We start from the raw sequence: 109,676 nt of genomic DNA, 5'->3' as shown, positions 1-109,676 counted from the left end.
ATGAGATGCGTCGGCACCTGGCCGGTGATGCAGACCAGCGGAATGGAGTCCATCAGCGCATCGGTGAGGCCGGTGATGGTGTTGGTGGCGCCGGGGCCGGAGGTCACGAGCAGCACGCCCGGCTTGCCGGAGGAGCGGGCGTAACCCTCGGCGGCGTGCGCCGCGCCCTGCTCGTGGCGCACGAGAATATGCCGCACCTTCTCCTGGTGGAAGAGAACATCATAGATCGGAAGGACGGCGCCGCCGGGATAGCCGAAAAGCACTTCGACGCCCTGATCCTTCAGGGCCTCGACCACCATTTCCGCTCCGGTCATCTGCTTCGCCATTCTCTCCAGCTCCGCTTTTCTCGACCCTCGAGACATAGGACCGCGCGGGCGCGCCCCCATAGGCAATAAAAAAGGCCCCCTGGAGGGCCTCGGATAAGCGCCAGCGGCGGAAGCTCGGGTTCAGACCCGCTCCGTCTCCAGCGCCCTGCCTACGAGAAGAATGCCCTTCACGGCCCGCTCCAGGTGAAATAACGGAGCAGACGTTACGGGAGACGACCGCAGGGGTCAAGGCGATTCCGCGGGCAGAAGGGCGATCGGCGCGAGCGCCGGTCTCCTGAGCTTGGCCGGCGCGGCGAATTCGTGTACGGCTCCGTCGCCTCCCCTACCAGAACGAGTCGAAGATGAAGCGCTTTTTCGAATCCTTCCTGTTCATGTCGCGCTGGCTGCTCGCGCCCTTCTTCGTCATGCTGGCGGTGGGGCTCTTGGAGCTGCTCTATAAAGCGGGCGTACATCTCTACGAGGCGACGGCGCATCTCCTCACCGCCGCCGAATCCGACATGACCCTGCTGGTGCTGGACCTCATCGACATGACGCTGACCGGCGCTCTGGTGGTGACGGTCATGCTATCGGTCTATGAGAATTTCGTCTCCAGGGTCGACACGGACAGCCAGCCCGGCTGGCCGGACTGGATGGGCTCGATCGATTTCTCCGAGCTGAAGCTGAAGCTGCTCTCGACCATCGTCGCCATCTCGGCGATCAAGCTGCTCGAGGCCTTCATGGACGTGCCGCATATGAATGACCGGGATCTGTATTTCTATCTCGGCATTCATATGGTCTTCGTCGTCTCGACGCTGGCCTTCGCTCTGTCGGAGCGCCTCGCCGGCGGCCATGGAAAAAACCACGACGAGGAGGCGCATTGACGAGCGAGCCGGAAGACCGGCTCAGCGCTTCTTCACGAATTCCGTGCGCAGCACCAATCCTTTGATGGCGTCGTGCCGGCAGTCGATCTCCTCGGGATCGTCGGTGAGGCGGATCGATTTGATCACCGTGCCCTGCTTCAAGGTCTGATTGGCGCCCTTCACCTTCAGATCCTTGATGAGGATGACCGAGTCGCCGTCGGCGAGCGCATTGCCGGCCGAATCCTTCACGACCTTCGCCTGCGCCGCCGCCGCGGCGAGCTGCGACGCCGGAACCCATTCGCCGCTCGCTTCGTCATAGACATAGTCTTCGTCGTCGGCCACGCAAACCTCTTTTCGATTGAACGCCGCGCGCGAGAGCCGCGCATCGGGATGCGCTCTCTTAGGCGACCGCGCCGCCCCGGCGCAAGGTGGAGCGGAGCGATGCGTTTCTTTGGGGGCGACGTCTCTAGAATTTGCGGCCCGGCGGCGCGGGCGCGCATTTCAGCACGGCGATGACGCCGCCATCGTCATATTTCAACGTGCCCGCGGCCACGTCGAGCAGGTTGCGAATATGCTGGTCTCGGCATTTGCCGCTCGCGGCGACGCAGACGCGGTCCTGGCCGAAGCTCACCGCATCCTTGTCGACGCTGACCGCATAAGTGACCTTTTGCGTCTCGCTGGAGCCGCTCGCGCCGGAGACATAGGAATCGCCATCGCGATATTCCTCGGCGACGCCGTCCTCCCAAATGAGCTGCACGAAGCGCCGGCCGGTGTCGATGTCGATCGCGACCGTCCGATTCGTGCGCCCGCAATCGAGATGAATTTCCGAGGCGAGGGCGTGCGGCGCGACCAGCAGCGCCAGGGCCGCAAAAGTGTAGAGTGAGGCGTTCATTCCATTTTCCGCAATGCGCGCGCGGCGCGGCCTCGTCAATTTCTCGGCAGGGAGGAGCGCATCTCGTCGCAGGCGCGCAATTGCGCCTCGGTCGCGGACCAATAGGAGATTTCGCAAAGCGCCTGATAGCGACTGGCGACGAAGATCGACCACAGAAAATAGCCGAAGCCTGCGACGCCCAACGCGAGCAGCATGTTGCGACTAAAAGCGTTCATGATCGCCCTTTCGCGCCGATGCGGCCCGACGCCTTCCGCCCTGTCATCCTGGCGCTTGCGTATGGCGGGGTCAAGCGCGTTCCCGTCAGTCCAAAGTCTGGCGGAAGCGCATCACCGCGACGCTCATCGCCACCAGGGTGAAGACGCCGAGCGCGAGCGTGTCGCTGGTCAGATCGCCGAAGCTCGAGCCTTTCAGCATGATCGAGCGCACGATGCGCAGATAATGGGTGAGCGGCAGCGCCTCGCCGACATATTGCGCCCATTGCGGCATGCCGCGGAAGGGGAAGAAGAAGCCAGAGAGCAGCATATTGGGCAGGAAGAAGAAGAAGGTCATCTGGATCGCCTGCAATTGATTGACGGCGATCGTCGAGAATGTGTAGCCGACCGAGAGATTGGCGGTGATGAACAAGAGCGTCAGCGGCGCCAGCGCGAGCAGCGAGCCGACGATCGGCACGCCGAACAATAGTGTCGCGACGATGAGGATAATGCCCATCTGCACGCCGCCGACCACGACATAAGGCGCGATCTTGCCGAGCATGATCTCGGTCGGCCGCACCGGCATTGCGAGCAGCGCCTCCATCGTGCCGCGCTCGATCTCGCGCGTCACCGACAGCGCGGTGTAGATCAGCATGGTCATTGTGAGAATCGTGCCGACGAGTCCGGGCACGATGTTTCGGCGCGTCTCGCCAGCCGCATTGTAGCGGCGATGCACGCGCACCTCGAAAGGCGGCGGTCCTTGCGCGAGATGCGCGAGCGGGCCGGTCAGCTCGCGGTCCAGCGCGCTCGCGGCCGCGGCCGTCACGGCGGAGACGGCGCCGCCGGTCGCCGTGGGATCGGTGGCGTCGGCGACGACGAGCACGGGAGGCCGCTCGCCGCGAATGACGCGCCGGCCGAAATCGGGCGGCACCTCTATGACGAATTGCACGCGATTGGAGAGGATCAGCTTCTCGGCGTCGCTCTCGTCCGTCGCTGCGGCGATGATGTCGAAATAATCGGTCGTGCGCAGCGCTGCGACGAAGGAGCGCGCCAGCGGCCCGTCGTCCTGCACCAGCAGCGCCGTGGCGAGATGCTTGGGATCGGCGTTGATGGCGTAGCCGAACAGCAGCAGCTGAATGAGCGGAATGCCGACGATCATCGCCAGCGTCACGCGATCGCGGCGCAGCTGAATCAGCTCCTTCACGAACATCGCATAGATGCGCGCGAGCGAGGCGCGCATGTTCGGCGTGAACATCATCGTCGCGCCTCTATGTGAGTCATGAGATCGATGAACACATCCTCGAGCGAGGGCTCGCCGCGCGTCCATTGCTGCGGCGCGCTCTCGCCGAACTCGCGCACGATCGCGGCGAGGCGCGCGGCGTCGCGGCCGGCGACATGCAGCGCCATGCCGAAGGGCGCGACCATATCGACGCCCTTCGTCGCTTTCAGCCGCATGGCGAGCGCGCCGAGATCGGGGCCGGTCACGACGTAAGTCGAGAGGCCGGAGCGGGCGACGATCTCGGCGATCGTCCCCTGCGCCAAAAGGCGGCCGTCGGCGATATAGGCGATCTCGTGACAGCGCTCCGCCTCGTCCATGTAGTGGGTGGAGACGAGCACGGTGAGGCCTTGCGCGGCGAGCGAATGAATCTCGTCCCAGAAATCGCGCCGCGCCTTGGGGTCGACGCCCGCCGTCGGCTCGTCGAGCAGCAGCAGCGCAGGTCCGGGCAATATGCAGGCGGCGAGCGCCAGCCGCTGCTTCCAGCCGCCGGAGAGCTCGCCGGCGAGCTGCTCGGCGCGTTTCTCCAACCCTAAGCGAATGATGGCTTCCCGCGCCATCTCCACAGGCCGCGCGAGGCCGTAGATGCGCGCGACGAATTCGAGATTCTCGCGGATCGAGAGATCGGCGTAGAGCGAGAAGCGCTGCGTCATATAGCCGACCTGGCGCTTGATCTCGTTTTGCTGCGTGCGAATGTCATAGCCGAGACAGGAGCCGCGGCCGGAATCGGGCGTCAGCAATCCGCAGAGCATGCGGATCGTCGTCGTCTTGCCGCTGCCATTGGGGCCGAGAAACCCATGAATGCGGCCGCGCTCGACGCGCATGGTGAGATTGTCGACCACCTTGCGAGCGCCGAAGGATTTGGTGAGCCCCTCGGCCTCGATGGCGATCTCGACGCCGCTCACGGCGACGCGCTCTCGGCGGAAAGGCGCACGCGCACGGGAAGGCCGAGCGGCAGCAGCAGCGTTCTGTCCTCGAGCCGCGCCTCCGCCTTGAAGACGAGCTTGGCGCGCTCCTGATCGCTGAAGATGACGGGCGGCGTATATTCCTCGCGCTGCGCGATGAAGCTGATGCGGCCCGAAAGGCCCTTCTCGCAGCCGTCGCATTCGATGGCGACGCGCGCGCCGAGCCGCGCCTCGACGAGCCGCGCCTGCGGAACATAGAAGCGCACCTTGCGATTCTCCGGCGGCAGCAGGGAGAGCGCCGGCTGGCCGGCGACGACCATCTCGCCGGCGCGGAAGAAAATATCCTGCACGACGCCAGCCGCCGGCGCGACGACCTTTTGTCGCGCGATGCGCGTGTCGAGCTGCTCGATCTGCGCGCGCGCCATGACGATCGCCGATTGCGCGGCCTCGATCTCCTGATTGCGGCTCGGCAGGCGCGCGACCTCGATCTGGCGCTCCGCCTCGGCGAGCGTGGCCTTGTCGCGATCCCGCGTCATCACGGCCTGATCGAGCGCCGATTTCGGCGCATTGCCATGCGAAGAGAGAATGCGCTTGCGCTCATATTCGGCGGCCGAGAGCGCGAGCGAGGCGCGGGCGCGCTCGACGGCGGCCTGCAGCACGGCGATCTGCTGCGGACGATTCATGGAGGCGCGCAGATTCTCGAGCTGCGCCTGCATTTGCGCCAGCCGCGCGGCGGCCTCGGCGCGCTGGCGATCGAGCACGGGGGTGGCCATGGAGAAGAGCGGCTCGCCCTCCGTCACCGCGCTGCCGGCCTCGACGTCGAGCCGGGCGAGACGCTCGCCCTCCACCGGGCCGATATAGAGAAGCTCGCCCTCGACATAGCCGAGGAAGGCGCCGGAGCCATAGGCGTCGCCGCGCATCCGCCATAGGCCGAGCGTGATGGGGATCAGCAGGACGAGCAGGAGCCAGCGTCTCATTTCCGTCCTCGCAACGGCGGACGGAGCGGGCCGGCGCGCCCAATATGCTCGATCCGAGCCTCCCCCTCGCGTCAGGCTGTTAAGTCGCGCGGAGGGCGCGGTCAAGACCCTGCTGGCGTCGCAAGGGCGTGGCCAAATTCGGCGTATGAGCTATATTGTCGACGATTTCGAAAGCAGGCCGACCATGAAACCCTATATCGCGATCGTCCATCAGGAAGAGGGCAGCGCCTATGGCGTGAGCTTTCCCGACGCGCCAGGCTGCTTCTCGGCAGCCGACGAGCTCGACGATCTCTTCGTTATGGCGACCGAGGCGCTGGAGCTTTGGGCGGACGGCATGCGCGAGGACGGCGCGCCGATCCCCGAGCCGCGCGAGCTGTCGAAATTGAGAGACGATCCAGAATGGGCGGAGAGCTTCGAAGGAGCCGCCTTCATCATCGCCATCGAAGCCCCTTGGGACAGGCTCTCGCGCGCAGCGGAATAATCAGTCCTTCGGCCAGCCGGCCTGACGATAAATGTCGGCGGCGGTCTTGGGCGGAATATTCTTCTTCGGATGAGCGACGGTGACGCGTCCGACTATGCTCGGATGCTTGTATTGCCGATGCGAGCCCTTGGAGCGGACGAGCAGCCAGCCTTCGCGTTCCAGACGACGGATGATCTCGCGGCTGTCGGTGAGCATGATCGCCTTAAAAGAAAAGTCGATGGCGATCTATTGATGACATTCGAACGAATAGCGCAAGCAGTCTATCTGTGCATAATTACCTATGCTTTTGGCGTTCCGCCGTAGGAGCAGCGAGGTCAAAGGGAGCGGGGCGACCGCAGGGAGGGAAACGGCCGCCCCGGCCGGACGCTCAGAAGAAGCCGAGCTTGTCCGGGCTATAGCTGACCAGCAGATTCTTCGTCTGCTGGTAGTGATCGAGCATCATGCGATGATTCTCGCGGCCGATGCCGGACTGCTTGTAGCCGCCGAAGGCCGCATGCGCCGGATAGGCGTGATAGCAATTGGTCCACACGCGTCCCGCCTGCACGGCGCGGCCGACGCGATAGGCGCGGTTGATGTCGCGCGTCCACACGCCGGCGCCGAGGCCGAAGATCGTGTCATTGGCGATCGCCACCGCCTCTTCATCCGTGTCGAACACCGTCACCGACACGACGGGTCCGAAGATCTCCTCCTGGAACACGCGCATCTTATTATTGCCGGCGAGCACTGTGGGCTTCACATAATAGCCGCCGGAAAGATCGCCGCCGAGCTCGGCGCGTCCGCCGCCGATCAATATATCCGCGCCTTCCTTCTGGCCGATGTCGATATAGCCGAGGATCTTTTCCATCTGCTCCTTGGAGGCTTGCGCGCCGATCATCGTCTTGGCGTCGAGCGGGTCGCCCTGCACGATGGCGCCGACGCGCTTCACCGCCTTCTCGATGAATTTGTCGTAGATGCTCCGCTGCACCAGAGCGCGGCTCGGGCAGGTGCAGACCTCGCCCTGATTGAGCGCGAACATGGCGAAGCCTTCGAGCGCTTTGTCGAGGAAAGCGTCGTCCTCCGCCGCCACATCGGCGAAGAAGATGTTCGGCGATTTGCCGCCGAGCTCCAATGTCGTGGGGATGAGATTGCGCGCGGCATATTCGCCGATCAGCCGTCCCGTGCTGGTCTCGCCGGTGAAGGCGATCTTGGCGATGCGCGGCGAGGAGGCGAGCGGCTTGCCCGCCTCGAGGCCGAAGCCATTGACGATATTGACGACGCCGGCCGGCAGCAGATCGCCGACGATCTTCGCCCATACGAGTATGGAGGCCGGCGTCTGCTCGGCCGGTTTCAGCACCACGCAATTGCCCGCCGCGATCGCGGGAGCGAGCTTCCACGCCGCCATCAGCAAGGGAAAATTCCACGGGATGATCTGGCCGACGACGCCGAGCGGCTCGTGGAAATGATAGGCGACCGTGTCGTGGTCGATTTCCGATATGCCGCCTTCCTGCGCGCGGATCGCCGAGGCGAAATAGCGGAAATGATCGATGGCGAGCGGAATGTCGGCAGCCGTCGTCTCGCGGATCGGCTTGCCATTGTCCCAGCTCTCGGCTTCCGCGAGCGCTGCGAGATTTTGCTCCATGCGATCGGCGACGGCGAGGAGAACGCGCGCACGCTCGCCGACGCTGGCGCGGCCCCAAGCGTCCTTGGCGGCATGGGCGGCGTCGAGCGCGAGCTCTATGTCGGTCGCGTCGGAACGCGGGACCTCGCAGAGAATCTGTCCATTGACCGGAGTCACATTCTCGAAATAGCGGCCGGCGCGCGGAGCGACCCAGCGGCCGCCGATGAAATTCTCGTAGCGCGCCTCGAACTTCGGCGTCGTGGAGCGGAGGAATTCGGGCCTCGTCATGACGTTTCCCCTTTAGTGTCTCTGCGCCTTTGCGGCGTCGGGGGAGATCATCCGCCCGCGCCGCCGGCGGCGCCAGAGGGAGAACGCATGAACCGGCCCGAGGTGTCGCAGATTTGCGACAATCGGGGCGGGCGAAGACGTCACAGCGACGGCTCTGGCCCGAATTCCACGCGCGAGGCGACAGGGAAAGCCCGTATCGGAGCCATGCCGCCGCGCCTCAAAAGTTCACATTGTTTTGATTAGTTGTTCCCCTCTCGGCGAGGCTGGCGGACGCGTCTTCGGCGTGACCGCGAATGATCCGGGAAGATGCGGGACGAGATTTTCAACGTCGATTTTCGAGGGGAGGCGATCATGCCTTTGAACCCAGGCGAAGCCGCGAGATTGCGGAATCTGTGCAATTTGTTTTCGATCGACTTCCGCCTCACGGAGGACAATCCTCCCGGCGCATTGTCGGTCACGACATGCCTTTATTCGATGCCCGTCATCGCGGATCATTTCGAGCGGCGCCGCTTCGGCAATCAGATTTTACAGAGCGCCCATGCGCATTTTCCGTCGTCGGAACAAAAGTCGTCGCAATTTTTCGCGCTCATATCAGCCCGTGTGATCGAGATTCAAGAATTCCGCTCCTGGTACGCGGAAATGGCGCGATCGCCCGAAGAGCTCATTCGTTCATATCAGAGCATGCAGCGCGTCGTCACCGCGCTGAAGTTCATCGGGGTGGGCGCGGGATCCGGGGCCATCGCCGCCGGTATGAAAGAGGCGCTCAAGGCGAAGGGAGGCGCCGAGATGGCCAAAGCCGGGGCCAAGACGACCTTGAGCCGCATGTCGGGAAAAGGCGCGATATTCGAGGGCATCGAAGCGCGATACGGCAAGCTTCCTGTGGGCGGGGGCGTCGCGCTGTTCTTGATCGTCACCGCAGCGACCGCATTGTATGTTTCGCTGCTCGAGGAAATGCGCAAGATAAAGATCGTCATCTTGGATAAATTTCAGAATGGTCAAATCAGCAACGAGCTTTTTTCAAAAGCGTTCACCGAAATAGACCCGAATAGCATCAAAAAATATTGGGAGATGTGATTTGAAAAAAATAGAAGTCGACCGCACCACATTCTACATGGGCGCGACGGCGCTCAATTTCGTATCGTGGGTGCTTCTGTCGGTTTATGCGGACGTGTCGCTCTTGGCGCTGTTTTTACCGGTTTTTGTTTTCTTTTATGTGCTCGTCAGGCTATGCGTGCGTTACGTGTTCGAGATGAAATAGCTCTCACCCCGGTCCCTGCGACAATCCGAGCCGCCCGAGCTTGCGATGCAGAGTGGCGCGGCTGACGCCGAGCAGGCGCGCGGCGGCGGTCACATTGCCATTGGCGCGGGCGAGGGCGCGGCGAATGGCGCCGCGCTCGGCGTCTTCCAGCTCGCTTCGCTGCGGCTCTCCGTTCTGCGGCTCGGTCTCGCCGGCGCCGCTCAGCAGATCGGCGGCCGGCAGCTGCGCCGCTATGCGCGCATCGGTGACGCCGAGCTCGAGCCGCGCCGCGCGCGTCGCGCCGATGACGAGATCGTGCCGGTCGACGGCGATCAGCGAGGCGGCGTTTCGATCGGCCTGCGGCGAGAGCAGAATGCGCGCCTCGGCGAAAGCGCGGCGGAAGTTCAGCGCCTCTATCGTGCGCGCGGCGTCGACGACGGCGACGGAGAGTAGATTGGTCAGCCCGTCGGCCAAGGTCTCGCGGCAGGAGGAGACGTCGAGCGCCGCCGCCAGCCGTCCCAAATGATCGAAGATCGGCGCGGCCGTGCAGCTCAGCCCGGTGTTCTGGGCGTGAAAATGCTGGTCGCGATGGATCGTCAGCGCGCGCTCCTCGACGATGCAGGCGCCGATGGCGTTGGTGCCCTGATGCGCCTCGCTCCATCGCGCGCCGGTCCGCAATCCGCGTCGGTCGAAAATCTCGGCGTCCGCAGGGGCGCCGCGGCGTTCCAGCGGAACGCCGCGCGCATCGGCCAGAAGAACGCAGCAGCCGAGATCGCCGATGGCGGCCGAGAGCCGTTCCATCACGCTCTGCGCGACGCGCGCCAGCGGCTCCAGCCTCTCGCGCGACTCGCGCAATTCCGCGGCGGTGAGAATGGCGGGCGCGAGGCTCGCCGCCGGATCGAGCTTATGCAGCGTGACGCAGCGGCGCCAGGAGGCGGCGACCGCCGAGCGCGCCGGCGCGGTCTCGTCCGCGACCACCGAGCGCACGCGGTCCAAATGCGAATTGGCCAAATGCGAATTGGCGCTGTCTCCGCTCATGCGAAGCTCCCTTTGTCGCCGAGACTATAGAGGGAAAGCGCGCCCGGCGCACGCGTTCCTGCGTCGCATTTCGGTCGCCGAGATTATGCGAAGGATTTACGAAAATGTTTACTATATTGCGGCGTAATTCACCTCCATGGTCAGTGAAGCTCGCGTTGGTCGAACCGAAAGGTCCGAGAAGTCGAGCTTGCGAATACTTGCGCTGAAGCTACGTAGCGCGGACAAAAAACCGCCAAATTGTAACTTCAGTTTCTCGAACAATGCTCGGGATCGGAGAGAAGAAGCTTCATTCCGGGCGCGTGTGGCGTAGTCGAGCGGCTCGCTCATAGAGACGCTTCGACAGTGTGTGTAACGGAAGTCCTTCCGAAAGTGGGGGTGGATGCGTAAGAATCCCGGTGAACGATGCTCTTCCAATTCATTGCCTCGCCGTGAAATCTCTCGCCGCATTCTGTTCTCGACTCTTTTTCTCGCCGGCGCCCTCACCGTGGGCGGACTGGCGGGTCTCGCGATGCGCAGCGCCGAGCAGAAGCCCGAGCCGTCCGCGGCCGCCGCGCTCACGATAGACAGCCCCGAGGAGACGACGGCCTCGATCGAGTCGCCCTCCTTCTCCATTCCCTTCGGAGTGCTGGTCGGCGATCTGCGCTCCCATGCGGCGCCCAAGACGGTCGTCGCCGCGCTCGAGGCGCCGCAATCCCTGCCGACGCCTCCGCTGGCGCCCGTGGCCGCGCCGACGCCGCCCGCCCGCAAGGACGCGGGCCTCGAGCAGCAGGTCGCGGAAGCGGAAGAAGACAGCGCGCCGCTGCCGCCGCCGCGCCCCTCCGAATTCGGCCTGCGCGTCCATCTGCCGACCATTCGCAGCGCGCGAAAGACCGCCTCCGCGCCGTCCGGGGAAGAGGAGAGCAGCCCCTCCTTCTTCGAGAAAGTCTTCGGCCCGCTGCAGCCCACCGGCAAGGCGCTCGCCTATGCGGCGCCGGAGACCGGGCTCTTCGACGGCCTGCGCAATGTGACGCGCGGCAATCCGACGACGGCCTATGACAATCAGACCGCCGTCTACGACATCAGCGCGCATACGGTCTATCTGCCGGACGGCACGCGTCTCGAGGCGCATTCGGGCCTCGGCGACAAATTCGACGATCCGCGCTTCGCCCATGTGCGCATGCGCGGCGTCACGCCGCCGCATACTTACGATCTCACCTTCCGCGAGAGCCTGTTCCATGGCGTGCGCGCGATTCGCTTGACGCCGGTCGGCGGCGAGGGCGCGATCTTCGGCCGCGCCGGCCTGCTCGCGCATACTTACATGCTCGGCGCGCGCGGCGACTCCAATGGCTGCGTGTCGTTCAAGAATTACGCCGCTTTCCTGCGCGCTTTCGAGCGCGGCGAGATCAAGCGCCTCGTCGTCGTCGGCAAGCTGTAAACAAAGCAACGCTCTCGCCCTCATGCTGAGGAGGTCGCGAAGTGGCCGTCTCGAAGCGCGAGGGGGGGGCTCCAGAAGCCGCCGCGTGAAATTTCCCTCGCGCTTCGAGACGCGCCTTTCAGGCGCTCAGCATGAGGGAAATTTCATTTCGATCGTTCCCGGGTCCGAAATCCCTTACAATTTCTTCGGCTCGTCGAAGGCGGGCAGATTGCGGCAGCCGAGCGCGCCATATTCCTCGACGCGCTTGCGCGCGCCCGGCGTGCCGCGCCGCGTCGGATCGAGCGCGATCCAGGAAAACAGCGTGAAGGCCGCGTCGCAAGGCTTGCCCACGGCGACATAGGCGTTGGCCAGCTCGACGAACAGTCGCTCATGCACTTTGGCGCGATCGTGGAACAATTCGATCGCCGTCTTATATTCGCCGATCGCCGCGTCATAGCGCTTGGCGGCGAAGAGCGTCCGCCCGCGCAGATAATGGAAATCCGGCTGGATCGGCTGCTCTGAGATCAGCGCATCGGCGATTTTCAGCGCGCCCTCCGCATCGCCTATGCGCAGGAACAATTCGCCGGCGCGGCCCTTCTCGATCGCGCTGTCCGGGCAGGCCGCGGCGAAGCCGCTGTAGCCGCGCGCGGCGACGCGCTCCTCGCCTTCGACGATCAGCGCCTCGGCGAGAGCCGTGATCGCGCGCTTGTCGCAGGGCTCGCGCAGCAGCTTGGCGAGTGGCGCGGAAATTTTGGGCGAGGCGACGAGGCCGGCCCGCAGCGGCTCCATCTCGAGCCGGGCGTAGACGGGCGCATATTCGTCGGCCGGGGTCGGCGCGCCGACAGCGCTCGCCGCCGCATAGGCCTCGCGGCGCAGAAAGTCGCCGAGCTCCGGCGCGATGACGACAGCGAGCCCGAGCGCGGCCAAAATCGCGACGAGCGCGCCGATCCAGACGCGGCTTCTTTCCGGCGAAGGCGGCGGGGCGATGCGATCCCCGCGGTCGATCTCCATGGTCTATCGTCCCAATGCGCGCGTCGACAATTGTGACGAAAGCTAGCGTGAAATCGCGGCGAAAGCGCGTCCGGCTTTTCCCTCGTCTCAAACCTCCCGCAAAATCTCCTCCAGCGCGGCGTCGAGCGCCTCCGGCTCCGGCTCCTCTATCGTGGCGCTCTGCGTGAAGATCAGCGCGCAGCGCACATTTTTGTGCGGATAGAGCCGTCGCGCCGCGGCGCGATAGACGGCGAGCTGGCGCAATTGCGCGGGCGTCGCCGGATGGCGCGGCGCGCCGGTCTTGAAATCGGCGACGATGACGTCGGTTTCTGTCTCGGCGAGCCGGTCGATGCGGCCGCAAATGGCGATCTCGCCGCGCGGGCTGTCGAGCTTCGCGACGATCTCCACCTCCGGCGCCGAGCCCGGCCCGAACAAAGGCGCGAGCGAGGCGTGGCCGATCACCGCGAGCACGGCGGCGACGAGCCCCTGGCGCTGCGCGGCGTCGAGCGGGGCGGCGCGCAGCTCCAGAAAGCGCAGCGCCGCCTCGACGCGCCGCTCCGGCGGCGTGTCCGGCAGGCGTTGCAGCAGCGTATGGGTGAGCCGGCCGACCAGCAGACGCTCGCGGTCGCGCCGCGTCGGCGCTGCGGTCTCCTCGCCGGCGAAAGGATCGGCAGCCGCCAGCGCCGTCGCCGGCCGCAAGGGCGGGGCCGGCGCGCGCTCCTCCGGCGCCGGCGTGCGCGCATAAAGCGGGACGATGGTCGCCGCGGCCTCTCGCGTCTCGTTCGCCGCCGTCGCGCCATGCGCCGTGACGCCATAGCGCAAAATCTGCTTCGTCTCGTCCAGCGCGTCCGGCGCGCTGTCGCAGGCGGGCTCGAGCGCGTTGCGGATCGCGTCGTACCAGCAGCCGGCGCCGCGCCCCGCCGGCCCGTGGAAGCCGCCGACATAGAGCCGTTCCTCGGCGCGCGTCAGCGCCACATAGAGCAGCCTGCGATGCTCCTCTCGCGCCGCCTCGCGCAGCGCCTCGCGCGCGCTGGCCACGGCGGGCGGATCGGCGGCCATAGCGCTGGACCAGACCAGCGTCGCGCCATCCTCCTCGCCGAGCCGAAAGATCTTCGGATCATGCCGGCCGGAGGGGCCGCCGCAAGTGTCCGGCAAAAAGACGATCTTCGCCTCCAGCCCTTTGGAGGCGTGCACGGTCATCACGCGCACGGCGTCGCCGGCCGCCTCCATGTCGCGCTTGACGGAGAGCTGCAGGCTCTCGACGCTCGCCAAAAATCCGGCGAGGCCCTGCGCCTGCTCGCGCTCGAAGGTGAGCGCGAGGCGCAAAAACTCATCGATCGCGTCATTGGCCTCCTGGCCGAGCCGCCCGACCAGTCTCTCGCGCCCGCCGCCGGCGCTGAGAATATGGCTGTAGAAATCGAATGGCGCGCGTATGCGCGCCTCGCGCGCCCAGGCTTCGACGCGCGCCGCCGCCTCTCTATGCGCCGGCTCCGGCGAGGCGGCGAGCGCATCGATGAGCGCGCCTTCGCGCTTGGGCGCGAGGGCGATGAGATCATCATCGGTGAAGCCGAAGAGCGGCGATTTCAGCAGCGTCGCCAAGGTGAGATCATCCTCGCGCAGCAGCGCGACGCGGCCGAGCGCGACGAGATCCATCACCGCAATATGGCCGGAGAGATCGAGACGATCGGCTCCGGCGACGGGAATCGCCTCCGCCTTCAGCGCGCGAATGACGCCTTCGAAAAAAGCGTCGCGCTTGCGCACCAATATCATCACGTCGCCGGGCCGCACGGGGCGCATCGCGCCTCTGTCCTCGACGCATTCGCCATTCTGCGGCGCGAGCAGCGCCTTCACCTTGCGCGCGATCTTGCGCGCGAGCCGCGCCGGCGGGCCGGCCTCGTTCACATAATCGAGCGGCAGGCGCCAATCCTCCGGCGTCTCCGCGCCCTGGGACGATTCCGGCTCCCATATTTCGACGAGGCCGGACACGTCGCTCTTCCACGCTTCGTGCACGGGCGCGGGCTCCTCGCGGTCCGCCGAAAGGCCGCGCCTGTTCTCCTCGACCGAGAAGACAATATCCACCGCGCCGAGCACTTGCGGCGAGGAGCGGAAGGAGCGCGTCAGCCGCACAGGCTGGAAGCGGAGCTCGGCGTCGCGGAAACGGCGCTCGAAATCGCGGCGCATGGCGTCGAATTTCTCCGGCGCGGCGCCTTGAAAGGAGAAGATCGACTGCTTCTCGTCGCCCACGGCGAAGAAGGTGCGGATGCGCCGCGTGGCGCCGGCGCCGGCGCAGAATTCATCGGCGAGCGCGGCCAATATGTCCCATTGCGCCGCGCTCGTGTCCTGCGCCTCGTCGACGAGAATATGATCGATGCGCGAGTCGAGCTTGTAGAGCACCCAGGACGGGCTCGAGCTTTGAAACAGCCGGCGCGTGCGCTCGATGAGATCGTCGAAATCGAAGAGGCCGCGATTGCTCTTCATCCGCTCATAGGCGGAGAGAATGGCGTCGCCGATCCGCGCCAGCGCCATGGAGCGATCGAAGGCGGCCGCGGCCTTGCGTTTCTCCACCAGCGCGACGAGCCGATCGCGCTCCTCCTCGAGCCGCGCGAGCAATGCGGGCTGCTGCTTTTGAAGCGCGGCGGAAATGATCTTCTGCTTGCCGAGCCCGCGCGGCTCGCCGTCCTTTTTGAAGAAGACCGCGAGATATTCTTCGACGCATGCGCTGAGCTGATCGTTGGCACCCCCTCTCCCGCGCAGCGGGGGAGGGCCGGGGAGGGGGCCTATGAGCCCCGCGGCGATCGTCAATTGCGTCGCGAGCTTCCCATCATTCGCGCCGCCGCCGCTCAGCGCTTGCGCAATTCCATTCCAATCGCGCGGCGCTATCCCGCCCTCGATAATCGCCCGCTCCACCGCCTCGAGCGTCTCGCTTTCGCGCAGCCCTAAGCGTTCGCGCAGCAATTCCGCATAATCGCCGGACGAGAGATTGCGATGCGCCGCGCGATGGCCAAGCAGCTCCGCGATCAGCTCGTCGAAGCCGCCGCCGGAGCAGAGCCGCGACACCGTCTCCAGCGCCGCGCGCAATTCGCCTTCGTCCAGCACGGCGCGGGCGAGCGTTTGGCGCCGCGCGCGCTCCAAAAGCTCGGCGCGCTCGAGATCGTCGAGCACGCGGAAGGACGCCGCGACATTGGCCTCGAAGGGAAAGAGATGCAGAATCCTCTCGCAAAAGGCGTGGATCGTCTGAATCTTCAGCCCGCCCGGCGTCTCCACCGTGCGCGCGAACAGGCGCCGCGCGAAGACGAGCTCCGCGCGCGAGGGCTGCGGCGCGCCGGTGGCGAGAATGGCGGCGGTCAGCGCTTCATCGTCGAGCAGCGCCCAGCCGGCGAGAATATCGAAAATGCGCGCCGCCATATTGGCGGCTGCGGCCTTTGTGTAGGTGAGGCAGAGAATGCGCGACGGCGGCGCGCCGGCCAGCAGCAGACGCACCACGCGCTGCGAGAGAACATGCGTCTTGCCCGAGCCCGCATGGGCCGCCACCCAGGCCGATTGCGCGGGGTCGGAAGCGGTCCGCTGCCGCTCCCGCGTGTCCTTGGCGATGGGGCGTCTGTCGCTCATCTCTCGCTCTCAAGGCGATGTCTTCTCGATATTCTCGGCGATTGCCTCGTCGATCATGCTGTCGAGATCGGTCGCCTTCGTCTCCTTGGTGAAGAGGAGCGCGATGATCGTCGAGGCGCCGAGCGCGGCGAGATAGAGGCCGACCGATTCCGCTCCGTAATTTTGCGCGATCCATGTCGCCACAAAGGGCGTCAGCGCCGCGCCGAGGATGGACGCGAGATTATAGGAGACGCCCGAGCCCGTATAGCGCGTGTTGGTGGGGAAAAGCTCCGGCAATATGGCCGACATCGGCCCGAAGGTGAGGCCCATCAGCGACATGCCTATGCTGAGGAAGACGAGAATGAGTCCGTGATTGGCGCTCTCGCCTGTGCCGATGAGATCCTTGGAGAGGAAGAAGCGGAAGGAGAGGCCGAACAGCACAATGCCACTCGTCACGATCAGCAGCAGCTTGCGGCGGCCGATCCTGTCGGCGAGATGCCCCGAGACAGGGATGAAGCCGGCGAAGAACAGCACGGAAATGAGCTGCAGCACGAGAAAATCGCGATAGCCTATGCCGAGATTGCCGAGCGCGATCTTGCCTATGCCATAGGAGAGAATCCACGTCGTCATCAGATAGAAGAGACCATAGGTCGCGACCATGATGAAAGTGCCGAGCAGAAGCTCTTTCGCATTGTTGCGAAACACATGGGCGAGCGGCGATTTCAATTTCTCGCCGCGCTCCAATGCGCGCGCGAAGACCGGCGTCTCATGCAGCTTCAAGCGCACATAGAGGCCGAGCGTGACGAGCAGAATGGAGAGCAGAAAGGGCAGCCGCCAGCCCCAGGCGAGGAAATGCTCGTCCGGCGTCGCGCGTGTGGAATCGAAGGCGAAGAGAATGGTGAGCGTCAGGAAGAATCCATTGGCGAGAATGAATCCGAAAGGCGCGCCGAGCTGCGGCCACATGGCCGCCCAGGCGCGCTTGCCCTTGTCGGCCGTCTCGGTGGCGAGCAGAGCGGCGCCGGACCATTCGCCGCCGAGGCCGACGCCCTGGCTGAAGCGGAAAATAGTGAGCAGGACCGGCGCGAACAGGCCGATCTGATGATAGGTCGGCAGAAGGCCGATGGCGAAAGTGGCGAGACCCATCAGCAGCAGCGAGCCGACGAGCGTCGCCTTGCGCCCCACGCGATCGCCGAAATGGCCGAAGAGGACCGAGCCGATCGGCCGCGCGACAAAGGCGACGCCGAATGTCGCCATGGAGGCGAGCAGCGCCGCGCTGCCTGCGCCGGCGGGGAAGAACAAGAGCGGAAACACCGACACGGCGGCGGTGGCGTAGATGTAGAAATCGAAGAATTCGATCGTCGTGCCGACGAGGCTCGCGAAGATGATGCGATTGCGATAGCTTTTATCCGACCCTTCGAGAGCCATTTTCAAATTCCTCGCCAATGTTCGAATGCTGCGCGTCGATCCGGCGTTTATGAGGATCGAAGGCCGTTTCGGGAAACCATACAAGAAATGTAGTTTGACCGCTATCGAAGGCGGTCGCCGCCCCCGGCTCCGATCTTTTGCTTAGCGAGACGTGAATCTTCGGCTGCGCGGCGTCGTCCCGAAGCGGGAAGAATGGCACGAGAGGTGGACAAAGCCCGTCCGAATCGGGGGCGCCGAAAATCGGCGGCCGATTCCTTGCCGAAACGTCAAGAAGTGTGGTGAAGACTTCGTGTCCTCGATTTTCACTCGTCGCCATGCGCGATGCGCGGGAAGCCGCGTCGATAGGCTTAGCCGAAAGTGAATCCGATGACCGTTTCCGTCGTCCCGAAATGAGAGCGGCGGCACGAGACGAGAACAATACAATTCCGAATCGGGAGCGTCGAAAATCGGCCGCCGATTCCTTGCCGAAGCGTCAATCATCATGGTGAACGCCGCGTCGCGGCCGCGGCCACGCCGCTGTCGCCGTGGTCGCGCCGGAGCCCGCCCTGGCGGCGCGGCTCGGGGGCCTCTCAAGGCGCATTGCGGAAGAAAAGACCTCTGACCCGGCCGTCCGGGGCGAGGTCGATGCGCCATTCGGTCTCGCTTTTTTCGAATTGCGCGCGATAGACGTCCCAGCCGTCCACGCCGACGCCGACGAAGCGAATCTCCCCGAGCGCGCCTTTCGCCGAGAGCTCCTCCGCGACCGCCTCCGCTCGCTCGCGCGCCAATGTGGCGAGCGGCTCCGTCATGCGCGCGGAGTCGATCTCTCCGCGCCGGGCTTCGTCGATCGTTCGGCGGATCGCCTCTTCGCTGTCCGGCTGCGGCCGATTATCGCGGATTCTGCGCGTCAGCTCCTCCGCCGCACGCTCGGCCTCCGCTTCGTCGATCCGCCGCGCGACCAGCTCGACGCCGTTCTGATGGATCGTCAGCGCATTCACTGATTGGTCGCTGTCTATGGAAAAGACGAGCTGAGCCGGGATGATCTTGAGAAAGAACTCGGTCTCGCTTTCTGGAAAAATCTCATAGGCGGCCTGCCCGGTCACCTGACCGAAGAGCCGGTCGGCGACGCGCGTGATTTTTATCCCGCCCCCGATGGCGTCGAAGCGATAGGCGCCGACATAGCGATCATAGATTTCTGGATTTACGGGTGTCGTCTTGCGCGGGCGCGCCTGCTCGTAGCGGCGCTGCGCGATCAGGTCGAGCGATGTCTGCGTCATGGTCGTCTCCTTTGCGAGCGTTATGAGTTCGTCGAGCGAGAGCGTCCCGCCCTTGGAGAGCTTCGTTCGGGCGGCATCGACGAGCGCCAGCTTCTCGTCGATGCGCTGGCGTTGTTCGGCGAGCGCCGACTGCTGCATTTCCAGTGTTCGATCGAGATCGACCGCGCGCCCCTCGAGCAGCGCGGCAATGCGCGAGAGGCTGAGGCCGAAGCGCTTCAGAGCGAGCACTTCGTGGAGACGGGCGATCTCCTTTTCGCCGTACAGCCTCCAGCCCTTCGCCGAGCGGGCCGGCGTCAGCAGGCCGCGCTGCTCATAGGTTCTGAGACCGCGAACGGTGACGCCGATGCGCTCCGCGCATTCCGCCGCGGTCAGCAACACGTCCTTGCGCTTCGACTCTCTCACTGGACGAGCCCTCCTGTTTCTCGGGTCTAATCTATGACCCAAGGGACGGCGCAAGCGTCATTTTGGGGCATTGGAAGCGGCGCGACGCCCCCGTGTCCGGCATCGCCGGCGCGCGCGAGGCGCGGCATGTCGCGTCGATGGGCTCAGCGAAAAGTGAATGCGGCGCCGCTTCCGCCGTCCCGAAAGTGGAATTGCAGCACGAGACGCGCACAAACCCTGTCCGAATCGGGAGCGCCGAAAATGGTGCGTCCATTCCTTGCCGAAGCGTCAATCTTCATGGCGAAGGCTTCGTAAATGCCGTCTCTTCGCGGCTCGGCGCGTCGCCGCCTTCATAGGCTTAGCGAGTAATGAATCGTCGGCCTCTTCGCGTGGTCCCGAAAATGGAATTGCGGCACGAGAGGCGCACAAACCCTGTCCGAATCGGGAGCGCCGAAAATGGGGCGTCGGTTCCTTGCCGAAGCGTCAATCATCATGGCGAAGGCTTCGTAAATGCGATGTCTTCGCGGCTCGGCGCGTCGCCGCCTTCACAGGCTTAGCGAGTGGTGAATCGTCGGCCGTTTCGCGTGGTCCCGAAACTGGAATTGCGGCACGAGACGCGCACAAACCGCGTCCGAATCGGGAGCGCCGAAAATTGGCAGCCGATTCCTTGCCGAAGCGTCAATCATCATGGCGAAGGCTTCGTAAATGCGGTGTCTTCGCGGCTCGGCCCATCATCGTCTTCATAGGCTTAGCGAGTGGTGAATCGTCGGCCTCTTCGCGTGGTCCCGAAAATGGAATTGCGGCACGAGAGGCGCACAAACCGCGTCCGAATCGGGAGCGCCGAAAATCGGCCGCCGACTCCTTGCCGAAGCGTCAAAGAACAGGGTGAACGCTTCGCAGCTTCGCGGCGAAGCGTCACTCCTCTCCGCCGCCGCCCTCGCGCGACCATTCCTTCACGCGCGCGAGATGGTCGTAATCGCTGTAGCGCGAGGCGAACTCCACCCATGGCCGCGAGGGATAGGGCGTGTCGGCGAGACGAAACTGATTCAGCAGCACGAAGAGATTGGCGCGATGCTCGGCGACGACGTCGCCGAAACCCTTGTCCTTGAATTTCAGCCATTGCGTTTCGCCGCCGGTCTTGCCGCCGAGCCGCACATAGGCGGCGCCGGCGACGCGCGGCGCGCCGATGGAGTCGAAGGCGCCGGCCTCGATCATCGCCGCCTCCAATGTGAGCTGCGGCGAGAAGCCGGCGCCGACCTGTGAGGCGGTCGGCGGATTGCCGGTCTTGTAATCGAAGACGAAAGCTTCGCCGCTCGCATTCACCTCTATGCGATCGGCGACGCAGGAGAGGGTGAAGACGCTGCCGTCGGCGAGCGTCAGCTTCCAGCCGGCGCCTTTCTCGATGTAAATCTCGCGCGCCTGCTCGCGGCGCTCGCGCTCGAATGCGAGCGCGTGATCGAGCCCGGCCTCTATGCGCGGCCAATCGAAGGCGAGAAAGGATGGATCGTCCAGGAACTCGCCGAGCTCCGCGCGCGCGATCTCGACGAGCAGCGCGCGCGCGTCTTCCGGCAGTGGGCCTTTGGGATGCGCCTCCTGGAATTTCGCCAGCGCCGCATGGATCGCGACGCCGATCTCGCGCACGCCCTTGGGCGCGCCGAGCGGCGCCAAGGGCGGCAGGCGCAGAATAGATTCGGCGAAGACGGAATAAGGATCGCGGCGCAGCTTTTCGATGCGCGTGACGCTGAGCCGCGTCGGCCGCAGCTCCACGGGCGGGCGCGGCAGCGGGCGCGATATGGCGCGAATCTCCTGCGGGCGATCCAGCGCGGCGGCGAGCGCGCATTTTTCATCGCCGCGCGCCTTGCAGGCGGCGAAAGCCTCGCCCGAGAGCGCCGCCAATCGCGCGATGAGGCGAGACGCCACGGTCGGCGCGCCATCGCGCTTTTTCGCGCGGCTGACGACGACTTCCGCCGCGCCGAAGGCCATGGCGAAGTCATGCGCCGTCTGGCCGATGCGGCGCTCCGGCGGCGAGAGGCCCAATTGCCGGCGCATGGCGCGATTGAGAAAGGCGCCGGATTCGGCCTGCGGCGGCCAGATCGTCTCGTCGAGCCCGGCCAGCAGTGCGAGATCGGCGTCGAGCAGGCGCGCCTCCAGCAGGCCGAGAATCTTGAGGCGCGGATGCGCGTGGCGCGGGCTGGGCGCGCTCGCCTCGAAGGCGAGGCGATCGAAGAAGGAGGCGTAGCCTGCTGCGTCGAAGACGAGCCCGCTGTCCGACGCCTCCAGAGCGTCGAAGAGCTGCAGCAATTGCTCGACGCCCTCGCCGGCGGGCGTTTCGCCGGCGATTTGCTCCAGCGCCAGCGCATGGGCGCGCGCGCGCTCGGCGAGGCGCGCCTCCGGCGTGAGCGCGGCGAGGGGAAGAAGCGCTTCGTCGAGACGAGCGAGCAGATCCTCGATCGCGCGCCAATCCTCCTCGTTGATGCGCTTCAGCGCCGGATGGGCGTGCGTCTCCTCGGCGAGCCGGCGCGCCGGCGCGGCCATTGCGGCGAAGCTGCCGCCGCTCTCGACATTGCGCAGCACGGCGATCTCGACCAGCGGGGCGAGGCGATCGATCTCCGCGCGCTCGAGGCCGAAGCGCGTCAGCGGATGGGCGAGCAGAGCGGCGGCGTCGATGGCCGAGGCGCCGTCCTCCGCCGTGGCGGCGATGAGCCGGGCCAGAGCGCCGATCGGCGTCGCGCCCAACGGTCGGCCGGCCGAATCGTCGACCTCCACGCCCCAGCGCGCCAGCTCGGCGCAGACGCGGCGGGCGATGTCGCGGTCGGGCGTGATGAGCGCCGCCGTGCGGCCGGGCGTCTCCAGCGCCTCGCGCATGGAAAGGGCGAGCGCCAGCGCCTCCTCGCGCTCGTCCGCCGCCTCGATGAAGGAGACGCCGGCGAGCGCTTCGGCGAAGCCCTCGGCCGCGGCGGCGCGGAAATCGCGCCAATAATCGGTGCAATCGGCGGGGCGCAGCGCCTCGGCCAGCAGCCGCGTCCGCGCCTGCAGCACTGGCGGAGCGGAGCCGATGGGGCTGACCTCCTCGCGCGTGACGCCGATCGTGGAGAGGAGACGCTTCAGCAGGGTCTGCGGATGGGTGAAGCTCGGCTCGTCGCGCTCGCTCTCGCCATCGTCGCCGACCCTGCGCCAAGCGGCTTCGTCCAGCTCGAGATCGAGGCCGGGCAGGATCACCGCGCCGCGCTCCAGCCGGGCGATCGCCGCCAAAAGGCGCGCCGTCGCCGGATGTGCGCCGGTGGAGCCGAGCGCGATCACCGGGCCGCGCGCGCCGCCGCGCTCCAAATGCGCGATCTGCGCCTCGATCAGCGCGGTCTGCCGCGCGGCGCGGTCGATGAGGCCGCGGGCGCCGAGAATATTCGGCCAATCCTCGAGCGCGATTTTCAGAAAATTGGCGGTGATCGCGAAGAAGCGGTCATAGGCCTCCTCCGCGAGGCCGGCGAGCGCGCTCGCCTCCAGCTTCTCGATCGCGAATTCGTCGATCAGCCGCGCCAGCTCGCCGGAGAGCGCATAGGCGCTGGCGGGGGAGGGGGCGATCAGCAGCATCTCGCGCGGGTCGTGCTCGACTGCGCCGGTCGAATCGATGGAGACGATGGCGTGGCGCAGGGCGCGCGCCCATTGCAGCACCAGCTCGGCCAGGATCAGCCGCCGGTCCAGCTCCTCTATCGCCGGCGCCAGCGCCTGCTCCTGCGCCGCCTCGCCGGAGTCGAGATCGACATGGAACAGCGCGGCGGCCTCCTGCTCGTCGAGATCGCCGAGCGGCAAGATGCGCGGCAGCAGCGCCGCCGGCGCCTCGATCGCGGTGGAGAATTGCGCCGCCAAAGCCCGCGCGGCGCGCTGTGTCGGCACATAAATGGTGGTGGCGGCCAGAGCCAGCGGCCCGCTCTCGCGCGAGAGGCCGGGGATGAGCGCGCCATCCAGCAGAGCCCGCGTGAAGGCGCCCAGAAAGGGGGCGCCAGGGGCTATGGAAAATACGTAGCGAGGCGCCATTTCTCTACTCGGCGGGTGGAAAGAAAGCATGAGCGGAGCAATTCACATCTGAATTCTGTGTATTGCGCGTGATTGCGGAATTGAAACCCGCTGGAAGAGGAGAATACTCCGGGGCGGCGACCGTGGCGATGGTTTGGCGGCGCGCCGGCTTTTTCGAGAGCGAATGGGTTTCGAGGGAACTCGCCGATGGACCGATCGTCGAGCGATTCGCACGCCGAGCTCCGAGAGACTTCTGCGACGACGCGGCCTTCGCGCCGCGCCGCGGGGGGCGGGGACGATTTGCGCCACGCCGAGGCGGCGCAGCTGGAGGCCGTCCTCGCATGTCTGTCGGATGCTGTCTTGTCGATCGACGACAAGGGCGTGGTGGTCGGCGTCAATGGCGCCGCGGGCTCGCTGTTTCGCTGCTCCGCCGAGGCGCTGCTCGGCCGCGAGGCCGCGCTTCTGCTGCCCCAGAGCCGTATCGCGGCGGGGGAGCGGCGGTCGGACGGCCTCGCTCGCCGCGACGACGGCTCGACCTTCCCGATCTCGCTCGCCGTTAATGAGACGCGCGGCGCCGTTCGACAGCGCATCGCCGTCATTCGCGATCTCACCGAGGAGCGCGCCGCCGAGGCGCTGCTCTGCGAGCTGCGTTCGGAACTCGCTTATGCCGGGCGGCTCGCCGCGATGGGCGAGCTGGCCGCCGCGCTGGCGCATGAGATCAACCAGCCCTTTTCCGCCATCGCCACCTATGTCCGCACCGCGCGCTGGCTGCTGCAGCGCAAGCCCAAGCAGAGCGGCGAGGTCGAGGATATTCTGGACAAGGCGGGGGCGCAGGCGATGCGCGCCGGCGACATCGTGCGCCGCTTGCGCGAGTTCGTCACCCGCGGCGAATCGGTGAAGACGGTGCAGAGCCTCAGCGCTCTGGTCGAGGAGGCGAAATCGCTGGGCGTCGCCAGCGCGCGCCAGGTCGGCGCGCAGATCAGCGTCGCCGCCAAGGCCGAGAATGACGAGGTTCTCGCCGATCGCGTGCAGATCCAGCAGGTCATCGTCAATCTCATGCGCAACGCCGTCGAGGCGATGGACGGCGCGCCGCGGCGGGAGCTGTCGCTCTCCACCTCCGCCGCCGACGGCTATGCGCGGCTCGACGTTGCCGACACCGGCCATGGTCTGAAGGACGGCGCCAGCGCGCTGTTTCAGCCCTTCCGCAGCAGCAAGGCGAGCGGAATGGGCATAGGGCTTTCGATTTCCCGCTCCATTGTCGAGGCGCATGGCGGACGCATTTGGGCCGAGCCCAATCCGCGCGGCGGCGCGATTTTCAGCTTCACGCTTCCTCTCGCGGAAAGGGCCAGCCTATGAGACCAGCGCCGCTCGTGCACCTCGTGGACGATGATCCGGCGATCCGCGACGCGCTGACGCTGATGTTCCGCTCGCGGGGCTTTCGCTCGCGCGCCTATCGCGCGGCGGAGGAATGTCTCGCCGAGGCGGGGCCGAAGACATCGGGATGCATCGTCGCCGATATGCGGCTGCCGGACATGACCGGCGTCGAGCTGACGCGGCGCCTGCGCGCCTCCGGGGCGACGCCGCCCGTGGTCATCATCACGGCTTGCGCCGGCGCTTCTCTCGCGGTGGAGGCGATGGCGGCCGGCGCCAGCGATCTTCTGGAAAAGCCCTTCGACGACGAGGCGCTGCTCGCCTCCGTGCGGCGCGCGCTGGCGGCGCGGCGTGGCGAGGGCGACATCGACGCAGAGACTCGCGCCGCGCTCGCGCGATTCGGCGGGCTGAGCGAGGATGAGCGGCGCGTGCTGGCCGGCGTCGCCAAAGGAAGGCCGAGCCGCGACATAGCGGAAGGGCTCGGCCTCGAATTGCGCACGGTGGAGCTGCACCGCGCCAATATCATGGCCAAGGCCAATATCGGCACGCTGGTCGAGCTGGCGCGGCTCTCGGTGATCGCCGCCAGCGTCAAGGCGAGCGAAGGACGCGAGCCTAATCCGCCGATGCGGCGCCGCCGTTCAAATCTTCGGGGCGCGGCTGCAGCATGATGTTGTAGCCGGCGTCGACGACGTGAATCTCGCCGGTCACGCCGCCCGACAGCTCCGACAGGAAATAGAGCGCCGAGCCGCCGATCTCGTCCAGCGTTATCATGCGGCGCAAAGGCGCATGCGCCTTTTGGAACGCGCCCATGGCGCGCGCGCCGGTGATGCCGGCGCCGGCCATCGTGCGAACAGGGCCGGGCGAGATGGCGTTCACGCGAATGCCGCGCGCGCCATAATCGGCCGCGAGATAGCGCACGGAGGAATCGAGCGCCGCCTTGGCGACGCCCATGACGTTGTAATTGGGCATCACATGCGTGCCGCCGCCGAAGGAGACGGTGAGCATGGTCCCGCCATTCCTCATCATCGCCGCGGCGCGTTTCGCCGCCTCGGTGAAGGAGAAGCAGGAGATGACCATGGTGCGGATGAAATTCTCGCGCGATGTGTCCGCGTAGAGGCCTTTCAGCTCGCTCTTGTCGGAATAGGCGAGCGAATGGACCAGAAAATCCAGCTCGCCCCATTCCTCCTGCAGCCGCGCGAAGACGGAATCGAGGGACGCGATATCTTCCACATCGCAGGGGATCACCAGATTGGAGCCGAGCTCCTCGGCGATCGGGCGGACGCGCTTGCCGAGCGCCTCGCCCTGATAGGTGAAGGCGAGCGAGGCCCCATGCGGCGCCAGCGCTCGCGCTATGCCATAGGCGATGGAATGATCATTCGCGACTCCCATGACAAGGCCGCGTTTGCCCTGCATGAGGCCCGTTGAAACCGTCATCTTTGGATGGTCCTATTCTCGTCAGGCGTCCGGGTGCTTGAACACCAGCGACGCATTGGTGCCGCCGAAACCGAAGGAGTTGGAGAGCACGGCGCGCAGAGCGACATTGTCGCGCCGCTCGCGCAGGATCGGCATATCGGCGAATTCGGGATCGAGCTCCTCGATATTGGCGCTCTCGCAGATGAAGCCGTTCTGCATCATCAGCAGCGAATAGATCGCCTCCTGCACGCCGGTCGCGCCGAGCGAATGGCCGGTCAGCGATTTCGTCGCCGAGATCGGCGGGCATTTGTCGCCGCGGCCGAAGACCTCGCGAATCGCCTCGATCTCTTTCAGATCGCCGACGGGCGTCGAGGTGGCGTGTGGATTGATGTAGTCGATCGGCGTCCTCACGCCGGCCAGCGCCTGGCGCATGCAACGCATCGCGCCTTCGCCGGAAGGGGCGACCATGTCATGGCCGTCCGAGGTCGCGCCATAGCCGGCGATCTCGGCGTAGATTTTCGCGCCGCGCGCCTTGGCCCGCTCATACTCTTCCAGCACCAGCACGCCGGCGCCGCCGGCGATGACGAAGCCGTCGCGGTTCTTGTCATAGGCGCGCGAGGCGGTCGCCGGGCGGTCGTTATAGGAGGAGGACATGGCGCCCATGGCGTCGAACAGGACGGAGAGCTCCCATTCGAGCTCCTCGCAGCCGCCGGCGAACATAATGTCCTGCTTGCCCCATTGGATCATCTCATAGGCGTTGCCGACGCAATGATTCGACGTCGCGCAGGCCGAGGAGATGGAATAGTTGACGCCCTTGATCTTGAACCAGGTGGCGAGCGTCGCCGAGGCGGTGGAGGACATGGCCTTGGGCACGGCGAAGGGGCCGACCTTCTTCGGCCCCTTGGTGCGGGCGATATCGGCGGATTCGACGACCACTTTGGTGGACGGGCCGCCCGAGCCCATGATGATGCCGGTGCGCTCATTGGAGATCTCGTCCGGCGCGAGGCCGGAGTCGAGAATCGCCTGATCCATGGCGACATGATTCCAGGCCGTGCCCATGGCGTGGAAGCGCATGGCGCGGCGGTCGAGGATCGTCGACGGGTCGAGAGTCGGCGCGCCATGCACCTGGCAGCGGAAGCCGAGCTCGGCATATTTGTCCGCCTTGACGACGCCCGACTTCGCCTCATGCAGAGAGGCGACGACTTCCTGCGTATTGTTGCCGATGGACGAAACGACGCCCATGCCGGTCACGACCACTCTTCTCATGTCCGAACTCCCTCGCGCCGGCGGGCTCTTTGGCTGTCCCGTCTGGATTTGGCGATTGTCTCGCGCGCCCCGAGCGGCGTTCCGTCAGGCCGTCACGCGGCTTCGGGCTTGGCGAGACCGACCTTCAGGTCCTTCGCTTCATAAATACGTTCGCCGTCCACCTCCACCCAGCCGTCGGCGATGCCGAGGACGAGCTTGGATTTGAACACGCGCTTGAAATCGACGCCGTAGCGGACGAGCTTATTGTGCGGCCGCACCTGGCCGCTGAATTTCACCTCGCCGACGCCGAGCGCCATGCCGCGGCCGGGCAGATCCAGCCAGCCCAGAAAAAAGCCGGTGAGCTGCCACAGCGAATCGACCCCGAGACACCCCGGCATCACCGGATTGCCCTTGAAATGGCAGTCGAAGAACCAGAGGCTCGGATTAATGTCGAGCTCGGCGCGCACATAGCCTTTGCCATGGGCGCCGCCTTCTTCGAAAATTTCCGTGATTCGGTCGAACATGAGCATGGGCGGCAGCGGAAGCTGGGCGTTGCCCGGGCCGAAAAGCTCTTCCCGCGCGCAGGCGAGCAGATCCTCATATCCGAAAGACGAGCGCCGTTCGCTCATGATGTTCCTTCTTGCGTCTCTGACGTGACGATTTCCGGCCGCGCTGCGGACCGGAAGCCGCATTCGTTAACATAGGCGCCCGCCGGGTCAAAGGGGGCGCGCGGCTCCAAGAGCGCTTTCATCGGTCCCGAGCGGCCCGGGGAGGAAAAGATTGTCTCTGCCGCCGAGCTTCCCTATTGTAACGAAAGAGACAAGATGCGGGGCGGGAAGTACGGGCGAATGACGGTCGAGCAATTCACGGTCGAAACCTCCGAGCGGGCGCCGAGCGACGCCATGCGGCGGCTGCGCAGCCGCTTGATGGCGGCCGGCATGCGGCCGACGCGTCAGCGCGTGGCGCTGGGCGGGCTGCTGTTCGGCAAGGGCGACCGCCATGTGACGGCCGAGAAGCTCTTCGAGGAGGCGCTGGCCGACGATCTGCCGGTCTCGCTCGCCACCGTCTACAACACGCTGCATCAATTCACCGATGTCGGCCTGCTGCGCGAGATCGCGGTGGACGGCGCGCGCGTCTATTTCGACACCAATGTGTCGGAGCACCATCATTTCCTGGTCGAGGGCGAGGGACTCGTCGATATCCCCGGCGCCCATGTGGACGTCGCCAGCCTGCCGCCGCCGCCGCCGGGCATGAGAATCGCCCGCGTCGATGTGGTGGTCCGCCTGTGCAAGGACGAGGACTGACAATCCGGGGGGCGTTTCACCCTCCCCTTCAGGGGGAGGGTCGGACGGTGAAACCGTCCGGGGTGGGGAGCCGCCCGAAGACTCGGGGCGTCACCCCCTCCCGCGCGCCTTCGGCGCTCGACCTCCCCCCTCGAGGGGGAGGTGCAATTCGCCCTTTCGGCGAGTCGGCCTCGTCGGCGCGACTGTCCTCACTCTATCTTCTCCCCCGGATAGACGCCCCAAAGGCCTTCCTGCTTCACATAAGCGTCGAAACCGTCTCCTGAGACGCGGCACCACGCGCCGTCGCAGCGGCGCAGGCTGGCGACGACGCCGGGCGAGAGTTTCGCCACCGCCGTCGCATGATCGCTGGCGTAGGCGAGGATCGGCTCCTTCTTCCAGGGCGCGACGAGGGCGGTGCGGCGGCCGGAGAGCAGCGAATGCAGCACCCAGCCCTCGGTTCCTTCCGAATCGCGAATTTTTCGCCAGGTCTCGAATTCGGCGGTGATTTCAACCGGCAGGCCGGCGCGCTCGAAGACCCAGAGCGTCGGATGCTCCTTGCTCGGCCCCTCGTGCAGATTGACGCGGTCCGATTTGAGGCTGACATAACGCGGCAGCGGCAGGCCGGACGCCGAGCCGAGCTGCTGCTGCGCGTCGGCGCTCGCCGGCGCGATGGCGAGCAGCGTCGAGACGGCGAGCAGATCGACGGCGAGGCGGATCGCGGCGGCCGCGCGTCGGCTCAAAAGGGGCTTTGCGTCCATTTCTACTCTTCTCCCAGAGCGCGCCCTTCGCAGATGCGAACGACGCCTCGTCTTGTCTTTGTCCCGCCATCTGCTAGGAAGTTCGATGGGAAAGGGGCGCGGGCGGCGAAACGCTCTTTTCATCCATCGTCGTTAAGACCTGGTTGAAGAGACGTCGAAACCGCTCCAAAGGCTCGATCGGCGGAACGGGCCTTCGGGCGCGCCGGAGAGCTTAGTCGCGCGAGGCGGGAGGACGAAGGGGAAGATGGCGAAAAAGAAGCCGCTCGTCGTGGTGACACGTCGGCTCCCCGAGGTGATCGAAACCCGCATGTGCGAGCTTTTCGACACGCGCCTCAATGTGAGCGACCGGCCGGCGACCCATGAGGAGCTCGTCGAGGCCGTCCGCACCGCGGACGTGCTGGTGCCGACGATCACCGACCGCATCGATTCCGGCCTCATCGGCCAGGCCGGCGAACAGCTCAAGCTCATCGCCAATTTCGGCAATGGCGTCGATCACATAGACGTCGCCTCGGCGCTGCGCCGCTCCATCACCGTCACCAACACGCCCGGCGTTCTCACCGAGGACACGGCCGATCTCACAATGGGCCTCATCCTGGCCGTGGCGCGCCGCCTCGTCGAGGGCGCCCGCACCATTCCAGACGGCTCCTGGGGCGGCTGGTCGCCCACCTGGATGCTCGGCCATCGCATCACCGGCAAGCGCCTCGGCATTGTCGGCATGGGCCGCATCGGCCAGGCGCTGGCCCGTCGCGCCAGCGCTTTCGGCCTCTCCATCCATTATCACAACCGCCGCCGCCTGCCGGTCGAGATCGAGGATCAGCTCGAGGCGACCTATTGGGAATCGCTGGACCAGATGCTGGCGCGCATCGACATTCTGTCGATCCACTGCCCGCATACGCCGGCGACCTATCATCTTCTCTCGGCCCGGCGGCTGAAGCAGCTGCGCCCGCACGCCATCATCGTGAACACCGCCCGCGGCGAGATCGTGGACGAGAATGCGCTGATCCGCATGCTGGAGGCCGATGAGATTTCCGGCGCCGGCCTCGACGTCTTCGAGCATGAGCCGGCCGTCTCGCCGAAGCTCGTCAAGCTGGCCAAGGCCGGCAAGGTCACGCTGCTGCCGCATATGGGCTCGGCCACCAATGAGGGCCGCGTCGACATGGGCGAGAAAGTCATCATCAACATCAAGACTTTCATGGACGGGCACCGCCCGCCCGACCGCGTTCTGCCCAGCATGTTGTGAGGGCGCGTTTCCGCTCCTCCCCCCCGCGCGCGTCGGAGTTTTCCGGCGTTTTTCTGTTCGGAAAAAAACCACAAGGCGCGCGCCATTCTCCTGAAGCGATTCGCTCGAGGATCGCTCTCAACAAGGATCGAAGGATGAGACGATTTCTGACCGCGCTTCTGGTCGGCCTCGCCGCCTGCGGCCCCGCGCTGGCCAAGGGCAAGCCGGCGCAAAAGGAGAAGGATCAGCAGGAGGCGACCGCGCAGGAGCCGCCGCCGAACTATAAGCCGTTCCCGCATAATTATATTTTCAATCTCAAGGACATAAACGGCAAGGCCCCGCCGGCCGACATTTGGATTCGCATCGACACGACGATGCGCGGCACGGGATTCTCCGGCTGCAAATCCTGGTCGGGCGTCTTTGTCGTCGGCGGCAATCGGCTCGGACCCAAGGCCATGCCCGCCGTCGCCGACGCCAAATGCGATCCCGCCCTTCAGGCGATCGAGCGCGATTTCTGGCAGGTGATGCTGTCCGGCCCCTTCTGGGACCTGCAGGGCTCCGACCTCATTCTCAAAGGCGCCAAGGGCGGCGTGCTGCGCTTTACGCGCTCGCTCTGAAGAGCGGCTGACGTGAGGATCGCGCAATGCTCGAGATCCTCGCGGTCTCCGGCTATCGCTCGCTGAGGGATCTTACCCTTCCGCTCGCGCGGCTCAATGTCGTGACGGGCGCCAACGGCAGCGGAAAATCGAGCCTCTACCGTGCTTTGCGCCTTCTCGCCGATACAGCCCGCGGCCGGCTGGTGAGCTCGCTGGCGCGGGAGGGCGGCATACAGTCCACCCTCTGGGCCGGGCCGGAGCAGGTCGGTCGGGCCGTGCGCGCCGGCAGCCATCCGGTGCAGGGGCTGGTGCGCAAGAGGTCGGTGCATTTGCGACTCGGCTTCGGCGCCGCCGATCTCTCCTACGCCGTCGATCTCGGCTTCCCGCCGCCCGGCCTCAGCACATCGGCTTTTCTGCTCGATCCGGCGATCAAGCGCGAGTGCGTCTGGTCTGGGCCTTTGTTCCGCCCTTCGGCTCTGCTCGTCGATCGCCACGGGCCGGGGCTGCGCGCCGTGGACGACAGCGGCGCTTGGCGCGTGATTCCGACGCCGATCGCGGATTTCGAAAGCATGATGACGGAATTCTCCGATCCGCGCGCCGCGCCGGAGATGATCGCCGTGCGCCGAAAGCTGCAGTCCTGGCGCTTCTATGATTGTCTGCGGACCGATGTTGAGGCGCCCTGTCGAAGGCCGCAGGTCGGCACGCATACGCCCATCCTCGCCGACGATGGCGCGGATATCGCCGCGGCGTTGCAGACCGTTCTCGAGATCGGCGATGAGGCCGGGCTCGCGCGGGCCGTGGACGACGCTTTTCCCGGCGCCGCTATAGAGATCGAGACGCGCGACGGCTGGTTCGAGCTCTCCATGCGCCAGCACGGGCTGCTGCGGCCTTTGAAGGCGGCGGAGCTTTCGGACGGAACCTTGCGCTATCTGATGCTGATCGCCGCGCTGCTGACGCCGCGTCCGCCGGAGCTGCTGGCGCTGGACGAGCCCGAGGCGAGCCTGCATCCCGATCTCATTCCCGCTCTGGCGCGGCTCATCGCCGACGCGGCGCAGCGATCGCAGATCGTCGTGGTGACGCATTGCCGCGAGCTGGCCGATCTGCTCGTAAGCGAGCCGGACTCGCGCGCGATCGAGCTGACCAAGGATTTCGGCGAGACGCGCCACGCCGGCGAGGGCTTCCGGCCGCGCTGGGAATGGCCGAAGCGTTGATGCGCGTCAGCTCACCTTCTCTTCTTCCTGCGCCTTGGCGGAGAGACGCTTGACGCGCTGCCAGAAGGACCAGGCGCCGAGAATGACGAAGGGCATGGCCGCCGCGGCCGCCTCCTCGCCGGTAAAGCCGAAGGGCAGAGCGCCGGCGTCCTTCAGGCCCTTGAAGAAATAGAGCGAGAGGCCGGCGACATAATAGCTGAGCGCCGCGATGGAAAGGCCGCCGACCAGCTTTTGCAGGCGCATCTGCAGCCGCGCGCGGCGATTCATATCGTCGAGCAGATCGCGGTTCTGCTGCTCCATCTCGAAGGTGATGCCGGTGCGCATCAGATCGGTGGCGCGCTCCACCTGCCGGGCGAGGCGCGCCTGCCTCGTTTCAAAGGCGTTGCAGGTCTCGATCGCCGGATCGAGCCGCGCGCTGAAAAAGGCGGATATGGTCGTATATTGGCTCTCCTTCGCCTCCTGCAGGAGGTTGAGGCGGTTCTTGACGATGGCGTGGTACGCGCGGCTCGCGCCGAAGCGGAAGGCCGTGCGCGTCGACAGCGCCTCGCTCTGCGCCAATAGATCGCTGAGACGCTTCAGCAGATCGCGGCTGGTGCGCATGTCCTGCGTCTGGCTCAGCGCCTGGGTGATGTCGGAGATTTCGCGCTCCATGGCGCGCAGCTCCGGCCCGGCGCTACGCGCCTCCGGCAGGCCGAGCAGCGCCATCGTCCGATAGGTCTCGATCTCCAGCACGCGCTGGATCAGCCGCCCGGTCTCCAGCGCGCCAATGGCGCTCTCCTTCACCAAAAGGCGCGTGAAGCCGAAAGGATCGACCGCGAAATCGGTCATCACATGGGCTGCGCCCTTGGCCGCGCGAATGACGCAGAGGCTCTGCGAGTTGAACAGCCCCACGAATGGCTCGTGCGAATGGCCGCTCTCGAGCGCGCAGAGATGGGTGGCGACGATCAGCCGGCCGGGCGCGCGAAAGGCGATCTCGCCGGTCCCGATGGGATCGGGATGGGTGAAGGGCTCGCCGGAGTCCTTGTCCGTCGACCAAGTGTAGGTGGTGAATTCGGTATGCTGTTCCCAGCGCAGCCGCCAATCGCCGATCGAGAGGCGCTGGAACTTGGCGTCTCCGGGGCGCGGCACCAGCATATGGGCGCGGCAGAGATCGGCGAGGGCGGCGCGGTCGGCGCGCGCCTCCTCCTCATTGGTGGCGAAGGCGAAATGATAGACGCGCTGCGGCAGCGTGATCGGCAGGAAAGGCCGCGCATGCAGCTCGGCGAGAACGGCGGCGCGGGCCTCGTGCTCGGCCAAGCGTCCGACGATGGGCGCGTCGCTCTCCTGGTCTGACGCCATTTTGTCCGTCTCTCTCGCAGTCCCGCCGGGCGCGGGCTCCAGCCTCGTCGAATCGCTGTGAGAATAGCGGCTGAGGCTGTTCCGGGAATGCGACAAAACGAACGAAAAGGCGAGACGTCGCCGCCTCGCCGTCAAAGTCGCCGGTCAGCGATGATGGAAGCCGCCGCCATGGAAGCCGCCGCCAAACCCGCCGTGATGGAAGCCGCCGCCGCCCCATCCGCCATGACCGAAGCCGCCATGACCGAAGCCGCCATGGCCGAAGCCGCCGTGACCGAATCCGCCGCCCCATCCGCCGACGCGATGGTAGCCGCCGCCCCAGCCGCCGAAATAGCGCGGACGATAGCCCCAGCCGCCGCCATAGACGACCGGCCCACCGCCCCATCCATAGCCGTAAGAGGGATAGCGGTAGCCATATCCATATCCATAGTCATAAGGATAGGCGTAATAGGGCGAATAGGCTCCCGCGGCGATGACGCCGGCGGCCGCCGAGGTGATCACTGCCGCCGCGGGATCATAGCCATAGCGGTAGTAGCGCAGCGCATGATGCCGGCGAATCGGCCGGCGATGATTCGCGTAGCGCACATAGTGACGATGCTGGCGGCTGCTGTAATGCGCCGCCTCGACTGCGGACGGCGGCGCGACGACCGATTTGCTCGCGACGCTGGTGACGCCGGCGAGCGCATCGGCCGGAGACAGCAGAACGAGGGAGATCGTCACGCCGATCGCGGCGAAAACGCCGGACTTCAACGGATTTTGCATTTTCTCCTCCTTACGACGACACACGAGACAGATTTTTTTTCGCAGCGGCCGGCTCAGGCCTCGAATTTCAGCTCCTGCGCCAGCTGCGTCAGGCGCGTGGCGACGCGGGCGCGCACGCGCGTCGCCGTGGTGGGGAATTCCTCCAATATGCGCAGGAAGAGCGCGCGGGTGATTTTGAGGATTGTCGCCGGCTCGCGCGCTATGGCCGTGACGGGGCGCGTCGTCTCGGTGATCAGCGCGGTCTCGCCGATCAGCGCGAAGGGCCGCAGCACTTTGTCGGCGGGGCGTCCGTCGTCGTGCTTCTCCAGCGCGATCGAGCCATTGGTGAGAATATAGCCGCCGTCGGAAGGCTCGCCGCGGCGGAACAGCGCGTCGCCGGCGCGCAGCAGTTTCGTCTCGGCGCTGAAGGTCAGAAGGCGCAGCGCCTCGACCTCGAAATCCTCGAACAGGGGAATGCGCCTCAGATTGGCGATATCGTCGTCGAGAGCCATGTCCCGGCTGCTTTCCTCGGGGCGTCTCGCCGCGCGGTCAGCGCGCGAGGGAGAAGACCAGCCGATAGCCGTTCTTTTCGGTGAGAAGAAGGCGGGCCTCGGCGGGGTCGGTTTCGATCTTGCGGCGCAGCCGGCTGACATGAGTCTCCAGCGTGCGCGTCGTCACCGCGGGATGATAGCCCCAAACCTCGCGCAGCAACATGTCTTTCGTCACCACCGCGCCGCGCGCCGCGGCGAGCCGCGTCAATATTTCGGCCTCCTTCTCGGTGAGCGGCAGGCGCCTTTGCGCAGCGTCGGTCAGCTCGAAGGCGCCGGGCCGGTAGCGGAAGGCGCCGATGGCGACAAGGAGCGGCTCGCGCTCCTCCCGCGCCCGCAGCCGCGCGAGAAGATGGGCGAAACGAAACGGCCGCGCGATATAATCGCAAGCGCCGGGGACGCTCGGCGCGCCGATGAGAAGGATCGCGCCATGGAAGCGCTCGCGGACGTCATGGGCGAAAGCCTCGCCGATCTCCGCCTCGGCGAGCATGATGTCGTAGCCGCCTTCGTCCAGCAGGCGCGTCGCCTCCTGCGCGGAGGCGGCTGGCGCGACGGCGAATTCGGGATAGCGGGCGAGCTGCTCCGTGAGCGAGGCGCGCAATCCCGCGCCGGCGAGGAGCAAAATATTGCGCGGCGTCGACGCTTCCGTCATTGGCGCTTCCGGGACTGGGCTCTCGCGCCCATGATCGGCCAAGGACGAGCGCCGTTCAAGGCGTGTGCGCGGGGAAGGATTGGCGCATGATCGAGGGTTTTTCCCGCCATCATGGCGGGGTGTCGACGCTGAAGGTCGCGCGGCGGATCGGCGGCCGCCCGCATGAAGGCCGGCTGATCGCGGGCGATCTCGTGCTTCCCTGCGCGCTCGGCCGCTCGGGGATCACGCGCCGCAAGCGCGAGGGCGATGGCGCGACGCCGGCCGGGAGCTTTGCGCTGCTCTCCGTCTATCTGCGGCGCAGGCGGGCGGCGGCGCCGCGCCTCGTCACGGCGCGCTTCACGCGCCCGGATGATCTCTGGTGCGACGACGCCCGGTCCTTCCTCTATAATCGGCCGCTGCGGGGGAAGACGCCGCTCGGCCATGAGCGGCTCTGGCGGTCCGACCATCTCTATGACGTCGTCGGCGTGCTCGATTACAACATCCGCCCGCGCGTGCTGGGGCGCGGCAGCGCCATTTTCTTCCATATAGCGACGGAGACGCTCGGCCCGACGGCCGGCTGCGTGGCGCTGCGGGCGCGCGACATGGCGCGGCTGCTGCCGCGTCTGGCGAAGGGCGTACGGATCGTGGTGGCTCAGGGCTTCGAATAGTCGCGCTCGCCCATGATGGCCGAGCCGATGCGCACATGGGTGGCGCCGAGCTGAATGGCGAGCTCGTAATCGGAGCTCATGCCCATGGAGAGCTCTTTCAGCCCGTTGCGGGCGGCGATCTCGGCGAGCAGAGCGAAATGCGGCGAGGCCTGCTCGCCGACCGGCGGCACGCACATGAGTCCGGAAATCTCGAGCCCGTGCTTCTGCCGGCACTCGGCGATGAAGGCGTCGGCCTCTTGCGGCAAAATGCCGGCCTTTTGCGGCTCCGCGCCCGTGTTGACCTGCACGAGCAAGCGCAAGCGCTTGCCCTGGCGGCGCATCTCCTCGGCGAGGGCCTCGGCGATCTTGGGCCGATCGACGCTCTCGATGACGTCGAAGGTCTCGACCGCCTCGCGCGTCTTATTGGATTGCAGCGGGCCGATGAGATGCAGCTCGACGCCGGAAAAGCGCTGGCGCAGCTCGCCCCATTTGGCGCGCGCCTCCTGCACCTTGTTCTCCCCATAGACGCGATGCCCGGCCTCGAGCAGCGGAACCGCCGCCTCGGCCGGAAAGGTCTTGGTGACGCAGACGAGGGTGATCTCGGCCGAGTCGCGGCCGCAATCGCGGGCGCGCGAGGAGATGGCGTCCTTGGCGGCGTTCAGCCGATCGACGACGGTCATGGAAGATGCGGCCTCAGCGGACGAATTTCAGCATGGTGAAGATTGCGCCGATCAGCACGATGACGAAGCCGAACATCCAGCGCAGCGTCTCGTTCTTCGACTGCGCGATCTCGAGCCGGACGCGCGACTCCGATTCGGAGATGTCTCCTCTCAGCTCGAGCTTGATCCGAGACTCGGACTCGGACAGCTCGCGCTTGAGATCGGCGACGTCTCTTTTGACGAGGTCGAGCTCGTGCCTGACGCCTTCGATGCTCGTTGTCAGCTCGTGCTTGACGCCTTCGATGTTCGCCGACAGCTCGTGCCTGACGCCCTCGATGTTCGCCGACAACTCGTGTCTGGCGCCCTCGATGTTCGCTGTCAGCTCGCGCCTGACACCCTCGATGGCGCTCGACAGCTCGCGCTTCGAGCCTTCCACGTCCGCCTTTGTGGCCACGCTCTCGGAGAAGGCTGTCTCCAGCGCCTCGGCGGAGGCTCGCGCCTGCTCGGGCGAGAAGCCGCCGCGGGTGAGGCGATCGATATAGGCGAGGGGGTTGAAGAGCACTTGCGCCGACATGGCCCGGATATAGCACGCGCCCCGCTTCGCGGCGAGAGGCGCCTTTGACAAGCCCCGCCCCGCCCGGCATTACAGGCGAAACTCCGCAATTCGATCAGGACCGCTCGGACCCATGAGACCAGAACGCTACGACTTCGCCGCGGCCGAGCCCAAATGGCGAAAGATTTGGGACGAGCGGCAAGTTTTCACCTCCGGCGACGCGAAGAAGCCGAAATATTACGTGCTGGAAATGTTCCCCTATCCGTCGGGGCGCATCCATGTCGGCCATGTGCGCAATTACTCTATGGGCGACGTCATCGCCCGCTACAAGCGCGCCAAGGGCTTCGACGTGCTGCACCCCATGGGCTGGGACGCTTTCGGCCTGCCGGCGGAGAACGCCGCCCAGCAGAGCGGCTCGCATCCCGCGACCTGGACCTACGCCAATATCGCGTCGATGCGGACGCAGCTCAAATCCATGGGGCTCTCGCTGGACTGGTCGCGCGAGATCGCCACTTGCGACCCCGCCTATTACAAGCATCAGCAGAAGCTGTTTCTGGATTTTCTGGCCGGCGGCCTCGTCGACCGCAAGCAGTCCAAGGTCAATTGGGACCCGGTGGACATGACCGTGCTCGCCAATGAGCAGGTCGTCGACGGGCGCGGCTGGCGCTCCGGCGCGCTGGTGGAGCAGCGCGAGCTGACGCAATGGTTCCTGCGCATCGGCAAATATGCCGATGATCTTCTCACATCGCTGGACACGCTCGATCGCTGGCCGGAGAAGGTGCGGCTGATGCAGCGCAATTGGATCGGCCGCTCGGAAGGCCTGCTGGCGCGCTTCGCCATCGCCGGCGATCCTGCGGGCGAGATCGAGGTCTTCACCACGCGGCCGGACACTTTGTTCGGCGCAAAATTCGTTGCGCTGGCGCCCGACCATCCGGTCGCGCGCGCGGCGGCTTCGAGCGACCCGGCGCTCGAAGCCTTTGCGGAAGAATGCCGCCATATCGGCACGTCGGTGGCGGCGATCGAGACCGCCGAGAAGAAGGGCTATGACACGGGCCTGCGCGTTGTTCACCCCTTCGATCTGTCCTGGACGCTGCCGGTCTATGTCGCCAATTTCATTCTGATGGATTACGGCACGGGCGCGATCTTCGGCTGCCCGGCGCATGACCAGCGCGATCTCGATTTCGCGAACGCTTACGGACTGGGCGCGACGCCGGTCGTCTGCCCGGAGGGCGTCGATCCTTCGACTCTTATCATCGGCGAGACCGCTTTCGACGGCGAGGGACGGCTCGTCAATTCGCGCTTTCTCGACGGGCTCACCGTCGCCGAGGCGAAGGAGGAGGTCGCCAAGCGCCTCGAGGCCGCGCAGCTGCACGGCCGTCCGCAGGGCGAGCGCAAGATCAATTACAAGCTGCGCGATTGGGGCATTTCGCGGCAGCGCTATTGGGGCTGTCCGATCCCCATCATCCATTGCCCGGATTGCGGCGTCGTGCCCGTGCCGGACGCCGATCTCCCCGTGAAGCTGCCGGAGGATGTGACTTTCGACAGACCGGGCAATCCGCTCGACCATCATCCGACATGGAAGACTGTCGCCTGTCCGAAATGCGGGGCCGCCGCGCGGCGCGAAACCGACACGATGGACACTTTCGTCGATTCGTCCTGGTATTACGCGCGCTTCACCGATCCGCACAATGAGTCGGCGCCCGCCGCGCCGGACGCGCTCGCGCGCTGGCTGCCGGTGGATCAGTATATAGGCGGGATCGAGCACGCGATTCTGCATCTCCTCTATTCGCGCTTCTTCTCGCGCGCCATTCGCGACACCGGCCATGGCGGCGTCGCCGAGCCTTTCGCCGGCCTCTTCACCCAGGGCATGGTGGTGCATGAGACCTATCGCGCCGCCTCCGGCAAATGGGTGGCGCCCAGCGAGCTGCGTTTCGAGACCAGCGACAAGGGCCGCCGCGCTTTCCTCATCGAGGGGGGCGAGGAGGTCGCGATCGGCGCGATCGAGAAAATGTCCAAGTCGAAGCGCAACACGGTCGATCCGGACGATATTATCGCCAGCTATGGGGCCGACACGGCGCGTCTCTTCGTGCTCTCCGATTCGCCGCCCGACCGTGATGTCGTGTGGACGGAGGAGGGCGTGCAGGGCGCCTGGCGCTTCGTGCAGCGCGTCTATCGTCTGGCCGGCGAGCTGGCCAATGCCGCGGCGCCGGCCGATGCGGCGACGCCCAATGACTTTGGCGCGGATGCTCTCGAATTGCGCAAGGCGACGCATCGCACCATCGCCGCCGTCGGCGACAATATCGAGCGCCTGCGCTTCAACACGGCGATCGCCCGCATTCGCGAATACGCCAATGAGCTGACCGCCGCGCTCGACAAGGTGGAGACGGTTCCGGTCGGCGCCGATCTCGCCTTCGCCTTCCGCGAGGCGGCGGATGTCTTCGTGCAGCTGATAGCGCCGATGACGCCGCATGTGGCGGAAGAGTGCTGGAGCGATCTCGGCCATTCCGAGATCGTCTCGCTGGCGCCCTGGCCGGAGGCCGATCCTACTCTCGTCGCGCAGGACATGATAAGCTTGCCGGTGCAGGTGAACGGCAAGAAGCGCGCGGAGATTCTCGTGGCCCATGACGCCGATGAGGCGACGATCCGCGAGGAGGCGCTGACGCAGGAGGCCGTGCTGCGCGCTATGGAAGGCAAGCCGTTGAAGAAATTCATTCTCGTTCCCAAGAGGATCGTCAATGTGGTCGTTTGAACGGCGACGCGCGCTCCTGTCCGCGGCCTCGGGCGAAGAGGCGTTTCCACCTCCCCCTGGAGGGGGGAGGTCGAGCGCCGCAGGCGCTCGGGAGGGGGTGACGCCCGAGTCTCGGGAGCGACCCCACCCCGGACCGCTTCGCGGTCCGACCCTCCCCCTGAAGGGGAGGGTGAGCTACGCCCTTGCCGCCTTCGCCGCTCTGGCGCTCTCGGCCTGCACGGTGCAGCCGCTCTATGGCCCCATCGGAACCGATGCGCCGCTGGCGGCGGAACTGCAGGCGGTCGCGGTCGATCCCATTCCCGACCGCATCGGCCATTACGTCCGCAACGAGCTGATCTTCGCCCTGAACGGCACAGGGTCGGAGGTTCCGCCGCGCTATCGGCTCATGGTCGCGCTGAAGGAGCGCGTGCAGACGCCGATTCTCGATACTGTCACCGGCCGCGCGACATCGGCGACGGTGATCGTCGACGCCGAATATAAGCTCATCAATATCGCCGATGAGCAGATCATCACCAAAGGCGTCGCTTTCGGCGTCGCCAGCTATGACCGTTTCAGCAATCGTCTCGCCAATGTGCGCGCCGCGCGCGACGGTGAGATTCGCGACGCCAAGGTCATCTCCGACATGATCCGCACGCGGGTGTCGACGGCTTTGGCGAAATGAGAGGAATAGCGAGTAGCGAATAGCGAATAGAGCTACTCGCCATTCGCTCGCCCAGGCCCATGACCGCCATCAAGACCCGCGACGCCGAGCGCTTCGTGAAGGCGCCGCCGGCCAATATCTTCATGTTCCTGCTCCACGGCGCCGACGCCGGCCTCGTGCGCGAGCGCGCGCTCGCTATTGTCGCGCAGCGCGTCGACGATCGGCATGATCCATTCCAATGTGTGGAGATGAGCGGCGACGCCGTGGCCGCCGATCCGCTGTCGCTGCTCGATGAGGCCAATACGATTCCGCTGTTCGGCGGCAGGCGCGCGATCATCGTCGAGACGGGCGGAAAATCCATCGTCTCGCCGCTCGAGCAATTGCTCGCCGCGCCGCCTGTGGATTGCGCCGTCGTGCTGACCGCTGGCGCGCTGAAGCGCGACGCGCCGCTGCGCAAGCTGATCGAGCCGTCCAAGATCGCCGCGGCGATCGAATGCAATCCAGACGATGAGCAGGATCTGCATGCGCTGATCGACAATAGCCTGCGTGAGGCGGGCTTTTCCGTCACGCCGGAAGCGCGGCTGCTGCTGCAGGCGGCGCTCGGCGAGGATCGCCGTATGAGCCGTTCCGAGCTCGCCAAGCTGATGCTCTACAAGCATGGCGCGCGCGCGATCGAGGCCGGCGATGTCGAGGATATTGTCGCGCACGCCTCCAATATCGCCTCCGATCGCCTGGTGCTGGACGCTTTCTCGGGGCAGGCCGACGCCGCTGGCGAAGCCTTCGACAGAGCGGTCGCCGGCGGCGGCGACGCCGGGCAGCTATTGAATGGCGCGCTGCGTTACGCGATGGCGTTGCACCGCGCGCGGCTCACCGTGGATCGCGAGGGGCGGCCGGATTTTGGGATCACGATTTTGATGCGCAGCGGTTTCGGCTTCTCGCAGCGGCCGCAGCTCGAGCAGCATTTGCGCATCTGGTCCGCGGCGAAAGTGGCGGCGCTGCTGCCTGCGCTGCGCGACGCCAATCATCGCGCCCGCGCCAATGCCGCGCTGGCGGAGATGGAGGCGGGACGCGCGCTGCTGCGCATCGCGAGTCAGGCGGGGCGGCGCTGAGCGCCCCACGACCCTTTCTGCTTCGCGCTATCGGATTCACCCATCCCGAGACGCTGCGGCCGTCATGGCCGGGCTTGTCCCGGCCATCCACGCCAAGCAGCAGAGAAACCGAAGGAAAGCGCTCGCCATCGACGGATTTCATCCCACGGTGGGCGCCGCCAGCGTTTTGGCGTCACGCCAAACTTCCAAGACACCTCGGCGCGTTGGCGTGGATGGCCGGGACAAGCCCGGCCATGACGTCGCGGGGGCGAGGAGGATGTGTGCATAATTCGATAGCGCAAAGCGGGGGAGGCGAGAGGGGCAATCCTTCGATCAATGCGCCAGCGCCTTGACGATCTGCTCGACGGTCTTCTTCGCGTCGCCGAACAGCATCATCGTATTGGGGCGGAAGAACAGCTCATTCTCGACGCCCGCATAGCCGGAGCCCATGCCGCGCTTCAGGAAGAGAACCGTCTTCGCCTTCTCGACATCGAGGATCGGCATGCCATAGATCGGCGATTGCGGATCGGTCTTGGCGGACGGATTGGTCACGTCATTGGCGCCGATGACGAAGGCGACATCCGCCTGGGCGAATTCCGAATTTATGTCCTCGAGCTCGAAGACCTCGTCATAAGGAACATTGGCCTCGGCGAGCAGAACATTCATATGGCCGGGCATGCGGCCGGCCACGGGATGAATGGCGTATTTCACCTCGACGCCTTCCTTCTTCAGAAGGTCCGCCATCTCGCGCAGCGCATGCTGCGCTTGCGCCACCGCCATGCCATAGCCCGGCACGATGATGATCTTGCCGGCGTTCTGCATGATGTAAGCGGCGTCCTCCGCCGAGCCCTGCTTGACCGGGCGCTTCTCCACCGCGCCCGTCGCCACCGCCGTCTCGCCGCCGAAGCCGCCGAGAATGACGGAGACGAAGGAGCGGTTCATCCCCTTGCACATTATGTAGGAGAGGATCGCGCCCGAGGAGCCGACCAGCGCGCCGGTGATGATGAGCGCGAGATTGCCGAGCGTGAAGCCAATGCCCGCCGCCGCCCAGCCCGAATAGGAGTTGAGCATGGACACGACGACCGGCATATCGGCGCCGCCGATGGGAATGATGAGCGTCACGCCGAGCGCGAGCGAGACGAGAATGATGAGAAACAGCCAGAAGCCGCTCTCCGTCGTCGCAAACAGAACGATGAAGCCGAGCAGAGCGAGGCCGAGCAGAATATTGATCGTGTGACGCTCGGGCAGCAGGATCGGCTTGCCGCTCATGCGCTCGTCGAGCTTCAAGAAGGCGATGACCGAGCCGGTGAAGGTGATCGCGCCGATCGCCGCGCCGAGCGACATTTCGAAGAGGCTGCCGCCCTCTATATGGCCGGGCGCGCCTATGCCGAATGCCTGCGGGGCGAAAAAGGCGCTGCCGGCGACGAGCACGGCGGCGAGGCCGACGAGAGAATGGAAGAAGGCCACGAGCTGCGGCATCTTCGTCATCTCGACATGCTTGGCCACATAGGCGCCGACGCCGCCGCCCGCTCCGGCGCCGATCAATATCAGGATCAGCGCGCCGAGCGGCGGCAGGCGCAGCAGCAGAGTCGTGCCGACGGCGACGCCCATGCCGATCATGCCGTAGAGATTGCCTTGCCGCGATGTCGCGGGCGAGGAGAGACCGCGCAGCGCAAGAATGAACAATATGCCGGCGGCGAGATAGAGAAGGACCGCGAGATTGCCGCTCATGGCTCAGCCCTTCTTCTTATACATGGACAGCATTCGCTCGGTGACGAGGAAGCCGCCGAATATGTTGACGCTGACGAGGGCGAGCGCGATGAAGCCGAGCCAGCGTGCGATCGAGGAGCCGCCGGAAGCGTCCGCGCCCGTATCGACGCCGACGGAGAGCAGCGCGCCGACCACGATGACGGAAGAGATGGCGTTGGTGACGGACATCAGCGGCGTGTGCAGCGCCGGCGTCACCGACCAGACGACATAATAGCCGACGAAAACCGCCAGCGCGAAAATCGCGAGGCGGAAGACGACCGGATCGACGCCGCCCGTCAGACCGTGCGAGGAGGCCGCCGCCGCCACTTGCGCCAGCTGGTCGGAATAGGATTGCGCCTGATCGGCGAGCTGCCGCGTCGCTTCGGCTGCGCGGCGAGCCGTTTCGAGCATTTGCTGAGTCGTGTCGGATGCCATGTGCCAACGCCCTTTCTTCGCGCGGCCCTCGCGGGGCCGGCGCGATCAAGCCGCAAATCGCGAATCGATGACGGCGCCGTCGCGGGTGAGGGCCGTCGCCTTCACCAATTCGTCGTTCCAATCGATGGCCAGAGTCTTCGTCTCTTTGGAGATGAGAGTCTCGACGAAGGCGAGCAGGTTTTTTGCGTAGAGGCTGGAGGCCGTCGCCGGCAGGCGGCCGGCGAGATTGACCGCGCCGACGATTTTGACGCCATTGTCGACGATCGTCTCGCCGGGCTTGGTCAGCTCGCAATTGCCGCCGCGCTCCGCGGCGAGATCGATGATGACCGAGCCCGCGCGCATCGATCGCGCCGCCGCCGCCGAAATGAGTCTCGGAGCCGGCCGGCCGGGGATCAGCGCCGTCGTGATCACAATGTCTTGCTTGGCGATATGGGCGGCGACCAGCTCCGCCTGCGCGGCTTGGTATTCCGGCGACATTTCCTTGGCGTAGCCGCCGGAAGTCTCTGCCTGGCGGAATTCGTCATTCTCGACGGCGATGAATTTCGCGCCGAGCGATTCCACCTGCTCCTTGGTCGCGGGCCGCACATCGGTGGCCGAGACGATGCCGCCGAGCCGGCGCGCCGTGGCGATCGCCTGCAGGCCGGCGACGCCGACGCCCATGATGAAGATCTTGGCGGCCGGGACGGTGCCCGCCGCCGTCATCATCATCGGAATGGCGCGGCTATATTCCGCCGCCGCGTCGATGACGGCGCGATAGCCGGCGATATTGGCCTGAGAGGAAAGAACGTCCATGACCTGCGCGCGGGTGATGCGCGGCATGAATTCCATGGCGAAGAGCGTCGCGCCGGTCTGGGCGAGGGCGGCGAGCTCTTTCTCATGTCCGAAAGGGTCGGCGATGGCGACGATTGCGGCGCCGCGCGCTATGCCGGACAGCTCGCCCGGCGCCGGTCGGCGCACGCGCAGCACCACCTCGGCATTGTCGGAGGCGGCGGCTGCGCTCGGCGCTATCGCCGCGCCGGCGGCGGCGTAATCGGCGTCGGAGAAGCCGGATATGGCTCCGGCGCCCGATTGGATCACGACTTCCGCGCCGAGGTTCTTGAACTTCTTTACGGTTTCCGGCGTCGCAGCGACGCGCGTCTCGTTTTTGTCAGTCTCGGCTTGAACAGCAATGCGCATTGACGAAACTCCATTTTGCGGAGAATCGGTTTCGCGTGGCCGGATGGCCGCGCGGTTCGCATTCGGTCAGAAACTGTAGAGGGAACCCATGGAGCGGCGCGTCGGCGACGACGCGCCGGATGTTCAGCGCGCGAGGAAGAAATACAGCAGCGCCAGGGTGACGACGCTGGCCGCCGTTCCCACCTTCAGCAGCGTCAGAAAGCCGTTATAGGTGGCGAGATGCTCCGCAATGTCTGACGAAGTCTCGTGATGATCGGCCATTGCTTCTCCCCCGCGTGCTTTTGCGCTTGCGCTTCACCCGTCGAGGGGCGGAGCGGAGACATGCTAGACGAGCGCGCGCCTTCCTGCAATGTCGCAATCGTCGCGGTCGTGATCTGCGCCGCGGATGGGATGGCGACCGCGCGACCGCGTCGGCGTTGCGGCGGCCCGGCTCGATCAATGGAATTCGCTCCGAACTCCAGCGCCGATCGAGCGCGCCGCGAGGCGACTCAAGGCGGGGAGCGGACGAAGAGGATCGCGCCATTGGCGCGGGCGAATTCTTCCGTGCAGATGTCCCCCGTTCGTCCTTTCAGCCGCGCGCTGCTCGTCGCCAGCGCGTCGAGGCTCGTATTCTCCTTGACGCGGACATGGCGCACGCAGACGGCCCCCTCGGGCGAGAAGCCGGCCTCGAAATCATGCGCCGGATCATTGCCGGGCGATTGGACGCCGAGGAAATCATAAATGTCGATCGGCTGGCCGTTGCGAGTCGTGCCCTTGCCGTCGCCCGAATAATCGGCGCGTACGAGACGTATGCAGGCGTCGTAGAGAGCCTGCGCGGAGGGTCCGCCGGCGCGCGTCTCCCAAGGATGATAGCCGAAGCGCACGCATTTGCCCTGCGCGCCGCCGGTGCAGGTGAGCTCGAAGACGCCCGGCTCGGCCGGCGCGATCGTGCCGTCGCCGCGGGCGCGTCCGGCGATGGGAAAGCCCTGGCGGCGTCCGTCGGGACCCGCCTCGCATAGATTTCTCCATTCGCCGTCGGCGCCTCGGACGGAGAAGCTATGCAGCAGGACCGCGTCGCGCCCGGCGCCCGAATGCGCCGCGGGGAGGGGATCCGGCTCGACCGCATCGATGCGAATCTTCGCTCCTCCCGCGGCGCCGGCGACGGTCAGCGTCGCGCCGACCAGCTGCGCGGAGTCGAGCACGCGTCCGTCCGACAATGTCGCCTTGAAATGCGTGCCGACGACGTCGAGCGACTGCAATTCGGCGGCTCGCGCGCTCGCGCAGAGGGAAAGCGCGGCGCAGACGAGCGACAGCCGGGAGAAGAGCTTGCTGTGCATGGTCCTTTGCTTTCGATCGGCGGTGGAGGCGGTCGGCGTGAACCGGCCGTCCCAGGATCGCGGAAGATTATTTGGCGGTCCAGGCGTCGGCCGGCAGCTCGACCGAGATGAGGCGCCAGCCGTTCGCGCCGGCGGTCTTCCCGCTGGTGTCGGCAATCGCGTTGAGCGAGACTCCATTGGTCGAGATGGTGTTGTAGCCGCAGCTCGTGCACACCGCCGCCATCGCGGAGCCGGTGAAAGCGAAAAGACCGAGCGTGAAAATGGCGCGCTCGAACGTCGTAAGGCCTCTTTCGTCGGTTCGCCGAAAAATCACTTCGCCTGCGGCAGCTCGATCGAGATGACGCTGAGCCCGTTCTCGTGGGACGGCTCCAGGCTCGCTGCGTTGGCTTTCACGCCATTGTCGACGAGCGCGTTCTTCGCGAGGGCGTTCTTCGTGAGGGCGTTGAGATCGCGGCCGTTCTGCGTGAGCGCGTTCTTTGTGAGCGCGTTCTGGGTGAGCGCGTTGGGCTGGAAGCCGTTCAACTGGACGCCAGCGGAAGCCGAGCCGGCGATGGTGACGAGACCGAGGGTCAAAATCATGCGCTTGAACATTGTGAGAACTCTTCAAATGAGCTGCGGCCGAATGCCGCTTTTGCTGGTTCCTGGCGTCGCGCCCTTCGGCGTCCGACCGTTTGAACATTGCCCAATATGAAGATTTTCGGTCCTGCTGCTGTGCCGCCGCGCACATGTCGAGGGGTGCGGGAAGCAAAAAGGCCCCGGATTTCTCCGGGGCCTTCTTCGTTCGATCGCGGAAGCGAGATCAGAAGTCGTAGCCGCCGCCCGGGCCGCCGGGCGGCAGCGCCGGGCCGGCGTCCTTCTTCGGCTGCTCGGTGATCGTCGCCTCGGTGGTGACGATCAGCGCCGCGACGGAGGCCGCGTCCTGCAGAGCGGTGCGGACGACCTTGGTCGGGTCGATGATGCCGAGCTTCACCAGATCGCCATATTCGCCGGACTGAGCGTCATAGCCGAAGCTGTAGTCCGTGGCCTCGAGCAGCTTGCCGACCACGACCGCGCCGTCGCCGCCGGCGTTGTCGACGATCTGACGAGCCGGAGCCTGGATCGCCTTGCGGACGATCTCGACGCCGGTCTTCTGGTCGGAATTGGCGACCTTGACGTCGCCGAGCACGGCGATGGCGCGCAGCAGGGCGACGCCGCCGCCGGGCGAGATGCCTTCCTGCACCGCGGCACGGGTGGCGTTCAGCGCGTCATCGACGCGGTCCTTCTTTTCCTTCACCTCGACCTCGGTCGCACCGCCGACGCGGATCACCGCGACGCCGCCCGCGAGCTTGGCGAGACGCTCCTGCAGCTTCTCACGGTCATAGTCCGAGGTGACCTCCTCGACCTGCGCCTTGATCTGAGCGACGCGGGCCTCGATGTCCTTCTTCTCGCCGGCGCCGTCGATGATCGTCGTGTTCTCCTTGTCGATGCGGATGCGCTTGGCGCGGCCGAGCAAGGGAAGCGTGACGTTCTCGAGCTTGATGCCGAGATCCTCGGAGACCACTTGGCCGCCGGTGAGGATGGCGATGTCCTCGAGCTGCGCCTTGCGACGATCGCCGAAGCCAGGGGCCTTCACGGCCGCGATCTTCAGGCCGCCGCGCAGCTTGTTGACGACGAGCGTGGCCAGAGCCTCGCCCTCGACGTCCTCGGCGATGATGAGCAGCGGCTTGCCGGTCTGCACAACGGCCTCGAGGATCGGCAGCAGCGGCTGCAGCGTCGACAGCTTCTTCTCGTGGATGAGGATGTAGGGATCCTCGAGCTCCGCGACGAGACGCTCGGCGTTGGTGATGAAATAGGGGGAGAGATAGCCGCGGTCGAACTGCAGGCCCTCGACGATGACGGTCTCGGAGTCGAGGCTCTTGGCCTCTTCCACCGTGATCACGCCCTCATTGCCGACCTTCTGCACCGCCTTGGCGATCTCCTGGCCGATGAAGCTGTCGCCATTGGCCGAGATGGTGCCGACCTGGGCGATCTCGTCGTTGGAGGTGACCTTCTTGGAGTTCTTCTTCAGATCAGCGACGACCGCCTCGACCGCGAGGTCGATGCCGCGCTTGAGATCCTGCGGGTTGAGGCCGGCCGCGACGGCCTTGGCGCCTTCCTTGGCGATGGCGGCGGCGAGCACGGTCGCCGTCGTGGTGCCGTCGCCGGCGAGGTCGTTCTGCTTGGAGGCGACCTCACGAACGAGCTGCGCGCCGAGATTCTCGAACTTGTCGGCGAGCTCGATCTCCTTGGCGACGGTGACGCCGTCCTTGGTGATGCGAGGAGCGCCGAAGCTCTTCTCGATGACGACGTTGCGGCCCTTGGGGCCGAGAGTGACCTTCACCGCATTGGCGAGGATTTCGACGCCGCGCAGGATACGGTCGCGCGCGTCGGAGGAAAAACGAATGTCCTTGGCTGCCATTTTCGTTCGGCTCCGTTGAAGAGAATAAGGTGCGAGGGTCTAGCGGCTCAGGCGATCACGCCCAGAATGTCGCTTTCCTTGATGATGAGGAGATCTTCCCCGTCGATCTTGACCTCGGTGCCGGACCATTTGCCGAACAGCACGCGGTCGCCTTCCTTCACGTCGAGGGCGACGAGCTTGCCGCTCTCGTCGCGCGAGCCGGGGCCGACGGCGATGATCTTGCCCTCGGCGGGCTTCTCTTTCGCGGTGTCCGGAATGATGATGCCGCCTTTGGTCTTGTCTTCGCCTTCGAGGCGCTTGACCACGACGCGGTCGTGGAGGGGACGGAACGCCATGTCGTCTTCCTTCGTTGCTGCCCGGCCGGAGCGCGCGGGCGAAAGATTGAATAAAATGCCTATTAGCACTCATGATGGGCGAGTGCCAGCAGGCTGGCGATGACATAGGAAGCAGACCCCGGACCTGTCAAGGGCGCGTTCTACTGAAATTCGGGCGCCGACTGCGCGAATGCATAAAATTGCGCCTTGCCGTGCCTCTTTATTCTCATGAGGCGGCCGAAATCGGGCGGGCCTCTCGCGCTTTCCCGCAGGCGCGTCGCGCCGCCGCGCGCCCTGTGGTAGGTCCATGCTTCGGCATATGAATTGCTAGCTCGCGAGGCATGACAATGGACGCCGTGCAATCGACAAAGACCGCATTCGACGTCATCGGAGGCCAGGAGGCGATCGACCGTCTGGTCGAGACGTTCTACCGCAATATGGACGAGCTGCCGCAGGCGCGGGGCATTCGCGCCATGCATGCGATCGATCTCGGCCCCACCAAGGCGGTTCTGAAGCTCTATCTGGCCGAATGGCTGGGCGGACCGAAGAGCTATTCGGAACAGCGGGGACATCCCCGGCTGCGCATGCGTCACATGGGCTTCGCGATCGGACCCGCCGAGCGCGATGCGTGGATGGCCTGCATGACTGGCGCGCTCGATGAGGTGGTCGATGATGTGAGACTGCGTGACTCCCTGAAGCAGAACTTCGCCAAACTGGCGGATTGGCTACGTAACGATCCGGATAATCAACATGACAAGCATCACTGAAACGGCGTTTGCGACTTTGGAAGAGCAGAAGCGGCTGCTCAGCCCGGTTCACAAGGGACCGACGGAGAAGGCCGGGCGCTTCGGCTTCCGCGGCAAGCTCGCCCTGAAATTCGCCCAACAGTTCGCCGATGAGGCGCGCCCGCCGGAGCTCTGCTCCGATCAGGTCATCGCGGTGGCGGAAGCCGGCAAGCCCACCTTCGACTTTTTCGCGCAGTGGGTCCTCTCCTTCGAGCATCTCGGATACGTCGCCGAAGTGCTGAAGGGGCTGCTCGCCCCGGATGGCAAATATTTCATCTTCGCCAACAATATCGACCTGCTCAGCAAATATCAGGTCGAGATCGACGGCATTAATTTCTACGTGCTGCCGATCGACGAATCGACGGTCTATAACGAGCTGCTCGAGCTGTTCTACATCGAGAAGAACGATCTCAAGAAGCTGTCGATCGGCGGCAAGATCGACGCCGTAGCCAATGCGGGCATAGCCTTCGATCAGACTTTCGAGAAGATCACCTTCGAGAAGGGCCTGGAAGTCATGGGTCCGGTGCGCAACCGCAACGAGAATCGTCCGGTCTGACACGACCTTACGCTCGCACACGACCACGCAATCCAGGGGCCGCACCGGCTCTGGATTGCTTTTTTTATGTCTGGCGACGCGCCGGCGGAGCCGAGAGAAAGCATGCGCGCATTCCGACATGATTGTCAGAATACGTCCTGCCTGGTTCGTTGATCGACAGTGATGATCAATTGCCTTCCAGCCGCGCTTGCGCGCAAGCGCGGACCAGCTCGTCCTCGTCATCGAGGAAAGAGGGCAGCTGTTCCGCTGAGCAGCGTTCCGCGACAGTGAAGCGGATGCGCAAATCCTCGTCCTTGCTCATGGCGGCGAGGCGATCCTCCGGCAGGCGCTCGGCGACGACGAGGCGCACGAGCGGCTCCGGATCCTTAACGAGAAGATGCAGCCGCTCCACCGGAATGCGGCGTGCGACCCAGCGGCGCACCTCTGGGTCCTCGTCATGGGCGGCCATGCTCAGCAAATCCGGCGCGATGCGCCGCACGACATGGATGCGGACCAGATAATCCGGGTCCGAATACATTGCGACGAGCGCGGCGCCTTCGAGCCGATTGGCGGCGACGATGCGCACGCGCGGCTCTGGATCATGCGCGAGATGGGCGATGCGCGACGCCGGCAGGCGCGATGCGACCGTGGCCCGCACCTCCGGCTCGGGATCGTCGAGCAGCGGCGGCAGACGCAGCACCGAGGCGTAGCGCGCCGCACGGGCGCGCACCTCGAAATAGGCGTGATCGAGGTAGGAATCCGCGAGATGCGGATGTCCGCGGAAGAAGAGATCGACACGCTTGGCCCGGCGATCGCGCACACAGGCGGATCCCTTGCGGCAGAGCCCCTCGAGATTGAGCGCCACATGGGAGCATTCCCTGCAGCGGATGGGGCGACCGCGCCAGTCGAGCGGATCGTCGCTTATTCTTTCCGGTTCTGCGGCCATTGGCGAGCCGTCTTCTTTCCAGGAATCAAAACTTCTTTACCGGGATGTCATATTTTTGCAGCGCATAGCCGATTTGTCTAGGGGTCAGCCCGAGCAGCCGGGCTGCTTTGGCTTTGACCCATCCGGCCTGTTCCATCGCCTCGATGAGCTTGTCGCGATCGGAGCGATGATCCGTCTCGATGACGGTACAGTTCTCTGCGCCTGGACACGCCGCCGCGGGTTGCGCCGCGACGACGGGAACGACGGGCTCCTCGACGACCGGCGGACGCGCCACGGGAGGACGCGCCGGCGGTGGAGGCGGCGCCTGCGGCTTGGAGACGATCGGCAGAGGCGTGAAGCTCGGCGCATGCAATCCGCCGATCGTCGACTCCCGCGAGCCATTCCACAGCACGGAGGAGAGGCAACCGTCATTGCGGCACGAGAAGTCCTTGTCCACGATCGAGTCGTTGCGCGCCAACGTCGCCGTCCGATAAACGCAATTCTCGAGCTCGCGAATATTGCCCGGGAAATTGCATTCGCTGAGCACTTCCATCGCCGACTCGGAGAAGCTCAGATGGACATTCTGCTCATTGTTGAAGCGCCGCAGGAATTCATTGGCCAGCGGAGCCAGATCGCCTCTGCGGTCGCGTAGCGGCGGTAGGAAGATCGGAACGACGCTGATGCGGTAATAGAGATCGGCGCGGAACTCGCCCTTCTGCACCGCTTCCTCGAGATTACGATTGGTGGCGCAGACGAAGCGCACATCCACCTTCATCGTGCGGGCGCCGCCGACGCGCTCGAACTCGCCCTCCTGCAGCACGCGCAGCAGCTTGGCCTGAAAAGCGGGCGTGATGTCGCCGATCTCGTCCAGGAACAGCGTGCCGCCGTCCGCGAGCTCGAAACGGCCCTTGCGCAGGGCCGCCGCGCCGGTGAAGGCGCCGCGCTCATGGCCGAACAGCTCGGATTCCAGCACGCTTTCCGGCAGGGCCGCGCAATTCAGCTTGACGAAAGGCTTGCTCTGCCGCGGCGAGAGATTGTGGATCGCGGCCGCGAACAGCTCCTTGCCAGTGCCCGACTCGCCGCGCAGCAGCACGGTCGATTTCGCCTTGGCGACGATGCGGATCTTGTCGACGACGGCGCGCACCGCCGGACTCTCGCCGACGATCCCTTTGATGCCGTCCAGCCGCGCCTCTATATGCGCCGCCGGCCGATCGCCCTTCTCCAGCCGGGCCTTCTCCTGCATCAGCCGATCGCGGTCGCGCGCGATCAGCTTGTGGAGCCGCAAGGTCTGGCCGACCAGATTGGCGATCATTGTCAGGAATCGCACGTCGTGATCGAAGCGAACCGAGGACCGATCGCTATAGACGCGATCGACCGTCAATGTGCCGACCACCGCATCCGCCTCTTTGATCGGCACGCCGATCAGCGAGAAAGGCTGTCCGTCGGTCGGACCCCATTCGGAGAGATCCGTGCCTTCGAACAGAGGCGAGGCGGCGACATTCTCGACCACCAGCGGCATTTTGGTCGCGACGATCTGGCCGACCGCCCGCTCGGGAAGATGCTCGAAAAACTTCTTGGCGTTCCCTTCGCTCCAGCCCGACCCGACGACCACTTCCGGGTCGCCATGCGCGTCGAGCAGCGCGATGAGGCCGTGGCGCATGTCGAGAAAGCTCGACAGCAGCGCCAGCACGCCCGCCAGCGTCTTCTCGAGCCGGTTGGGCGACGCCAATAATTTCGAAATTTCGTAGATTCCGACGAGAGCAGATTCGCTCGGGTCGAACGCGCGAGCCTGAGCCGTGTTCATGCTGCTTCCAGCTTCGTATCCCATCGACGTGCCTGACGTTCCGCGGGAATTCGATAGTTCACCCTGGAATGCTTAGCAACTAACATGCCGTCGCCGTGACGGTTCTGCGCTCCGCTCGCGGACGCGCGCGCGTCCGGCCTCGGGCCGCCTCACGCAACTCCTTGCGCCAGCTCGTAGATAACCGTCCAGCCGACATGGCCGGGTGGGTCCAGAACCTTCAAAATCCCCAGGTTTTCCATCGCTTCCGCCTTGTTGCCGCGCTTCAGCTGAATGAAGCTCAAAGCCTTTAAAGTGTACAATGCGAAGCGCTCGGCCGAGCCCGGCGCCGTTTCTTTCGGCGGCCAGCTCCGCGGGTCGAGCGACCAGCCCGCCTGCCGGGTCGCCTCGGCGAGGCCTTGATTGGCCACGGTCCAAGCGACCTCCAGATTCCCCATGTAAGTATGAATCTTATAGAGGCAGTAGTAGGCGGGCAGCTCGTGGGGAGACAGCTCCAGCGCCTCCCGAAACAATTCGTCCGCGCGCGCCCGATCGCTTCGATAGGCCAGGACGCCTTTTTGCAAGAGCTCGTTGACGGCGGGCGAAAGCTCGCCGAAGTCGACGAGATCGTTTTCACGGGTGAGGTCGTTCATGACGCGCCCGCAAGCAAGCTGCGCGCCAATGCCGGCCGTGGGCGAGACGGCGCAAGGAAGGGAGACCTCACGTCCACGGCCGCCGAGCCAGAGCGGGAGGGCGCCCGACGGGGGCGATATCCGCTTTATCGTTGGGCTTGCGCGGGTTTTGCGGCGAAGTGTCGCGTTCGCGACAGCTGCTTCTGACGCTTTCCGACATGTGTCGGCATTTGGACAGGTTCCAAACAAACAGCGCTTATCTCATAATTTCAGGTTCTTAGGGCCAGGCATCGGCATGGCATGCTTGTTGCGAACCTCGTGCCCGGACACCGCTTCCGCGACAGCGCCGGCGCAATGGCAGACGGATATGTCGCGACTGCGTTCCGCAAGGGTTTGAAACTCTTCAAATCGTGAGGAACCGAACATGGAATCTCTATCTACTGAAACCGTCGAGGTCGGCGGGGCTGAATCGATCGATGACGTGATGCAGAAGATTGCCGAGCACAAGGGCTGCGGCACCTCCGGCGGCAGCGGCAAGGCGAGCTGCGGCACGGCGGCTGGCGAGAACGATCTTCCGCAGGAAATCTGGGACAAGGTCAAGAACCATCCTTGCTACAGCGAGGAGGCGCATCACCACTACGCCCGCATGCACGTCGCTGTCGCTCCGGCGTGCAACATTCAGTGCAACTACTGCAATCGCAAATATGATTGCGCCAACGAGTCGCGCCCCGGCGTCGTCTCGGAGAAGCTGACGCCCGAGCAGGCCTCCAAGAAGGTCCTGGCCGTCGCGTCGACGATCCCGCAGATGACGGTTCTCGGCATCGCCGGCCCCGGCGATCCGCTCGCCAACCCGGAGAAGACCTTCAAGACCTTCGAGCTGATCGCCGCGACCGCGCCGGACATCAAGCTCTGCCTGTCGACGAATGGTCTGGCTCTGCCGGAGCATGTCGACACGATCGCCAAGTATAACGTCGATCACGTCACCATCACCATCAACATGGTCGATCCTGACGTCGGCGCTCAGATCTATCCCTGGATCTACTGGCAGCATAAGCGCATCTATGGCCGTGAGGCCGCCGAGATCCTGACGCAGCACCAGATGCGTGGTCTCGAGATGCTGACCGAGCGCGGCATTCTGTGCAAGGTCAACTCGGTCATGATCCCGGGCATCAACGACAAGCATCTCGTCGAGGTGAACAAGGCCGTGAAGTCGCGCGGGGCGTTCCTGCACAACATCATGCCGCTCATCTCTTCCCCCGAGCACGGCACCGTGTTCGGCCTCAACGGCCAGCGTGGCCCGACGGCTCAGGAGCTGAAGGCGCTGCAGGACAGCTGTGAAGGCGAGATGAACATGATGCGCCATTGCCGCCAGTGCCGCGCCGACGCGGTCGGGCTGCTGGGCGAGGATCGCAGCGCCGAGTTCACGACCGACAAGATCATGGCCATGGAAGTGACCTATGATCTCGAGAGCCGCAAGGCTTATCAGACGAAGGTCGAGGAAGAGCGCCTGAAGGTCGCCGCCGCCAAGAACGCCGAGCTGGCGACGCTCGCCGGCGAGGACAATGTCGACATCAAGATCCTGATCGCCGTGGCGACCAAGGGCTCTGGCCGTGTCAACGAGCACTTTGGCCACGCCAAGGAGTTCCAGATCTACGAGCTCAGCACCCATGGCGCGAAGTTCGTCGGTCATCGTCGTGTCGACCTGTATTGCCAGGGCGGTTATGGCGAGGAGGACAGCCTCGACACGATCATCCGCGCGATCAACGATTGCACGGCCGTGTTCGTCGCGAAGATCGGCGGTTGCCCGAAGAACGATCTGGTCAAGGCCGGCATCGATCCGGTCGATGAATTCGCCTTCGAGTTCATCGAGCAGTCGGCGATCACCTACTTCAAGCGCTATCTCGACAAGGTGAAGACCGGCGAGATCGAGCACAAGGAGCGTGGTGACGCGACTCTCCGTCAGGGCGCCTTCATCACGGCCTGACACGGAAGCGATCGGCATTCGCCGCTAAAGAAGCGCGAGCCGCCGAGCGGCCCGCGCTTCAGTCAAGACCGCGGATGCGCGGAGAATTAGAGCTCGAGAGAATCGGCGATTCTTCAGCTCAGTGACGGCTCGATGGAGGAGCAAGCAAATGACCTACAAGATCGTTGCTTCGCAATGCACGTCCTGCTCGGCGTGCGAGGCGGAATGCCCCAATGTGGCGATCTCCGAGAAGAACGGAACCTTCGTCATCAATCCCAAGAAGTGCACCGAGTGCATCGGCTATTTCGATGTGCCGCAATGCGTCGCGGTGTGCCCGGTCGACGACACCTGCGTCATCGACAATTCGCTGCCGCGTTATCAGGCTGCCGGGGGCGCGGCATGAACATTCAATTCACTCCCGCTGCGGAGAAGTTCATCCGTCGCCTCGTCATGTTCGACGGCGGTCCGGGCTTTGGCCTGAGCCTCCACGTCTCCCCGGGCGGCTGCTCGGGCATGAGCGCGGAATTCTCGGTTCAGCCGGCTCCGCGCGAAGGCGAGCAGGCGTTCGACTTCCCGAGCTTCAAGCTGTTTCTGCCGGCGCAGAGCCGCCTGCTGCTCGATGGCGTGACGATCGACTTCAAGGAGACGGCCACCTCCACTGGCTTCTCCTTCATCGATCCCAAGGCGAAGGCCTGCGGATGCTCCTCGACGACGCAGACGGTCGTCGAGCTGCCGGAGCTCCCCGTGGCGTGAGTGGATAGGAACGCTTCATGTTGAACGGAGATGGCGCTCTACGCAATGAGGCCTTCGACACGGGAGACGAGATTCTCTCTTCTCCTGTCTTCGGCGCCGGATTGCCGGCGGAAGCCGAGCGTCATCTCCGCGAAGCGGCGCTTTCCTACCACCTCGGCGACGTCGCAGAACAACATCTGTTCGAGGCGCGTCGCGCGGCCCCGACCCATGTGGCGGTGCTGATCGGACTCTACCGATTTTACTTCTACAAGAACCGTCTCGAGGACACGCTCGAGATCGCCAAGACGTGCCTGACAAGGGCGGCGATCGATAATTCGCTGCCGCTCGACTGGCGCGATGTGCGAAAAGGCGACGCCGACTTCGCCAACTACGAGGCGGTGCTGCCGCGCTTCTTCATGTTCGTGCTCAAAGGCTATGCGTATCTGCAGATGCGCATGGGCGAGCATGAAGAGGGACGAGAGGCCGCGCAAAAGCTCCTCGAGCTCGACCCGACCGACAAGGTCGGCGCCACTTTGCTGCTCACCGTGCTCGCGCAACGGGAGGCCGAGGATGTCGACTGACGAGATCGACGAGGCCATCGACTGGCAAGGCGCACCCGTCGATTGCGGCCAATGTCCTCACGGCGAGCTTCTGGCCGAGGGCCGCTGCAAGCCGCTGCGCGCCTGCGTGTTCGACCGCTATGCGCGTCGGATCGATCGCTTCTTCGATTGGAATCCGAAGCTGGCGCGAATTTATCTCGCGCATCCCTATTTCGAGGTGCGCGCCTGGGCCGCCAAAGCCGCCGAGATATTCCTCCTGCCGGCGCTTTTGGACGATCCCGAAGAGACGGTCCGCTGGAGCGCTGCGCGGCGCCTTCCCGATCGCTATCTTCTCAAGCTTCGCAATGATCCGCATCGCGAGGTGAGGATCAGGGTCGCGCATCGGCTCGACCCCGTCGATCTTTTACCGATGATCGAGGATCGCGACTATTATGTCCGTCAGGTCGTCGCCCGTCGAATTTCGCCCGATTTGCTCGTGCTGATGATCGACGACGATGAGATCGAGGTTCGGCGCGTCGTCGCGCAGCGCATCGCGCCGCAGGCGCTGAAACGCATGACGACGGACCCGGACGCCACCGTCCGCTTCGAGGCGGCGCAGCGGCTCGACGCCGCGCAGCTTCCCGCGCTGATCGGCGACCCGGATTGGCGCGTGCGCTACGAGGTGGCGCAGCGCGCGGCCCTGACAGACATACGACTGCTTCTCTCCGACGAGGACCCGATCGTGCGCGAGACCGCTGAAGCGCGGCTCGGAGAGACGCCCGATCCGTCCGGCCGGAAAGTCTCGGAGCGCAACCACAGCCAAATCGAGGAACGGATATGAGCAATATCAACCGTGACGACGGCGCCGTCGAGCTGAACGATCCGCCCGCCTTCAACTATGGTGAGAAAGTCAAGTCGAAGAAGGTGGTGCGAAACGACGGAACCTTCCCGGGCAAGGACGTCGGCGAAATTCTCGTCAAAAAAGGCGAGATCGGCTACGTCTCGAGCATCGGCACGTTTTTGCAGCAATTCTACATCTATGGCGTCGAGTTCGTGGAGACTGGCTACAAGGTCGGGATGCGCAAGAAGGAGCTCGAGCCAGTCGAGGTCGTGACCCAAGAGGCGGCTCAATGATCAAATATGATTGGGGCATGCGGGTGCGCGCCACCGTTGATCTCTTCAACGACGGCTCTCATCCGGGGCATGAGCCGGACGCCCTGCTCGTGAAGGCCGGCGATCCTGGCGAGATCGTGCAGATCGGCCAGCATGTCGAGAGCGATACGCCCGTCTATATCGTGGAGTTCGGCGAGAAGACGGTGATCGGCTGCTTCGAGGAGGAGATCGAGCCGGTTTGACGCGCTGATTTTTCGCACGACTCGCGGTATGAACATTGCTAAACGACAAGGGTCAACCTAACAGCGAGGCGCAGTGTGAAAGTCATGATCCGCAGAGGCTCCGACGGCATTCTTTCGGCCTATGTGCCGAAGAAGGATCTCGAAGAGCCGATCGTCGAACAGGGTAGCCCTCAATTGTGGGGCGGCACAGTGACCCTCGCCAATGGTTGGGTGCTTCAGCTGCCCGAGATGGCGGCGGAGACGTCGCTTCCGATCACGGTCGAAGCCAAGAAAATAAGTGGAGACTGACAAATGCCGATCGCGACCGAGCAACTCGAGACGATCGACGCTACGCTCGCGACGGCGGCCGCCGATCAGGCGGCCGTTTCCGCTCTGAGACAAGTGGCGCCCGGCCTCACGGCGATGAGATGCGACAAGGCGGATATTCAGGACGAGACGCCGTTCCGCAGCTATGAGAATTGCGACCTGTTTCTGATCGACGCCCGCGATCATTGCGTCAAGATCACTGCGGATCCGACCGTCGCCACAGGATTGGTGGTTGCCCCGAAAAGGTGAGCGAGCATGCAGACGTCCCTTCTGCCGATGAATGATCCGGACCTCGCCCAGAGTGATCTGGATGCGGTCGTCGAGACGATCACTTCCCCGCGACTGTCCGCGGGACCGAAAGTCGAAGAATTCGAGGCGGAGTTCGCCGCATATCTCGGCCGCAAGCATGCGATCGCCGTGTCCAGCGGGACGATCGGCCTTTTGCTGACCTTGCGCGCCTATGGCATTGGCCCGGGCGACGAGGTTGTCGCGTCCGCCCATTCTTTCCGTGAGACGACGCATGCGATCGCGCTCTCCGGCGCGCGGCCGGTGTTCGCGGACATCGACTATTGGGCCGGCACTTTGGCGCCGGAAAAGGCGGAAGCGGTCATTACCGACAAGACCAAAGCGATCGTCGCCGGCAATTCCAACGGACATCCGGCGCCTTGGGAGCCGTTTCGCCAGCTCGCCGAAGCGAAGAAGCTGATCCTCATCGAAGATTCGACCGAGGCCATCGGCTCGATATACAAGGGCAAGCTGGTCGGCTCCTTCGGCGATTGCTCGGTGTTCGACTTTTCTCAGCCCGGCGTCATCGCCTGCGGCGAGGGAGGCATGATCGTCACGGACGACGATGACCGCGCTTCGGCGATCCGTAATCTTCGCAGCCGGCGGATCGCGGAGCGGTCCTCGGTGGTGCTCGGCGCCTATCCCCCGATGCAGGCGGCGATGAGCGACATCACCGCGGCGCTCGGTCTGGCGCAGTTTCGACGGCTGGAACTGCTGCTCGCGCGCCGCACCAGGGTCGAGCGCTGGTTCTACCAATATGTGAAGTCCTTCGAGGGGATCAAAGATCCCTATATCGCGCCCGACGTCGAGGAGGTTCACTGGTTCCTCTATGTCGTGCATCTCGGCACGCGCTTCTCGCGTTCCAGCCGTGATCAGATCATCGAAGATCTGCAGACCGAGAAGATCGACGCCGCGGCCTATTCGCATCCGCTGCATTTGCAGCGCTACTATTTCGATCTCGGCTATCGGCGCGGCAATTTCTTCGTGACCGAGAAAGTCGCGGATCGCGCGGTCGCGCTGCCGTTCCATGCTCATCTGACTGAAAGCCAGATCGCTTTCATTGTCGGCACGATGAAGGACGCCTCGATCAATATCGGCGCGGGCGCCGCTATTTATCTGTGAGAGATGCGCCGGCCTCGCGCCGGCGCGTCCATTGCCGGCACGTCATTGTCCAGAAACGGACGTGACCCGAGGCGCGAGTGGCCGAGAGTGGCCGAACCGCGCGAACGAAAACCCCCATCATGCCCAAAAACGCTGCGCCTATTTGCCCGCGATGCGCCCTGTCGCGCGCGCAGCTGCACGAAATTTAGAGTGGTTCGAAACTTGCTGGAAAGAAGGCGTGAGGACCTTTGGCAAGGAGGAGTGAACGACATGCCGGTACTGACCATTCTGCCGTCGGGCAAAACCATCGAAGTTGAGCCGGGCAGCAGACTCCTGGACGCGATTCTCAAAGCGGAGGAGAAGATCCAAAGCAAATGCGGTGGCGAGGCCAAATGCGGCACCTGCCATCTTTTCGTCCAGGAAGGAAAGAAGAGCTTGTCGAAGACAACGCGCGCCGAGAACGAGCAGCTGGACACGATCGTCGGCGTGGGCTCGAAATCGCGTCTCGCTTGCCAAGCCAATTTCGGAACCGAGAACGTCACGGTCGAGCTGCTCGGCTTCGACTCGGGTCGCTGACAACCGGAGGGGAATCAAGATGAGCGACGCATCTGTCATCATTCATGTCCGCTTTTTCAATGACGGCACCGTGCAAGAGATCGGTGAGCGTCCGGCGAGCCTTTCCAGTCAGGAGTGGTTCACCAAGCTGACGAACGCATACGCCATGGACTACATGGCGCTGTCGGGCGGTCGCGGCGCCTTCAAGCTGACGCCGGAAAAACTGGACGTCGCCAAGAGCGCCACGCTTCAGTGACTGTACAGGCAATCCGGGTTCGACGAGAGGAGAAACACAAGTGCTGAGCGCAATCAAAACGGGGTTTGAGCGAGGCCTCGTGATACCCTATCTCGGACCCGGCGTGCTGACGCTGGCGACAGGCGGGAACCCGGTTCCCGCCTCTCCCGAAGAGCTGGTCGTGCAGCTGACCAAAGCTGCGACCGTTCCGCACAAAATCCGCAACAATCTCACCGCTGCGGCTCAATACATAGAGAACTTCAAGCATCGCAAAACAATCTCGGCGGCGATGAAAAAGGCTTTCGAGGTGTCGCCGGATCCGAGCGTGCTGCACAATTGGATCGCCGAGCAGCCGAGCCTGCCGCTGGTGGTCAATGCCTGGTACGACGATCTGCCGCAGAAGTCCCTCGCGGGGCGCAAGAGCTGGGGCATTGTCCAAGGCGTGTCGCAAGCCGAACATTTCGGCTATTGGGTGAATTATTTCCGACCCGACTCGTCGCTCGTGCCCAATAAGGAATTCATCCGCGATGGATCCGGCGCCAAGGCCCCCGCCGAGGCTCCCGAAGAGACTCTTTCGTGGGAGACACTGCTCTACCAGCCGATCGGCTCGGTCACGCCGGCCGCGAATTTCGTCATCTCAGACTCCGACTATGTCGAGGTGCTGACAGAAATCGACATTCAGACTCCGATTCCTGAATCGGTTCAGTCGATCCGTAAGGGCCGCAATTTCCTCTTCCTCGGATGCCGCTTCACGACGCAGCTCGAGCGCAATTTTGCTCGGCAGATCATGAAGCGGTCGTCCGATCAGCATTGGGCCGTGATCGAAGGCCCTCTGACTAAAAATGAAGCGAAGTTCCTCGCCGAGCAGAACATCACGCGTATCGAGACGCCGCTCGCCGAATTCGTGGCGAGCCTCACCGGGCAGCCGGTCGTCGCCTCGACCGCCGACGAAGCGGCTTGATCGGCGCCGGCGTCGTCGGAAATCAGTCAAATCCAGGATAAGAAAATGCTCGAAGAACTTCCGGTCGTGTTCAAATACCATGTGTTCACATGCTTTCAGCAACGTCCGCCGGGACATCCGCGTGGGAGCTGCACCACTTCCGGCGCGAAGCCTTTGTGGGATCGGCTGCAGGCCAAGCTCGGGGCTCAGCCTTTGCCGGATGTCTCGATGACGGCGACGGGGTGCCTCGGCTTCTGCCGCGCCGGCCCGCTGATGGTCGTCTATCCGCAAGGCGTCTGGTATGCGCCGCGGACGGAGGCGGATATCGATGAAATCGTTCAATCGCATTTCATCGACGGAAATCCTGTCGAGCGCTTGATTATCGTGCCACAGCTCTGACAACGACGCCGAGACAATGCGCAAACGCCCGCGGTCGCCGCGGGCGTTTGCGTTTGTAACATGCGCGGAATGGACGCCGAAAGCAAAAAGGCCGGAGCCAGCGCTCCGGCCTGAATGGCCTCGTGAATGCGTTCGCTCGATGTCAGAGAACCGTCAACGGAATGGCGACTCCTTGCCGACGGCCGAGAAGAACGTCCACTTTCTGCCGCACGAACTCGACCGTCAGAGGCTTGACGATATAGCCGTGAGCGCCCGCCGCCTGGCTCTCTTTACCGAAGCCGCTCTGCAGCGAGTCTACGATCACCAGCACCTTCACGCCGGATATGCGTTGCGGAATTTCCTTCAAAATAGGAAGGCCTGCCGCCTTCACGACATTTTCCGATAAAATCAAAAGATCGGGCTTTGCCGAGGCGGCCTTGTCGAAGGCGGCGTCGAGGCTTCCGATCTCATGAGTCTCATATTCGTCGTGCAGCATGAACTGAAGCGCCGCCCGAATGATCTCGTCGTCGTCGACGACGAAAATGCGCTTGTTTTCGACCGCCCTGGACGTTTCGACGCCGATTTGCATCTCGTCTGCTCCGTAGTTTGACTGCCCGCTTTCTAAGCAATCGACATGCCGTCCCGATTCCGACAATGACGTCGATGCGCGTCTGAATCTTACAATAGTTCCGAACCAGCCTGTCGCTAAATACGCTTCGTCCGATTCCGCGCATGACTGTCGGCTTTGACACACCCCCATTCGGGGGCGCGGTTGTCCTCTTTAAGCAATTGAATTCACGCAATATAACGCCGTCCGGAAAGTCTGGCACGCCGCTTGCGAGACAGGGTCCGCAAGGCGAGTGGCTGCGGATTGGGCGGCCCCGATCACCAAGGGGGCGATCAAGCAACCGGCGCCGGGCTCGGTCGGTAAAGACGACTTCGGCCTGCGCACCGTGCGCGCCGATCGCAATGAAACGGTATCTTAAGGAGACAGAAATGTCAGAACTTCGACAGATCGCGTTCTACGGCAAGGGCGGTATTGGCAAGTCCACCACCTCCCAGAACACTCTCGCGGCTCTCGCCCAGCAGGGCAAGAAAATCCTGATCGTCGGCTGCGATCCCAAGGCCGACTCGACCCGTCTGATCCTTCACGCCAAGGCTCAGGACACCATCCTCTCCCTGGCCGCCGAGGCCGGTTCGGTCGAGGATCTCGAGCTCGAAGACGTCATGAAGGTCGGCTTCGAGGACATCCGTTGCGTCGAGTCCGGTGGTCCGGAGCCGGGAGTTGGCTGCGCTGGCCGTGGCGTTATCACCTCGATCAACTTCCTCGAGGAGCAGGGCGCTTACGACGGCGTCGACTACGTTTCTTATGACGTGCTCGGCGACGTGGTCTGCGGCGGCTTCGCGATGCCGATCCGTGAGAACAAGGCTCAGGAGATCTACATCGTCATGTCCGGCGAGATGATGGCCATGTATGCTGGCAACAACATCTCCAAGGGCATTCTGAAGTATGCCAACTCCGGCGGCGTGCGCCTGGGCGGGCTGGTCTGCAACGAGCGCCAGACCGACAAGGAGTACGAGCTGGCCGAGTCCCTGGCCAAGAAGCTCGGCACCCAGCTGATCTACTTCGTGCCGCGCGACAATATCGTTCAGCACGCCGAGCTGCGCCGCATGACGGTCATCGAGTATGCGCCCGATTCCGTGCAGGCCGGTCACTATCGTTCGCTGGCCGAGAAGGTCCATGCCAACAAGGGCAATGGCATCATCCCGACCCCGATCACCATGGACGAGCTCGAAGACCTGCTCATGGAGCATGGCGTCATGAAGGCCGTCGACGAGTCGCAGGTCGGCAAGAGCGCCGCTGAGCTCGCCGCGATCGCGTAATCCGTTTGAAAGCTAGCGGCCCGGCCTCGCACGGGGCCGGGCCGATCTTTCAGACAAAGGCTAATCAGAAAGGGATGGCGTCATGAGCCTGGCTCAACCCGAATCCATCGAAGACCTCAAGGCGCGCAATAAGGCGCTGATCAAAGAGGTTCTCGAAGTTTATCCTGAGAAGACCGCCAAGCGCCGCGCGAAACACCTCGGCACGTTCGAGGATGGCAAGCCGGACTGCGGCGTTAAGTCCAACATCAAGTCGATCCCCGGCGTGATGACGATCCGTGGCTGCGCTTACGCCGGTTCGAAGGGCGTCGTGTGGGGCCCGATCAAGGACATGATCCACATCAGCCACGGCCCGGTCGGCTGTGGTCAGTATTCCTGGGCGTCTCGTCGTAACTACTACATCGGCGTGACGGGCATCGACACCTTCGGCACGATGCAGTTCACCTCGGACTTCCAGGAGAAGGACATCGTGTTCGGCGGCGACAAGAAGCTCGCCAAGCTGATCGACGAAATCCAGGAGCTGTTCCCCCTCAACAAGGGCATCTCCGTCCAGTCCGAGTGCCCGATCGGCCTGATCGGCGACGACATCGAGGCCGTCTCCAAGGCAAAAACCAAGGAGTACAACGGCCATACGATCGTCCCGGTTCGCTGCGAAGGCTTCCGCGGCGTGTCGCAGTCGCTCGGCCACCATCTGGCCAACGATGCGATCCGCGACTGGGTGTTCGACAAAATGGAGGGCAAGCCCGCTCTCTTCGAATCGACGCCTTACGACGTTGCGATCATCGGCGACTACAACATCGGCGGCGACGCCTGGTCTTCGCGCATTCTGCTCGAGGAGATGGGCCTCCGCGTCGTTGCGCAGTGGTCGGGTGACGGCACCATCGCCGAGCTCGAGGCGACGCCTCGCGCGAAGCTCAACGTGCTGCACTGCTATCGCTCGATGAACTACATCTCCCGTCACATGGAAGAAAAGTACGGGGTTCCGTGGGTCGAGTACAACTTCTTTGGTCCGTCGAAGATCGAAGAGTCGCTGCGCAAGATCGCCAGCCACTTCGACGACAAGATCAAGGAAGGCGCCGAGCGCGTCATCGCCAAATATCGTCCGCTGATGGACGCTGTGATCGCCAAGTACCGTCCGCGCCTCGAAGGCAAGAAGGTCATGCTGTTCGTCGGCGGTCTCCGCCCGCGTCACGTGATCGGCGCCTACGAGGATCTCGGCATGGAGATCGTCGGCACCGGCTATGAGTTCGGCCACAACGACGACTATCAGCGCACGACTCACTATGTGAAGGACGGCACGCTGATCTATGACGACGTGACCGGCTACGAGTTCGAGAAGTTCGTCGAGAAGATCCAGCCCGACCTGGTCGGCTCCGGCATCAAGGAAAAGTACGTCTTCCAGAAGATGGGCGTTCCTTTCCGCCAGATGCACAGCTGGGACTACTCCGGCCCGTATCACGGCTATGACGGCTTCGCGATCTTCGCTCGCGACATGGACATGGCGATCAACTCGCCGGTCTGGAAATTCGCCAAGGCGCCGTGGGCGGCTTGATCGACTGAGTTGCAAACGCTCTCTTCGCGAACGGGGTTTTCCCCGTTCGCGTTCGAGAGACCGAGGCCGGGTCGCCGCCTCGGTCCGAGAGGGCGGGCGCTCGCGGACAACGAGGGGAATCGACATGCCACAGAATGCAGATAACGTCCTCGACCATTTCAACCTATTCCGCCAGCCGGAATATCTCGAGATGTTCGAGAAGAAGAAGAAAGAGTTCGAGAATCATCACCCCGACGCCGAAGTCGAGCGCGTCCGCGAGTGGGCCAAGACGAAAGAGTATCAGGAAAAGAACTTCGCTCGCGAAGCTCTGACCGTCAATCCGGCGAAGGCCTGCCAGCCGCTCGGCGCGGTGTTCGCCTCGCTCGGTTTCGAGCAGACGATTCCGTTCGTCCATGGCTCGCAGGGCTGCGTGGCCTATTATCGTTCGCACTTCTCGCGTCACTTCAAGGAGCCGACCTCTTGCGTCTCCTCCTCGATGACGGAAGACGCGGCGGTGTTCGGCGGCCTCAACAACATGATCGACGGCCTCGCCAACACCTATAATATGTATAAGCCGAAGATGATCTCCGTCTCCACCACCTGCATGGCGGAAGTCATCGGCGACGACCTCAACGCCTTCATCAAGACGTCGAAGGAAAAGGGCTCGGTCCCGGCCGATTACGACGTTCCGTTCGCTCACACTCCGGCCTTCGTCGGCAGCCATGTCACCGGCTACGACAATGTGATGAAGGGCATTGTCGAGCATTTCTGGAACGGCAAGGCGGGCACGGCTCCCAAGCTCGAGCGCGTTCCGAACAATTCGATCAACTTCATCGGCGGCTTCGACGGCTATGTGGTCGGCAACATTCGTGAAGTGAAGCGCATATTCGACTCCATGGGCGTCGAATACACGATCTTCGGCGATCCGAGCGATGTGTGGGATACGCCCACCGATGGCGAGTTCCGCATGTATGACGGCGGGACGAAGCTCGAGGACGCGGCCAATGCGATCAACGCGAAGGCTACCTTCTCGATGCAGCATTTCTCCACCGAGAAGACGCTGCCGCTGATCGCCGCGAGCGGCCAGGAGACCTATTCTTTCCATCATCCGATCGGCGTTCGCGCGACCGACGAGTTCCTGATGAAGGTCTCGGAAGTCACCGGCAAGCCGATCTCCAAGGAGCTGACGCGCGAGCGCGGCCGCCTCGTCGATGCGATCGCCGACTCGTCCGCGCATCTGCACGGCAAGCGTTTCGCGATCTACGGCGATCCGGATCTCTGCTACGGCCTCGCCGCCTTCCTGATGGAGCTGGGCGCCGAGCCGATCACCGTGCTCGCCAGCAACGGCGGCAAGCTGTGGGAAGAGAAGATGAACGCTCTCTTCGCCAGCTCGCCCTTCGGCAAGAACTGCACGGCCTATCCTGGAAAGGATCTCTGGCACATGCGTTCGCTGCTGTTCACGGAGCCGGTCGACTTCCTGATCGGCAACACCTACGGCAAGTATCTCGAGCGCGACACCGGCACGCCGCTGATCCGCATCGGCTTCCCGGTCTTTGATCGCCACCACTATCACCGCTATCCGGTGTGGGGTTATCAGGGCGGCCTGAACGTCCTGGTGTGGCTGCTCGACAAGGTCTTCGACGAGATCGATCGCAACACCAACGTCGTCGCGAAGTCGGACTACAGCTTCGACATTATTCGCTGACATTCACGAGCTTCCGCCGGGTCGCAATCGACCCGGCGGAACAACAAGAGCCTGATCCGTCGGGTCGATCGCCGCGCCAGCGCAATGAGTGCGCCGAGTGGGAGGCGATGGCCATTGCAGGAGGCGCGGATGAGCACGCTGGCCGCAAAAGTTCAAGAAGTTTTCAACGAGCCCGGTTGCGACAAGAACAAGGGCAAATCTGAGAAAGAGCGAAAGAAAGGCTGCACGAAGCAATTGGCGCCAGGCGCCGCAGCCGGTGGATGCGCTTTCGACGGCGCCAAGATCGCTCTCCAGCCCATTACCGACGTCGCCCATCTCGTTCATGGTCCCATAGCCTGCGAAGGCAATTCCTGGGACAATCGCGGAGCCAAGACATCCGGCTCCAGCCTCTACCGCACCGGCTTCACGACGGATATCGGCGAGACCGACGTCGTCTTCGGCGGTGAGAAGCGCCTCTACAAATCGATCAAAGAGATCATCGACAAATACGATCCGCCAGCGGTCTTCGTCTATCAGACTTGCGTTCCGGCGATGATCGGCGATGATATCGAAGCGGTCTGCAAGGCCGCTGCGAAAAAATTCAACAAGCCTGTTATTCCGGTGAACTCGCCCGGGTTCGTCGGGCCGAAGAATCTCGGCAACAAGCTCGCGGGCGAGGCGATTCTCGAACATGTGATCGGGACGCAGGAGCCGGAATATACGACGCCTTATGATATCAACATCATTGGCGAATATAATCTCGCCGGCGAGCTGTGGCAGGTGAAGCCGTTGCTCGACGAGCTCGGCATTCGCATCCTGTCCTGCATTTCCGGCGATGGCAAATATAATGAGGTCGCCTATTCCCATCGCGCCAAAGCGTCGATGATGGTTTGCTCAAAAGCCATGATCAATGTCGCCCGCAAGATGGAGGAGCGCTACGACATTCCCTTCTTCGAGGGGTCATTCTACGGCATCGGCGATATGAGCGACTCGCTTCGCGAGATCGCGCGCCTGCTCGTCGAGCGTGGCGCTCCGGCTGAGCTGAAAGACCGCACCGAAGCCGTGATCGAGCGCGAGGAAGCGCGCGCCTGGGCGCGTATCGCGCCCTATAAGGAGCGCCTCACGGGCAAGAAGGTTCTGCTCATCACGGGCGGCGTCAAATCGTGGTCCGTCGTCGCCGCGCTGCAAGAGGCCGGCATGGAGCTCGTCGGCACCAGCGTCAAGAAGTCCACCAAGGAGGACAAGGAGCGCATCAAGGAGCTGATGGGTCAGGACGCCCATATGATCGACGATATGACGCCGCGCGAAATGTATAAAATGCTCAAAGACGCGCAGGCGGATATCATGTTGTCGGGCGGCCGCTCGCAGTTCATTGCGCTCAAGGCGAAGATGCCCTGGCTCGACATCAACCAGGAGCGTCATCACGCCTATGCCGGTTATGAAGGCATGGTCGAGCTCGTGCACGAGATCGACAAGGCGCTCTTCAATCCGGTTTGGGAGCAGGTTCGTCGCCCGCCGCCGTGGCAGGAAAAAACCTGGGAAGAGCGCGCGAATGAGGCGATTGCGGCCGAAGCGGCCGAGCTGGCGGCCGATCCAGTCAAGGCCGAGCAGGTTCGTCGCGAGAAACGCGTCTGCAAATGCCACAACGTGAATGTCGGGGCGCTCGAGGATGCGATTGCGGCGGGTTCGTTAACGACAGTCGACGCGCTGGCAGAGGCGACCCACGCAGGCACGGGTTGCGGCGGATGCCGCGACACAATGGAACAGATGATCGAAGCAGCCAACGCCGGTGGCGCGGTTCCTGCATCGAAAGCGGCGTGAGGCGCTCCGATGGCTAGAGTCGAAGTTTCAAAAAAGGCCTGCGCGGTCAATCCCTTGAAGATGAGCCAGCCGATCGGCGGCGCGCTCGCCTTCATGGGTGTCCAGGGATGCATGCCGCTGCTGCACGGGTCTCAGGGGTGCACATCTTTTGGGCTTGTGCTGTTTGTTCGACATTTTCGCGAAGCCATCCCACTTCAGACGACCGCGATGAGTGAAGTCGCCACTGTGTTGGGTGGTTTGGAGAATGTCGAGGAGGCGGTCGTCAATATCGCGAAGCGCGCCAAGCCAGAGATCATCGGCATCTGCTCGACGGGCGTGACCGAGACCAAAGGCGACGACGTCGACGGATACATTCAGCTCATCCGCCAGCGTCATCCCGAACTCGATCATATGGGCATCGTCTATGTGTCGACGCCGGACTTCAAGGACGCGTTCCAGGACGGTTGGGGCAAGACGGTCGCAAAGCTCATCGAGGCTTTCGTGCCTGCGAATGAGACACCATCTCAGCGTGCGTCGCAGCGGGTGAACGTTCTGCCCGGCTGCCACCTCACGCCCGGCGATATCGACGAGCTGCGCGACATTATCGAGAGCTTCGGGCTCGAGCCGACCTTTCTGCCCGATCTCTCGGGCTCGCTCGACGGACACCTGCCCGAGGACTTCACGCCGACAACGCTCGGCGGCACGTCTCGGGAAGCTATGGCCCAAATGGGCTCCGCCGCTTGGACGATCGCGGTGGGAGAGCAGATGCGCCTTGCGGCGACGGCTTTGGAGCGTCGCGCCGGGGTGCCTTTTGTTCTCTTCGATCGCCTCACAGGCCTTGCGCCCAATGATGAGCTTATCGAGTTTCTCTCTCGCATCAGCGGCCGTCCTGTGCCGTTGAAGTTCAAGCGGCAGAGAGGGCAGCTGGTCGACGCGATGCTCGACGGACATTTCCATTTCGGCGCCAAAAAGGTGACCATCGGCGCCGAGCCCGATCTTCTCTTTGCGATCGGTTCATGGCTGATCGAGATGGGTGCGGACGTCACGGCCGCGGTGACGACGACGCATTCCGCGGTGCTGGAAAAGCTGGCGATCGACGAGGTTCTGATCGGCGATCTCGAAGATTTGGAAAATCGTTCCAAGGGCGCCGATCTGATCATGACGCATTCGCATGGGCGCCAAGCGTCGGAACGTCTCGGCGTGCCGCTCTTCAGACTCGGCCTTCCGACGTTCGATCGTCTCGGCGCCGGTCATGAGCTGACGGTCGGCTACAGAGGCACACGGACGCTGATCTTCAACATCGGCAATATGTTCATCTCACAGGCGCACGAGCCGGGTCCCGACACCTGGCGCCGCGAGGAAGAGAATGTCACGCATTTCGGGGGGGAGCCGGCCCCCGAGCTGGTCCAACTTACCGCGATGGCCTGACCACGAGGAGGCAGCATGAAAGTCGCATTCGCCACCCAAGACCTCGAACGAGTCGACGCCCATTTCGGTTGGGCGAAGAATATCGCGATCTACGAGCTGACGGCCGATGGCTATAGCTTGGTCGAGACGATTCAGTTCCAGGGCGATCTGCAGGAAGACGGAAACGAAGACAAGCTTCAGCCCAAGCTAGAGGCGATCAAGGATTGCGCGATTCTCTACATCGCGGCGATCGGCGGCTCGGGCGCTGCGCGTGTGGTGGCGTCTGGCATTCATCCGATGAAGGTGCCGCAGCCCGAGAACATCGTCGATCTGCTGGAGAAGCTCAAGGTTGTCCTGCAGGGCGCGCCGCCGCCGTGGCTGCGCAAGGTGATCACGAAGGGGCAGGAACGTACCTTCGATTTCGAAGAAGAGGCTGCAAATGGCTGAGACCGAGACGATTACGGCGACTAATGCCGCCGAGAGCATCTTCATCAAGGAGCTCATCAAGCAGTGGCGCGCGCAGGATACGCACGGCACCTGGGAGAACAAGAAAGATCTCGATCTCATCAAGCCGTATATCGTGGACAAGGAAGCGCGTAAGGCTCTGCCGCTGATCGGCGATCCCGACCCCGAGATCCTCTGGCGCGTCGAGCTGTTCTACAACGCGATCGCTCTGTCGATCGAGCGCGCGACCGGCGTGATGGTTCAGCCGATGATCAAGATGAGCCATGAGGGCTTCGGCCGTCAGGTTCTGATCGCGGGACGCCTCATCGTCGTCAACAAGCAGCTGCGCGACGTTCATCGTTTCGGCTTCGACAATCTCGACAAGCTCGCCGAGGAAGGCACCAAGCTCGTCAACGCCGGCGTCGAGATGGTGGAGAAATTCCCCGAAGTCGCCCGTTACTGATTTCGAAGGAGAGTGGAAAATGAGCTCCGTCGACGAGCTGAAGGCCGAGATCAAGAAGCTCTCCGCCAAAGCGACGAATATGAAGATGAATCTGCACGACCTCTCGGAAGAGCTGCCTATCAATTGGGGCACGATTCTCACCGTCGCGCAGGAGACCTATGAGGCGTATTCGGCTCTGGAGGCCGCGCGCCAGAAGCTCAAGGAATTGGAGACGGCGTGATGGGGGCGTTCAAGACCAGAGGCGGCGCCGATTGGACGCCGTCCTACCTCACCAACATCAACCCCGCGACCTGCATCGGTTGCGGACGTTGCTTCAAGGTTTGTCCGCAGGACGTGATGGCGCTCTACGGCGTCGACGCGGAGGGGACCATCCTCGGAATCGTCACCGACGACGACGATGATGATTTCGACGGCGAGCTCAATCGCAAGATCATGAAGGTCGAACGAGAGCAGGACTGCATCGGCTGCTCGGCGTGTTCCAAGGTCTGTCCGAAGGACTGCCAGACGCACGTCCCTGTGGACGAGCTGGTCGGCTGATCCGATGGCCTTTCTCTCCGAGGATCGTCGAGCGGAGAGCGGGCTTCCGCAGCCCGACCTGGATGTGACTGACATTTACGTACGCTTGCGGTCGCGTCCGAGCGATTTCGGACGCGACGACCCTTTTACTGCGCATATGTTCTGCTGCGTGCTGGCTCTCGGTTTGAGCGAGGCGGCAGGGCGGCCCGGTTGGCTCGCTCAGTCGCTTGCGCTCGGGCGCGAGGATTTGACGTGTCTGATCGAGCGATGGGCGCCCGAGGCGCATTCCCTGCTCGATCTCGCGTCAGAGCCCGAGGCGATCGAGCTGGACGATGAAGAAGATCAAATTCGAGAATTATTGCTGAGGTTTCGCGGTGACTCGTCGGACGAGTCCGCTTGGCTAGCCGCTATCCTCGCCAAGCGCGCTATGTCGCCGCGGCATTTGTGGCAGGATCTCGGTCTCGCCAAAAGAGACGAGCTCGGCCGTCTGATGCAGGAACGCTTTCCGAGCCTCGCATCGCGCAACGTCAATCATATGAAATGGAAAAAGTTCCTTTATCGTTCCTTGTGCGAGATGGAAGGCTTCGTCCTCTGCGCGGCGCCGACATGCCGGGAGTGCAGCGATTTCCACGACTGTTTCGGCGACGAGAGTGGCGAGAGCGCCTTGGCTCGGTTGTCCCACGGCAAGCCCTCGAATTCCTGAACGATCTCGAGGTTTGGCGCCGTCTTTCTGCGAGAAAGGCCGCTGAAATCGCGGAATTTCGTGCAAATAGAAGCACAATCGCCATCCGTGTCGGAACTCTGACAATGTGGGAATGCGAACAGCCGCGAGCCGTTCGAATCGACTGATTCACGATGGCAAACTCGTGTGGCATAGCGGTTGCTTCCTCTGTGACGGATAGTTTTCCGGGAAGAGGTTAAGCAAATGATCGAACTCACAGACAACGCGCTGAACGCGGTGCGTTCGGCAATTTCGGGCGCCGGGCAGGAGGTCGAGGGTCTGCGCATCATGGTCGAAGCGGGCGGCTGCGCAGGTTTCCAGTATACGATGGGTCTCGTCAATGAGAGCAACCCTGCGGATCATGTCTTCGAGCGCGACGGCGTGAAGGTTTTCGTGGAGGAGGGCTCGCTCGCCTATCTCGACGGCACGCGCGTCGATTTTGTCAGCGGTCTCGAGGGCGCGGGTTTCACCTTCGACAATCCCCAGGCCAAATCCAGCTGTTCCTGCGGCAAGTCGTTCGGCTGATCGTCTTACGGGGAGAGCGGCGATGTGGGAATATTCCGACAAGGTCCAGGAGCATTTCTTCAACCCGAAGAACGCAGGCGTTCTCGACGGCGCCAATGCGGTCGGCGAGGTCGGCGCACTGTCCTGCGGGGATGCGCTCAAGCTGATGCTCCATATCGACCCTGTGACGGAGATCGTTCTCGAAGCCAAGTTCCAGACCTATGGCTGCGGCTCTTCGATCGCTTCCTCCTCGGCTCTGACCGAGCTCGTCATCGGCAAGACGCTCGAGCAGGCGCGGGCGCTCACCAATCGCGACATTGCGGATTTTCTCGGCGGCCTTCCGCCGGAGAAAATGCATTGCGCGGTGATGGGGCATGAGGCGCTTCAAGCGGCGATCGCCGATTTTCGTGGCGAGGTCTGGCGGCCGGAGCATGAGGAGGCGGCGCTCGTCTGCAAATGTCACGGCGTCGATGCGCGGGCGATCGAGCGCGCGATCCGCGACAATGGTCTGTCGACGGTCGAACAGGTCGGCGCCTTTACCATGGCGGGCACCGGCTGCACGACCTGCTATGAGCAGATCGAGGATATCTTGCTGCGGGTAGCGACCGAGGCTGCGGCCGCGGCTGCCGCTTCGGCGGCTCCGCAGGTGGCGGAAGTCGCACGTCCAGAGACGGTGGCGGCCGCTCCGGCTCCGGTCGCGCCTCGGCCGGGCTCGCTCAATCTGTTCAGCGCCGCCGTGCGGGCCGCGTCGACGGCGCCGGCTCCGGCTCCGGCTCCGGCGAAGCCGATCGTGCGGCCAGCCGCGGAATCTTCGCCGCTCTCCCCTGCCTCGCCCCTTCCTCCGCCTTCGGCCGGGATGACGAATCTGAAGAAGATTCGTCTGATCGAGGAAACGATCGAGGACCTCCGCGTCTATCTGCGCAAGGACGGCGGCGACTGCGAGCTGATCGACGTCGACGGCTCCAATGTGCTCGTCAGCCTCACGGGGGCCTGCGTCGGCTGTCAAATGGCGAGCGTCACCGTCTCGGGAATTCAAGAGCGGCTCATGGCCAAATTGGGCGTGCCGATCCGCGTGATCCCCGTCGGTCGCAACGCTCATTGAGGAGTGCGTCATGAAGGCGATTTATCTCGACAATAACGCGACCACCCGAACCGATCCGTCGGTGGTGGATGCGATGCTCCCCTTCTTCACGGAGCATTTCGGCAACGCCTCTTCGGCTCACTCTTTCGGGGCGGAAGTCGGGACCGCGGTGAAAGCCGCGCGGCAGCAGCTTCAGCAGCTGCTCGGCGCGACGCATGATCACGAGATCATCTACACTTCCGGCGGAACGGAGAGCGACAACGCCGCGATTTTGTCGGCGCTCGAGGCGCTTCCGGATCGCAACGAGATCGTGACGTCCAAGGTCGAGCATCCGGCAATTTTGTCGCTCTGCGAGCATCTCGAGAAGACCGGCCGCGCCAAGGTTCACTTCATCGGCGTCGACGGCTCTGGCCAGCTCGACATAGAAGCCTATCGCGCCGCCCTGTCGGACAAGGTGGCCGTCGTTTCGTTGATGTGGGCCAATAACGAGACGGGCACGATTTTCCCGGTCGAAGGCCTCGCCGAGCTCGCCAAGGAGCATGGCGCTCTGTTCCACACCGACGCAGTGCAAGCTGTCGGCAAGACCCCGATCTCGCTCAAGGACAGCGCGATCGACATGTTGTCGCTGTCGGGCCACAAGCTGCATGGTCCGAAGGGAATCGGCGCGCTCTATGTGAAGAAGGGCGCGCGTTTCAAGCCGCTGATCCGCGGCGGCCATCAGGAGCGCGCGCGTCGCGGCGGCACTGAGAATGTGCCGGCGATCATCGGTCTCGGCAAGGCGGCGGAGCTCGCGCTTCAGCATATGGCGGAGGAGCAGGGCCGCGTGAAAGAGCTGCGCGATAGGCTGGAGAAAGCGGTTCTGCAGCGCGTTCCCAATTGCATCGTCAACGGCGATCGCCATGACCGTCTGCCCAACACCACCAATATCGCGTTCGAATATGTCGAGAGCGAAGCGATCCTGCTGCATCTCAATCGCGGGGGCGTCGCCGCTTCCTCGGGCTCGGCCTGCACCTCCGGCTCCATGGAGCCGAGCCATGTGCTGAAGGCGATGGCTATCCCCGAGGCCGCGCTGCATGGCGCGGTGCGCTTCTCCTTCTCGCGGGACAATGTCTCGGAGGATGTCGATCGCGTCGTCGAAGCGCTGCCGGGGATTGTCGAGAAGCTGCGCGAGATGTCGCCTTTCTGGGCGGATGCAGAGAAGAAGACCAACGACTCCAAGCCCGTTTTTGCGTGACAGGCGGCTCCCGTGAACGGCGACCAACCCCGCATCTTCATCAATGACACGACGCTCCGCGACGGCGAGCAGGCGCCGGGAGTCGCCTTCACCGCTGCGGAAAAGCTCGCGATCGCGCGCGCGCTGGCGGCTCTCGGCGTCGATGAGATCGAGGCGGGGACGCCGGCCATGGGCCGGGACGAGATCGATTCGATCGCCGCTATCGCCGGCGATGGCCTGCCGTGCCGAGTGATGGCCTGGTGCCGGTTGAGCGAGAGCGACGTCGACGCGGCGCTCGCGGCCAATGTCGCGCATGTGAATGTGTCGTCGCCCATGTCGCGCTTGCAGATCGGCGTCAAGCTGTCGACAGATGTCGATGGCACCGCGGCGCGGGTGCAGCGCGTCGTGGCCTATGCGCGATCGAAGGGGCTGACCGTCGCGCTCGGCGGCGAAGATTCCTCGCGCGCCGATCCGCGCGACATCGGCTGCATCGCCCGCGCCGCGGCGGCGGCCGGCGCGACGCGTTTCCGTTTCGCCGACACGCTCGGAACGCTCGATCCTTTCGCCACCTACGAGTCGATACGTCGCGTGCGCGAGGAGACCGATCTACCGATCGAGTTTCACGGCCATGACGATGTCGGCCTCGCCACCGCCAACACGCTCGCCGCGGTGCGCGGCGGCGCGACGCATGCCTCCGTCACCATGCTCGGCCTCGGCGAGCGCGCCGGCAATGCGGCGCTCGAGGAGGTCGCTCTGGCGCTCGGCCATGTCGCGCATGGGCGCACCAATATCGATCTCAAGCGCCTGCAAGGCGTCGCGCGGCTCGTGGCGGCGGCGGCGCGCCGCAAGATCGGCCGCGCCAAGGCGGTGGTCGGCTCCGACATATTCACGCACGAATCGGGCATTCATGTCGCGGCGCTGATGAAGGATGTCCGCACCTATCAGGGCCTCGATCCCGCGCGGCTGGGGCGACGGCACCGCATCGTCATCGCCAAGCATTCGGGCTTGAGCGCGATTCAGAAGAAATGCGCCGAGATCGGCGTCGATCTCGACCGCGAGACGGCCGCGCGCCTGCTCGCTCACGTCAAGCGCCGCGCGCTGGACCAGAAGCGTCCGGTCAATCGCGGCGAGCTCATTCGCCTCGTCGATCGTGCGCAGGCGGAAGCGGCGCTGGCGGCGCGGCATGATGTCGGAGGCGTGTCATGAGTCCCATTTCGATCGTCGACACGCCGCGCGTCGCGCCTAGCAAAGGTCTGCTCGCGCAGATTCGGGAGGATGTCGGCTGCGTCGCGCAGCGCGATCCGGCGGCGCGCAGCACGCTCGAGGTGGTGCTGCTCTATCCGGGCGTGCACGCGCTGATATGGCATCGCATCGCCAATCGCCTGTGGCGCAACGGTCATAAGTTTTCGGCGCGCGCGCTCTCGTGGTTCGGGCGTCTCGTCACCAATATCGACATTCATCCCGGCGCGACGATCGGCGTGCGCTTCTTCATCGATCACGGCGCAGGCGTCGTCATCGGCGAGACGGCGACCATCGGCGATGATGTGACCATGTATCATGGCGTCACTCTCGGCGGCACCTCCTGGTCCGCGGGCCGGCGCCATCCGACGGTCGGCGATGGCGTGCTGATCGGCGCCGGCGCCAAGATTCTCGGGCCGATCAGCGTCGGCCCGCGCGCGCGCATCGGCGCCAATTCGGTGGTCATCGAGGATGTGCCGCCGGAGATGACGGTCGTCGGCATTCCGGGCCGCGTGGTGCGCGAGCAGCGACGCCGCTCGGGCGTGGATGGCCGCATCGATCTCGAGCATCACCTCATTCCCGATCCGGTCGGCGACGCGATCTCCGTGCTCATCGACCGCATCGATTTTCTCGAAGCACGGCTCGCACATCTACAAGTGCGCGTCAGCGAAGGCTCCCATCGGCAAGTCGGAGACAACAAGCCATGAGCATATTGGACGATCTGCGCAAATTGTCGGCGGCCGAGGAATTCTTCGACCTTCTCGGCGTCGAATACGACCCCAACATCGTGCGGCACTCACGTCTGCATATTCTGCGACGCATGGGCGAGTATCTTCACAAGGCGGCGCCCGAGGGCGCGTCCGACGACGAGGTGCGCGAAGCCTGCCGTGAGTTTCTCGCGAAGGCCTATCAGGACTTCACGAAATCGTCTCCGATCGAAGAACGGCTTTTCAAAGTGCACAAGGACGCGGTAAAGCCGAAGGAAGAGCCGAAGAAGCCCTTCGTGCCGCTCACAACGGTCACGACGTCGAACGGATGAAGATCGAAACACCAGTCGGGATGGCGAGAGGAAGAGACACATGAAGATACTGGTCTGCATCAAGCAGGTTCCCGACAGCGCCCAGATCCGCGTGCATCCCGTCACCAACACGATCATGCGGCAGGGCGTGCCGACGATCATCAATCCCTATGACCTCTTCTCGCTGGAGGAAGCGCTGAAGCTGCGCGACAAATTCGGCGGCGAGGTCACGACCTTGACCATGGGTCCGCCCATGGCCGCCGACGCGCTGCGCAAGACGTTGGCGATCGGCGCCGATCGCGCGATTCTGCTCACCGATCGTTTCTTCGCCGGCGCGGACACTCTGGCGACCACCTATGCGCTCGCGCAGGCGATCGGCAAGATTCAGAAGACCTGGGGCGATCTCGATCTCGTCTTCACCGGCAAGCAGACGATCGACGGCGACACGGCGCAGGTCGGTCCGGGTGTGGCGAAGCGTCTCAACCTTCTGCAATTGACTTATGTCTCCAAAATCGTCGAAGCCGATGAGGAGAAGCGCGAGGTCGTGATCGAGCGTCGCGCGGAAGGCGGCACGCAAGTCCTCAAGACGAAAATGCCCTGCCTCATCGCCATGCTCGAGGGTACGAACGAGGTGCGTCGCGGCTCCATCTCGGATTCGCTGCGCGCCGCTCGCGCCGAGATCATCACCTGGAGCGCGAAGGACGCCGAGATCGAAGACCTCGGCAAATGCGGGCTGAAAGGATCGCCGACGATCGTGAAGAAGGTCTTCGCGCCGCCGCAGCGCACCGATCGCGCCGCCTTTGTGGAGCCGGGCAAGAACGCGGGCGATTCCGCCGACGTGCTGATCGAGGCGATCTTCAAGCGCCACCCTGCGCTCGAGGAAGACATGACGAAACTGGCCAGTGGGTTCTAAAGGAGAAGCGAAAATGTCCGACAAGCCCGCCCCCGCCGCGCCGCAGCAGAGCCGCGCCAGCGCGAAAAAGGAGCTCCCGGAGCATTTCCGCGGCTACAAGCACGTCTGGGTGTTCGTCGAGCTGGAGCGCGGCGAGGTGCATCCGGTGTCCTGGGAGCTGCTCGGCGCCGGCCGCAAGCTCGCGGATCAGCTGAAGGTCGATCTCGCCGCCGTCGTGCTCGGCGCGCCCGGCGAAGCCACGCGCAAGGCCGTCAACGAATCCTTCTTCTACGGAGCGGATCTCGCCTATCTCGTCGAGGATCCGATCCTCGGCGATTATCGCAACGAGCCTTATTCGAAGGCCGTCACGCAGCTGGTCAACACGCATAAGCCGGAGATCCTGCTGCTCGGCGCGACGACGCTCGGTCGCGATCTCGCCGGCTCCGTGGCGACGACTCTGCTCACCGGCCTCACCGCCGATTGCACCGAGCTCGCGGTCGACGCCGACGGCTCGCTGGCGGCGACGCGTCCGACCTTCGGCGGCTCGCTGCTGTGCACGATCTATACGTTGAACTATCGGCCGCAGATGGCGACCGTGCGTCCGCGTCAGCTGCCGACCCCTGTGCGCGATGAATCGCGCACAGGCCGCGTGATCGAGTTCAAAGCCGATCTCGACGAAGACACGATCATCACCAAGCTGCTGAAGTTCATCCCCGACCGCGAGTCGGCGAAGAGCAATCTCGCTTTCGCCGATGTCGTCGTCGCCGGCGGGCTCGGCCTGCAGAGCGCGGAGAATTATCAGCTGGTGCGCAATCTCGCGACCGTGCTCGGCGCCGAGTTCGGCGGCTCACGTCCTCTGGTGCAGAAGGGCTGGATCAGCTCCGATCGTCAGATCGGCCAGACCGGCAAGTCGATCCGTCCCAAGCTCTATATCGCCGCCGGCATTTCCGGCGCGATTCAGCATCGCGTCGGCGTCGAAGGCGCCGATTGCATCGTCGCGATCAACACCGACAAGAATGCGCCGATCTTCGATTTCGCGCATATCGGCATAGTGACCGACGCCATTCGTCTGCTTCCGGCGCTGACCGAAGCTTTCCGCAAACGTCTCTCGCCCGAGAACGCAGACCGGCTCGCCGGCTAACCCGAGGAGATCATCATGATCGAAGAAAAATTCGACGCGATCGTCATCGGGGCCGGCATGGCCGGCAACGCTGCAGCCTATACGATGGCCTCGCGCGGTCTGAACGTCCTGCAGCTGGAGCGCGGCGAATACGCCGGCTCCAAGAATGTGCAGGGCGGCATTCTCTATGCCGACATGCTGGAGAAGATCATCCCGGATTTCCGCGAGGAGGCGCCGCTCGAGCGGCATCTCATCGAGCAGCGGTTCTGGATGATGACGGATCGCTCGCATACGGGCATGCAATATCGTTCGGACGACTTCAACGAGGAGAAGCCGAACCGCTACACGATCATCCGCTCGCAGTTCGATCGCTGGTTCAACAAGCAGGTGCAGGGCGCGGGCGCGATCGTCATCAGCGAGACGACCGTCACCGAGCTGGTCAGCGACGCTTACGGCAAGGTGATCGGCGTGCGCACGGATCGCGCCGGCGGCACGGTCTTCGCCGATGTCGTCGTGCTGGCGGAGGGCGTCAACGGACTGCTCGGCGCGCGCGCCGGGCTGCGGCCGACGCCCCGGCCCGAGCATGTCGCGCTCGCGGTGAAGGAAATGCACTTCCTGCCGCGCGAGACGCTCGAGGCCCGCTTCAATCTGCATGGCGACGAGGGCGTCGTGATCGAGGCGGCCGGCACCATCTCCAAGGGGATGACCGGCATGGGCTTCGTCTACACGAACAAAGAGAGCATTTCTGTCGGCTTTGGCTGCCTGGTGTCGGATTTCGCCGAAAACCAGGAGACGCCGTACGGCATGCTGGAGAACTTCAAGAAGCATCCGTCGATCGCGCCGCTGCTCGAGGGCTCGGAAGTCAAGGAATATGCCGCGCATCTCATTCCCGAGGGCGGCTTCAACACGATTCCCGAGCTGTTCGGCGATGGTTGGGTCGTCGTCGGCGACGCGGCGCAGCTCAACAACGCCATCCATAGAGAAGGCTCGAATCTTGCTATGACGTCCGGCAGGCTCGCGGGCGAGGCGATTTTCCAAGTGAAGTCCCGCCGCGATCCGATGACGAAGCAGAATCTGGCGCTCTACAAAAAATTCCTCGATGACAGCTTCGTCATGAAGGATCTGAAGAAATACAAGGATATGCCGGCGTTGCTGCACACGCAGGCGCAGAATTTCTTCCTCACCTATCCGACACTCGTGTCGAAGGCGATGGAGAATTTCCTACGCGTCGACGGCACGCCGAAGATCGAGAAGGAAAAGGCGTCGGTCCGCGCTTTCCGTGAGAAGCGCTCGCTGACGGGATTGTTCGGAGATGCATGGCGTCTGGCGCGCGCCTGGCGCTGAGAGGAGGAATCGCGATGTCGACGCAAGCTGCGCGAGTCGAGGAGAAGCTGTTCCAGAACCGCTATCTCGTCGACCAAGGAAAACCCCATATCGTCGTGCAGCCGCACACGACGCCGTCCAAGAATCTCGTGGCGATGACCAAGATCTGCCCGGCCGGCTGCTATGAGCAGAACGCCTCGGGCCAGGTCGAGATCACGCCGGACGGTTGTCTGGAATGCGGCACTTGTCGTGTTCTCTGTGAGCCGCAGGGCGATATCGTGTGGAATTATCCGCGCGGCGGCTATGGCGTGCTGTTCAAATTCGGCTGAGAGCGACCGACGCGCCGCGCGTCGGCGCGTCGGAAAATGGACGCGAGGATGTTCGATGACGGTCGCGCAATTGATCGAAGTGCTGAAGGACATGCCGAGCGAAGCCGTGGTGATCCTCGAGGGAGACGGAGCCTTGGCCCGTCTCGTCGGGGTGAATTTGGAAAAAAGCGTCATGGCGGGACTGCCCGACGAGGTCGTCTTGTCCACCGACTGCGAAGAATGAGGCCGCCCCTTTCGGGGCGCGACCGACCGACGCAGGCTCTCGTCGCCGGTAAGGCTTGACGACCGCGCGTTTCGATCTCATCTTTTGAAGTGTCTCGACGATCTTCGCGGGAGAGGCCGGCGCTCGCGCCGGAGCCGAAGGCGCAACCGCCCCGGAAACGCTCAGGCAAAAGGACCGCGAGGAAAGAGACACTCTGGAAAGCGGCGCGGCCCATCCGCGCCCACCGAAGGGCGTAACCTGCGCTGCAGGGAAATCTCTCAGGTCTCCAGACAGAGGGGGCGCGAGCCGGGCGGAGCGATCCGCCCAATGCGGAACGCCGATCTGTCGGGAGCGCCCTTTGAGCGAAAGCTTCGCCCCACGCATTCCCACGCCGCTCGAAAAGACGCCGCTCGATGCGCTGCATCGCGCTCTCGGCGCGCGAATGACTCCATTCGCGGGCTATGAGCTGCCGCTGCATTACCCGGCCGGCGTCGTCGCCGAGCACATTCACACCCGCGAGAAGGCGAGCCTCTTCGACGTCTCGCATATGGGCCAGGCGATCCTCGCCGGCCGCGGCGCCGCGGAGCGCATCGAATCTCTCGTCCCCGCCGCCATAGCGGAGCTGCCGCCCGAGCGCACGCGCTATAGCCAGCTGCTCGCGGAGGACGGCGGGGTTCTCGACGATCTGATGATCACGCGCCTGCCGGGCCGCGACGAGCGGCTGCTGCTCATCGTCAACGCCGCGGCCAAGGCCCAAGATTTCGCGCTTCTGCGCCAGGAGCTGCCGCAGCTCGCTCTTTCGGTTCTCACCGGCCGCGCGCTGATCGCGCTGCAAGGGCCGCGCGCCGCCGCCGCGCTCGCGACGGTCCTGCCGGAGCTCGAGGACATGCCCTTCATGGGCTGGCGCGCCGCAGAGTTTCGCGGCGCCGGCCTGTTCGTGTCGCGCTCCGGCTACACGGGCGAGGATGGCTTCGAGATTTCTGTTCCCAATCATCTCGCCGAGCCGCTGGCGGAGGCTCTGCTGGCCCATCCCGATGTCGCGCCCGCCGGCCTCGCCGCGCGCGATTCGTTGCGGCTCGAGGCGGGCCTCTGCCTCTATGGCCATGATCTCGACGCGACGACCGATCCGGTCGAGGCGGGCCTCGCCTGGTCCATCGGCAAGCGTCGGCGCGAGCAGGGCGGCTTCCCCGGTTATGAGCGCATCCGCGCCGCTCTGGAGCATGGCCCCACGCGCCTGCGCGTCGGCCTGCTGCCGGAAGGCCGCGCGCCCTTGCGCGAGGGCGCGGCGCTGGCGGCGCCGGATGGCCGAATCATCGGCCGAATCACATCCGGCGGCCATTCGCCGACGCTCTCGCGTCCCATCGCCATGGGCTATGTCGAAAAATCCTTCGCCACGCCCGGCGTCATGCTGGAGAGCCGCCTTCGCGACAGGCCCGTCGCGGTGGAGGTCGCGCCTTTGCCTTTCGTTCCCCATCGCTTTTTCCGCGGCACAGCCGGAAAGGACAGATCATGAGCGGCGAGCGCTACACCAAGGACCATGACTTCCTGCGCGTCGAAGGCGACATTGCGATCATCGGCATCACCGATTTTGCGCAGTCGCAGCTCGGCGACATCGTTTTTGTCGAGCTGCCCTCGCCGGGCAAGCGCGTCGCCAAGGGCGAGCAGCTGGCGACGATCGAGAGCGTGAAGGCGGCGAGCGAAATCTATGCGCCGATCTCCGGCGAGGTGGTGGCGATCAATGACCGCCTCGAATCATCGCCCGATCTCGTCAATAAGGAGCCGCTCGGCGAAGGCTGGCTGCTGACCTTGCGCATCGACGACGCCGCCGAGCTCGAAGAGCTGATGGACGAGGACGCCTATCGCGCCTTTCTGGAAAGCGAGGGATGAGCCATGCGCTATCTGCCCTTGACGGATGTCGATCGCAAAGACATGCGCGATGCGATCGGCGTCGCCGATTTCGCGGCGCTCTATGCCGATGTGCCGTCTGAGCTGCTGCTCGATCGCCCGCTCGATCTCCCGCGCGCCAAATCGGAGATGGAGGTGGAGCGTCTGCTCTCCGCCATGGCGAAGCGCAATCTCTCGGCCGCGAGCGCGCCTTTCTTCATCGGCGCCGGCGCCTATCGCCATCATATTCCCGCGAGCGTCGATCATCTGATTCAGCGCTCGGAATTTCTGACGAGCTACACGCCCTATCAGCCGGAGATATCGCAAGGCACGCTGCAATATCTCTTCGAGTTCCAGACGCAGGTCGCCATGCTCACCGGCATGGAGATCGCCAATGCGTCTATGTATGACGGCTCCACCGCCTGCGCCGAGGCGGCGCTGATGGCGCATCGAATCACCAAGCGGCGCAAGGCGATTCTCTCCGGCGGACTGCATCCGCACTATGCCGATGTGCTGCGCACCATCTCGCATTTCGCCGGCGATGAGATCGTCGCGCTGGCGCCGGATGTGCGCGCGCGGGAAGATATTGCATCGGCGATCGACGACAGCGTCTCCTGCGTCATCGTGCAGACGCCGGATGTCTTCGGCAATCTGCGCGATCTCACGCCCATAGCCGAGGCCTGCCATCGACATGGCGCTCTGCTCGTCGCCGTCTTCACCGAGGTCGTCTCGCTCGGCCTGCTGAAGTCTCCCGGCGAGATGGGCGCGGATATCGTCGTCGGCGAGGGCCAGTCGCTCGGCAATCCGCTCTCCTTCGGCGGCCCTTATCTCGGCCTGCTCGCGACGCGGCACTCCTATTTGCGGCAGACGCCGGGGCGTCTCATCGGCGAGACCGTCGACGCCGATGGACGCCGCGGCTATGTCGCGACGCTCTCGGCGCGCGAGCAGCATATTCGTCGCGACAAGGCGACGTCCAACATATGCACCAACTCCAATCTCTGCGCGCTCGCCTTCAGCATTCATTTGAGCCTGCTCGGCGAAGCGGGCCTGCGCCGTCTCGCGCGCGCCAATCATGCGAGCGCTATCGATCTCGTCGACCGGCTCGCGGGCGTTGCCGGAGTCGAAACGCTCAATGAGAGCTTCTTCAACGAATTCACCTTGCGCGTTCCGGGCGACGCCGCGCGTCTTGTCGAGGCCATGGCAGAGCAGGGCGTGCTCGCGGGCGTTCCGGTCTCGCGCCTGCTGCCGCAAGCGGGGCTCGATGATCTCCTCATCGTCGCCAGCACCGAGGTCGATACGGTGGAAGATCGCGAGGCTTTCGTCGCCGCAATGAGAGGAGCGCTCTGATGCTCGATCATCCGAAAGATTCTGCTTTCGAGACCTTCTCGGGAAATCGCGGGCTCGATCAGGAGGAGCCGCCCATCTTCGAGATCGGCCGCACGGATACGAGCGGCGTCGATATCGAAGAGCCGGCGCATTTGGAGCCGCGTCTCGGCGCGCTCGAGCGCAAAGGGCCGATCGGCCTGCCCGGCCTCTCGGAGCCGGAGGCGATGCGCCATTATGTGCGTCTGTCGCGCAAGAATTATTCGATCGACGCGGGCCTCTATCCGCTCGGCTCCTGCACGATGAAGCATAATCCGCGTCTCAATGAGAAAGTCGCGCGGCTCGCGGGCTTCGCCGATCTGCATCCGCTGCAGCCGCAATCGACGGCGCAGGGCGCGCTGGCGCTGATGGAGGAGCTGTCGCGCTGGCTGCTGACGCTCACGGGAATGAGCGCCATAGCGCTTTCGCCGAAAGCCGGCGCGCATGGCGAGCTCTGCGGCCTCATGGCCATAGAGGCGGCGTTGGAAGCGCGCGGCGAAGCGGCGACGCGCAAGGTGGTTCTCATTCCGCAATCGGCGCATGGCACAAATCCGGCGAGCGCCGCTCTGCTCGGCTTTCAGCCGCGCGTGATCGAGGCCGGCGCAGACGGCGTGGTGAGCGAGGAAGCTGTTGTTAAAACGCTCGGCCCCGATGTCGCGGCCATCATGCTCACCAATCCCAATACGTGCGGATTGTTCGAGCGCAATATCGTCGCCATTGCGCGGCGCGTGCATGAGGCGGGCGGCTATTTCTATTGCGACGGCGCCAATTTCAACGCCATCGCCGGCGTGGCGCGGCCCGGCGATTTGGGCGTCGACGCCATGCATCTCAATCTGCACAAAACCTTCTCGACTCCGCATGGCGGCGGCGGGCCGGGCTCTGGTCCGGTCGTCTTTTCCGAACGTCTCGCGCCTTTCGCGCCGGTTCCGTTTCTGCTGCGCGAGGGCGAGACTTTGCGTCTCGTCGAGCATGGCGATGGAGCGCAGAGCTTCGGCCGGCTGAGCGCCTTTCATGGTCAGTTCGGAACTTTCGTGCGCGCGCTCGCCTATATTTTGTCGCATGGCGCGGACGGGCTCGCGCAGGCGTCGCGCGACGCCGTGCTCTCGGCCAATTATCTGCGCGCAGCGCTGCGCGATGTGATGACGCAGCCTTTCGGTGATCGCCTCTGCATGCATGAGGTCTTGTTCGACGATAGCTTCCTCGAGGGGACGGGAGTCGCCACGCTCGATTTCGCCAAGGCGATGATCGACGAGGGCTATCATCCGATGACGATTTATTTCCCGCTCGTCGTTCACGGCGCCATGCTGATCGAGCCGACGGAATCGGAATCGAAACGCTCGCTCGATCTCTTCGTCGCGACATTGCGCGATCTCATCGCCAGCGCGAAGCGAGGCGAGACGCGCCGTTTCACCGAGGCGCCGCGCTACGCCCCGCGCCGTCGCCTCGACGAGGCCGCCGCCGCGCGCAAGCCCGTGCTGCGCTGGAGCGCGGGCTGATTGCTCCCCTTCGCCGAGACCGCGGAACTGAAGGCGAAACTGAAGACATGGGCGCGCCCTTCTCCCGCTTGCGGGAGAAGGAGCGCGCGTGATGACGCCTCGTTGTTTCCTGGATCGCTTTGTCGCTTCACTCCTCGCTGTGACTGCCGCGCGCGAATTATTCTCGCGCCGATGGATCGAATCCTCCCGCCGGCGGTTACGCTGAAGGGGCGCCGGAGGCGACATATGAACACGGCCAATCTTCAGCTGGAAGGCGTCTACGCCATACTCGCGGCGCTGTTCGGCGCATTGCGCGACAAGGGCGCGCTCGGACAGGAGGAGATCGACGCTCTGCTCGTCGATGTCGAGCTTTCGCTCGCCAATGATCCGCTGCGGCCGCGCGACATGCGCGACTCCAATGTGGAGGCGATCTGCTTTCCGGCGCGGCTGCTGCGTCTCGCTCTGCGCGAATCGGCGGCGGGAGAAGGCTTCTCCTTCGCGCAGCTCGCCGGGCGCGTCGGCCAAGAGACGCCATGACGAGAGACGCCGCCACAGTGAGGGGCGCCACTTTTCCTCTCGCCGGGCTATCGGATGCACACATCACGAGACGCTACAGCCGTCATGGCCGGGCTTGTCCCGGCCATCCACGCCAAGCCGCTGAGAAACAGAAGGAAAGCGCCTGCCATCGATGGGTTTCGTCTCACGACGGACACTGCCGGAGTTTCGGCATCATGCACGCTAAGCCTCCGAGACGACGCGGCGTGTTGGCGTGGATGGCCGGGACAAGCCCGGCCATGACGTCGCGGAGGCGAGAAGGAAGGCCCATTGGGGTAAATGCGCGCCGGTCAAATGGAATAGCTGAACGAATCGTAGGACAGGCCGTTCAGAAACTGATCCATGTCGCGCGCCGGCTCGGCGCAGCCGGCGGTTCCCACCACCTTCGCCGGCACGCCGGCCACGGTGGAATTGCGCGGCACGGGATGCAGAACGACAGAGCCCGCCGCGACGCGCGAGCAGGCGCCGATTTCGATGTTGCCGAGAATCTTCGCGCCGGCGGCGATCATCACGCCGCGCCGCACCTTGGGGTGGCGGTCGCCGCTCTCCTTGCCGGTGCCGCCCAGCGTCACGCTCTGCAGAATGGAGACATCGTCCTCCACCACCGCCGTCGCGCCGACGACGAGGCCGGTGGCGTGATCGAGGAATATGCCGCGGCCGAAGCGCGCCGCCGGATGAATGTCGGTCTGAAACGCGTCGGAGGAGCGGCTCTGCAGATAGAGTGCGAGATCGGTCTGGCCATTGGTCCACAGCCAATGCGCCAGCCGATGCGTCTCGATCGCGTGAAAGCCTTTGAAGAAGAGCAGCGGCTCGATCAGCCGTCCGCAGGCGGCGTCGCGCTCGACGACGGCCTTTATGTCGGCGCGAAAGGCGTCGCCGATCGCAGGATCGGCGTCCAGCGCGCGGGCGAAGGCGTCGAAGAGCAGATCTTCCGTCACCGCGCCGCCGAGACGCGCCGCGCAACGCCGCGCCACCGCATCCTCGAAGGAGCGGCGATTGAGGACGAAGGTCAGCGCCAGGCTCGCCATCGCCGGCTCGCGCGCCAGCATATCCTCGGCCTCGCGGAGGATATGCTCCCACAGCGCGTCGCGACCCGTGGCGTCGGCGACGATCGCGCGGCTATTTTCCTGCGTCGCTCCCATCGGGCGTCTCCTCATTCGAAGGTCCTCAATTTGGCTCGAGCGGCCGGCTTCGTCCAGATCGGCCGAACGATCAGCAGGGTAGCGCGCTTTGCGCGCCGGCGGCGCGGCGCAGCCGCCCGATGACGCGCTCCGCCTCGCCGGAGTCGAGGCTGCCGAAGCCGAGCCGCAGCCCGCGCCCGCGCTGCGGCGGCGCCGCGAAGCAGGTCGACGGCAAGAAGCGCAGGCCATTGGCGGCGGCGTCGCGCTCCAGCGCGTCGAGCGTCGCCTCGTCGCGGAAGGTCGTCCAAAAGGCGAGGCCGCCCGCAGGCGTGCGGAAGCGGATGGCGTCGCCGAAGGCGCGGGCGAGCGACGCGCCGAAAGCGTCGCGCCTCTGCGCATAGATTTGGCGCGCCTTGCGCACATGGCGGCGCAGCTCGCCGGAATCGACGAGAGCGGCGACGGCGAGCTCGGTCAGCGCATTGCCTTGGCGATCGACGCCGGCGGCGGCGTTGGCCATGGATCGCACCACCGGCGGCGGCGCGACGACATAGCCGATGCGCAATCCCGGCAGCAGCAGCTTGGACATGGACCCGACATAGATCACGCGCCCCGGCGCATAGCTCGCCATGGGCAGCAGCGGCTGGCGCTCGAAATGATATTCGTGATCGTAATCGTCCTCGATGATCGCGAACTCATATTTGGCGGAAAGGTCCAAGAGGCGCAGCCGCCGTTCCGGCGTCAGCGGAACAGTGGTCGGAAACTGATGGTGCGGCGTCACATAGATCGCGCGCACGGGCCGCCCGTGGCAGAGGCGCTCGACATCCTCGACATCGACGCCGTCCTCGTCCAGGCGGACGCCGATCACCTCGGCGCCGGCGGCGGCGAAGGCGGCGCGCGCCGCCGAATAGCCGAGGCCTTCCACCAGCACGACGTCGCCCGGCGCGACGAGAATGCGCGCGGCGAGAAAAATGCCCATCTGGCTGCCGCGCGTGACGCACACATCCTCCGCGTCCACGATCAGCCCGCGATGCGAGGCCAGCATGGCCGCTATGGCGCGGCGCAGCTCGCCGATTCCGCGCGGATCGCCATAGCCGAGCCCGCCGCAGCGCGCGGCGCGCCGTCCGGCGTCGCGATAGGCGCCGAGCAGAGTGTCGATCGAGAAGAGCCGCGCATCGGGAAGCCCGTCGTCTATGGCCAGCCCCTCGCCGGCCGGCACAAAGGCGGGGTCGGGCGTCGCGCGGAAGGGAAAGCCTGGCGTGCGCGGATCGGCGGAGGCTTTGCGCGGCGCCGGCAGCGTCTCCGGCAGCTCGGCGGAGACGAAAGTGCCGCGCGTGCCATGGGTGGTGAACCAGCCCTGGGCGACCAGCTCGTCATAGGCGAGCACGATGGTCTTGCGATTGACGCCGAGCGATTCGGCGAGCTCGCGGCTGCTGGGCAGCGCCGCGCCCGGCGCGAGCCGTCCGCTCCTCACATCGTGAATGAGCGCATGGACGATCTGCAGATAGAGGGGCGCGCCGCGGCGCGGATCGATCTCGCGCGACAGGCTATAGGCGAAGGGTCGCGACATTGGACCCCTCCATTCGGCATTATTGCTCTTTTCGTAGGGCCGGCGGCAGCTTCCTCCGGCCGCGCCGGCTCTGTCAAGTGACGGAGCCGCCGCGCGTCTTTGGACCCGTCAGCGCGCGAATATTGGCGGTTTAACGCCTTTTTCGCTCCGCTAGCCTCGCTTTTGTCGCAACCGAACGAGGAACTCGAGCCATGCAGACGAGCAGCGCGGGCGTCGTGAAAGCTTTGATGGGAATTGGCGGAGTGCTCGCCTTCTTCCTCATCGTGATGCACCAATTGTCGCAATTGTTCCGTTGACCGCCGGACGCCGGGAAGAGTCCGGCGGTAGCGCGTCGATGCGCAGGACGCCTCGCCCCGACAGGCGAGAGACGGTCTATTCTGCGCGTCGGCGCGTGGCCCGAAGGATCGATTACCAGCCGGCGATGCGGCGGCAGGAGCCGCCGGCGGCGCCGAAGGCGTAGCGCGATCCGCAGGCATAGGCGGTCGGCGGCTCGCCGGTCTGCTCGAAGAGGTCGTAGCCCTCTTTCAAATTCTGCCAGAAGCCGCTCCATTGCTGGTGCTCCGGCGGCGCCGACCAGAGATTGGTCCAATCGCCCTGCGTCTCCTTGGCCAAGGCCATATCGGTCATGCGGAATGGGAAGATGTGGACCGGCACCTCATGCTGGCCGCCGCGCAGCGCTGCTTCCACCAGGCCGTAGATTTCCTCGATCACTCTGTCGGTCATGGCGAAGCAGCCGACCGATTTGCAGGCGCCATGGACCATCAGCGCGCCGCCGGTGCGGCCGTTCTGCTTGTCGTAGGCGTTGGGAAAGCCGACATCGAAGGCGCGGTGATAATGGGAGTTCGGATTGAGCTGGCGCGCCGAGACGCTGTAGAAGCCCTCGGGCGATTGATAATCGCCGGATTTCAGCTTGGGTCCGAGATGGCCGGACCATTTGCAGATGGGATAGGTCCGGTAGAGCGTGAAATGGCCGCTCTGCCGGCGCCAGAGCTCGAGCTCGCCTTCCTTCTTGAAGATGCGGACATAGACCGCAGAGCCCATGCGGAAGTTCCCGTCGTCGCGGCGGGTGAGCGGCGGCAGCTCATTGGCCGGCGGCGTGGCGGCGAGGGCGAGCGCCTGTGTCGGCGCCGGCGGCGAGACGGCGACCGGCGGCAGCGCAGTGGTCGCCTCCGCGGGCGTCACGGCGGTCGCGGGCTCGACGGCGGCGAGATTGCGCGGCCGCGCCGGCGGCAGCGGCGCATCGACGGGCGGCAGGGCGAGCGCCGCCTCCGGCTCCGCGGGACGCAGGGGAGGCAGCGCCGCGAGGAAGGAGGGCGGACGCGCGCTCGGCGCGGTCGGCGCAGCGGCGATCGCCGGCGGCGGCTCCTCGCTCGGCGCCGGCTCCTCCTGCCGCGCGGTCTCGACAATGGCGCCGCGCAGATTTTGCACCAGCGCGCCGAAGGGATTGGAGCGTCTTTCCGCGACGGCCGCGCGCGTCGTCGCCGACCCCGCCGGGCCGCGCGAGGCGAAGGCGACGAAAACGCCGATCTCGACGAGGCTCAGAGCCAGCGCGGCGGCGAGGAGGATGGGGCGCGACGGTTTCGACGGCATGGGGTCGTTACGGAATCAGTGAAAACGCATTACGAAACGCGATATTGGCGAAGGAACGGCCGAGGCGCGGCCAAAAGCGCGCCCGGCCGCTGAAAAATCAATGCCCTTCGAAGGTGACGAGCCGACGCACCGGCACGCCGAGCGCCTCGATCTTCTCGGCGCCGCCGAGCTCCGGCAGATCGATGACGAAGCAGGCGGCGATGACCTCGGCGCCGATCTTCTGCAGCAGCTTGACGGCGCCTTCCGCCGTGCCGCCGGTGGCGATGAGATCGTCGACGAGAATGACGCGCTCGCCCTTCACCACGGCGTCCTCGTGCACCTCCATCTCGTCCACGCCATATTCCAGCGAATAGGCGATGGAGACGGTGGCATGCGGCAGCTTGCCCTTCTTGCGCACGGGCACGAAGCCGGCCGACAATTGATGCGCCACCGCGCCGCCCAGAATGAAGCCGCGCGCCTCCATGCCCGCCACCTTGTCGATCTTCGTGCCGGCCCAGGGCTGCACCAATTCATCCACCGCGCGGCGAAACGCCCTTGCGTCGCCGAGCAGGGTGGTGATGTCGCGGAACATGATGCCCGGCTTGGGATAATCGGGAATCGTGCGAATCGAGGAGGCGAGGGTCATGTTCGAGATCTCGTCGGAATGGGTTCGGCTCTTCGGTTCATAGCTCATTCTCGGCTAAAGCGCATCTTCGCCGCCCGCCTCAGAGTGGCCGTGGGATCGCCGGGTCGGCGCCCATTTTCCCTGCAAAGATCAGCATGTTCAAGTTCTCGAGAGGATTTCTTCACATGGCTGACATAAAGCGCAGAATTTTTTTCGTCGTCGTGGCGGTCGCCGTCGCGGCGTTTCTCGGTCTCTTCGGCTATGAGGCGGTCTCCGTCGCGTTCGCCCGCGTCGCCACGCCGGAGATTTTCGCACGCTATGAGGCGGAGACCGACAATGGCGCCTCCCTGCCCGCGGGGCTGTCCCGCGAGCGAATCGAGACGCTGCTCAAAGTGCAGGATCCGAGCTTCTGGACGCATGGCGGCGTCGATTGGAGCGCGCCGCTCACCACCACCACCGTCACGCAATCCGTGGTGAAGCGGCTCTATTTCGAGAATTTCCAAAAGGGCTTCTCGAAGATCCGGCAGACGCTGATCGCGCAATTCGCGGTCGCGCCGCTGACGTCCAAGAATGCGCAGCTCGCCGCTTTCATCGATGTGAACGGATTCGAGCCCGCATCGCAAAAATGGTTCGGCAAGAAGCTGGCGGAGCTCGACGACGACGAGTTTCTCTCGCTGGTCGCGACCAACAATAATCCCAAGGATTACGCGCCGGGCACGCAGGCCAACGCCGAGCGCGTGCGCCGCATCGAGAAATATCTCGCCGGCCTCTGCGAGCGGCGCGGCTTTTCGGATGTGTGGCTGGAGAGCTGCGGGGGATGACCCGCCGCTCGTCCCGCCGCAATCGCGTCGGCGGCGGTCGCGAGATGGCCACGGCCGTGTCGCGCCGCCGCCCTTTTTCCTCGCAAAGCTTCTCGAGAGGGAGGCGCGGCGGGGAGTTGCGGCGGGAGCTTGTGTGATGCGGGAAGCGAAATTGCGGGCGCGCTCATTCGCGGCGGCGACGGCCGGCTCGGCGCTGGCCGCCTTCGCCGGCGCGGCCTTCGCCGCCGTTATCGGCTATGAGGCGGTCTCCGTCGCATTGGCGCGCATCGCCACGCCGTCGCTGTTCGCGCGCTATGAGGCGGAGACGGATCACGGCGCGAAATTGCCGCCCGGCTTCTCGCGCGAGCGCATAGAAACGCTGCTCGCCGTGCATGATCCCGGCTTCTGGATCCATGGCGGCGTCGATTGGAGCGCGCCGCTCGCCAGCACGGTCGCGCAATCGGTGACGAAGAAGCTCTATTTCGCCGATTTCAAGCCGGGCTTCGGCAGGATTCGTCAAACGCTGATCGCGCAATTCGCCGTCGGCCCGCTGGCCTCCAAGAGCGCGCAGATCGCCGCTTTCATCGATGTGGGCGGATTCGATTTCGCCTCGCGCCGATGGTTCGACAAGCCGCTCGCGGAATTGGACGACGACGAGTTTCTCGCCCTCGTCGCCGCCGGCGATGATCCCAAAGATTTCGCGCCCGGCACGCAAGCCAACGCCGAGCGCGTGCGCCGCATCGAGAAACATCTCGCCGGCCTCTGCGCGCGGCGCGGCTTCGTCGATGCGTGGCTGGACGATTGCGGGGATTGACGCCGTCTCATGCCGTTTCGGCGACGGCCGCCGAACGCCTCTCACATAGTCGGCTCACATCGCCTCGAAACACATGCCGATACGCCATCGTTCTCCTCAGCCCGCCGCGCCGCGCGTCCGCGCGACGATGACGCCGAGCTTTTCCATCAGCGCCGGATCGCGCGCCTCGGGCGCCGTCAGAATGGCGGTGTCGAGCGCGCGGTCGGAGCCGATGGGGCAGGGCTCGTGCTCTTGTGGGAAATCCGCGAGCAGACGCGCGAGCAGACGGCTCGCCTTGTCGGCGTTGTCGCGCACCACGGCGATGACCGCCGCGACATCGACATTGTCGTGCTCTGGATGCCAGCAATCGAAATCCGTGACCATTGCGATGGTCGCGTAAGAGAGCTCCGCCTCGCGCGCGAGCTTGGCTTCCGGCATCGCCGTCATGCCGATGACGTCATAGCCCGCGGCCTTGTAGGTCAGCGATTCCGCGTAGGACGAAAATTGCGGACCTTCCATGCAGACATAGGTTCCGCCGACGGAATGCTCCATGCCTTCCGCTTTCGCCGCGGCGGCGATGCGCTTCGCCAGCAAGGGCGCCACTGGATGCGCCATCGACACATGCGCGACGCAGCCATTGCCGAAGAAGGAGGATTGCCGGCCGAAGGTGCGATCGACGAATTGATCCGGCAGCACGAAGAGGCCGGGATAGAGCTCCGATTTGAACGAGCCGCAGGCGGAGACGGACACGAGATCGGTGACGCCCGCCTGCTTCAGCGCGAAAATATTGGCGCGATAATTTATGCCCGAGGGCGAGAACACATGACCGCGACCGTGCCGCGGCAGGAAAACCACCTGCGTCTCGCCGATGCGGCCGAAATGCAGCGCGTCGGACGGATCGCCCCAGGGCGTCGTCACGCGCTGCTCGCGCAAATCCTGCAGACCGGGCAGATGATAGACGCCCGATCCTCCGATGATGCCCACCACCGCTCGCGTCATCTTTCGTCTCCGACTGTGGATAGGATTTCGCAGTGCCATGGCCTCGCGTGCGGCGCAAGCGGCGACAGCGCGGCGGCCTGCGCCGAAAATTCGTGAAGCCTTAAAAAATTCAACGCCATCAAAGGCCAAGCCGAGGGTTTCCACGCGACGCGACAGGGGTGACGCTTTTTTGTGCGATCGTCAAAACTGCCCTCTCCGCAGCCGTCGCAGGGTTGCGCCGCAAAATATGCTGTGTTAGGGGACGATCGCCTTGGAGCTGGGGCGTCGCCCTTGGCTCCTTCCCCCGACAATACGTTGTTCGAGGCCATTGCGGATTTCGTCGCACGCAGACCTGCGTTGCGCGCGAGGCGCCTCGAGTGACGGCGATCCGAGAGCGATACGCAAGTGGCTTCAGGCGGAGACGATCTATCCGGTGTAGCGGGGCGATACGCCTCGGCCCTTTATGATCTCGCAGTGGAGCAAGGCTCCACGGAGGAGATCGCGACGGCGCTGCGCGGCTTCGCCGCGCTGATCCAGGAGAGCAAGGATCTCGAGCGCCTGATCGAGAGCCCGGTCTATTCTGCCGAGACGCAGATCAAGGCTCTCTCTCCCATTCTCGACGCCGCCGGCGTCACGGGCGTCGCGGCCAATTTCGTGAAGCTCGTCGCGACAAAACGTCGCCTCTTCGTTCTCCCCGCCATCATCGAGGTCTATGGCAAGCTGCATGACGCCGCCAAGGGCGTCGTGCGCGCCGACGTCACGGTGGCCGCGCCGCTCGCCTCTCATCACGAGAGCGCGCTGCGCGAGGCGCTCGCCGGCGTCACCGGCGGCAAGGCCGTCGACCTCGAGGTGAAGGTCGATCCGGCGATCATCGGGGGTCTCGTCGTCAAAATCGGCTCGCGCATGCTCGATGCGTCGCTGAAGACCAAGCTCAATTCCATTCGAACACGCATGAAAGAGGTCGGCTGATGGCTATCCGCGCCGCAGAGATTTCCGCGATCCTCAAGAATGAGATCGCCAATTTCGGCAATGAGGCCGAAGTCGCAGAGGTCGGTCAGGTTCTGTCCGTCGGCGACGGCATCGCCCGCGTTTATGGTCTGGACAATGTCCAGGCCGGCGAGACGGTGCTGTTCGAGAACGGCCTCACCGGCATGGCGCTCAATCTCGAGAGCGACAATGTCGGCGTCGTGATCTTCGGCTCCGACCGCGACATCAAGGAAGGCCAGACCGTCAAGCGCACCGGCGCCATTGTCGACGTTCCGGTCGGCAAGGGCCTGCTCGGCCGCGTGGTCGACGCCCTCGGCAATCCGATCGACGGCAAAGGCCCGATCTTCTACGAGAGCCGCTCCCGCGTCGACGTGAAGGCTCCCGGCATCATTCCGCGCAAATCGGTGCATGAGCCGATGGCGACCGGCCTCAAGGCCATCGACGCGCTGATCCCGATCGGCCGCGGCCAGCGCGAGCTGATCATCGGCGACCGCCAGACCGGCAAGACCGCCGTGGCGCTCGACACGATCCTGAACCAGAAGTCGCTGAACGACGGAACCGACGAGAAGGCCAAGCTCTACTGCGTCTACGTCGCCGTGGGCCAGAAGCGCTCCACCGTCGCGCAATTCGTGAAGGTGCTGGAGGAGCGCGGCGCGCTCGACTATTCGATCGTCGTCGCCGCCACCGCTTCCGATCCGGCTCCGATGCAGTTCCTGGCGCCCTTCGCCGGCTGCGCCATGGGCGAGTATTTCCGCGACAACGGCCTGCACGCCGTGATCGTCTATGACGATCTTTCGAAGCAGGCCGTCGCCTATCGCCAGATGTCGCTGCTGCTGCGCCGTCCTCCGGGACGCGAGGCCTATCCGGGCGACGTGTTCTATCTGCACTCCCGTCTGCTCGAGCGCGCCGCCAAGCTCAATGACGAGCGCGGCGCCGGCTCGCTCACCGCTCTGCCGGTCATCGAGACGCAGGCGAACGACGTGTCGGCCTATATTCCGACCAACGTCATCTCCATCACCGATGGCCAGATCTTCCTGGAGACGGACCTCTTCTACCAGGGCGTCCGCCCGGCGGTGAACGTCGGCCTCTCGGTGTCGCGAGTCGGCTCCTCGGCGCAGACGAAAGCGACGAAGAAGGTCGCCGGCAAGATCAAGGGCGAGCTCGCTCAGTATCGCGAGATGGCGGCCTTCGCTCAGTTCGGCTCCGATCTCGACGCGGTGACGCAGCGTCTGCTCAATCGCGGCGCGCGCCTGACCGAGCTGTTGAAGCAGCCGCAGTTCTCGCCGCTGCAGATGGAAGAGCAGACGGTGGTGATCTACGCCGGCGTCAACGGCTATCTCGATCCGCTGCCGGTCGCTCGCGTGCGCGCCTTCGAGGATGGTCTGCTGGCGCTGCTGCGCACGCAGCATCCGAACATCCTCGAGACGATCCGCACCACCAAGGATCTGCCGGATGCGACGGCCGCCGAGCTGAAGGGCGTCCTCGACGCCTTCTCGAAATCCTTCGCCTGACGCGCGCAACCTCGAGGACTAGAGACAATGCCTCCGTCATTGCGAGCGAAGCGAAGCAATCCAGGAGTCGCCTCGCGGCTCCGGCTCGCTTCGTCGCTTCGCTCCTCGCGATGACGGCGGCGTGGTTCTGGTCAGAATGAGACGGGTTCTCTCATGCCTTCGTTGAAGGATCTTCGAAACCGCATATCTTCCGTCAAGGCGACGCAGAAGATCACCAAGGCCATGCAGATGGTCGCGGCGGCCAAGCTGCGTCGCGCCCAGGCGGCGGCCGAGGCGGCGCGTCCCTATGCAGAGCGCATCGAGAAAGTGCTCGCCAATCTCGCCGGGGGCGTCTCCTCCGGCGCGCCCGTGCTGCTCGCCGGCAATGGCCGCGACGAGACGCATCTTCTCGTCGTCGCGACCGCCGAGCGCGGCCTCTGCGGCGCATTCAACTCCTCGATCGTCCGCCTCGCCCGCGAGCACATCCAGCGCCTGCAGGGCCAGGGCAAGACGGTCAAGATTCTCTGCGTCGGCAAGAAGGGCTACGACCAGCTCCGCCGCAATTATGAGAAGAACATCATCGAGCTCATCGAGCTGCGCGGCGTGCGCCAGCTCGGCTTCGAGCAGGGCGACGCGATCGGCCGCAAGGTCATCGAGCTGTTCGAGAGCGGCGAGTTCGATGTGGCGACGCTGTTCTTCTCGCGCTTCAAATCTGTGATTCAGCAGTTTCCGACAGCGCTGCAGCTCATTCCGGCGCAGATTTCCGCCAATGAGAACGAGGCGGCCGCGGCCGGCCCGCAGGCCAATTACGAATATGAGCCCGGCCAGGACGAGATTCTGGCGACGCTGCTGCCCCGCAACATATCGGTGCAGATTTTCCGCGCATTGCTCGAGAACGCCGCTTCCGAGCAGGGCGCGCGCATGAGCGCGATGGACAACGCCACGCGCAACGCCGGCGACATGATCAAGAAGCAGACGACGCTCTACAATCGGTCCCGCCAGGCGATCATCACCAAGGAACTCATCGAGATCATCTCGGGCGCCGAGGCGCTCTGATCGGAACAACAGTCGAGAGGACGAGACAATGGCTACCCCCACGACCACGGGTCACATCACGCAGGTGATCGGCGCTGTCGTCGACGTGAAGTTCGACGATCACCTGCCGGAAATCCTGAACGCGCTGGAGACCACCAATCAGGGCGCACGCCTCGTCCTCGAAGTGGCGCAGCATCTCGGCGAGAACTCCGTGCGCACCATCGCCATGGACTCGACGGAAGGCCTCGTGCGCGGCACGCCCGTGACCGACACGGGCGCCCCCATCTCCGTGCCGGTCGGCGACGAGATGCTCGGCCGCATCATCAATGTGATCGGCGAGCCGGTCGACGAGGCCGGCCCGATCGTGACGGCGACCAAGCGCGCCATTCACCAGCCGGCTCCGTCCTACGCCGAGCAGGCGACCGAGGCGCAGATCCTCGAGACGGGCATCAAGGTCGTCGACCTGCTCGCGCCCTACGCCAAGGGCGGCAAGGTCGGACTGTTCGGCGGCGCGGGCGTCGGCAAGACCGTCATCATCATGGAGCTCATCAACAATATCGCCAAGGCGCACGGCGGCTATTCCGTCTTCGCCGGCGTCGGCGAGCGCACGCGTGAGGGCAACGACCTCTATCACGAGATGATCGAGGGCGGCGTCAACAAGAAGCCCGAGAACGGCTCCGCCGCCGGCTCCAAGGCCGCGCTGGTCTATGGCCAGATGAACGAGCCTCCGGGAGCCCGCGCCCGCGTCGCACTGACCGGCCTCACCGTCGCCGAGGATTTCCGCGACAAGGGCCAGGACGTGCTCTTCTTCGTCGACAACATCTTCCGCTTCACCCAGGCGGGCTCGGAAGTGTCGGCTCTGCTCGGCCGCATTCCCTCGGCGGTGGGCTATCAGCCGACGCTCGCCACCGACATGGGCGCGCTGCAGGAGCGCATCACCACGACGACCAAGGGCTCGATCACCTCGGTGCAGGCCATTTACGTGCCGGCCGACGATCTGACCGATCCGGCCCCGGCCGCCTCCTTCGCCCATCTCGACGCGACGACCGTGCTCAACCGCTCGATCGCGGAAAAGGGCATTTATCCGGCCGTCGACCCGCTCGACTCCACCTCGCGCATGCTGTCCCCGGCGATCGTCGGCGAGGAGCATTACGAGGTCGCCCGCAAGGTGCAGTCCACTCTTCAGCGCTATAAGTCGCTGCAGGACATCATCGCGATCCTGGGCATGGACGAGCTGTCGGAAGAGGACAAGCTGACCGTGGCGCGCGCCCGCAAGATCGAGCGCTTCCTGTCGCAGCCCTTCCACGTCGCCGAAGTGTTCACCGGCGCGCCGGGCAAGCTCGTCGCCCTCGCCGACACGATCAAAGGCTTCAAGGGCCTCGTCGAAGGCCAATACGACCACCTCCCCGAGGCCGCCTTCTATATGGTCGGCACGATCGAGGAAGCGGTCGAGAAGGCCGCCAAGCTCGCCAAGGAAGCGGCTTGATCCGTTAATCGCTAGACGACGGAGCCCTTCATGGCCACGTTCCACTTCGAACTCGTCTCTCCCGAGAAGCTTCTGTTCTCGGGAGAGGTCGACGCCGTCGTCGCCCCCGGCGCCGAGGGCGTGTTCACGGTTCTCAAAGATCACGCGCCGGTGATGACGGTGCTGAAGCCCGGCGTCGTCGAGATCGACGGAGCCGGCAAGAAAGAAAAGCTGTTCGTGCGCGGCGGCTTCGCCGATGTCGGGCTCGGCGGCTTCACCATTCTGGCCGAATACGCCATTCCGGTCGCTGACCTCGACGCCGCTAAGATCGACGCCGATATCAAGGACGCCAGCGAAGATGTGGCCGACGCCAAATCCGACGAGGCCCGCCGCCTCGCCTCGGAAAAGCTCGGCCAGCTCCAAGAGCTGAAGGCCGCTCTCGGCCTCTGACGCAAATAGGCGCCTGGAGCATGTCTCCGGGCGCCGGCTGCGGCTCTCCGATCGCAAAGCGAGCCTGTAGGCTCACAGTCCAGCATTTGCCTTGGACTTGAGCCTACAGGCTCGTTTTTGTCGGAAGCCTCGGCCCGAACCAGGGGCGCTCATGAAAATGAGCGACGGCGTGGCGCTATTTCAAAAACTGCGCGCCATCGAGCTCATGCCGCAGCTCGAAGCTGCGGAATTGCGTGAAGATCGGCGCGATCCAGGCTTTGAGCGCGGCGCGGATGACGATCGACATTTCCGGCGGCGGCGAGACCAGCAGCCGGCTCAGCGACAGGTCCGGCTCGTCCAGAGTCTTCGCCACCGCGCCGTCCAGCGCGCCGATGAGGAATCTGCGCGTAGACGGATAATGGCCGAGCGTCTCATGGGCATAGGCGCCGAGCGGCGCGGCGCCCTCGTTCTGCACGATTACCATGGGGACATCGCGCCAAGCCGCCGACAGCGATTTCGCGCTGGCGAGAGCGGAGTCGGTGTGGTCGACATGGAAGAGCACGATCGGCTCGACCCCGCGCGCCCGCGCTTCCTCGACGAAGCCGATCTCCTTCACCGTCTTGAAGAAACGGTCATAGGCGCGCTGCCAGACATCGACGATCTTGGGCGTCCCGTCATCGATCAGCAGCCGATCGAACAAGGAAATCTGCCCGCGTATGTCGGCCGTGTCGATGACGCGCGTGCGGTCCGGGAACCATTCATGGTAGCGCGGCGCATGCGGATCAGTGTCGAAGCCTTCGACCTCGGTGAGACGCGAGAGATAGAAATCCGTCAGCAGCCGCGCGGTCGTCGAGACGCCCGAACGCGGATGCGGGGAACAGGCGACGAACACCAAAGTGCGTCGACTCATCTTTCACTCTCTCGGCGCCGCCCGAGGCTCTCTGTGTTGCCGCTCAACCACGTTCGGCGCTATGCGCCCTCCCTGCCGGCGATCCGATCCAGCAGATGGATGCGGTCGAACTCGTCGGCGATCCTGTTCTGCCAGGTGCGGACATAGCCGCGAAGGACGAAGGAATGGTCCGCCGGCTCCCCGTCCCCCGTCCGATTGGCGACGAAAGTGGAAAAAGGCGCGCCGGCGATCTCCACCTGCTCATAGGACAATTCGTTGAGCTTGGGGATGGTGATCTCGCCCGCCGTCTCCACTTTCTCGAAATATTTGCGGTGCGTCACCGGGTCCCATTCGAAAAATGTGGTGTCGTTGACATGGTTCTTGACGAGGAAATAGTCCGCGTCCTCGACATAGGGCGCGACTTCTGCGATTTCGTCGAGCGAGGCGATGGACGATCCGAGCACATGGAACAGAATGAAGCCGACCTCACCTTCCGCCACCGCATCCAGAAAGCCCGTGTCCTGCAACGCCTGCAGGGCCGGCTCCAGCCCGCCGGCGCGAACGTCGACGACGCTGACCTTCACCTGAGCCGTGGCCAGAGTGTCGATGATCTTCATCTGATCCGAGGTCGAGGTGAGATCGACGACGCTGGTCTGGTCGGGATGAAAGCGATAGAGCGTGCCGCGCGGCGTCTCCGTGTCGAAGGCCCGGGTCAAGACATTATTGGCGGCGAGATAATCGAGCAGCACGCGCGCGATCGTCGTCTTGCCCACGCCGCCCTTGTCCGCTCCGACCAGAATGAGCGTCGGCCGGCCTCTCTGAGGCGCGAGCGGAGGTACCTTCTCCCGCACGACCGGCGGCCGCTCCTCACGGGCCGAACTCTGCTTGGTTTCTTTGGTCGGTCTTTGAGCCATGGCCTAGCACCTATATCGCTCGCGCCCGCTCTCGGGCGGCAGGAACATAAAACCCTTACCATTTATGAGTCGGGCGCGCCGAGCCTTTTCTCGCCGCCGCTGGCGCGATCGAGGCCTTTTCGGTTGATACCACGCGCAGCGTTTGTAGTTTTTCGAGGCGCGGGGCTATCTTATAGTGAATTGACATTCACGCGACCTCGAATAAGTAGGTCTCACATTTTCGAAGGATTGCGGTTCGTGCCGAGGTCTCCGCGCTTTGCGGCGATCGGCGCGCCCGCTTTGCTCGGCGTGAGGGGGTCGCGCAGGGCCGACAGCCGAAGGAAGGGCGCCTTTGCGGCGACAGCGCCTGTTCGGAGAAAAGGATGAGCGTGATCCGTGTCGAGGACGCAGACGGCGTCACCCACGAGCTGGAGCCTGTGGAAGGCTGGCGGTTGATGGAGATTTTGCGGGATTATGGGATGGGCATGGAGGGCACATGCGGCGGCGCGGTCGCCTGCGCCTCCTGCCATGTCGTGCTCGATCCCGAATGGGCCGACAAGGTCGCGCCGCCGCGCGAGGACGAGATCGACAAGCTCGACGAGCTGCCCTTTCTGCACGAGACCTCGCGGCTCTCCTGCCAGATCATCTGGTCGGACGAGCTGGACGGGCTGAAGCTCACTCTGGTCAAGGAGCCGACATGACGCGGCCCGCCAATCCCAAATTCTCGCCCAAAATCCTGCTCGCCTCCGATCTCGCCGCGGGCGATGTCGTGTTTTGGGGGCCGGACGGCTGGGAGCGCGATCTCCTGCGCGCGAAAATTGCTTATGACGAGGCCGAGGCGGCGACGCTGGACGCGGCGGGCAAGGTTGCGGTCGCCGCCAATCGCGTCGTCGACGCCTATCTGGTCGATGTGACGGTGGATGCGGCCGGCGCGCCGTCGCCGTCGCATTTTCGCGAGAAGTTCCGCGCCGCCGGCCCGAGCGTGCGGCGCGATCTCGGCAAGCAGGCATGGCTGCAAGGAGCGGGGAAACGATGACTGCGCATGATCCGGCCCTGCCGCCGCGCCCCAATGCCGCGCCGACCATCTACGCCTATGACGAATATGACCGCGCCTTCGTGCGCGAGCGCGTCGCGGAATTCCGCGGCCAGGTGGAGCGTCGCCTCGCCGGCGCGCTCACGGAGGAGGAATTCCGTCCGTTCCGCCTGATGAACGGGCTCTATCTGCAGCTCCACGCCTATATGCTGCGCGTCGCCATTCCCTATGGCTCGCTCACCTCGCGGCAGATGCGCCAGCTCGCCTATATCGCCGACAAATGGGACCAGGGCTACGGCCATTTCACCACGCGGCAGAACCTGCAATATAATTGGCCCAAGCTCGTCGATGTGCCGGATATTCTCGAGGCGCTCGCCGACGTCGACATGCATGGGATCCAGACCTCCGGCAATTGCATTCGCAATGTGACCGCCGATCATTTCGCCGGCGTCGCCGCCGATGAGCTGGAGGACCCGCGGCCGACGGCGGAGTTTCTGCGCCAATGGTCGAGCGCTCATGCCGAGTTCAGCTTCCTGCCGCGCAAGTTCAAGATCGCGGTGAGCGGCGCCGAGCATGACCGCGCCGCGATCAAGATTCACGACATCGGCCTGCGCATCGTGAAGAATGCGGAAGGCGAGATCGGCTATGAGGTGATCGTCGGCGGCGGTCTCGGCCGCACGCCTTTCGTCGGCAAGCTGCTGCGGGAATTCCTGCCGCGCGCCGATCTGCTGAGCTATCTCGAGGCGATTCTGCGCGTCTATAATCGCTTCGGCCGCCGCGACAACAAATATAAGGCGCGCATCAAAATATTGGTGCACGAGACCGGGCTCGACGAGATTCGCGCGCAGGTAGAGGCGGAGCTCGCGGCCATGGACCGCGCGCCTTTCGCCTATGACGCGCAGGAGCTGGAGCGCGTCGTCGCGGCCTTCGCGCCGCCGGCTTACGAAAGCTTGCCTGCGCGCTCGGACGGCTTCGAAAAGGCCAAGGCGGAGAACGCTGAATTCGCCGCCTTCGCCGCGGTGAATGTCGCGCCGCATAAGGTTCCCGGCTACGCCATCGTCACCGTCTCGCTGAAGCCGATCGCCGGCATTCCGGGCGACGCCACTTCCGCGCAGATGCGCGCGCTGGCCGACGCTGCGGACACATATGGTTTCGGCGAGTTGCGCGTCAGCCATGAGCAGAACATCATTCTTCCGCATGTGAAGCAGGATGATCTTCTCGCTCTGTGGCGCGATCTCTCGGCGGCGGGCCTCGCGACCGCCAACGCCGGGCTCATCAGCGACATCATCTCCTGCCCGGGGCTCGATTATTGCTCGCTGGCGACGGCGCGCTCCATTCCGATCGCGCAGGCGATCTCGGAACGTTTCGCCGATCTCGAGCGCCAGCGTCTCATCGGCAAGCTGGGGATCAAGATTTCCGGCTGCATCAACGCCTGCGGCCATCATCATATCGGCGCGATCGGCATTCTCGGCCTCGAGAAGAAAGGCGTCGAATCCTATCAGATCACGCTCGGCGGCGATCCGACGCTTTCGGCCTCGATCGGCGAATTGCTCGGTCCCGGCGTGTCGGCGGAAGAAGTTCCCGATGTGATCGAGAGCCTGGTGCAATTCTATCTCGCCGAGCGGCGCGACGGCGAGGCTTTCATCGACACATGGCGGCGCTTGGGCCATAAGCGTTTCAAGGAATCTGCGCGCCGGGAGGGCGAGGATGGCTCTGGTATCTGACGGCGCTTTCATCGCGGACGAGTGGCGCCGTCTCGCCGATGAGGAATCGCTTCCCGGCTCCGGCAAGGTGATCGTCTCGCTCGCGCGTCTGCCCGCCGCGCTGGAGGATGCGCGGCCGACGACGCTCGGCGTCTATGTCGCCAATACGACGGACCCGAAAGCGCTGGCGCCTCATTTCGCGCGTCTCGCGCTCATCGACATCGCCTTTCCGGCCTTCACCGACGGGCGCGGCTTCTCGCTGGCGCGGCTGCTGCGGCGCGAGGGGTTCGCCGGCGAGTTGCGGGCGAGCGGAAGGCTGACGCCGGATCAATATTTGCATGCGATCGGCGGCGGCTTCGACACGATCGAAATTCCCGACGAGCTCGCGGCGCATCACGGCGAGGCCAATTGGGCCAAGGCGCGTCAGGCGCGCAGCCTCTCCTATCAGCGCGGCGTCGCTGGCGGCGCGTCCATACTCGAACGCCGGCGAAAGGGCGTGGCATGAAGACGTCGATCGTCGAAACGCTGGCGCCGCGCCTCGCGCCGCTCGATCTCGATCATCGCCTGAAGCTCACGCGCGAGGTCATTCCCGGCCGTATCGTCTTCACGACGAGCTTCGGCATAGAGGATCAGCTCGTCACCCATTCCATCTTCACCCAGGGCCTCGAGATCGATGTGGTGACGATCGACACGGGCCGTCTCTTCGAGGAGACGATCGCCCTTTGGGAGAAGACCGAGGCGCGCTATGCGCGGCGCATTCACGCCGCCTATCCGCAGGCGCTGCCGCTCGCCGATTATGTCGCCGAGCATGGCGTCAACGGCTTCTATCGCTCGGTCGAGAATCGCAAGGCCTGCTGCCATATTCGCAAGGTGGAGCCGCTGTCGCGCCTGCTCGCCGGCGCCTCCGCCTGGGTGACGGGCCTGCGCGCCGATCAATCGCAGGCGCGCGAGGGCGTGCATCTCATCGAGAGCGACGCCGAGCGTCGGCTCATCAAGCTCAATCCGCTCGCCGATTACACGCGCGACTCCATCGTCGCCGCGACGGAGGAATTCAGCGTGCCGGTGAACGAGTTGCACGCCAAGGGCTTTCTCTCCATCGGCTGCGCGCCCTGCACGCGCGCGCTGGAGCCCGGCGAGAGCGAGCGCGCCGGCCGCTGGTGGTGGGAAGAGGACGAGAAGAAAGAATGCGGCCTGCATGTCGGGCCGGACGGAAGGCTGACGCGCGGTCCGGCGCCGGAGGGCTCGCAATGAACGCGTTGGCGTCCAAGCCCCTCGGCCATTTGGATCGGCTGGAGGCGGAGAGCATTCACATCTTACGGGAGGTCGTCGCCGAATGCGAGCGGCCGGTGATGCTCTACTCCATCGGCAAGGATTCGGCGGTGATGCTGCATCTCGCCATGAAGGCCTTTTATCCGTCGAAGCCGCCATTCCCGCTTCTGCATGTCGACACGACATGGAAGTTCAAGGAAATGATCGCCTTTCGCGACCGCCGCGCGGCCGAGACGGGCCTCGAGCTGCTCGTGCACTCCAATCCTGAAGGGATCGCGATGAATATCGATCCCACAGTGCATGGTTCGCAGCTGCATACGCAGATCATGAAGACCGACGCGCTGAAGCAGGCGCTCGACAAATGGAAATTCGACGCGGCCTTCGGCGGCGCGCGGCGCGACGAAGAAAAGTCCCGCGCCAAGGAGCGCGTGCTCTCCTTCCGCAACGCCCAGCATCGCTGGGACCCGAAGGCGCAGCGGCCCGAGTTCTGGCGCCTCTACAACGCCCGCAAGGGGCCGGGCGAGAGTCTGCGCGTCTTCCCTCTGTCCAATTGGACCGAGGCCGATGTGTGGGATTACATCGCGCGCGAGGGCATCGACGTCGTGCCGCTCTATTTCGCCAAGGAGCGCCCGGTGATCGATCGCGGCGGCATGCTCATCATGGTGGACGACGATCGCCTGAAGCTGCAGCCCGGCGAGACCGTGCAGCAGAGGCTGGTGCGCTTCCGCACGCTCGGCTGCTATCCGCTGACCGGCGCGATCGACAGCTCCGCGGCGACGCTGGAGGAGATCATCGCCGAAATGCGCGCGAGCCGCTCCTCCGAGCGTCAGGGACGCCTCATCGATCACGACGGCTCCTCCTCCATGGAGCAGAAGAAGCAGGAGGGTTATTTTTGATGCACGGCGGCCTCGCCACGCCCGCGCCGCTGCGCGCTCCCGCCGGGCCGGCGCCCGCCGACAAGCCCTTGCTGCGCTTCATCACCTGCGGCTCGGTGGACGATGGCAAGTCGACGCTGATCGGCCGCCTGCTCTATGACGCCGATCTCGCCGCCGACGATCTCATCGCCGCGCTCGAGCAGGATTCGAAGAAGCACGGCACGCAGGGCGACGATCTCGATTTCGCGCTGCTCGTCGACGGACTCGCGGCGGAGCGCGAGCAGGGCATCACCATCGATGTCGCCTATCGCTATTTCGCGACGGAGAAGCGCAAGTTCATCGTCGCCGACACGCCCGGCCATGTGCAATACACGCGTAATATGGCGACCGGCGCCTCGACGGCCGATCTCGCCGTTCTGCTCGTCGACGCGCGCAAGGGCCTGCTCGATCAGACGCGCCGGCACAGCGTCATCGTCTCCATGCTCGGCGTGCGCCATGTCGTCGTCGCCATCAACAAGATGGACCTCGCCTCCTATTCGCAGGAGGTCTTCGCCGACATAGAGCGCGACTTCCGCGCCTTCGCCGAGCAATTGCGCTTTCTCACCATTCAGGTGATTCCGCTCGTCGCCAAGGACGGCGACAATCTCGTGCACGCCAGCACGAAGATGGACTGGTATTCCGGCCCGCCGCTGCTCGCCTATCTCGAGAGCGTCGCCTCGGACGACAACGCCCGCGTGCTGCCCTTCCGCTTTCCCGTGCAATGGGTGAACCGGCCGTCCCATGATTTCCGCGGCTTCTCCGGCTTCATCGCCAGCGGCAACGTAAAGCCCGGCGACATCGTCCGCGTGCTGCCGTCCGGCCGCGACACGACAATCGCGCGCATCGTCACCTATGACGGCGATCTCGCCCATGCGGTGGCCGGCCAGTCGGTGACGCTGACCCTCACCGAGGAGATCGACATTTCGCGCGGCGACATGCTCGCCTCGCCCGTGTCGCCGGCCAAGATCGGCGATCGCCTGTCGGCCCGCCTTCTGTGGCTGGTGCGCGAGCCGCTCACGCTGGACAAGAGCTATCTTTTGAAGCTCGGCGCGCGCACGACGCCGGCCTTTGTGAAGCAGGTCGCCTCGCTCATAAAGATCGAGACCGGCCTCGCCGAGCCGCTCGCCGATGCGACGCAGACGCTCGCCTTCAACGAGATCGGCGAGGCGGAGCTGTGGCTCGACACGGCCATCGCCTGCGATCTCTATGAGGACAATCGCGAGACCGGCGGCTTCATCCTCATCGACCGCGTGACCAATGAGACGGTCGCCGTCGGCATGGTGAAGCAATCGGCCTGGACCGAGCGCAGCGCGCGCAATGGCGTGGAGGCGAGCTACGCCTCCATGGAAGGCGTGCCGCCGCCCGATCATCTGCTGCATCCGACGCCCTTGCGCAGCCTGGTGAAGTCGCTGTCCTGGCGCGTGCCCGGCAGCGTCATCACTTTCGGCGCGGCCTTCCTGTTCACGCAGGACACGGGCATATCGGCGGCGATCACCGGCACGGAGATCGTCTCCAAGATCGTGCTCTATTATCTGCACGAGCGCCTATGGACGCGTTTCGCCGTCGGCCTCACCAATGGCGAGCCGCCGCACGACGACACGGGATTGTAAGGGCGCTCGCCGCAGGACGCGAGCCCGACATTCATAGGGCGTTTCCACCCTCCCCTTCAGGGGGAGGGTCGGACCGCGAAGCGGTCCGGGGTGGGGTTCAACGGCAAAGACTCGGGGGTTCACCCCCTCCCGATCGCCTTCGGCGCTCGACCTCCCCCCTCGAGGGGGAGGTGGAAGCGCCTCTTCCGGCGCGGGTCTTGCTCGCCCGGCGTCTGCCGAATTTCGCGCGTATCTTTTTGATGGCGGAAGCCTTCGAAACGCAAGGGTGCGGCGCGTGTTGCAGAAGTCTTGATTTACGCATAATCGGAAATCGCTTGTTGGAAACGCCGGAAAATTACAGGCTCTCTGCCGCCGTCAAATGGAATGCCCCATTCAGAGCCTCAAAAACTAGCCGCCTTATGAAAAAAATCAGAATCGCCGCCGCACAAACCGCTGAATTTCTCGAAGACACCGAGGCCGCGCTAATCTGCGCGGCGGAGTTTGCGGCGCGCGCCAAATCAGGTGGCGCGTCGCTGCTATGTTTCCCTGAAGGTTTTCTTCAGGGCTATCTGACCGAAGACGCAGCCGCGCGCCGAAATGCTCTCGATCTCGCCTCACCTGCGTTTTCTGCGGTGCTAAACCGTCTTCCGAAGACCGGCCCAATGATCGTCATGGGACTTATCGAGATAGAAGAGGGTCGCCTGTTCAACACGGCTATCGTTGTGGATCGCGGCGTCCTCGTCGGTCGCTATCGCAAGGCGCACCTTTTCAACCGCGAGCACGTTTTCAACGTTGGAACCGAAACCGAGTTGCGCCTCTTCGGCGGCGAAAATTGCTTCCATGCTGGAACCGATAACCCTGTCTTTGAAGCGGAAGGTCTGCGTTTCGGAATCAACATTTGCTACGACACAAACTTCCCCGAAGCCGCGCGGAAAGTAGCGAACCTCGGCGCATCCTTGATCGTTTGTCCCGCGAACAACATGTGCCGCCGAAAGACGGCTGAAGCGCTTAAGGACGCCCACAACGCCATCCGGGGAGAACGTTGCCGTGAAACAGGGCTCTGGCTCGTCTCCGCCGATGTCACCGGCGAGCGCGATGGCCGTGTCGCCTGGGGACCTACAGCGGTCCTAAATCCAGCCGGTGAAGTCGTGGCTCAGCTCCCTTTAGGAGAGCCCGGACTGCTCGTCTTCGACATTCCTCGCCACGCGTAGCATAAGCAAAATCGCATAAGGCTAAATACTGAACCCGCGCGAATTGGGCGGTGGGGTCCCCTCCGGTCCTCGCCTTGACAATCTCCAGAATATATTCCTATACTCCCTCACCCTCGCCGAACGGCAAGGGCCTCTCTCTGGGTAGGAGCGGGGCCGGCGGGGGCGCGGTTTCGAGAGACGCGGGGCGGCTACCCTCGTTCACGCGCTCGACGCCACTCCGCCGGCGCGGCTTCTCCTTCGTGCGGAGGCATTTGGGAACAAATGCAAAAGCCGGCCGAATATCCCAGGCTCGCGCGGGAATAGACTACCTGAAAGGGAAAAACACACCTGGGTCGGGAGGCGGAGCAGAGGAGGGGCAGACCGCGTTCGGGACGTCAAAGCTTCCGATGCGTCTTTTTTAAAGAGGCCCTGGCCGACGGCG

The 109,676-nt window shown here is 64.6% G+C and carries 116 protein-coding genes, 1 pseudogene and 1 riboswitch (1 of these 118 cut by a window edge); of the genes and pseudogenes, 72 read left to right on the top strand and 45 right to left on the bottom strand.

Annotation, left to right across the window (positions count from 1 at the left end; all coding sequences use genetic code 11):
* Positions 1-326 carry the beginning of an acetolactate synthase 3 large subunit gene (locus tag K369_RS16895; RefSeq protein WP_036292626.1) on the bottom strand. It extends 1,447 nt beyond the left edge of the window, so 326 of the gene's 1,773 nt are visible here — the first part of the coding sequence; it begins with the start codon at positions 324-326; the stop codon falls past the left edge of the window.
* Between the two features lie 341 nt (positions 327-667).
* On the opposite strand from K369_RS16895, the gene K369_RS16890 reads away from it, so the two are divergent.
* Positions 668-1,186: a TIGR00645 family protein gene (locus tag K369_RS16890; RefSeq protein ID WP_024881198.1), complete on the top strand. Its 519-nt coding sequence runs from the start codon at positions 668-670 to the stop codon at positions 1,184-1,186.
* 21 nt (positions 1,187-1,207) lie between these two features.
* Here the strand turns inward: K369_RS16890 and K369_RS16885 are convergent, their stop codons facing one another.
* From K369_RS16885 to K369_RS16865, 6 genes are all read right to left on the bottom strand, one after another.
* Positions 1,208-1,507, bottom strand: a complete 300-nt coding sequence (locus K369_RS16885) for a zinc ribbon domain-containing protein YjdM (RefSeq protein WP_036292624.1) — start codon at positions 1,505-1,507, stop codon at positions 1,208-1,210.
* Positions 1,508-1,631: 124 nt separating this feature from the next.
* The gene (locus K369_RS16880; protein ID WP_156967952.1) at positions 1,632-2,057 is read right to left on the bottom strand and encodes a hypothetical protein; all 426 of its coding nucleotides are present in this window, start codon (positions 2,055-2,057) and stop codon (positions 1,632-1,634) included.
* A 35-nt stretch (positions 2,058-2,092) separates the two neighbouring features.
* Positions 2,093-2,272, bottom strand: a complete 180-nt coding sequence (locus K369_RS26605) for a hypothetical protein (protein WP_108917330.1) — start codon at positions 2,270-2,272, stop codon at positions 2,093-2,095.
* A gap of 85 nt (positions 2,273-2,357) precedes the next feature.
* The gene (locus K369_RS16875) at positions 2,358-3,506 is read right to left on the bottom strand and encodes an ABC transporter permease (RefSeq protein WP_084570703.1); all 1,149 of its coding nucleotides are present in this window, start codon (positions 3,504-3,506) and stop codon (positions 2,358-2,360) included.
* Positions 3,503-4,429 (bottom strand): ABC transporter ATP-binding protein, encoded by a 927-nt coding sequence (locus K369_RS16870; RefSeq protein ID WP_036292618.1) that lies wholly within the window; start codon positions 4,427-4,429, stop codon positions 3,503-3,505. Before K369_RS16870 ends, K369_RS16875 begins: the two co-directional genes overlap by 4 nt.
* Positions 4,426-5,406, bottom strand: coding sequence for an HlyD family secretion protein (locus K369_RS16865; RefSeq protein ID WP_036292616.1), 981 nt, complete (start codon positions 5,404-5,406; stop codon positions 4,426-4,428). Before K369_RS16865 ends, K369_RS16870 begins: the two co-directional genes overlap by 4 nt.
* Positions 5,407-5,590: 184 nt before the next feature.
* Between K369_RS16865 and K369_RS16860 the strand changes: the two genes are divergently transcribed.
* Positions 5,591-5,887 (top strand): type II toxin-antitoxin system HicB family antitoxin, encoded by a 297-nt coding sequence (locus K369_RS16860; RefSeq protein WP_018267862.1) that lies wholly within the window; start codon positions 5,591-5,593, stop codon positions 5,885-5,887.
* On the opposite strand, the gene K369_RS16855 is transcribed toward K369_RS16860, so the two are convergent.
* Together K369_RS16855 and adh are read right to left on the bottom strand one after the other, a co-directional pair.
* The gene (locus tag K369_RS16855) at positions 5,888-6,082 is read right to left on the bottom strand and encodes a type II toxin-antitoxin system HicA family toxin (RefSeq protein ID WP_036292614.1); all 195 of its coding nucleotides are present in this window, start codon (positions 6,080-6,082) and stop codon (positions 5,888-5,890) included.
* 172 nt (positions 6,083-6,254) lie between these two features.
* Complete coding sequence (gene adh / locus K369_RS16850; RefSeq protein WP_036292612.1) at positions 6,255-7,772, bottom strand: aldehyde dehydrogenase; 1,518 nt, start codon at positions 7,770-7,772, stop codon at positions 6,255-6,257.
* A gap of 306 nt (positions 7,773-8,078) precedes the next feature.
* Between adh and K369_RS16845 the strand changes: the two genes are divergently transcribed.
* Together K369_RS16845 and K369_RS16840 are read left to right on the top strand one after the other, a co-directional pair.
* Positions 8,079-8,846, top strand: a complete 768-nt coding sequence (locus K369_RS16845) for a hypothetical protein (RefSeq protein WP_036292610.1) — start codon at positions 8,079-8,081, stop codon at positions 8,844-8,846.
* Position 8,847: 1 nt separating this feature from the next.
* On the top strand, positions 8,848-9,030 hold the full coding sequence (locus tag K369_RS16840; RefSeq protein ID WP_036292608.1) for a hypothetical protein: 183 nt from the start codon (positions 8,848-8,850) through the stop codon (positions 9,028-9,030).
* A 3-nt stretch (positions 9,031-9,033) separates the two neighbouring features.
* On the opposite strand, the gene K369_RS16835 is transcribed toward K369_RS16840, so the two are convergent.
* Positions 9,034-10,047, bottom strand: coding sequence for a helix-turn-helix domain-containing protein (locus K369_RS16835; protein WP_051949351.1), 1,014 nt, complete (start codon positions 10,045-10,047; stop codon positions 9,034-9,036).
* A 418-nt stretch (positions 10,048-10,465) separates the two neighbouring features.
* Here K369_RS16835 and K369_RS16830 point away from each other — a divergent pair, with 418 nt between their 5' ends.
* Positions 10,466-11,461, top strand: a complete 996-nt coding sequence (locus tag K369_RS16830; RefSeq protein ID WP_051949350.1) for a DUF2778 domain-containing protein — start codon at positions 10,466-10,468, stop codon at positions 11,459-11,461.
* 174 nt (positions 11,462-11,635) lie between these two features.
* Here K369_RS16830 and K369_RS16825 read toward each other — a convergent pair whose 3' ends face one another.
* From K369_RS16825 to addB, 5 genes are all read right to left on the bottom strand, one after another.
* On the bottom strand, positions 11,636-12,451 hold the full coding sequence (locus tag K369_RS16825; protein WP_036292606.1) for a lipopolysaccharide assembly protein LapB: 816 nt from the start codon (positions 12,449-12,451) through the stop codon (positions 11,636-11,638).
* An 87-nt stretch (positions 12,452-12,538) separates the two neighbouring features.
* Positions 12,539-16,039, bottom strand: a complete 3,501-nt coding sequence (addA, locus tag K369_RS16820) for a double-strand break repair helicase AddA (protein ID WP_036292604.1) — start codon at positions 16,037-16,039, stop codon at positions 12,539-12,541.
* A gap of 9 nt (positions 16,040-16,048) precedes the next feature.
* Positions 16,049-17,443 (bottom strand): MFS transporter, encoded by a 1,395-nt coding sequence (locus K369_RS16815; protein WP_036292602.1) that lies wholly within the window; start codon positions 17,441-17,443, stop codon positions 16,049-16,051.
* A 569-nt stretch (positions 17,444-18,012) separates the two neighbouring features.
* Positions 18,013-19,101 carry a MerR family transcriptional regulator gene (locus K369_RS16810; RefSeq protein WP_036292600.1) on the bottom strand — a complete coding sequence of 363 codons (1,089 nt, stop codon included), beginning with the start codon at positions 19,099-19,101 and terminating at the stop codon, positions 18,013-18,015.
* 894 nt (positions 19,102-19,995) lie between these two features.
* Positions 19,996-23,112, bottom strand: coding sequence for a double-strand break repair protein AddB (gene addB, locus K369_RS16800; RefSeq protein ID WP_036292596.1), 3,117 nt, complete (start codon positions 23,110-23,112; stop codon positions 19,996-19,998).
* A gap of 186 nt (positions 23,113-23,298) precedes the next feature.
* On the opposite strand from addB, the gene K369_RS16795 reads away from it, so the two are divergent.
* Both K369_RS16795 and K369_RS16790 read left to right on the top strand, forming a co-directional pair.
* Positions 23,299-24,447, top strand: a complete 1,149-nt coding sequence (locus K369_RS16795; protein WP_036292594.1) for a sensor histidine kinase — start codon at positions 23,299-23,301, stop codon at positions 24,445-24,447.
* On the top strand, positions 24,444-25,130 hold the full coding sequence (locus tag K369_RS16790) for a response regulator transcription factor (protein WP_036292592.1): 687 nt from the start codon (positions 24,444-24,446) through the stop codon (positions 25,128-25,130). The genes K369_RS16795 and K369_RS16790 overlap by 4 nt, the downstream gene beginning before the upstream one ends.
* On the opposite strand, the gene fabI is transcribed toward K369_RS16790, so the two are convergent.
* The 3 genes from fabI to fabA all read right to left on the bottom strand — a co-directional run bounded on the left by fabI (position 25,075) and on the right by fabA (position 27,749).
* On the bottom strand, positions 25,075-25,896 hold the full coding sequence (gene fabI / locus K369_RS16785) for an enoyl-ACP reductase FabI (RefSeq protein ID WP_036292590.1): 822 nt from the start codon (positions 25,894-25,896) through the stop codon (positions 25,075-25,077). The two genes, K369_RS16790 and fabI, sit on opposite strands and share 56 nt — an antisense overlap.
* Before the next feature lie 21 nt (positions 25,897-25,917).
* Positions 25,918-27,141, bottom strand: a complete 1,224-nt coding sequence (gene fabB, locus K369_RS16780) for a beta-ketoacyl-ACP synthase I (RefSeq protein ID WP_036292588.1) — start codon at positions 27,139-27,141, stop codon at positions 25,918-25,920.
* A 92-nt stretch (positions 27,142-27,233) separates the two neighbouring features.
* Entirely contained in the window at positions 27,234-27,749 is a 516-nt protein-coding gene (gene fabA, locus K369_RS16775; protein ID WP_018267877.1) for a 3-hydroxyacyl-[acyl-carrier-protein] dehydratase FabA, read from the bottom strand.
* A 273-nt stretch (positions 27,750-28,022) separates the two neighbouring features.
* On the opposite strand from fabA, the gene irrA reads away from it, so the two are divergent.
* Entirely contained in the window at positions 28,023-28,424 is a 402-nt protein-coding gene (gene irrA, locus K369_RS16770; protein ID WP_036295536.1) for an iron response transcriptional regulator IrrA, read from the top strand.
* Positions 28,425-28,612: 188 nt separating this feature from the next.
* Here irrA and K369_RS16765 read toward each other — a convergent pair whose 3' ends face one another.
* Positions 28,613-29,161 carry an SH3 domain-containing protein gene (locus K369_RS16765; protein ID WP_036292586.1) on the bottom strand — a complete coding sequence of 183 codons (549 nt, stop codon included), beginning with the start codon at positions 29,159-29,161 and terminating at the stop codon, positions 28,613-28,615.
* Between the two features lie 244 nt (positions 29,162-29,405).
* Here K369_RS16765 and K369_RS16760 point away from each other — a divergent pair, with 244 nt between their 5' ends.
* From K369_RS16760 to K369_RS16750, 3 genes are all read left to right on the top strand, one after another.
* A complete protein-coding gene (locus K369_RS16760; RefSeq protein ID WP_036292584.1) occupies positions 29,406-30,401 on the top strand; it encodes a D-glycerate dehydrogenase in 996 nt (331 codons plus the stop codon).
* A gap of 134 nt (positions 30,402-30,535) precedes the next feature.
* Positions 30,536-30,997, top strand: a complete 462-nt coding sequence (locus K369_RS16755; protein WP_036292582.1) for an META domain-containing protein — start codon at positions 30,536-30,538, stop codon at positions 30,995-30,997.
* 26 nt (positions 30,998-31,023) lie between these two features.
* Entirely contained in the window at positions 31,024-32,187 is a 1,164-nt protein-coding gene (locus K369_RS16750; RefSeq protein ID WP_036292581.1) for an AAA family ATPase, read from the top strand.
* Between the two features lie 6 nt (positions 32,188-32,193).
* On the opposite strand, the gene K369_RS16745 is transcribed toward K369_RS16750, so the two are convergent.
* From K369_RS16745 to K369_RS16725, 4 genes are all read right to left on the bottom strand, one after another.
* Positions 32,194-33,525 (bottom strand): DUF3422 family protein, encoded by a 1,332-nt coding sequence (locus K369_RS16745; protein ID WP_036295534.1) that lies wholly within the window; start codon positions 33,523-33,525, stop codon positions 32,194-32,196.
* 144 nt (positions 33,526-33,669) lie between these two features.
* Positions 33,670-34,284, bottom strand: a complete 615-nt coding sequence (locus K369_RS27255) for a hypothetical protein (RefSeq protein WP_198033143.1) — start codon at positions 34,282-34,284, stop codon at positions 33,670-33,672.
* A gap of 53 nt (positions 34,285-34,337) precedes the next feature.
* Positions 34,338-34,775: a cyclic nucleotide-binding domain-containing protein gene (locus K369_RS16730; protein WP_036292579.1), complete on the bottom strand. Its 438-nt coding sequence runs from the start codon at positions 34,773-34,775 to the stop codon at positions 34,338-34,340.
* A gap of 37 nt (positions 34,776-34,812) precedes the next feature.
* Positions 34,813-35,463 (bottom strand): response regulator transcription factor, encoded by a 651-nt coding sequence (locus K369_RS16725; RefSeq protein ID WP_051949349.1) that lies wholly within the window; start codon positions 35,461-35,463, stop codon positions 34,813-34,815.
* A gap of 86 nt (positions 35,464-35,549) precedes the next feature.
* On the opposite strand from K369_RS16725, the gene K369_RS16720 reads away from it, so the two are divergent.
* Positions 35,550-36,110, top strand: coding sequence for a L,D-transpeptidase (locus K369_RS16720; RefSeq protein WP_036292577.1), 561 nt, complete (start codon positions 35,550-35,552; stop codon positions 36,108-36,110).
* On the opposite strand, the gene K369_RS16715 is transcribed toward K369_RS16720, so the two are convergent.
* Entirely contained in the window at positions 36,095-36,769 is a 675-nt protein-coding gene (locus K369_RS16715) for a YggS family pyridoxal phosphate-dependent enzyme (protein ID WP_036292575.1), read from the bottom strand. The genes K369_RS16720 and K369_RS16715 overlap by 16 nt on opposite strands.
* Positions 36,770-36,782: 13 nt before the next feature.
* Positions 36,783-37,322 (bottom strand): coiled-coil domain-containing protein, encoded by a 540-nt coding sequence (locus K369_RS24855; protein ID WP_156967951.1) that lies wholly within the window; start codon positions 37,320-37,322, stop codon positions 36,783-36,785.
* Positions 37,323-37,434: 112 nt separating this feature from the next.
* Between K369_RS24855 and leuS the strand changes: the two genes are divergently transcribed.
* From leuS to holA, 3 genes are all read left to right on the top strand, one after another.
* Entirely contained in the window at positions 37,435-40,050 is a 2,616-nt protein-coding gene (gene leuS / locus K369_RS16705) for a leucine--tRNA ligase (RefSeq protein WP_036292573.1), read from the top strand.
* Between the two features lie 169 nt (positions 40,051-40,219).
* Positions 40,220-40,711, top strand: coding sequence for an LPS assembly lipoprotein LptE (locus tag K369_RS16700; protein ID WP_051949347.1), 492 nt, complete (start codon positions 40,220-40,222; stop codon positions 40,709-40,711).
* Positions 40,712-40,770: 59 nt separating this feature from the next.
* Complete coding sequence (gene holA, locus K369_RS16695) at positions 40,771-41,799, top strand: DNA polymerase III subunit delta (RefSeq protein ID WP_036292571.1); 1,029 nt, start codon at positions 40,771-40,773, stop codon at positions 41,797-41,799.
* Positions 41,800-42,111: 312 nt separating this feature from the next.
* Here the strand turns inward: holA and K369_RS16690 are convergent, their stop codons facing one another.
* The 9 genes from K369_RS16690 to groES all read right to left on the bottom strand — a co-directional run bounded on the left by K369_RS16690 (position 42,112) and on the right by groES (position 49,226).
* Positions 42,112-43,509, bottom strand: coding sequence for an NAD(P)(+) transhydrogenase (Re/Si-specific) subunit beta (locus K369_RS16690; protein WP_036292570.1), 1,398 nt, complete (start codon positions 43,507-43,509; stop codon positions 42,112-42,114).
* Positions 43,510-43,512: 3 nt separating this feature from the next.
* A complete protein-coding gene (locus K369_RS16685) occupies positions 43,513-43,962 on the bottom strand; it encodes an NAD(P) transhydrogenase subunit alpha (protein ID WP_036292569.1) in 450 nt (149 codons plus the stop codon).
* Positions 43,963-44,007: 45 nt separating this feature from the next.
* On the bottom strand, positions 44,008-45,138 hold the full coding sequence (locus K369_RS16680; protein ID WP_036292568.1) for a Re/Si-specific NAD(P)(+) transhydrogenase subunit alpha: 1,131 nt from the start codon (positions 45,136-45,138) through the stop codon (positions 44,008-44,010).
* Positions 45,139-45,261: 123 nt separating this feature from the next.
* Positions 45,262-45,399 (bottom strand): aa3-type cytochrome c oxidase subunit IV, encoded by a 138-nt coding sequence (locus K369_RS16675; RefSeq protein ID WP_036292567.1) that lies wholly within the window; start codon positions 45,397-45,399, stop codon positions 45,262-45,264.
* 227 nt (positions 45,400-45,626) lie between these two features.
* On the bottom strand, positions 45,627-46,454 hold the full coding sequence (locus K369_RS24850; protein WP_051949346.1) for an ADYC domain-containing protein: 828 nt from the start codon (positions 46,452-46,454) through the stop codon (positions 45,627-45,629).
* Positions 46,455-46,521: 67 nt separating this feature from the next.
* Complete coding sequence (locus K369_RS16665) at positions 46,522-46,767, bottom strand: hypothetical protein (RefSeq protein ID WP_036292566.1); 246 nt, start codon at positions 46,765-46,767, stop codon at positions 46,522-46,524.
* Entirely contained in the window at positions 46,764-47,045 is a 282-nt protein-coding gene (locus K369_RS16660) for a hypothetical protein (protein ID WP_036292565.1), read from the bottom strand. Before K369_RS16660 ends, K369_RS16665 begins: the two co-directional genes overlap by 4 nt.
* Positions 47,046-47,253: 208 nt before the next feature.
* On the bottom strand, positions 47,254-48,891 hold the full coding sequence (gene groL, locus K369_RS16655; RefSeq protein WP_036292564.1) for a chaperonin GroEL: 1,638 nt from the start codon (positions 48,889-48,891) through the stop codon (positions 47,254-47,256).
* Positions 48,892-48,938: 47 nt separating this feature from the next.
* Positions 48,939-49,226 carry a co-chaperone GroES gene (groES, locus tag K369_RS16650; RefSeq protein ID WP_036292563.1) on the bottom strand — a complete coding sequence of 96 codons (288 nt, stop codon included), beginning with the start codon at positions 49,224-49,226 and terminating at the stop codon, positions 48,939-48,941.
* Between the two features lie 326 nt (positions 49,227-49,552).
* On the opposite strand from groES, the gene K369_RS16640 reads away from it, so the two are divergent.
* Both K369_RS16640 and K369_RS16635 read left to right on the top strand, forming a co-directional pair.
* Entirely contained in the window at positions 49,553-49,972 is a 420-nt protein-coding gene (locus K369_RS16640) for a group II truncated hemoglobin (protein ID WP_018267900.1), read from the top strand.
* Positions 49,956-50,546 (top strand): hypothetical protein, encoded by a 591-nt coding sequence (locus K369_RS16635; protein ID WP_036292561.1) that lies wholly within the window; start codon positions 49,956-49,958, stop codon positions 50,544-50,546. Before K369_RS16640 ends, K369_RS16635 begins: the two co-directional genes overlap by 17 nt.
* A 166-nt stretch (positions 50,547-50,712) precedes the next feature.
* Here K369_RS16635 and K369_RS16630 read toward each other — a convergent pair whose 3' ends face one another.
* The 3 genes from K369_RS16630 to K369_RS16620 form a co-directional block, all read right to left on the bottom strand.
* Positions 50,713-51,471, bottom strand: a complete 759-nt coding sequence (locus K369_RS16630; protein WP_036292560.1) for a 4Fe4S-binding leucine-rich repeat protein — start codon at positions 51,469-51,471, stop codon at positions 50,713-50,715.
* 25 nt (positions 51,472-51,496) lie between these two features.
* Positions 51,497-53,254 carry a nif-specific transcriptional activator NifA gene (gene nifA, locus K369_RS16625; RefSeq protein ID WP_036292559.1) on the bottom strand — a complete coding sequence of 586 codons (1,758 nt, stop codon included), beginning with the start codon at positions 53,252-53,254 and terminating at the stop codon, positions 51,497-51,499.
* Positions 53,255-53,403: 149 nt separating this feature from the next.
* Positions 53,404-53,883, bottom strand: coding sequence for a hypothetical protein (locus tag K369_RS16620; protein WP_036292558.1), 480 nt, complete (start codon positions 53,881-53,883; stop codon positions 53,404-53,406).
* Positions 53,884-54,286: 403 nt separating this feature from the next.
* Between K369_RS16620 and nifB the strand changes: the two genes are divergently transcribed.
* The 14 genes from nifB (at position 54,287) to K369_RS16550 (ending at position 62,272) form a co-directional block, all read left to right on the top strand.
* A complete protein-coding gene (gene nifB / locus K369_RS16615) occupies positions 54,287-55,846 on the top strand; it encodes a nitrogenase cofactor biosynthesis protein NifB (protein ID WP_036292556.1) in 1,560 nt (519 codons plus the stop codon).
* A 148-nt stretch (positions 55,847-55,994) separates the two neighbouring features.
* Complete coding sequence (locus tag K369_RS16610; RefSeq protein ID WP_018267906.1) at positions 55,995-56,228, top strand: 4Fe-4S dicluster domain-containing protein; 234 nt, start codon at positions 55,995-55,997, stop codon at positions 56,226-56,228.
* Entirely contained in the window at positions 56,225-56,578 is a 354-nt protein-coding gene (locus K369_RS16605; RefSeq protein WP_018267907.1) for an iron-sulfur cluster assembly accessory protein, read from the top strand. The genes K369_RS16610 and K369_RS16605 overlap by 4 nt, the downstream gene beginning before the upstream one ends.
* Positions 56,579-56,595: 17 nt before the next feature.
* On the top strand, positions 56,596-57,138 hold the full coding sequence (locus K369_RS16600; protein ID WP_036292554.1) for a hypothetical protein: 543 nt from the start codon (positions 56,596-56,598) through the stop codon (positions 57,136-57,138).
* On the top strand, positions 57,128-57,937 hold the full coding sequence (locus K369_RS16595) for a 4Fe4S-binding leucine-rich repeat protein (RefSeq protein WP_036292552.1): 810 nt from the start codon (positions 57,128-57,130) through the stop codon (positions 57,935-57,937). The genes K369_RS16600 and K369_RS16595 overlap by 11 nt, the downstream gene beginning before the upstream one ends.
* Complete coding sequence (locus K369_RS16590; RefSeq protein WP_018267910.1) at positions 57,934-58,230, top strand: nitrogen fixation protein NifZ; 297 nt, start codon at positions 57,934-57,936, stop codon at positions 58,228-58,230. Before K369_RS16595 ends, K369_RS16590 begins: the two co-directional genes overlap by 4 nt.
* On the top strand, positions 58,227-58,451 hold the full coding sequence (locus K369_RS16585) for a nitrogen fixation protein NifZ (protein WP_018267911.1): 225 nt from the start codon (positions 58,227-58,229) through the stop codon (positions 58,449-58,451). The genes K369_RS16590 and K369_RS16585 overlap by 4 nt, the downstream gene beginning before the upstream one ends.
* A 75-nt stretch (positions 58,452-58,526) precedes the next feature.
* Positions 58,527-58,739 (top strand): putative nitrogen fixation protein NifT, encoded by a 213-nt coding sequence (gene nifT, locus K369_RS16580; protein ID WP_036292550.1) that lies wholly within the window; start codon positions 58,527-58,529, stop codon positions 58,737-58,739.
* Positions 58,740-58,742: 3 nt separating this feature from the next.
* Complete coding sequence (locus K369_RS16575; RefSeq protein ID WP_036292548.1) at positions 58,743-59,006, top strand: hypothetical protein; 264 nt, start codon at positions 58,743-58,745, stop codon at positions 59,004-59,006.
* 6 nt (positions 59,007-59,012) lie between these two features.
* On the top strand, positions 59,013-60,164 hold the full coding sequence (locus K369_RS16570) for a DegT/DnrJ/EryC1/StrS aminotransferase family protein (RefSeq protein ID WP_024881139.1): 1,152 nt from the start codon (positions 59,013-59,015) through the stop codon (positions 60,162-60,164).
* A gap of 249 nt (positions 60,165-60,413) precedes the next feature.
* Positions 60,414-60,719: a 2Fe-2S iron-sulfur cluster-binding protein gene (locus K369_RS16565; RefSeq protein ID WP_024881138.1), complete on the top strand. Its 306-nt coding sequence runs from the start codon at positions 60,414-60,416 to the stop codon at positions 60,717-60,719.
* Positions 60,720-60,738: 19 nt separating this feature from the next.
* Positions 60,739-60,954, top strand: coding sequence for a hypothetical protein (locus K369_RS16560; protein ID WP_036292546.1), 216 nt, complete (start codon positions 60,739-60,741; stop codon positions 60,952-60,954).
* 79 nt (positions 60,955-61,033) lie between these two features.
* Positions 61,034-61,894, top strand: coding sequence for an SIR2 family protein (locus tag K369_RS16555; RefSeq protein WP_245278223.1), 861 nt, complete (start codon positions 61,034-61,036; stop codon positions 61,892-61,894).
* Positions 61,895-61,939: 45 nt separating this feature from the next.
* The gene (locus tag K369_RS16550) at positions 61,940-62,272 is read left to right on the top strand and encodes a ferredoxin (RefSeq protein ID WP_024881135.1); all 333 of its coding nucleotides are present in this window, start codon (positions 61,940-61,942) and stop codon (positions 62,270-62,272) included.
* A 142-nt stretch (positions 62,273-62,414) separates the two neighbouring features.
* Here the strand turns inward: K369_RS16550 and K369_RS16545 are convergent, their stop codons facing one another.
* Positions 62,415-62,840 carry a response regulator gene (locus K369_RS16545; protein WP_036292542.1) on the bottom strand — a complete coding sequence of 142 codons (426 nt, stop codon included), beginning with the start codon at positions 62,838-62,840 and terminating at the stop codon, positions 62,415-62,417.
* Between the two features lie 407 nt (positions 62,841-63,247).
* On the opposite strand from K369_RS16545, the gene nifH reads away from it, so the two are divergent.
* The 26 genes from nifH to K369_RS16420 all read left to right on the top strand — a co-directional run bounded on the left by nifH (position 63,248) and on the right by K369_RS16420 (position 86,877).
* A complete protein-coding gene (nifH, locus tag K369_RS16540; protein ID WP_036292540.1) occupies positions 63,248-64,135 on the top strand; it encodes a nitrogenase iron protein in 888 nt (295 codons plus the stop codon).
* 82 nt (positions 64,136-64,217) lie between these two features.
* Positions 64,218-65,684, top strand: coding sequence for a nitrogenase molybdenum-iron protein alpha chain (gene nifD / locus K369_RS16535; protein WP_024881132.1), 1,467 nt, complete (start codon positions 64,218-64,220; stop codon positions 65,682-65,684).
* A 124-nt stretch (positions 65,685-65,808) separates the two neighbouring features.
* Positions 65,809-67,368 carry a nitrogenase molybdenum-iron protein subunit beta gene (gene nifK, locus K369_RS16530; RefSeq protein WP_036292538.1) on the top strand — a complete coding sequence of 520 codons (1,560 nt, stop codon included), beginning with the start codon at positions 65,809-65,811 and terminating at the stop codon, positions 67,366-67,368.
* 129 nt (positions 67,369-67,497) lie between these two features.
* Complete coding sequence (gene nifE / locus K369_RS16525) at positions 67,498-69,168, top strand: nitrogenase iron-molybdenum cofactor biosynthesis protein NifE (protein ID WP_036292536.1); 1,671 nt, start codon at positions 67,498-67,500, stop codon at positions 69,166-69,168.
* A gap of 9 nt (positions 69,169-69,177) precedes the next feature.
* Positions 69,178-70,575, top strand: coding sequence for a nitrogenase iron-molybdenum cofactor biosynthesis protein NifN (gene nifN, locus K369_RS16520; protein ID WP_036292534.1), 1,398 nt, complete (start codon positions 69,178-69,180; stop codon positions 70,573-70,575).
* 15 nt (positions 70,576-70,590) lie between these two features.
* Positions 70,591-71,001 (top strand): nitrogen fixation protein NifX, encoded by a 411-nt coding sequence (gene nifX / locus K369_RS16515; RefSeq protein ID WP_036292532.1) that lies wholly within the window; start codon positions 70,591-70,593, stop codon positions 70,999-71,001.
* Positions 70,994-71,461, top strand: a complete 468-nt coding sequence (locus K369_RS16510; protein WP_036292531.1) for a NifX-associated nitrogen fixation protein — start codon at positions 70,994-70,996, stop codon at positions 71,459-71,461. Before nifX ends, K369_RS16510 begins: the two co-directional genes overlap by 8 nt.
* A 19-nt stretch (positions 71,462-71,480) precedes the next feature.
* Positions 71,481-71,681, top strand: a complete 201-nt coding sequence (locus tag K369_RS16505) for a CCE_0567 family metalloprotein (RefSeq protein WP_018267927.1) — start codon at positions 71,481-71,483, stop codon at positions 71,679-71,681.
* On the top strand, positions 71,681-71,998 hold the full coding sequence (gene fdxB / locus K369_RS16500) for a ferredoxin III, nif-specific (protein WP_084570701.1): 318 nt from the start codon (positions 71,681-71,683) through the stop codon (positions 71,996-71,998). Before K369_RS16505 ends, fdxB begins: the two co-directional genes overlap by 1 nt.
* Before the next feature lie 4 nt (positions 71,999-72,002).
* Positions 72,003-72,680, top strand: coding sequence for a nitrogen fixation protein NifQ (locus K369_RS16495; protein WP_036292526.1), 678 nt, complete (start codon positions 72,003-72,005; stop codon positions 72,678-72,680).
* Positions 72,681-72,902: 222 nt separating this feature from the next.
* Positions 72,903-73,223, top strand: coding sequence for an iron-sulfur cluster assembly accessory protein (locus K369_RS16490; protein WP_024881123.1), 321 nt, complete (start codon positions 72,903-72,905; stop codon positions 73,221-73,223).
* Between the two features lie 22 nt (positions 73,224-73,245).
* Positions 73,246-74,304 (top strand): Fe-S cluster assembly protein NifU, encoded by a 1,059-nt coding sequence (gene nifU, locus K369_RS16485; RefSeq protein ID WP_036292524.1) that lies wholly within the window; start codon positions 73,246-73,248, stop codon positions 74,302-74,304.
* Positions 74,305-74,314: 10 nt separating this feature from the next.
* Positions 74,315-75,517, top strand: a complete 1,203-nt coding sequence (gene nifS, locus K369_RS16480; protein ID WP_036292522.1) for a cysteine desulfurase NifS — start codon at positions 74,315-74,317, stop codon at positions 75,515-75,517.
* 12 nt (positions 75,518-75,529) lie between these two features.
* Positions 75,530-76,702, top strand: coding sequence for a homocitrate synthase (nifV, locus tag K369_RS16475; protein WP_036292520.1), 1,173 nt, complete (start codon positions 75,530-75,532; stop codon positions 76,700-76,702).
* The gene (cysE, locus tag K369_RS16470; protein WP_036292519.1) at positions 76,699-77,442 is read left to right on the top strand and encodes a serine O-acetyltransferase; all 744 of its coding nucleotides are present in this window, start codon (positions 76,699-76,701) and stop codon (positions 77,440-77,442) included. The genes nifV and cysE (K369_RS16470) overlap by 4 nt, the downstream gene beginning before the upstream one ends.
* Positions 77,439-77,774: a nitrogenase stabilizing/protective protein NifW gene (gene nifW, locus K369_RS16465; protein ID WP_018267935.1), complete on the top strand. Its 336-nt coding sequence runs from the start codon at positions 77,439-77,441 to the stop codon at positions 77,772-77,774. The genes cysE (K369_RS16470) and nifW overlap by 4 nt, the downstream gene beginning before the upstream one ends.
* A gap of 40 nt (positions 77,775-77,814) precedes the next feature.
* On the top strand, positions 77,815-78,666 hold the full coding sequence (locus K369_RS16460) for an electron transfer flavoprotein subunit beta/FixA family protein (protein WP_018267936.1): 852 nt from the start codon (positions 77,815-77,817) through the stop codon (positions 78,664-78,666).
* A 13-nt stretch (positions 78,667-78,679) separates the two neighbouring features.
* Entirely contained in the window at positions 78,680-79,786 is a 1,107-nt protein-coding gene (locus K369_RS16455) for an electron transfer flavoprotein subunit alpha/FixB family protein (protein WP_036292517.1), read from the top strand.
* Positions 79,787-79,801: 15 nt separating this feature from the next.
* Positions 79,802-81,109: an FAD-dependent oxidoreductase gene (locus tag K369_RS16450; RefSeq protein WP_018267938.1), complete on the top strand. Its 1,308-nt coding sequence runs from the start codon at positions 79,802-79,804 to the stop codon at positions 81,107-81,109.
* Between the two features lie 14 nt (positions 81,110-81,123).
* Positions 81,124-81,417 carry a ferredoxin family protein gene (locus K369_RS16445; protein WP_024881116.1) on the top strand — a complete coding sequence of 98 codons (294 nt, stop codon included), beginning with the start codon at positions 81,124-81,126 and terminating at the stop codon, positions 81,415-81,417.
* 55 nt (positions 81,418-81,472) lie between these two features.
* The gene (locus K369_RS27250) at positions 81,473-81,640 is read left to right on the top strand and encodes a hypothetical protein (RefSeq protein ID WP_018267940.1); all 168 of its coding nucleotides are present in this window, start codon (positions 81,473-81,475) and stop codon (positions 81,638-81,640) included.
* 97 nt (positions 81,641-81,737) lie between these two features.
* Positions 81,738-81,827: riboswitch (glycine riboswitch) on the top strand.
* A 150-nt stretch (positions 81,828-81,977) separates the two neighbouring features.
* A complete protein-coding gene (gcvT, locus tag K369_RS16440; RefSeq protein ID WP_051949344.1) occupies positions 81,978-83,132 on the top strand; it encodes a glycine cleavage system aminomethyltransferase GcvT in 1,155 nt (384 codons plus the stop codon).
* Positions 83,129-83,506 carry a glycine cleavage system protein GcvH gene (gene gcvH, locus K369_RS16435; RefSeq protein WP_036292515.1) on the top strand — a complete coding sequence of 126 codons (378 nt, stop codon included), beginning with the start codon at positions 83,129-83,131 and terminating at the stop codon, positions 83,504-83,506. The genes gcvT and gcvH overlap by 4 nt, the downstream gene beginning before the upstream one ends.
* Positions 83,507-83,509: 3 nt before the next feature.
* Positions 83,510-84,850: an aminomethyl-transferring glycine dehydrogenase subunit GcvPA gene (gcvPA, locus tag K369_RS16430; protein WP_036292513.1), complete on the top strand. Its 1,341-nt coding sequence runs from the start codon at positions 83,510-83,512 to the stop codon at positions 84,848-84,850.
* The gene (gene gcvPB / locus K369_RS16425; protein ID WP_036292511.1) at positions 84,850-86,361 is read left to right on the top strand and encodes an aminomethyl-transferring glycine dehydrogenase subunit GcvPB; all 1,512 of its coding nucleotides are present in this window, start codon (positions 84,850-84,852) and stop codon (positions 86,359-86,361) included. The genes gcvPA and gcvPB overlap by 1 nt, the downstream gene beginning before the upstream one ends.
* A gap of 225 nt (positions 86,362-86,586) precedes the next feature.
* Positions 86,587-86,877, top strand: coding sequence for a hypothetical protein (locus tag K369_RS16420; protein ID WP_036292509.1), 291 nt, complete (start codon positions 86,587-86,589; stop codon positions 86,875-86,877).
* Between the two features lie 308 nt (positions 86,878-87,185).
* Here the strand turns inward: K369_RS16420 and cysE (K369_RS16415) are convergent, their stop codons facing one another.
* From cysE (K369_RS16415) to K369_RS16400, 4 genes are all read right to left on the bottom strand, one after another.
* Positions 87,186-88,037 (bottom strand): serine O-acetyltransferase, encoded by an 852-nt coding sequence (gene cysE / locus K369_RS16415; RefSeq protein WP_036292507.1) that lies wholly within the window; start codon positions 88,035-88,037, stop codon positions 87,186-87,188.
* A 70-nt stretch (positions 88,038-88,107) separates the two neighbouring features.
* Positions 88,108-89,583 carry a PLP-dependent aminotransferase family protein gene (locus tag K369_RS16410; protein WP_036292505.1) on the bottom strand — a complete coding sequence of 492 codons (1,476 nt, stop codon included), beginning with the start codon at positions 89,581-89,583 and terminating at the stop codon, positions 88,108-88,110.
* Positions 89,584-89,991: 408 nt separating this feature from the next.
* Positions 89,992-91,173, bottom strand: coding sequence for a murein L,D-transpeptidase family protein (locus K369_RS16405; protein WP_036292504.1), 1,182 nt, complete (start codon positions 91,171-91,173; stop codon positions 89,992-89,994).
* 97 nt (positions 91,174-91,270) lie between these two features.
* Complete coding sequence (locus K369_RS16400) at positions 91,271-91,798, bottom strand: adenine phosphoribosyltransferase (RefSeq protein WP_036295510.1); 528 nt, start codon at positions 91,796-91,798, stop codon at positions 91,271-91,273.
* A gap of 164 nt (positions 91,799-91,962) precedes the next feature.
* Here K369_RS16400 and K369_RS16395 point away from each other — a divergent pair, with 164 nt between their 5' ends.
* Together K369_RS16395 and K369_RS16390 are read left to right on the top strand one after the other, a co-directional pair.
* Positions 91,963-92,598 carry a transglycosylase domain-containing protein gene (locus K369_RS16395; protein ID WP_084570700.1) on the top strand — a complete coding sequence of 212 codons (636 nt, stop codon included), beginning with the start codon at positions 91,963-91,965 and terminating at the stop codon, positions 92,596-92,598.
* A gap of 136 nt (positions 92,599-92,734) precedes the next feature.
* Positions 92,735-93,391 (top strand): hypothetical protein, encoded by a 657-nt coding sequence (locus K369_RS16390; RefSeq protein ID WP_051949343.1) that lies wholly within the window; start codon positions 92,735-92,737, stop codon positions 93,389-93,391.
* A gap of 96 nt (positions 93,392-93,487) precedes the next feature.
* Here the strand turns inward: K369_RS16390 and K369_RS16385 are convergent, their stop codons facing one another.
* On the bottom strand, positions 93,488-94,369 hold the full coding sequence (locus K369_RS16385) for an S-methyl-5'-thioadenosine phosphorylase (protein ID WP_036292502.1): 882 nt from the start codon (positions 94,367-94,369) through the stop codon (positions 93,488-93,490).
* Between the two features lie 384 nt (positions 94,370-94,753).
* Between K369_RS16385 and K369_RS16380 the strand changes: the two genes are divergently transcribed.
* From K369_RS16380 to K369_RS16360, 5 genes and pseudogenes are all read left to right on the top strand, one after another.
* Positions 94,754-95,317 carry a F0F1 ATP synthase subunit delta gene (locus K369_RS16380; protein WP_036292500.1) on the top strand — a complete coding sequence of 188 codons (564 nt, stop codon included), beginning with the start codon at positions 94,754-94,756 and terminating at the stop codon, positions 95,315-95,317.
* Positions 95,317-96,846, top strand: coding sequence for a F0F1 ATP synthase subunit alpha (atpA, locus tag K369_RS16375; protein WP_018267958.1), 1,530 nt, complete (start codon positions 95,317-95,319; stop codon positions 96,844-96,846). The genes K369_RS16380 and atpA overlap by 1 nt, the downstream gene beginning before the upstream one ends.
* Positions 96,847-96,999: 153 nt before the next feature.
* The gene (locus K369_RS16370; RefSeq protein WP_036292498.1) at positions 97,000-97,881 is read left to right on the top strand and encodes a F0F1 ATP synthase subunit gamma; all 882 of its coding nucleotides are present in this window, start codon (positions 97,000-97,002) and stop codon (positions 97,879-97,881) included.
* A 49-nt stretch (positions 97,882-97,930) separates the two neighbouring features.
* A pseudogene (gene atpD / locus K369_RS16365) lies at positions 97,931-99,346 on the top strand (F0F1 ATP synthase subunit beta); the annotation flags it as partial.
* A gap of 30 nt (positions 99,347-99,376) precedes the next feature.
* A complete protein-coding gene (locus K369_RS16360) occupies positions 99,377-99,775 on the top strand; it encodes a F0F1 ATP synthase subunit epsilon (RefSeq protein WP_024881097.1) in 399 nt (132 codons plus the stop codon).
* 175 nt (positions 99,776-99,950) lie between these two features.
* On the opposite strand, the gene K369_RS16355 is transcribed toward K369_RS16360, so the two are convergent.
* Both K369_RS16355 and K369_RS16350 read right to left on the bottom strand, forming a co-directional pair.
* A complete protein-coding gene (locus K369_RS16355; protein ID WP_036292496.1) occupies positions 99,951-100,664 on the bottom strand; it encodes a hypothetical protein in 714 nt (237 codons plus the stop codon).
* Positions 100,665-100,723: 59 nt separating this feature from the next.
* Entirely contained in the window at positions 100,724-101,557 is an 834-nt protein-coding gene (locus K369_RS16350; RefSeq protein WP_198033141.1) for a hypothetical protein, read from the bottom strand.
* Positions 101,558-101,919: 362 nt separating this feature from the next.
* Here K369_RS16350 and K369_RS16345 point away from each other — a divergent pair, with 362 nt between their 5' ends.
* The 8 genes from K369_RS16345 to K369_RS16310 all read left to right on the top strand — a co-directional run bounded on the left by K369_RS16345 (position 101,920) and on the right by K369_RS16310 (position 109,255).
* Positions 101,920-102,237 (top strand): 2Fe-2S iron-sulfur cluster-binding protein, encoded by a 318-nt coding sequence (locus tag K369_RS16345; protein ID WP_036292493.1) that lies wholly within the window; start codon positions 101,920-101,922, stop codon positions 102,235-102,237.
* Positions 102,234-102,572, top strand: coding sequence for a DUF2849 domain-containing protein (locus K369_RS16340; RefSeq protein ID WP_036292491.1), 339 nt, complete (start codon positions 102,234-102,236; stop codon positions 102,570-102,572). Before K369_RS16345 ends, K369_RS16340 begins: the two co-directional genes overlap by 4 nt.
* A complete protein-coding gene (locus tag K369_RS16335; RefSeq protein ID WP_036292489.1) occupies positions 102,569-104,293 on the top strand; it encodes a nitrite/sulfite reductase in 1,725 nt (574 codons plus the stop codon). Before K369_RS16340 ends, K369_RS16335 begins: the two co-directional genes overlap by 4 nt.
* Entirely contained in the window at positions 104,277-104,777 is a 501-nt protein-coding gene (locus K369_RS16330) for a DUF934 domain-containing protein (protein ID WP_036292487.1), read from the top strand. Before K369_RS16335 ends, K369_RS16330 begins: the two co-directional genes overlap by 17 nt.
* Positions 104,774-105,523 (top strand): phosphoadenylyl-sulfate reductase, encoded by a 750-nt coding sequence (locus tag K369_RS16325; protein WP_036292485.1) that lies wholly within the window; start codon positions 104,774-104,776, stop codon positions 105,521-105,523. The genes K369_RS16330 and K369_RS16325 overlap by 4 nt, the downstream gene beginning before the upstream one ends.
* On the top strand, positions 105,520-106,437 hold the full coding sequence (gene cysD, locus K369_RS16320) for a sulfate adenylyltransferase subunit CysD (protein WP_036292483.1): 918 nt from the start codon (positions 105,520-105,522) through the stop codon (positions 106,435-106,437). The genes K369_RS16325 and cysD overlap by 4 nt, the downstream gene beginning before the upstream one ends.
* Positions 106,437-108,065 (top strand): sulfate adenylyltransferase subunit CysN, encoded by a 1,629-nt coding sequence (gene cysN / locus K369_RS16315; protein WP_051949342.1) that lies wholly within the window; start codon positions 106,437-106,439, stop codon positions 108,063-108,065. Before cysD ends, cysN begins: the two co-directional genes overlap by 1 nt.
* A gap of 398 nt (positions 108,066-108,463) precedes the next feature.
* Complete coding sequence (locus K369_RS16310) at positions 108,464-109,255, top strand: carbon-nitrogen hydrolase family protein (RefSeq protein WP_036292481.1); 792 nt, start codon at positions 108,464-108,466, stop codon at positions 109,253-109,255.
* The last annotated feature ends 421 nt before the right edge of the window (positions 109,256-109,676 follow it).

Source organism: Methylosinus sp. PW1, from assembly GCF_000745215.1.
Lineage (GTDB): Bacteria > Pseudomonadota > Alphaproteobacteria > Rhizobiales > Beijerinckiaceae > Methylosinus.
Note: the sequence above shows the minus strand (reverse complement) of the source record. Positions and strands in the feature narration are given on the sequence as shown.

What these genes read in the sequence shown, in the direction of transcription:
- K369_RS16890 (WP_024881198.1), top strand. Translation starts at nt 668, where the DNA reads ATGAAGCGCTTTTTCGAATCCTTCCTGTTCATGTCGCGCTGGCTGCTC.
- K369_RS16880 (WP_156967952.1), bottom strand. Translation starts at nt 2,057, where the DNA reads ATGAACGCCTCACTCTACACTTTTGCGGCCCTGGCGCTGCTGGTCGCG.
- K369_RS26605 (WP_108917330.1), bottom strand. Translation starts at nt 2,272, where the DNA reads ATGAACGCTTTTAGTCGCAACATGCTGCTCGCGTTGGGCGTCGCAGGC.
- K369_RS16875 (WP_084570703.1), bottom strand. Translation starts at nt 3,506, where the DNA reads ATGATGTTCACGCCGAACATGCGCGCCTCGCTCGCGCGCATCTATGCG.
- K369_RS16865 (WP_036292616.1), bottom strand. Translation starts at nt 5,406, where the DNA reads ATGAGACGCTGGCTCCTGCTCGTCCTGCTGATCCCCATCACGCTCGGC.
- K369_RS16860 (WP_018267862.1), top strand. Translation starts at nt 5,591, where the DNA reads ATGAAACCCTATATCGCGATCGTCCATCAGGAAGAGGGCAGCGCCTAT.
- K369_RS16855 (WP_036292614.1), bottom strand. Translation starts at nt 6,082, where the DNA reads ATGCTCACCGACAGCCGCGAGATCATCCGTCGTCTGGAACGCGAAGGC.
- adh (WP_036292612.1), bottom strand. Translation starts at nt 7,772, where the DNA reads ATGACGAGGCCCGAATTCCTCCGCTCCACGACGCCGAAGTTCGAGGCG.
- K369_RS16845 (WP_036292610.1), top strand. Translation starts at nt 8,079, where the DNA reads ATGCGGGACGAGATTTTCAACGTCGATTTTCGAGGGGAGGCGATCATG.
- K369_RS16835 (WP_051949351.1), bottom strand. Translation starts at nt 10,047, where the DNA reads ATGAGCGGAGACAGCGCCAATTCGCATTTGGCCAATTCGCATTTGGAC.
- K369_RS16825 (WP_036292606.1), bottom strand. Translation starts at nt 12,451, where the DNA reads ATGGAGATCGACCGCGGGGATCGCATCGCCCCGCCGCCTTCGCCGGAA.
- addA (WP_036292604.1), bottom strand. Translation starts at nt 16,039, where the DNA reads ATGAGCGACAGACGCCCCATCGCCAAGGACACGCGGGAGCGGCAGCGG.
- K369_RS16815 (WP_036292602.1), bottom strand. Translation starts at nt 17,443, where the DNA reads ATGGCTCTCGAAGGGTCGGATAAAAGCTATCGCAATCGCATCATCTTC.
- addB (WP_036292596.1), bottom strand. Translation starts at nt 23,112, where the DNA reads ATGGCGCCTCGCTACGTATTTTCCATAGCCCCTGGCGCCCCCTTTCTG.
- K369_RS16795 (WP_036292594.1), top strand. Translation starts at nt 23,299, where the DNA reads ATGGACCGATCGTCGAGCGATTCGCACGCCGAGCTCCGAGAGACTTCT.
- K369_RS16790 (WP_036292592.1), top strand. Translation starts at nt 24,444, where the DNA reads ATGAGACCAGCGCCGCTCGTGCACCTCGTGGACGATGATCCGGCGATC.
- fabI (WP_036292590.1), bottom strand. Translation starts at nt 25,896, where the DNA reads ATGACGGTTTCAACGGGCCTCATGCAGGGCAAACGCGGCCTTGTCATG.
- fabB (WP_036292588.1), bottom strand. Translation starts at nt 27,141, where the DNA reads ATGAGAAGAGTGGTCGTGACCGGCATGGGCGTCGTTTCGTCCATCGGC.
- fabA (WP_018267877.1), bottom strand. Translation starts at nt 27,749, where the DNA reads ATGAGCGAACGGCGCTCGTCTTTCGGATATGAGGATCTGCTCGCCTGC.
- irrA (WP_036295536.1), top strand. Translation starts at nt 28,023, where the DNA reads ATGCGGCGGCTGCGCAGCCGCTTGATGGCGGCCGGCATGCGGCCGACG.
- K369_RS16765 (WP_036292586.1), bottom strand. Translation starts at nt 29,161, where the DNA reads ATGGACGCAAAGCCCCTTTTGAGCCGACGCGCGGCCGCCGCGATCCGC.
- K369_RS16760 (WP_036292584.1), top strand. Translation starts at nt 29,406, where the DNA reads ATGGCGAAAAAGAAGCCGCTCGTCGTGGTGACACGTCGGCTCCCCGAG.
- K369_RS16755 (WP_036292582.1), top strand. Translation starts at nt 30,536, where the DNA reads ATGAGACGATTTCTGACCGCGCTTCTGGTCGGCCTCGCCGCCTGCGGC.
- K369_RS16750 (WP_036292581.1), top strand. Translation starts at nt 31,024, where the DNA reads ATGCTCGAGATCCTCGCGGTCTCCGGCTATCGCTCGCTGAGGGATCTT.
- K369_RS16745 (WP_036295534.1), bottom strand. Translation starts at nt 33,525, where the DNA reads ATGGCGTCAGACCAGGAGAGCGACGCGCCCATCGTCGGACGCTTGGCC.
- K369_RS27255 (WP_198033143.1), bottom strand. Translation starts at nt 34,284, where the DNA reads ATGCAAAATCCGTTGAAGTCCGGCGTTTTCGCCGCGATCGGCGTGACG.
- K369_RS16730 (WP_036292579.1), bottom strand. Translation starts at nt 34,775, where the DNA reads ATGGCTCTCGACGACGATATCGCCAATCTGAGGCGCATTCCCCTGTTC.
- K369_RS16725 (WP_051949349.1), bottom strand. Translation starts at nt 35,463, where the DNA reads ATGACGGAAGCGTCGACGCCGCGCAATATTTTGCTCCTCGCCGGCGCG.
- K369_RS16720 (WP_036292577.1), top strand. Translation starts at nt 35,550, where the DNA reads ATGATCGAGGGTTTTTCCCGCCATCATGGCGGGGTGTCGACGCTGAAG.
- K369_RS16715 (WP_036292575.1), bottom strand. Translation starts at nt 36,769, where the DNA reads ATGACCGTCGTCGATCGGCTGAACGCCGCCAAGGACGCCATCTCCTCG.
- K369_RS24855 (WP_156967951.1), bottom strand. Translation starts at nt 37,322, where the DNA reads ATGTCGGCGCAAGTGCTCTTCAACCCCCTCGCCTATATCGATCGCCTC.
- leuS (WP_036292573.1), top strand. Translation starts at nt 37,435, where the DNA reads ATGAGACCAGAACGCTACGACTTCGCCGCGGCCGAGCCCAAATGGCGA.
- holA (WP_036292571.1), top strand. Translation starts at nt 40,771, where the DNA reads ATGACCGCCATCAAGACCCGCGACGCCGAGCGCTTCGTGAAGGCGCCG.
- K369_RS16690 (WP_036292570.1), bottom strand. Translation starts at nt 43,509, where the DNA reads ATGAGCGGCAATCTCGCGGTCCTTCTCTATCTCGCCGCCGGCATATTG.
- K369_RS16685 (WP_036292569.1), bottom strand. Translation starts at nt 43,962, where the DNA reads ATGGCATCCGACACGACTCAGCAAATGCTCGAAACGGCTCGCCGCGCA.
- K369_RS16680 (WP_036292568.1), bottom strand. Translation starts at nt 45,138, where the DNA reads ATGCGCATTGCTGTTCAAGCCGAGACTGACAAAAACGAGACGCGCGTC.
- K369_RS16675 (WP_036292567.1), bottom strand. Translation starts at nt 45,399, where the DNA reads ATGGCCGATCATCACGAGACTTCGTCAGACATTGCGGAGCATCTCGCC.
- K369_RS24850 (WP_051949346.1), bottom strand. Translation starts at nt 46,454, where the DNA reads ATGCACAGCAAGCTCTTCTCCCGGCTGTCGCTCGTCTGCGCCGCGCTT.
- K369_RS16660 (WP_036292565.1), bottom strand. Translation starts at nt 47,045, where the DNA reads ATGTTCAAGCGCATGATTTTGACCCTCGGTCTCGTCACCATCGCCGGC.
- groL (WP_036292564.1), bottom strand. Translation starts at nt 48,891, where the DNA reads ATGGCAGCCAAGGACATTCGTTTTTCCTCCGACGCGCGCGACCGTATC.
- groES (WP_036292563.1), bottom strand. Translation starts at nt 49,226, where the DNA reads ATGGCGTTCCGTCCCCTCCACGACCGCGTCGTGGTCAAGCGCCTCGAA.
- K369_RS16640 (WP_018267900.1), top strand. Translation starts at nt 49,553, where the DNA reads ATGGACGCCGTGCAATCGACAAAGACCGCATTCGACGTCATCGGAGGC.
- K369_RS16635 (WP_036292561.1), top strand. Translation starts at nt 49,956, where the DNA reads ATGACAAGCATCACTGAAACGGCGTTTGCGACTTTGGAAGAGCAGAAG.
- K369_RS16630 (WP_036292560.1), bottom strand. Translation starts at nt 51,471, where the DNA reads ATGGCCGCAGAACCGGAAAGAATAAGCGACGATCCGCTCGACTGGCGC.
- nifA (WP_036292559.1), bottom strand. Translation starts at nt 53,254, where the DNA reads ATGAACACGGCTCAGGCTCGCGCGTTCGACCCGAGCGAATCTGCTCTC.
- K369_RS16620 (WP_036292558.1), bottom strand. Translation starts at nt 53,883, where the DNA reads ATGAACGACCTCACCCGTGAAAACGATCTCGTCGACTTCGGCGAGCTT.
- nifB (WP_036292556.1), top strand. Translation starts at nt 54,287, where the DNA reads ATGGAATCTCTATCTACTGAAACCGTCGAGGTCGGCGGGGCTGAATCG.
- K369_RS16610 (WP_018267906.1), top strand. Translation starts at nt 55,995, where the DNA reads ATGACCTACAAGATCGTTGCTTCGCAATGCACGTCCTGCTCGGCGTGC.
- K369_RS16605 (WP_018267907.1), top strand. Translation starts at nt 56,225, where the DNA reads ATGAACATTCAATTCACTCCCGCTGCGGAGAAGTTCATCCGTCGCCTC.
- K369_RS16600 (WP_036292554.1), top strand. Translation starts at nt 56,596, where the DNA reads ATGTTGAACGGAGATGGCGCTCTACGCAATGAGGCCTTCGACACGGGA.
- K369_RS16595 (WP_036292552.1), top strand. Translation starts at nt 57,128, where the DNA reads ATGTCGACTGACGAGATCGACGAGGCCATCGACTGGCAAGGCGCACCC.
- K369_RS16590 (WP_018267910.1), top strand. Translation starts at nt 57,934, where the DNA reads ATGAGCAATATCAACCGTGACGACGGCGCCGTCGAGCTGAACGATCCG.
- K369_RS16585 (WP_018267911.1), top strand. Translation starts at nt 58,227, where the DNA reads ATGATCAAATATGATTGGGGCATGCGGGTGCGCGCCACCGTTGATCTC.
- K369_RS16575 (WP_036292548.1), top strand. Translation starts at nt 58,743, where the DNA reads ATGCCGATCGCGACCGAGCAACTCGAGACGATCGACGCTACGCTCGCG.
- K369_RS16570 (WP_024881139.1), top strand. Translation starts at nt 59,013, where the DNA reads ATGCAGACGTCCCTTCTGCCGATGAATGATCCGGACCTCGCCCAGAGT.
- K369_RS16565 (WP_024881138.1), top strand. Translation starts at nt 60,414, where the DNA reads ATGCCGGTACTGACCATTCTGCCGTCGGGCAAAACCATCGAAGTTGAG.
- K369_RS16560 (WP_036292546.1), top strand. Translation starts at nt 60,739, where the DNA reads ATGAGCGACGCATCTGTCATCATTCATGTCCGCTTTTTCAATGACGGC.
- K369_RS16550 (WP_024881135.1), top strand. Translation starts at nt 61,940, where the DNA reads ATGCTCGAAGAACTTCCGGTCGTGTTCAAATACCATGTGTTCACATGC.
- K369_RS16545 (WP_036292542.1), bottom strand. Translation starts at nt 62,840, where the DNA reads ATGCAAATCGGCGTCGAAACGTCCAGGGCGGTCGAAAACAAGCGCATT.
- nifH (WP_036292540.1), top strand. Translation starts at nt 63,248, where the DNA reads ATGTCAGAACTTCGACAGATCGCGTTCTACGGCAAGGGCGGTATTGGC.
- nifD (WP_024881132.1), top strand. Translation starts at nt 64,218, where the DNA reads ATGAGCCTGGCTCAACCCGAATCCATCGAAGACCTCAAGGCGCGCAAT.
- nifK (WP_036292538.1), top strand. Translation starts at nt 65,809, where the DNA reads ATGCCACAGAATGCAGATAACGTCCTCGACCATTTCAACCTATTCCGC.
- nifE (WP_036292536.1), top strand. Translation starts at nt 67,498, where the DNA reads ATGAGCACGCTGGCCGCAAAAGTTCAAGAAGTTTTCAACGAGCCCGGT.
- nifN (WP_036292534.1), top strand. Translation starts at nt 69,178, where the DNA reads ATGGCTAGAGTCGAAGTTTCAAAAAAGGCCTGCGCGGTCAATCCCTTG.
- nifX (WP_036292532.1), top strand. Translation starts at nt 70,591, where the DNA reads ATGAAAGTCGCATTCGCCACCCAAGACCTCGAACGAGTCGACGCCCAT.
- K369_RS16510 (WP_036292531.1), top strand. Translation starts at nt 70,994, where the DNA reads ATGGCTGAGACCGAGACGATTACGGCGACTAATGCCGCCGAGAGCATC.
- K369_RS16505 (WP_018267927.1), top strand. Translation starts at nt 71,481, where the DNA reads ATGAGCTCCGTCGACGAGCTGAAGGCCGAGATCAAGAAGCTCTCCGCC.
- fdxB (WP_084570701.1), top strand. Translation starts at nt 71,681, where the DNA reads ATGGGGGCGTTCAAGACCAGAGGCGGCGCCGATTGGACGCCGTCCTAC.
- K369_RS16495 (WP_036292526.1), top strand. Translation starts at nt 72,003, where the DNA reads ATGGCCTTTCTCTCCGAGGATCGTCGAGCGGAGAGCGGGCTTCCGCAG.
- K369_RS16490 (WP_024881123.1), top strand. Translation starts at nt 72,903, where the DNA reads ATGATCGAACTCACAGACAACGCGCTGAACGCGGTGCGTTCGGCAATT.
- nifU (WP_036292524.1), top strand. Translation starts at nt 73,246, where the DNA reads ATGTGGGAATATTCCGACAAGGTCCAGGAGCATTTCTTCAACCCGAAG.
- nifS (WP_036292522.1), top strand. Translation starts at nt 74,315, where the DNA reads ATGAAGGCGATTTATCTCGACAATAACGCGACCACCCGAACCGATCCG.
- cysE (WP_036292519.1), top strand. Translation starts at nt 76,699, where the DNA reads ATGAGTCCCATTTCGATCGTCGACACGCCGCGCGTCGCGCCTAGCAAA.
- nifW (WP_018267935.1), top strand. Translation starts at nt 77,439, where the DNA reads ATGAGCATATTGGACGATCTGCGCAAATTGTCGGCGGCCGAGGAATTC.
- K369_RS16460 (WP_018267936.1), top strand. Translation starts at nt 77,815, where the DNA reads ATGAAGATACTGGTCTGCATCAAGCAGGTTCCCGACAGCGCCCAGATC.
- K369_RS16455 (WP_036292517.1), top strand. Translation starts at nt 78,680, where the DNA reads ATGTCCGACAAGCCCGCCCCCGCCGCGCCGCAGCAGAGCCGCGCCAGC.
- K369_RS16450 (WP_018267938.1), top strand. Translation starts at nt 79,802, where the DNA reads ATGATCGAAGAAAAATTCGACGCGATCGTCATCGGGGCCGGCATGGCC.
- K369_RS16445 (WP_024881116.1), top strand. Translation starts at nt 81,124, where the DNA reads ATGTCGACGCAAGCTGCGCGAGTCGAGGAGAAGCTGTTCCAGAACCGC.
- K369_RS27250 (WP_018267940.1), top strand. Translation starts at nt 81,473, where the DNA reads ATGACGGTCGCGCAATTGATCGAAGTGCTGAAGGACATGCCGAGCGAA.
- gcvH (WP_036292515.1), top strand. Translation starts at nt 83,129, where the DNA reads ATGAGCGGCGAGCGCTACACCAAGGACCATGACTTCCTGCGCGTCGAA.
- gcvPA (WP_036292513.1), top strand. Translation starts at nt 83,510, where the DNA reads ATGCGCTATCTGCCCTTGACGGATGTCGATCGCAAAGACATGCGCGAT.
- gcvPB (WP_036292511.1), top strand. Translation starts at nt 84,850, where the DNA reads ATGCTCGATCATCCGAAAGATTCTGCTTTCGAGACCTTCTCGGGAAAT.
- K369_RS16420 (WP_036292509.1), top strand. Translation starts at nt 86,587, where the DNA reads ATGAACACGGCCAATCTTCAGCTGGAAGGCGTCTACGCCATACTCGCG.
- cysE (WP_036292507.1), bottom strand. Translation starts at nt 88,037, where the DNA reads ATGGGAGCGACGCAGGAAAATAGCCGCGCGATCGTCGCCGACGCCACG.
- K369_RS16410 (WP_036292505.1), bottom strand. Translation starts at nt 89,583, where the DNA reads ATGTCGCGACCCTTCGCCTATAGCCTGTCGCGCGAGATCGATCCGCGC.
- K369_RS16405 (WP_036292504.1), bottom strand. Translation starts at nt 91,173, where the DNA reads ATGCCGTCGAAACCGTCGCGCCCCATCCTCCTCGCCGCCGCGCTGGCT.
- K369_RS16400 (WP_036295510.1), bottom strand. Translation starts at nt 91,798, where the DNA reads ATGACCCTCGCCTCCTCGATTCGCACGATTCCCGATTATCCCAAGCCG.
- K369_RS16395 (WP_084570700.1), top strand. Translation starts at nt 91,963, where the DNA reads ATGGCTGACATAAAGCGCAGAATTTTTTTCGTCGTCGTGGCGGTCGCC.
- K369_RS16390 (WP_051949343.1), top strand. Translation starts at nt 92,735, where the DNA reads ATGCGGGAAGCGAAATTGCGGGCGCGCTCATTCGCGGCGGCGACGGCC.
- K369_RS16385 (WP_036292502.1), bottom strand. Translation starts at nt 94,369, where the DNA reads ATGACGCGAGCGGTGGTGGGCATCATCGGAGGATCGGGCGTCTATCAT.
- atpA (WP_018267958.1), top strand. Translation starts at nt 95,317, where the DNA reads ATGGCTATCCGCGCCGCAGAGATTTCCGCGATCCTCAAGAATGAGATC.
- K369_RS16370 (WP_036292498.1), top strand. Translation starts at nt 97,000, where the DNA reads ATGCCTTCGTTGAAGGATCTTCGAAACCGCATATCTTCCGTCAAGGCG.
- K369_RS16360 (WP_024881097.1), top strand. Translation starts at nt 99,377, where the DNA reads ATGGCCACGTTCCACTTCGAACTCGTCTCTCCCGAGAAGCTTCTGTTC.
- K369_RS16355 (WP_036292496.1), bottom strand. Translation starts at nt 100,664, where the DNA reads ATGAGTCGACGCACTTTGGTGTTCGTCGCCTGTTCCCCGCATCCGCGT.
- K369_RS16350 (WP_198033141.1), bottom strand. Translation starts at nt 101,557, where the DNA reads ATGGCTCAAAGACCGACCAAAGAAACCAAGCAGAGTTCGGCCCGTGAG.
- K369_RS16345 (WP_036292493.1), top strand. Translation starts at nt 101,920, where the DNA reads ATGAGCGTGATCCGTGTCGAGGACGCAGACGGCGTCACCCACGAGCTG.
- K369_RS16340 (WP_036292491.1), top strand. Translation starts at nt 102,234, where the DNA reads ATGACGCGGCCCGCCAATCCCAAATTCTCGCCCAAAATCCTGCTCGCC.
- K369_RS16335 (WP_036292489.1), top strand. Translation starts at nt 102,569, where the DNA reads ATGACTGCGCATGATCCGGCCCTGCCGCCGCGCCCCAATGCCGCGCCG.
- K369_RS16330 (WP_036292487.1), top strand. Translation starts at nt 104,277, where the DNA reads ATGGCTCTGGTATCTGACGGCGCTTTCATCGCGGACGAGTGGCGCCGT.
- K369_RS16325 (WP_036292485.1), top strand. Translation starts at nt 104,774, where the DNA reads ATGAAGACGTCGATCGTCGAAACGCTGGCGCCGCGCCTCGCGCCGCTC.
- cysD (WP_036292483.1), top strand. Translation starts at nt 105,520, where the DNA reads ATGAACGCGTTGGCGTCCAAGCCCCTCGGCCATTTGGATCGGCTGGAG.
- cysN (WP_051949342.1), top strand. Translation starts at nt 106,437, where the DNA reads ATGCACGGCGGCCTCGCCACGCCCGCGCCGCTGCGCGCTCCCGCCGGG.
- K369_RS16310 (WP_036292481.1), top strand. Translation starts at nt 108,464, where the DNA reads ATGAAAAAAATCAGAATCGCCGCCGCACAAACCGCTGAATTTCTCGAA.